This is a genomic window from Candidatus Avelusimicrobium caledoniensis, assembly GCF_902756455.1.
Classification (GTDB): domain Bacteria; phylum Elusimicrobiota; class Elusimicrobia; order Elusimicrobiales; family Elusimicrobiaceae; genus Avelusimicrobium; species Avelusimicrobium caledoniense.
In genome coordinates this window covers 1-114872 of record NZ_CACVRB010000001.1, presented here as the reverse complement: position 1 = coordinate 114872, position 114872 = coordinate 1, and the positions used below count along the sequence as shown (strand labels likewise).

General features: G+C 47.4%; 106 protein-coding genes and 2 tRNA genes (1 of these 108 running past the window's edge). 62 read left to right on the top strand and 46 right to left on the bottom strand.

Features of this window, described 5'->3' with window-relative positions; translation table 11 throughout:
* The 3 genes from ACQY2W_RS00540 to ACQY2W_RS00530 form a co-directional block, all read left to right on the top strand.
* Positions 1-3079 carry the 3' portion of an MG2 domain-containing protein gene (locus ACQY2W_RS00540; RefSeq protein ID WP_428048628.1) on the top strand. The gene continues 2555 nt to the left of window position 1, outside the view, so the window shows 3079 of its 5634 coding nt (coding positions 2556-5634); the start codon falls outside the window, past its left edge; it ends in the stop codon at positions 3077-3079.
* Positions 3076-5178: a penicillin-binding protein 1C gene (pbpC, locus tag ACQY2W_RS00535; RefSeq protein ID WP_428048627.1), complete on the top strand. Its 2103-nt coding sequence runs from the start codon at positions 3076-3078 to the stop codon at positions 5176-5178. The genes ACQY2W_RS00540 and pbpC overlap by 4 nt, the downstream gene beginning before the upstream one ends.
* Positions 5179-5596: 418 nt before the next feature.
* Entirely contained in the window at positions 5597-6154 is a 558-nt protein-coding gene (locus tag ACQY2W_RS00530) for a type IV pilin protein (protein WP_428048626.1), read from the top strand.
* A gap of 44 nt (positions 6155-6198) precedes the next feature.
* Here ACQY2W_RS00530 and ACQY2W_RS00525 read toward each other — a convergent pair whose 3' ends face one another.
* Genes ACQY2W_RS00525 through ACQY2W_RS00500 form a run of 6 tightly spaced genes read right to left on the bottom strand, consistent with a single transcriptional unit; the run spans position 6199 to position 12115 of the window.
* Entirely contained in the window at positions 6199-7791 is a 1593-nt protein-coding gene (locus ACQY2W_RS00525; RefSeq protein ID WP_428048625.1) for a CTP synthase, read from the bottom strand.
* A 39-nt stretch (positions 7792-7830) separates the two neighbouring features.
* The gene (gene kdsB, locus ACQY2W_RS00520; protein WP_428048624.1) at positions 7831-8580 is read right to left on the bottom strand and encodes a 3-deoxy-manno-octulosonate cytidylyltransferase; all 750 of its coding nucleotides are present in this window, start codon (positions 8578-8580) and stop codon (positions 7831-7833) included.
* Positions 8577-9563 carry a D-glycero-beta-D-manno-heptose-7-phosphate kinase gene (rfaE1, locus tag ACQY2W_RS00515; RefSeq protein ID WP_428048623.1) on the bottom strand — a complete coding sequence of 329 codons (987 nt, stop codon included), beginning with the start codon at positions 9561-9563 and terminating at the stop codon, positions 8577-8579. The genes kdsB and rfaE1 overlap by 4 nt, the downstream gene beginning before the upstream one ends.
* A gap of 31 nt (positions 9564-9594) precedes the next feature.
* Positions 9595-10641 (bottom strand): DUF3108 domain-containing protein, encoded by a 1047-nt coding sequence (locus tag ACQY2W_RS00510; protein WP_428048622.1) that lies wholly within the window; start codon positions 10639-10641, stop codon positions 9595-9597.
* Complete coding sequence (locus ACQY2W_RS00505; RefSeq protein WP_428048620.1) at positions 10638-11174, bottom strand: D-glycero-alpha-D-manno-heptose-1,7-bisphosphate 7-phosphatase; 537 nt, start codon at positions 11172-11174, stop codon at positions 10638-10640. Before ACQY2W_RS00505 ends, ACQY2W_RS00510 begins: the two co-directional genes overlap by 4 nt.
* A complete protein-coding gene (locus ACQY2W_RS00500) occupies positions 11171-12115 on the bottom strand; it encodes a lysophospholipid acyltransferase family protein (protein WP_428048618.1) in 945 nt (314 codons plus the stop codon). The genes ACQY2W_RS00505 and ACQY2W_RS00500 overlap by 4 nt, the downstream gene beginning before the upstream one ends.
* A 101-nt stretch (positions 12116-12216) precedes the next feature.
* Between ACQY2W_RS00500 and lpxK the strand changes: the two genes are divergently transcribed.
* Positions 12217-13311 (top strand): tetraacyldisaccharide 4'-kinase, encoded by a 1095-nt coding sequence (gene lpxK, locus ACQY2W_RS00495; RefSeq protein WP_428048616.1) that lies wholly within the window; start codon positions 12217-12219, stop codon positions 13309-13311.
* A 232-nt stretch (positions 13312-13543) separates the two neighbouring features.
* A complete protein-coding gene (locus ACQY2W_RS00490; RefSeq protein ID WP_428048614.1) occupies positions 13544-14005 on the top strand; it encodes a type IV pilin protein in 462 nt (153 codons plus the stop codon).
* Here the strand turns inward: ACQY2W_RS00490 and ACQY2W_RS00485 are convergent.
* Entirely contained in the window at positions 13994-14689 is a 696-nt protein-coding gene (locus ACQY2W_RS00485) for a polysaccharide deacetylase family protein (RefSeq protein WP_428048612.1), read from the bottom strand. The two genes, ACQY2W_RS00490 and ACQY2W_RS00485, sit on opposite strands and share 12 nt — an antisense overlap.
* Positions 14662-15420: a glycosyltransferase family 2 protein gene (locus ACQY2W_RS00480; RefSeq protein ID WP_428048610.1), complete on the bottom strand. Its 759-nt coding sequence runs from the start codon at positions 15418-15420 to the stop codon at positions 14662-14664. Before ACQY2W_RS00480 ends, ACQY2W_RS00485 begins: the two co-directional genes overlap by 28 nt.
* A 69-nt stretch (positions 15421-15489) precedes the next feature.
* On the opposite strand from ACQY2W_RS00480, the gene ACQY2W_RS00475 reads away from it, so the two are divergent.
* The 4 genes from ACQY2W_RS00475 to ACQY2W_RS00460 all read left to right on the top strand — a co-directional run bounded on the left by ACQY2W_RS00475 (position 15490) and on the right by ACQY2W_RS00460 (position 17299).
* The gene (locus tag ACQY2W_RS00475) at positions 15490-16092 is read left to right on the top strand and encodes a tetratricopeptide repeat protein (protein ID WP_428048608.1); all 603 of its coding nucleotides are present in this window, start codon (positions 15490-15492) and stop codon (positions 16090-16092) included.
* 64 nt (positions 16093-16156) lie between these two features.
* Positions 16157-16230: transfer RNA gene (locus ACQY2W_RS00470), tRNA-Met, on the top strand.
* An 83-nt stretch (positions 16231-16313) separates the two neighbouring features.
* Positions 16314-16991, top strand: coding sequence for a hypothetical protein (locus tag ACQY2W_RS00465; RefSeq protein ID WP_428048606.1), 678 nt, complete (start codon positions 16314-16316; stop codon positions 16989-16991).
* A gap of 41 nt (positions 16992-17032) precedes the next feature.
* Positions 17033-17299: a hypothetical protein gene (locus ACQY2W_RS00460; RefSeq protein ID WP_428048604.1), complete on the top strand. Its 267-nt coding sequence runs from the start codon at positions 17033-17035 to the stop codon at positions 17297-17299.
* Between the two features lie 65 nt (positions 17300-17364).
* On the opposite strand, the gene ACQY2W_RS00455 is transcribed toward ACQY2W_RS00460, so the two are convergent.
* The gene (locus tag ACQY2W_RS00455; RefSeq protein WP_428048602.1) at positions 17365-18093 is read right to left on the bottom strand and encodes a hypothetical protein; all 729 of its coding nucleotides are present in this window, start codon (positions 18091-18093) and stop codon (positions 17365-17367) included.
* A 344-nt stretch (positions 18094-18437) separates the two neighbouring features.
* On the opposite strand from ACQY2W_RS00455, the gene ACQY2W_RS00450 reads away from it, so the two are divergent.
* The gene (locus tag ACQY2W_RS00450) at positions 18438-18989 is read left to right on the top strand and encodes a type IV pilin protein (RefSeq protein ID WP_428048600.1); all 552 of its coding nucleotides are present in this window, start codon (positions 18438-18440) and stop codon (positions 18987-18989) included.
* A gap of 38 nt (positions 18990-19027) precedes the next feature.
* Here ACQY2W_RS00450 and ribF read toward each other — a convergent pair whose 3' ends face one another.
* The 4 genes from ribF to rbfA are packed head-to-tail and all read right to left on the bottom strand — an operon-like array spanning position 19028 to position 21944.
* Complete coding sequence (gene ribF / locus ACQY2W_RS00445; RefSeq protein WP_428048598.1) at positions 19028-19921, bottom strand: riboflavin biosynthesis protein RibF; 894 nt, start codon at positions 19919-19921, stop codon at positions 19028-19030.
* Positions 19918-20625, bottom strand: coding sequence for a tRNA pseudouridine(55) synthase TruB (gene truB / locus ACQY2W_RS00440; RefSeq protein ID WP_428048596.1), 708 nt, complete (start codon positions 20623-20625; stop codon positions 19918-19920). The genes ribF and truB overlap by 4 nt, the downstream gene beginning before the upstream one ends.
* Positions 20603-21595 (bottom strand): DHH family phosphoesterase, encoded by a 993-nt coding sequence (locus ACQY2W_RS00435; protein WP_428048594.1) that lies wholly within the window; start codon positions 21593-21595, stop codon positions 20603-20605. The genes truB and ACQY2W_RS00435 overlap by 23 nt, the downstream gene beginning before the upstream one ends.
* Positions 21585-21944, bottom strand: coding sequence for a 30S ribosome-binding factor RbfA (rbfA, locus tag ACQY2W_RS00430; RefSeq protein ID WP_428048592.1), 360 nt, complete (start codon positions 21942-21944; stop codon positions 21585-21587). The genes ACQY2W_RS00435 and rbfA overlap by 11 nt, the downstream gene beginning before the upstream one ends.
* 123 nt (positions 21945-22067) lie before the next feature.
* Here rbfA and ACQY2W_RS00425 point away from each other — a divergent pair, with 123 nt between their 5' ends.
* Positions 22068-22568 carry a type IV pilin protein gene (locus ACQY2W_RS00425; RefSeq protein ID WP_428048590.1) on the top strand — a complete coding sequence of 167 codons (501 nt, stop codon included), beginning with the start codon at positions 22068-22070 and terminating at the stop codon, positions 22566-22568.
* A 159-nt stretch (positions 22569-22727) separates the two neighbouring features.
* On the opposite strand, the gene infB is transcribed toward ACQY2W_RS00425, so the two are convergent.
* The 3 genes from infB to rimP are packed head-to-tail and all read right to left on the bottom strand — an operon-like array spanning position 22728 to position 26997.
* The gene (gene infB, locus ACQY2W_RS00420) at positions 22728-25010 is read right to left on the bottom strand and encodes a translation initiation factor IF-2 (RefSeq protein ID WP_428048588.1); all 2283 of its coding nucleotides are present in this window, start codon (positions 25008-25010) and stop codon (positions 22728-22730) included.
* Complete coding sequence (nusA, locus tag ACQY2W_RS00415) at positions 24985-26517, bottom strand: transcription termination/antitermination protein NusA (RefSeq protein WP_428048586.1); 1533 nt, start codon at positions 26515-26517, stop codon at positions 24985-24987. The genes infB and nusA overlap by 26 nt, the downstream gene beginning before the upstream one ends.
* Before the next feature lie 21 nt (positions 26518-26538).
* A complete protein-coding gene (rimP, locus tag ACQY2W_RS00410) occupies positions 26539-26997 on the bottom strand; it encodes a ribosome maturation factor RimP (RefSeq protein ID WP_428048584.1) in 459 nt (152 codons plus the stop codon).
* 179 nt (positions 26998-27176) lie between these two features.
* Here rimP and ACQY2W_RS00405 point away from each other — a divergent pair, with 179 nt between their 5' ends.
* The 4 genes from ACQY2W_RS00405 to ACQY2W_RS00390 all read left to right on the top strand — a co-directional run bounded on the left by ACQY2W_RS00405 (position 27177) and on the right by ACQY2W_RS00390 (position 30611).
* Complete coding sequence (locus tag ACQY2W_RS00405) at positions 27177-28193, top strand: outer membrane protein (protein ID WP_428048582.1); 1017 nt, start codon at positions 27177-27179, stop codon at positions 28191-28193.
* Between the two features lie 134 nt (positions 28194-28327).
* Positions 28328-28852 (top strand): hypothetical protein, encoded by a 525-nt coding sequence (locus ACQY2W_RS00400; RefSeq protein ID WP_428048580.1) that lies wholly within the window; start codon positions 28328-28330, stop codon positions 28850-28852.
* Between the two features lie 64 nt (positions 28853-28916).
* Positions 28917-29783: a hypothetical protein gene (locus ACQY2W_RS00395; protein ID WP_428048578.1), complete on the top strand. Its 867-nt coding sequence runs from the start codon at positions 28917-28919 to the stop codon at positions 29781-29783.
* A gap of 339 nt (positions 29784-30122) precedes the next feature.
* Positions 30123-30611 (top strand): type IV pilin protein, encoded by a 489-nt coding sequence (locus ACQY2W_RS00390; protein ID WP_428048576.1) that lies wholly within the window; start codon positions 30123-30125, stop codon positions 30609-30611.
* Between the two features lie 54 nt (positions 30612-30665).
* On the opposite strand, the gene ACQY2W_RS00385 is transcribed toward ACQY2W_RS00390, so the two are convergent.
* The 7 genes from ACQY2W_RS00385 to uppS are packed head-to-tail and all read right to left on the bottom strand — an operon-like array spanning position 30666 to position 38048.
* Positions 30666-32387 carry a proline--tRNA ligase gene (locus ACQY2W_RS00385; RefSeq protein WP_428048574.1) on the bottom strand — a complete coding sequence of 574 codons (1722 nt, stop codon included), beginning with the start codon at positions 32385-32387 and terminating at the stop codon, positions 30666-30668.
* 9 nt (positions 32388-32396) lie between these two features.
* Complete coding sequence (ispG, locus tag ACQY2W_RS00380; RefSeq protein WP_428048572.1) at positions 32397-33479, bottom strand: flavodoxin-dependent (E)-4-hydroxy-3-methylbut-2-enyl-diphosphate synthase; 1083 nt, start codon at positions 33477-33479, stop codon at positions 32397-32399.
* On the bottom strand, positions 33466-34581 hold the full coding sequence (locus ACQY2W_RS00375) for a M50 family metallopeptidase (RefSeq protein WP_428048570.1): 1116 nt from the start codon (positions 34579-34581) through the stop codon (positions 33466-33468). The genes ispG and ACQY2W_RS00375 overlap by 14 nt, the downstream gene beginning before the upstream one ends.
* Positions 34582-34589: 8 nt before the next feature.
* Positions 34590-35789 carry a 1-deoxy-D-xylulose-5-phosphate reductoisomerase gene (dxr, locus tag ACQY2W_RS00370; RefSeq protein WP_428048568.1) on the bottom strand — a complete coding sequence of 400 codons (1200 nt, stop codon included), beginning with the start codon at positions 35787-35789 and terminating at the stop codon, positions 34590-34592.
* On the bottom strand, positions 35786-36601 hold the full coding sequence (locus ACQY2W_RS00365; protein WP_428048566.1) for a phosphatidate cytidylyltransferase: 816 nt from the start codon (positions 36599-36601) through the stop codon (positions 35786-35788). The genes dxr and ACQY2W_RS00365 overlap by 4 nt, the downstream gene beginning before the upstream one ends.
* Before the next feature lie 48 nt (positions 36602-36649).
* Complete coding sequence (locus tag ACQY2W_RS00360; RefSeq protein ID WP_428048564.1) at positions 36650-37360, bottom strand: DNA alkylation repair protein; 711 nt, start codon at positions 37358-37360, stop codon at positions 36650-36652.
* A gap of 1 nt (position 37361) precedes the next feature.
* Complete coding sequence (gene uppS, locus ACQY2W_RS00355; RefSeq protein ID WP_428048562.1) at positions 37362-38048, bottom strand: polyprenyl diphosphate synthase; 687 nt, start codon at positions 38046-38048, stop codon at positions 37362-37364.
* A 570-nt stretch (positions 38049-38618) separates the two neighbouring features.
* Between uppS and ACQY2W_RS00350 the strand changes: the two genes are divergently transcribed.
* Positions 38619-39134 (top strand): type IV pilin protein, encoded by a 516-nt coding sequence (locus ACQY2W_RS00350; RefSeq protein WP_428048560.1) that lies wholly within the window; start codon positions 38619-38621, stop codon positions 39132-39134.
* 86 nt (positions 39135-39220) lie between these two features.
* Here the strand turns inward: ACQY2W_RS00350 and frr are convergent, their stop codons facing one another.
* From frr to rpsB, 4 genes are all read right to left on the bottom strand, one after another.
* Positions 39221-39784, bottom strand: a complete 564-nt coding sequence (gene frr / locus ACQY2W_RS00345) for a ribosome recycling factor (protein WP_428048558.1) — start codon at positions 39782-39784, stop codon at positions 39221-39223.
* A 144-nt stretch (positions 39785-39928) separates the two neighbouring features.
* A complete protein-coding gene (pyrH, locus tag ACQY2W_RS00340) occupies positions 39929-40645 on the bottom strand; it encodes a UMP kinase (protein ID WP_428048556.1) in 717 nt (238 codons plus the stop codon).
* A gap of 109 nt (positions 40646-40754) precedes the next feature.
* Positions 40755-41576: a translation elongation factor Ts gene (gene tsf, locus ACQY2W_RS00335; protein ID WP_428048554.1), complete on the bottom strand. Its 822-nt coding sequence runs from the start codon at positions 41574-41576 to the stop codon at positions 40755-40757.
* A gap of 71 nt (positions 41577-41647) precedes the next feature.
* On the bottom strand, positions 41648-42691 hold the full coding sequence (gene rpsB / locus ACQY2W_RS00330) for a 30S ribosomal protein S2 (RefSeq protein ID WP_428048552.1): 1044 nt from the start codon (positions 42689-42691) through the stop codon (positions 41648-41650).
* A gap of 326 nt (positions 42692-43017) precedes the next feature.
* Here rpsB and ACQY2W_RS00325 point away from each other — a divergent pair, with 326 nt between their 5' ends.
* Entirely contained in the window at positions 43018-43548 is a 531-nt protein-coding gene (locus ACQY2W_RS00325; protein ID WP_428048550.1) for a type IV pilin protein, read from the top strand.
* 70 nt (positions 43549-43618) lie between these two features.
* Here ACQY2W_RS00325 and ACQY2W_RS00320 read toward each other — a convergent pair whose 3' ends face one another.
* Positions 43619-44185, bottom strand: a complete 567-nt coding sequence (locus ACQY2W_RS00320) for an LA_2272 family surface repeat-containing protein (RefSeq protein WP_428048548.1) — start codon at positions 44183-44185, stop codon at positions 43619-43621.
* Between the two features lie 125 nt (positions 44186-44310).
* Between ACQY2W_RS00320 and ACQY2W_RS00315 the strand changes: the two genes are divergently transcribed.
* The 11 genes from ACQY2W_RS00315 (at position 44311) to ACQY2W_RS00265 (ending at position 54338) form a co-directional block, all read left to right on the top strand.
* A complete protein-coding gene (locus ACQY2W_RS00315) occupies positions 44311-45306 on the top strand; it encodes a S8 family peptidase (protein WP_428048546.1) in 996 nt (331 codons plus the stop codon).
* A 47-nt stretch (positions 45307-45353) separates the two neighbouring features.
* Complete coding sequence (locus ACQY2W_RS00310; protein WP_428048544.1) at positions 45354-45848, top strand: YceD family protein; 495 nt, start codon at positions 45354-45356, stop codon at positions 45846-45848.
* A gap of 43 nt (positions 45849-45891) precedes the next feature.
* Complete coding sequence (rpmF, locus tag ACQY2W_RS00305; RefSeq protein ID WP_428048542.1) at positions 45892-46104, top strand: 50S ribosomal protein L32; 213 nt, start codon at positions 45892-45894, stop codon at positions 46102-46104.
* Between the two features lie 8 nt (positions 46105-46112).
* Complete coding sequence (gene plsX, locus ACQY2W_RS00300) at positions 46113-47156, top strand: phosphate acyltransferase PlsX (protein ID WP_428048540.1); 1044 nt, start codon at positions 46113-46115, stop codon at positions 47154-47156.
* 2 nt (positions 47157-47158) lie between these two features.
* Positions 47159-47902, top strand: a complete 744-nt coding sequence (gene fabG / locus ACQY2W_RS00295; RefSeq protein WP_428048538.1) for a 3-oxoacyl-[acyl-carrier-protein] reductase — start codon at positions 47159-47161, stop codon at positions 47900-47902.
* Between the two features lie 41 nt (positions 47903-47943).
* A complete protein-coding gene (gene acpP, locus ACQY2W_RS00290) occupies positions 47944-48189 on the top strand; it encodes an acyl carrier protein (protein WP_428048536.1) in 246 nt (81 codons plus the stop codon).
* A 2-nt stretch (positions 48190-48191) separates the two neighbouring features.
* Positions 48192-48857, top strand: coding sequence for a ribonuclease III (gene rnc, locus ACQY2W_RS00285; protein WP_428048534.1), 666 nt, complete (start codon positions 48192-48194; stop codon positions 48855-48857).
* A gap of 10 nt (positions 48858-48867) precedes the next feature.
* The gene (locus tag ACQY2W_RS00280) at positions 48868-50598 is read left to right on the top strand and encodes an ankyrin repeat domain-containing protein (protein WP_428048532.1); all 1731 of its coding nucleotides are present in this window, start codon (positions 48868-48870) and stop codon (positions 50596-50598) included.
* An 88-nt stretch (positions 50599-50686) separates the two neighbouring features.
* Positions 50687-51640, top strand: a complete 954-nt coding sequence (locus ACQY2W_RS00275; protein WP_428048530.1) for a response regulator — start codon at positions 50687-50689, stop codon at positions 51638-51640.
* Between the two features lies 1 nt (position 51641).
* The gene (locus ACQY2W_RS00270) at positions 51642-53531 is read left to right on the top strand and encodes a hypothetical protein (RefSeq protein ID WP_428048528.1); all 1890 of its coding nucleotides are present in this window, start codon (positions 51642-51644) and stop codon (positions 53529-53531) included.
* 135 nt (positions 53532-53666) lie between these two features.
* Positions 53667-54338: a type IV pilin protein gene (locus ACQY2W_RS00265; RefSeq protein ID WP_428048526.1), complete on the top strand. Its 672-nt coding sequence runs from the start codon at positions 53667-53669 to the stop codon at positions 54336-54338.
* 71 nt (positions 54339-54409) lie between these two features.
* Here ACQY2W_RS00265 and asnS read toward each other — a convergent pair whose 3' ends face one another.
* Entirely contained in the window at positions 54410-55708 is a 1299-nt protein-coding gene (gene asnS, locus ACQY2W_RS00260; protein WP_428048524.1) for an asparagine--tRNA ligase, read from the bottom strand.
* 133 nt (positions 55709-55841) lie between these two features.
* On the opposite strand from asnS, the gene ACQY2W_RS00255 reads away from it, so the two are divergent.
* The 5 genes from ACQY2W_RS00255 to ACQY2W_RS00235 all read left to right on the top strand — a co-directional run bounded on the left by ACQY2W_RS00255 (position 55842) and on the right by ACQY2W_RS00235 (position 61576).
* Positions 55842-55914 (top strand) — tRNA-Ala (locus ACQY2W_RS00255).
* 223 nt (positions 55915-56137) lie between these two features.
* Positions 56138-57367 carry a histidine--tRNA ligase gene (gene hisS, locus ACQY2W_RS00250; RefSeq protein ID WP_428048522.1) on the top strand — a complete coding sequence of 410 codons (1230 nt, stop codon included), beginning with the start codon at positions 56138-56140 and terminating at the stop codon, positions 57365-57367.
* Positions 57364-59112: an aspartate--tRNA ligase gene (gene aspS / locus ACQY2W_RS00245; protein ID WP_428048520.1), complete on the top strand. Its 1749-nt coding sequence runs from the start codon at positions 57364-57366 to the stop codon at positions 59110-59112. Before hisS ends, aspS begins: the two co-directional genes overlap by 4 nt.
* Positions 59113-59170: 58 nt before the next feature.
* On the top strand, positions 59171-60946 hold the full coding sequence (locus ACQY2W_RS00240) for a hypothetical protein (RefSeq protein WP_428048518.1): 1776 nt from the start codon (positions 59171-59173) through the stop codon (positions 60944-60946).
* Positions 60947-61087: 141 nt separating this feature from the next.
* Positions 61088-61576, top strand: a complete 489-nt coding sequence (locus ACQY2W_RS00235) for a type IV pilin protein (protein ID WP_428048516.1) — start codon at positions 61088-61090, stop codon at positions 61574-61576.
* Here the strand turns inward: ACQY2W_RS00235 and ACQY2W_RS00230 are convergent.
* Positions 61573-63642, bottom strand: coding sequence for a SpoIID/LytB domain-containing protein (locus ACQY2W_RS00230; RefSeq protein WP_428048514.1), 2070 nt, complete (start codon positions 63640-63642; stop codon positions 61573-61575). The two genes, ACQY2W_RS00235 and ACQY2W_RS00230, sit on opposite strands and share 4 nt — an antisense overlap.
* Before the next feature lie 53 nt (positions 63643-63695).
* On the opposite strand from ACQY2W_RS00230, the gene lipA reads away from it, so the two are divergent.
* From lipA to ACQY2W_RS00215, 3 genes are all read left to right on the top strand, one after another.
* Complete coding sequence (lipA, locus tag ACQY2W_RS00225; RefSeq protein ID WP_428048512.1) at positions 63696-64601, top strand: lipoyl synthase; 906 nt, start codon at positions 63696-63698, stop codon at positions 64599-64601.
* A 7-nt stretch (positions 64602-64608) separates the two neighbouring features.
* The gene (locus tag ACQY2W_RS00220) at positions 64609-64929 is read left to right on the top strand and encodes a hypothetical protein (RefSeq protein WP_428048510.1); all 321 of its coding nucleotides are present in this window, start codon (positions 64609-64611) and stop codon (positions 64927-64929) included.
* A 278-nt stretch (positions 64930-65207) separates the two neighbouring features.
* Positions 65208-65765, top strand: coding sequence for a type IV pilin protein (locus ACQY2W_RS00215; RefSeq protein WP_428048508.1), 558 nt, complete (start codon positions 65208-65210; stop codon positions 65763-65765).
* Here the strand turns inward: ACQY2W_RS00215 and ACQY2W_RS00210 are convergent.
* Positions 65762-66421 carry an HAD family hydrolase gene (locus ACQY2W_RS00210; RefSeq protein WP_428048506.1) on the bottom strand — a complete coding sequence of 220 codons (660 nt, stop codon included), beginning with the start codon at positions 66419-66421 and terminating at the stop codon, positions 65762-65764. The genes ACQY2W_RS00215 and ACQY2W_RS00210 overlap by 4 nt on opposite strands.
* 78 nt (positions 66422-66499) lie before the next feature.
* Between ACQY2W_RS00210 and ACQY2W_RS00205 the strand changes: the two genes are divergently transcribed.
* On the top strand, positions 66500-67363 hold the full coding sequence (locus ACQY2W_RS00205; protein WP_428048643.1) for a glycine--tRNA ligase subunit alpha: 864 nt from the start codon (positions 66500-66502) through the stop codon (positions 67361-67363).
* The gene (gene glyS, locus ACQY2W_RS00200) at positions 67360-69435 is read left to right on the top strand and encodes a glycine--tRNA ligase subunit beta (RefSeq protein ID WP_428048504.1); all 2076 of its coding nucleotides are present in this window, start codon (positions 67360-67362) and stop codon (positions 69433-69435) included. Before ACQY2W_RS00205 ends, glyS begins: the two co-directional genes overlap by 4 nt.
* A 64-nt stretch (positions 69436-69499) precedes the next feature.
* Here the strand turns inward: glyS and ACQY2W_RS00195 are convergent, their stop codons facing one another.
* A complete protein-coding gene (locus ACQY2W_RS00195) occupies positions 69500-71020 on the bottom strand; it encodes an ankyrin repeat domain-containing protein (RefSeq protein ID WP_428048502.1) in 1521 nt (506 codons plus the stop codon).
* Between the two features lie 318 nt (positions 71021-71338).
* On the opposite strand from ACQY2W_RS00195, the gene ACQY2W_RS00190 reads away from it, so the two are divergent.
* Positions 71339-71530 carry a hypothetical protein gene (locus ACQY2W_RS00190; RefSeq protein WP_428048500.1) on the top strand — a complete coding sequence of 64 codons (192 nt, stop codon included), beginning with the start codon at positions 71339-71341 and terminating at the stop codon, positions 71528-71530.
* A gap of 165 nt (positions 71531-71695) precedes the next feature.
* On the opposite strand, the gene ACQY2W_RS00185 is transcribed toward ACQY2W_RS00190, so the two are convergent.
* Both ACQY2W_RS00185 and recO read right to left on the bottom strand, forming a co-directional pair.
* Complete coding sequence (locus tag ACQY2W_RS00185) at positions 71696-72376, bottom strand: type IV pilin protein (RefSeq protein ID WP_428048498.1); 681 nt, start codon at positions 72374-72376, stop codon at positions 71696-71698.
* Between the two features lie 185 nt (positions 72377-72561).
* Positions 72562-73239, bottom strand: a complete 678-nt coding sequence (recO, locus tag ACQY2W_RS00180) for a DNA repair protein RecO (protein WP_428048496.1) — start codon at positions 73237-73239, stop codon at positions 72562-72564.
* Between the two features lie 254 nt (positions 73240-73493).
* Between recO and ACQY2W_RS00175 the strand changes: the two genes are divergently transcribed.
* The 18 genes from ACQY2W_RS00175 (at position 73494) to ACQY2W_RS00090 (ending at position 91626) form a co-directional block, all read left to right on the top strand.
* Positions 73494-74186: a hypothetical protein gene (locus tag ACQY2W_RS00175; RefSeq protein ID WP_428048494.1), complete on the top strand. Its 693-nt coding sequence runs from the start codon at positions 73494-73496 to the stop codon at positions 74184-74186.
* A 192-nt stretch (positions 74187-74378) separates the two neighbouring features.
* Entirely contained in the window at positions 74379-74516 is a 138-nt protein-coding gene (gene rpmH / locus ACQY2W_RS00170; protein WP_087287867.1) for a 50S ribosomal protein L34, read from the top strand.
* 5 nt (positions 74517-74521) lie between these two features.
* A complete protein-coding gene (gene rnpA / locus ACQY2W_RS00165; RefSeq protein ID WP_428048492.1) occupies positions 74522-74908 on the top strand; it encodes a ribonuclease P protein component in 387 nt (128 codons plus the stop codon).
* On the top strand, positions 74909-75145 hold the full coding sequence (yidD, locus tag ACQY2W_RS00160; RefSeq protein ID WP_428048490.1) for a membrane protein insertion efficiency factor YidD: 237 nt from the start codon (positions 74909-74911) through the stop codon (positions 75143-75145).
* 64 nt (positions 75146-75209) lie between these two features.
* Positions 75210-76793 (top strand): membrane protein insertase YidC, encoded by a 1584-nt coding sequence (gene yidC / locus ACQY2W_RS00155; RefSeq protein WP_428048488.1) that lies wholly within the window; start codon positions 75210-75212, stop codon positions 76791-76793.
* 13 nt (positions 76794-76806) lie between these two features.
* The gene (gene jag / locus ACQY2W_RS00150; protein WP_428048486.1) at positions 76807-77946 is read left to right on the top strand and encodes an RNA-binding cell elongation regulator Jag/EloR; all 1140 of its coding nucleotides are present in this window, start codon (positions 76807-76809) and stop codon (positions 77944-77946) included.
* A 210-nt stretch (positions 77947-78156) separates the two neighbouring features.
* Entirely contained in the window at positions 78157-78894 is a 738-nt protein-coding gene (locus ACQY2W_RS00145; protein WP_428048484.1) for a type IV pilin protein, read from the top strand.
* Between the two features lie 67 nt (positions 78895-78961).
* Positions 78962-80311: a tRNA uridine-5-carboxymethylaminomethyl(34) synthesis GTPase MnmE gene (gene mnmE, locus ACQY2W_RS00140; protein ID WP_428048482.1), complete on the top strand. Its 1350-nt coding sequence runs from the start codon at positions 78962-78964 to the stop codon at positions 80309-80311.
* 2 nt (positions 80312-80313) lie between these two features.
* A complete protein-coding gene (mnmG, locus tag ACQY2W_RS00135) occupies positions 80314-82104 on the top strand; it encodes a tRNA uridine-5-carboxymethylaminomethyl(34) synthesis enzyme MnmG (RefSeq protein ID WP_428048480.1) in 1791 nt (596 codons plus the stop codon).
* Entirely contained in the window at positions 82085-82735 is a 651-nt protein-coding gene (gene rsmG, locus ACQY2W_RS00130) for a 16S rRNA (guanine(527)-N(7))-methyltransferase RsmG (protein ID WP_428048478.1), read from the top strand. Before mnmG ends, rsmG begins: the two co-directional genes overlap by 20 nt.
* Positions 82732-84012: a peptidase MA family metallohydrolase gene (locus ACQY2W_RS00125; RefSeq protein WP_428048476.1), complete on the top strand. Its 1281-nt coding sequence runs from the start codon at positions 82732-82734 to the stop codon at positions 84010-84012. The genes rsmG and ACQY2W_RS00125 overlap by 4 nt, the downstream gene beginning before the upstream one ends.
* Positions 84009-84893 carry a 16S rRNA (cytosine(1402)-N(4))-methyltransferase RsmH gene (gene rsmH, locus ACQY2W_RS00120; RefSeq protein WP_428048474.1) on the top strand — a complete coding sequence of 295 codons (885 nt, stop codon included), beginning with the start codon at positions 84009-84011 and terminating at the stop codon, positions 84891-84893. Before ACQY2W_RS00125 ends, rsmH begins: the two co-directional genes overlap by 4 nt.
* On the top strand, positions 84893-85147 hold the full coding sequence (ftsL, locus tag ACQY2W_RS00115; RefSeq protein ID WP_428048472.1) for a cell division protein FtsL: 255 nt from the start codon (positions 84893-84895) through the stop codon (positions 85145-85147). Before rsmH ends, ftsL begins: the two co-directional genes overlap by 1 nt.
* A gap of 2 nt (positions 85148-85149) precedes the next feature.
* The gene (locus ACQY2W_RS00110) at positions 85150-86850 is read left to right on the top strand and encodes a peptidoglycan D,D-transpeptidase FtsI family protein (RefSeq protein ID WP_428048470.1); all 1701 of its coding nucleotides are present in this window, start codon (positions 85150-85152) and stop codon (positions 86848-86850) included.
* Between the two features lie 32 nt (positions 86851-86882).
* Complete coding sequence (locus ACQY2W_RS00105) at positions 86883-88229, top strand: UDP-N-acetylmuramoyl-tripeptide--D-alanyl-D-alanine ligase (RefSeq protein ID WP_428048468.1); 1347 nt, start codon at positions 86883-86885, stop codon at positions 88227-88229.
* A gap of 5 nt (positions 88230-88234) precedes the next feature.
* A complete protein-coding gene (gene mraY / locus ACQY2W_RS00100) occupies positions 88235-89320 on the top strand; it encodes a phospho-N-acetylmuramoyl-pentapeptide-transferase (RefSeq protein ID WP_428048466.1) in 1086 nt (361 codons plus the stop codon).
* 2 nt (positions 89321-89322) lie between these two features.
* Positions 89323-90540 (top strand): FtsW/RodA/SpoVE family cell cycle protein, encoded by a 1218-nt coding sequence (locus ACQY2W_RS00095; protein ID WP_428048464.1) that lies wholly within the window; start codon positions 89323-89325, stop codon positions 90538-90540.
* A 3-nt stretch (positions 90541-90543) separates the two neighbouring features.
* A complete protein-coding gene (locus ACQY2W_RS00090) occupies positions 90544-91626 on the top strand; it encodes a UDP-N-acetylglucosamine--N-acetylmuramyl-(pentapeptide) pyrophosphoryl-undecaprenol N-acetylglucosamine transferase (protein ID WP_428048462.1) in 1083 nt (360 codons plus the stop codon).
* 76 nt (positions 91627-91702) lie between these two features.
* On the opposite strand, the gene ACQY2W_RS00085 is transcribed toward ACQY2W_RS00090, so the two are convergent.
* The 12 genes from ACQY2W_RS00085 to hydE all read right to left on the bottom strand — a co-directional run bounded on the left by ACQY2W_RS00085 (position 91703) and on the right by hydE (position 104570).
* Positions 91703-92209, bottom strand: a complete 507-nt coding sequence (locus ACQY2W_RS00085) for a type IV pilin protein (protein ID WP_428048460.1) — start codon at positions 92207-92209, stop codon at positions 91703-91705.
* A gap of 68 nt (positions 92210-92277) precedes the next feature.
* The gene (gene mltG / locus ACQY2W_RS00080; protein WP_428048458.1) at positions 92278-93243 is read right to left on the bottom strand and encodes an endolytic transglycosylase MltG; all 966 of its coding nucleotides are present in this window, start codon (positions 93241-93243) and stop codon (positions 92278-92280) included.
* Between the two features lie 2 nt (positions 93244-93245).
* Positions 93246-94406: a tyrosine--tRNA ligase gene (gene tyrS / locus ACQY2W_RS00075; RefSeq protein ID WP_428048456.1), complete on the bottom strand. Its 1161-nt coding sequence runs from the start codon at positions 94404-94406 to the stop codon at positions 93246-93248.
* Between the two features lie 39 nt (positions 94407-94445).
* On the bottom strand, positions 94446-96413 hold the full coding sequence (priA, locus tag ACQY2W_RS00070; RefSeq protein WP_428048454.1) for a replication restart helicase PriA: 1968 nt from the start codon (positions 96411-96413) through the stop codon (positions 94446-94448).
* 3 nt (positions 96414-96416) lie between these two features.
* Positions 96417-97304, bottom strand: coding sequence for a uracil-DNA glycosylase (locus ACQY2W_RS00065; RefSeq protein ID WP_428048452.1), 888 nt, complete (start codon positions 97302-97304; stop codon positions 96417-96419).
* Positions 97304-97600 (bottom strand): hypothetical protein, encoded by a 297-nt coding sequence (locus ACQY2W_RS00060; protein ID WP_428048450.1) that lies wholly within the window; start codon positions 97598-97600, stop codon positions 97304-97306. Before ACQY2W_RS00060 ends, ACQY2W_RS00065 begins: the two co-directional genes overlap by 1 nt.
* Positions 97601-97614: 14 nt before the next feature.
* Positions 97615-98211, bottom strand: coding sequence for a guanylate kinase (gene gmk / locus ACQY2W_RS00055; protein WP_428048448.1), 597 nt, complete (start codon positions 98209-98211; stop codon positions 97615-97617).
* Positions 98212-98250: 39 nt separating this feature from the next.
* Entirely contained in the window at positions 98251-98955 is a 705-nt protein-coding gene (locus ACQY2W_RS00050) for a type IV pilin protein (RefSeq protein ID WP_428048446.1), read from the bottom strand.
* A 143-nt stretch (positions 98956-99098) separates the two neighbouring features.
* Complete coding sequence (locus tag ACQY2W_RS00045; RefSeq protein ID WP_428048444.1) at positions 99099-99644, bottom strand: type IV pilin protein; 546 nt, start codon at positions 99642-99644, stop codon at positions 99099-99101.
* Between the two features lie 309 nt (positions 99645-99953).
* The gene (gene ppdK / locus ACQY2W_RS00040; RefSeq protein ID WP_428048442.1) at positions 99954-102740 is read right to left on the bottom strand and encodes a pyruvate, phosphate dikinase; all 2787 of its coding nucleotides are present in this window, start codon (positions 102738-102740) and stop codon (positions 99954-99956) included.
* 104 nt (positions 102741-102844) lie between these two features.
* Positions 102845-103378, bottom strand: a complete 534-nt coding sequence (locus ACQY2W_RS00035) for a type IV pilin protein (RefSeq protein WP_428048440.1) — start codon at positions 103376-103378, stop codon at positions 102845-102847.
* A gap of 148 nt (positions 103379-103526) precedes the next feature.
* A complete protein-coding gene (gene hydE / locus ACQY2W_RS00030) occupies positions 103527-104570 on the bottom strand; it encodes a [FeFe] hydrogenase H-cluster radical SAM maturase HydE (RefSeq protein ID WP_428048438.1) in 1044 nt (347 codons plus the stop codon).
* A 174-nt stretch (positions 104571-104744) separates the two neighbouring features.
* Here hydE and ACQY2W_RS00025 point away from each other — a divergent pair, with 174 nt between their 5' ends.
* The 5 genes from ACQY2W_RS00025 (at position 104745) to pnp (ending at position 114578) form a co-directional block, all read left to right on the top strand.
* Complete coding sequence (locus ACQY2W_RS00025) at positions 104745-104912, top strand: hypothetical protein (protein WP_428048436.1); 168 nt, start codon at positions 104745-104747, stop codon at positions 104910-104912.
* A gap of 130 nt (positions 104913-105042) precedes the next feature.
* Complete coding sequence (locus ACQY2W_RS00020; protein ID WP_428048434.1) at positions 105043-109413, top strand: hypothetical protein; 4371 nt, start codon at positions 105043-105045, stop codon at positions 109411-109413.
* A 155-nt stretch (positions 109414-109568) separates the two neighbouring features.
* Positions 109569-112058 (top strand): hypothetical protein, encoded by a 2490-nt coding sequence (locus ACQY2W_RS00015; RefSeq protein ID WP_428048432.1) that lies wholly within the window; start codon positions 109569-109571, stop codon positions 112056-112058.
* Between the two features lie 129 nt (positions 112059-112187).
* Positions 112188-112457, top strand: coding sequence for a 30S ribosomal protein S15 (gene rpsO, locus ACQY2W_RS00010; protein WP_428048430.1), 270 nt, complete (start codon positions 112188-112190; stop codon positions 112455-112457).
* A 9-nt stretch (positions 112458-112466) separates the two neighbouring features.
* The gene (pnp, locus tag ACQY2W_RS00005) at positions 112467-114578 is read left to right on the top strand and encodes a polyribonucleotide nucleotidyltransferase (RefSeq protein WP_428048428.1); all 2112 of its coding nucleotides are present in this window, start codon (positions 112467-112469) and stop codon (positions 114576-114578) included.
* Positions 114579-114872 lie beyond the last annotated feature (294 nt).

Below are 114872 nucleotides of genomic sequence, written 5' to 3'. Positions count from 1 at the left end.
TAAACCGGCGGACGGTTATTTTCGCGAAGGTAGCCCGGTTACGGCGCGTATCGTGGCCGTAACGCCGGAAGGCAAACGTACGCAAGCCCCGGCTAACGTAACGGTGCAAATTAAACGGGTAGAGTGGCATAGCGTACGTAAAGTGGGGCTCGCGGGCCGGTTGGAGTGGGTCAGCAATAAAGAAGAAGTTGAGCTGCCGTCCCAAATGTTGACCGTAGGGGAGGACGGAACGGAATTTTACTTTGTACCGCCGCAAAGCGGAACGTACAACATCACGCTACTTACGACCGACGAGCAAGGTCGCACCGTACGTGGCGGATTTGATGTGATGGTTTACGGTAAGGACGGTCCGGCGTGGTTGCAAAAAGACGACGATTTGTTATCTTTAAAACAAGATAAAAACGATTACCGTGTTGGCGAAACCGCCCGCATACACATTAAGTCTCCCTATGATACGGCGCAAGCGTTGGTCAGCGTGGAGCGCGAGGGCATTTTGGATACATGGCTGACCACCGTAAAAGGCGGAGCCGATTATATTGAAGTGCCGATTAAAGAAAATTATTTGCCTAACGTGTTTGTCAGCGTGACGCTTGTTAAAGGCCGTACCGCCGCGCCCATTACCGATAAAGGCGTTGATTTGGGTAAACCGCAAAGCAAAACAGGTTACGTCAATTTAAAAGTAACCCCGCAAACCAAAAAGATGACGGTGGAAATCAATACGCGCAAAAAAGAGTATCGCCCCGGCGACGAGGTAACGGTTAAACTTTCTACCAAATTGGGCCGCAAAGGCGTGCCGGCACAAGTCGCGCTTTTTGTGGTTGACGAGGGCGTCTTGGCTCTTACCGATTATAAAACGCCGGACCCGTTTGATACGTTTTACGGCGCGCGTCCGTTATCTGTGTTTACATCGGCTAACCGTCCGTACGTGATCGGTCAGCGTAACTTTGGCGAGAAAGGCGAAAGCCGCGGCGGGGGCGGGTCTGACTTTGCCAAACTAGGCGGTATTGATTTGCGTAGCCGTTTCTCGTTCGTGCCGTATTTTAATGCACGCGTCCAAACCGATGCTAAGGGCCGCGCGGAAGTGAAATTTAAACTGCCGGATAATTTGACGCGTTTTCGCATTATGGCTGTTGCGGTGCGCGCGCAAGAATTTGGCTCGGCCCAAACGCAAATTACCGTATCTAAACCCTTAATGGTAACGGCGAGTTTGCCCAAAATCGTGCGGCCGGGAGATAAATTCTCATGCCGGGCCGTAGCGTATAATTACGCCGATAAAAAAGGTGTTTTAACGGTGCAAGCCGCAGCGGTGGGCAGTGTGCGGCTTACCGATATTGCGGCTAAAACCATTACCGTGCCGCTGGGTCAAGCGCAAGAAATTGCCTGGCCGTGTGAGGCCACCCAAGCGGGTACTGCGCAAGTGGCGTTTAGCGTAAAAGCGCACGGGGAAAGTGACGGCGTGCGTGCGGATATTTCCGTGCGGCCCGTTGAAAAACCGCAAACCTTAGCCACTTACAACGCTACGGCGGGTGCGCAAGAAGAACTGCTTGCCAAGCCGGAAAATTTATTGGACAGCGCAAAAAATCAAGTTACGGTATCGCTTGCGTCTACGGCGCTACTGAATTTGCAAGGTGCGCTTATGTACTTGACGACGTATCCGTACGATTGTTTGGAGCAACAACTCTCCAAAATCAGCCCCGTCATTGAAAGCGAAAAATTAGTGCAAGATTTTCACGTTGGGGATGTTGCCGCGTTTAAAAAACAAGCACAGGAAGTGCTGACGAATCTGCCTGCTTATCAACATCCCTCGGGCGGGTTTGGGTATTGGAAGGAGTCATTACCCGATCCGTACGTTACCGCGTATGCGTTGCAAACGGCCTACCGCGCCAAACAAGCCGGCTTTACCGTGCCGCAAGAAGCACTAAACCGTGCGGCCGATTGGTTGGAGACGGCGTTTGCCAAAAACACAACGCTCGCATTTACGTATGCGTTGCCCGAAGTACAAACGGCCCGCGCGCAGAGTTTATACGCGCTGTCCTTATACGGAAAAAATGTATCTGCCGCGTTTAACAATTTGTATGCCGGGCGCGGCGTGTTGCCGCTTCCGGCGGTGGCGTATTTGTTAAAAGCGGCGGTGGTGTCGCAACGTACCGATTATATCAAACAAACACTTGCCCAGCAGTTGTTAAATCATATTTCGTATACGCCCATGCATGTGTACTTTACCGCTAAGTCGCCTATGCCGTGGTTGCACCTAACGGATGTTTCCACGACGGCTCTTACTTTGGAAGCGTTGTTGGATGCCGGACAACCTATTGAGCAAGCCCCCAAAGCGGTGTCGTGGTTAATCACCCAGCTTAACGCGCAAGGCCATTGGCAAAGTACGGCTGAAAACGCGGCGGTATTATCTGCGTTAACTACGTACGAAAAGAAAATGGAAAACCCAGTGCCCGACTTTACCGCACGCGTTGCGTTCAACGCAACCCCCGTGCAAGAAACCACGTTCCGCGGTCGCACGCTTGCACTTGAAACAACCCAAGTGCCGTTTAGCACGGCCTACGCAACCGGAAACCAAGCCCGCGTAAACTTGGCTAAAACGGGCACAGGCACACTTTACTACACGCTCGCGCAAACGTATACTCCGCGCGCGTATACAACGCCTCTAAACGCCGGTTTTGAAGTTTCCCGCAAGGTTACTACGTTGGAGGGTAACGAAGTCCAGCAACTCAAAGCGGGACAACGCTATTACGTCACGCTTACAGTGCGTAATGCATCGGCCTCGCACTTTGTGGTGGCGGAAGATTTCGTGCCGGCGGGGGTGGAAATTGTAAATACCACGCTTGCTACGGAAACCTCGGCGACCGATACGTTGCAATCTTCGGCGTTTGGCCGCACGGAACGCTACGATGACCGTATTGCCGCGTTTGCCGATTATCTGCCTGCCGGCACACATACGTTTACGTACATGGTTAGTGCGGTAACGGACGGCACGTTTGCTTATCCCAGCGCGTGGGCGAGTTTAATGTATGACCCGGCCGTATTTGGGCGCAATGCTACGTCGCAGCTTATTATTGAAAAATGAACAAGTGGGCGTGGGCAGTTATAGCGTTATTTCTTCCCGGTTTAGTACTGGGGGAAACTGTCTTGACGCCTTCCCAACAGATTACAGACCGCACCGGTACGCCGGTGCGGGATTTTTTGTCCGAAAATAACACGTATTATTATCCCGTTTCGCTGGGTGAAATGTCGCCTTGGTTTATTGCGGCGGCGGTGGCGGCGGAAGATAAACGATTCTATCAGCACGACGGGGTGGACGTGCAAGCTATTTTGCGTGCCTTGTGGCAAAATACGCAACAAGGCGAAGTGCTTTCCGGTGCGTCTACCATTACGCAACAGTTAGTGCGCGCGGTGGAGCCACGCGCCAAAACGTGGTGGGGGAAAATGGGCGAAGCGTACCATGCCGGACAATGGGAAAAAAATCATACGAAAGAAGAAATTTTAGAGGAATATTTTAACCGGGTGGAATTTGGCAATTTGACGCAAGGGGTACAAGCGGCGGCGAAGTTTTATTTTGGGGTAGACGCGTCGGAGGTGTCGCTGGGGCAAGCGGCTTTTTTGGTGGGGCTGATTAAATCGCCCACGCGCTACAACCCGCTTAAATACAAAGAGCGTGCGATAAAACGGCGTGCGTATGTGCTGGCGCGTATGCGCGAAGAGAATTTTATTGACGAAGAAATGTACCAATTATCGCTTCAAGAGCCCGTCGTGTTGCGTGCGGCGGCTCGCCCGTTTAACGCCATGCACTTTACAAATTTTTTACGCACGTTACTGCCTACTAAAACCGGTCCCGTGCAAACGCCGCTGGATAGCCAGCTGCAACATTACGCCGAGCACGTAGTCAAAAACCATATCCAAAAATTACAGGAAGAACACGTTACAAATGCCGCGGTTATTGTGTTGGAAAACGCAACCGGAGCGGTGCTTGCGTATGTGGGGTCGGCTGATTTTAATAACCAAGAACAGCACGGACAAGTAGACGGCGTGCGGGCACTACGGCAACCGGGCTCGTCGTTAAAACCGTTTGCGTACGCGCTTGCTATTGAAAAAGGAGTTTTGACGGCGGCTGATTTGCTCGCCGATGAAGATACTTTTTTTGACGGCGGTTTCCGTCCGCGTAATTATGACGAGACGTTTCACGGGCTTGTTTCGGTGCGTAACGCGCTGGCGTGTTCGTATAATATCCCGGCAGTAAAAGCGGCGGAGAAAGTAGGTGCCCCGGCGTTATTAGATTTGTTGCGTGCGGCGGGACTTACCGAATTATCACGCGAGGCCGATTTTTACGGACTCGGTTTAGCTCTCGGTAACGGCGAAGTACAACTGTTGCACCTCGCTAATGCGTATGCAACATTTGCGCGCGGGGGGGAGTATAGACCGATGACTCTTTCGTTGGATCCGCTGGTGCAATTAGGAGGAAAAGCACGACGTGTGTTAAGCCCGCAGACGTCTTATATCATCAGCCATATTTTGGCTGATAATCAGGCGCGCGGCGCGGCGTTTGGGTTAAATTCTGCTTTATCTGTGCCGTTTGAACTAGCCGCCAAAACGGGTACTTCCAAAGATTACAAAGATAATTTTACGCTTGCCTACACGCCACGTTGGACGATTGGTGTTTGGGCGGGAAATTTTGATGCGTCTTCCATGCGTAAAGTATCCGGCGTAACGGGGGCCGGGCCGATTATGCATGACTTGGCTATTTATTTGCAACAGAAATATCCGTCCGATCCGTTTGAACAACCGCAAGGAGTTGTGTTTAAACAGGTGTGCACGCAAAGCGGAAAGTTGGCCGGGCCAACCTGTACGCACACGCACGAAGAAGTATTTTTGAAAACCCATTTGCCCGCTAAATGCGACGGAAATCATAAAGATTTAACTACTGATTTAAAATTACTTTCGCCTGCGCGCAAAGATGTATATAAGTGGGACCCGTCTGTATCGGCGGGACTGCAAAAACTCTTGTGGCACGTCGCGTGTGAAAAAGACACATGCGTGTGGACGCTCAACGGTAAAAAACAGCCGCAAACTTCGTGCCGCGTGTGGTGGCCGTTGCAAGCGGGCAAGCACCGCTTGGAAGTTTCCTGCGGCGGACAAAGCGCGTCTGTCCCATTTGAAGTTCTGCCTTAATTCTTCTGAAGTATTTTCTTCTGTTGACCCCTCGCCCCTTGCGGGAGGTCCTCGCCGGACGGGCAAAAGGCCGGGTGAGGGGTATAACAGAACAAGGAAAATAACTTTACTATATACCCCTCATCGGTTTGTTCGGACTTTGTCCGCCAAACCACTTCCCCCGCAAGGGGGGAAGTCAAACGACGTATTTTATCGTCGGCTCTTAACAAAGCAACAATGCAAAAAGAGTGTGGCTCTAATTAAGTGAAAGTTGACTCCCAAAATGCCTGCCCCTGGCGAAGGGGCTTTTCAGTATATATTTTTCTCCCGCTCGTCATCCCGGAGATTTGTAATCCGGGATATAGCGGGAGAAAAAAATAAACCTTGACATTGTTTTTTTTTTTGCTACATTTTATTTGATGATAAAAAAGGAGGTTGTATGAAAAACAAGCAAGCATTTACGCTGATTGAATTGTTGGTTGTAGTTCTTATCATCGGCATACTCGCGGCGGTGGCTGTGCCGCAATATCAAAAAGTAGTGGAAAGAAGTAAAGCCACGCAGATATTGACCGTTATTAAAACGATATATAATGCACAACTGGCGTATCACATGGCAAACGGTACATATGCCAATTCTTTTGATGAACTGGCGGTGGATATTCCGCTAGCGGATCGGGCGTCCTTTGGTTCTTACACGACGGACTCGCGTGCCAATGACGATTGGGGGATAGGTTTAATCAATTCTAACGGTTATCATTTGATACATGCGGAACGGTTGCGCGGGAAATATGCTCGGGCCGGATTTGAAATTTATTTCTATCATAATAATTCAAATGTACCGACAGATGTATTGTTTTGTACAGAGCAACGCAACGGTAGCCCAAAATTTGAATTGGAGCGCGGTGAATATTGCACTAAAATTATGAAGGCAAAATATATTCATCAAGGTGATCCTAATAACTTTTTCTCTATGGACGGTACTACTTGGGGAAATTAAAATAAGCCGCCTAAAGAGGCGGCTTATTTTTTGTCATAAACTTTTTATTTCTTTTCTTCTTTGGCTTTTAAACTGGCTTTAATTAAGCCGTCAAAAAGCGGATGCGGACGCATCGGGCGTGAGCCAAATTCCGGGTGGAATTGTCCCGCGATAAAATACGGGTGGTCGGTGCGTTCCACAATTTCCGGCAAAACGCCTTCGTGCCAACCCGACACAATCAGCCCCACGTCTTGCAACTGTTTGACGTAGTTGGGGTTGAGTTCGTAGCGGTGGCGGTGGCGTTCTTCAATGCGGTCTTTACCGTACAAACGGTGGGCAAGGGAGCCCGGTTTTAAGTCGGCTGTGTAATTGCCTAAACGCATCGTGCCGCCTTTATACACTACGTTTTTTTGTTGCGGCGTTAAATCTACCACCGGGTCTTTGGTCGTCGGGTCAAACTCGGTAGAGTTGGCGTCGTGCAACCCGCACAAGTTGCGCGCCGCTTCCAACACCGCGCATTGCATGCCTAAGCAAATACCCAAAAACGGCACTTTGTTTTCGCGTGCAAAACGGACCGTATTGATTTTTCCTTCCACGCCGCGGTTACCAAACCCGCCGGGAATTAAAATGCCGTCGGCACCTTTGAGTTTTTCGTTGATGTTGTCTTTTTCGGTGTTGACGTAAACCACTTCTACTTTGGCATCATTATTCATACCCGCATGGCGTAAGGCCTCGTGGATAGATTTATACGCTTCCTGAAACTCGGCATATTTTCCGGCGACGGCAATTTTTACCGTCTTAGAGGGGTTTAATGCGCGGTCAAAAAATTCAAACTGTTTCGGATCTACTTCTTGCGTGGGTTTTAAACCAAGTAGCGAAATAATTTGCTTGTCCACATCTTGTTTGTAAAACATTTCCGGCACGTGATAAATAGATTTGGCATCCATGCACTCTATGACGGCTTTGGCCGGAACACTGCAGAAAAGAGAAATTTTTTCTTTTAAGTGATCGTTTAGCGGTTTTTCCGTGCGGCAAATGAGCATGCTCGGCTCAATGCCCAATTCACGCAGTTTATTGACGGAGTGTTGCGTGGGTTTTGTTTTCAGTTCTTGCGCAACGGCGATATACGGAATAAGCGTAACGTGTACGCAAATGACATTTTGCGGCCCCTTTTCCAAACGCAGTTGGCGCGCCGCTTCCAAAAACGGTAACGACTCAATATCGCCCACCGTACCGCCGATTTCAATGATAGATACGTCGGTGTCGTGTTCAAAAGCGGTAAAGCGTTTTTTGATTTCGTTAGTGATGTGGGGAATCACTTGCACCGTCGCACCCAGATATTCGCCGCGGCGTTCTTTATCAATAACCGTTTGATAAATGCTGCCGGCGGTATTGGTGTTGGCGCGGGTCATGTTGACGTCTAAAAAACGTTCGTAGTGGCCCAAGTCCAGGTCGGCTTCCGCACCGTCCACCGTTACGAACACTTCGCCGTGTTGGTAGGGGGACATCGTGCCCGGGTCCACATTGATGTACGGGTCGCACTTGATCATATTGACTTTAAGGCCGTTAAGTTGCAATAGTTTGCCGATACTGGCCCCGGAAATTCCTTTCCCCAGCGAACTGACTACGCCGCCGGTGATTACGATAAATTTAGACATATATTTTCTCCTGTTGGGTTTTTTAAAAACGCCCGGCAGTTAATGCTGGGCGTGGTGTTTCAGATAATACTGTTCGGCGGCGGTCAAGTCCTCTTGGGTGTCTATGGCCGGGCCGGAGGGGGCAATTTCGGCGCATTTGATGACCATGCCGTCTTCCAAGGCGCGCAGTTGCTCCAATCTTTCTAATTTTTCAAGCGGGCTTTCGGGCAAGTGCACAAACCGTTCTAACGCGGCGCGGCGGTACCCGTAAATCCCACAATGGTGCCAATACGGCACTTTCAAATTTTCCTGCGTTTTTTCCCGTTTGTACGGCACACGCGAGCGCGAGAAATACAACGCGCGCCCGTCTTTGGCGAGTACCGCTTTGACGATGTTGGGGTTGTCTACCTGTTCATCATCCTGGCGGGCAAAGGCCGCCGTGGCGATATCACACAGCGGGTCATTTTTTAATAAATTAGCTACAGCTAAAACCGTTTCGGTTTTAATAAACGGCTCATCGCCCTGTACGTTGATAATCAGTTGCTCCGGGCGGTTTTGCGCCGCTTCAAACACGCGGTCGGTGCCGCTTTTGCACGCGTCGCTGGTCAGCACGGCTTTAGCACCAAATTTAGCACACGCTTCTACGACAAGTGGCTCCTCGGTAGCGATAATTACTTCGCCAAGCCCCGTGTTTTTGCACGCTTCGTACACGTGCTGGATAACGGGTTTACCGCAAAGCGGTTTTAAGATTTTTCCCGGCAAACGCGAGGATCCGTACCGGGCGGGAATAGCAATTAAAACATCACTCATGGGAGAACTCCTTCAATTTCTTTGCGCGAAGCCGTAGCCGTGCCGGATTTTTCTACTACAATGCCGGCGGCGTAATTGGCAATTACGGAGGCCTCTTTTAAACTGGCTCCGGCGGCAAGCGCGAGCGTCAATACGGAAATAACGGTATCGCCCGCCCCGGTTACATCGTACACTTCGCGGGCCGTAGCGCGCACGGTATAGGGCTTTTTGGCGTTCTTTTCAAACAAGCTCATGCCGTCAGCACTGCGGGTAATTAAAATAGAATCGGCGTTCAACATTTTTAATATTTTTTGGCCTAATTTTTCTATGGCTTCTTCGCCGGGTTTAGGCGACTGGCCCACCCCTTCCCACGCTTCTTTGGTGTTGGGGGTCATGCACGTGATATTTTTATATTTACGGAAATTATCAATTTTAGGGTCCACGCACACCGGGATATGTTTTTTGCGGCACAGCGCGATAATTTTTTGGATGTTTTGGTCGCTAAGCATGCCTTTGCCGTAGTCGGATAAAATCACCCCTTTGGCGGTTTGGATAGCGGCTTCAAAATTTTTCATACACACCCGGGCCATGGCCGGGGAAATGATTTTTTTGCTTTCGCGGTCAAAGCGGACGATTTGTTGTTGATCGGCCATAACGCGAATTTTTTGGGTGGTGGGTCTGTCCAAATCTTCGGCAATACCGCGGATGTTTACACCGCGCTCGCGCAAAAAATCTTTTAGCATTTCGCCGCCAAGGTCCGGCCCGACGACGGAAATCATCACGGGCTTAGCGTCCAAAGCGGCCAAATTGACGGCTACATTTCCCGCACCGCCGGCTACAAAAAACTCGTTACGTACGTCCACTACCGGCACCGGGGCTTCCGGCGAAATGCGGCTGACAGCCCCTTTAATAAAATGGTCCAACATGATATCACCAACGACGATAATTTCTTGCCCTTGGAACGATTTTAAAATATCTTTTAAACGGCTGGTTTTAGGTTGCATAGATCCTCCGTAAATAATCTTCATTATATATTTAATTGTGCTGATATTCCAGTAGTTCGGCACTGACACTGCCGATAAACACTTCCGTTTCCATTTTAATAGGCAGTTTGCGTTCGTCGTCGCTCAGCCAAACTTTCAAGCTTTTGCCTTTGCTGACAAATATGCCTTCTCCGCGAAATTGCGGCTCCACAATGACGCATTTAAATTTGCCTGCGGGGGTTTTGACGGTTTCCCGCCCGATTACTTTTACAACAAGCGGGTATTGTTCTTCGCGGTTTAAGATATCAAATACGACGTCTTTTCCGTTTTCCAAGTTTTGTCCGCGTACAAAATAAAGCGACGTCAGCATATCCAATACCCGGGTGGTAAGTGCACCGGAAAAAGCACGCGTGCCCGATTTTTTGACCACTTCGCCGCGGTAGGTGTTGGTATCGTAATCAAACAGTACCCACTCGTCGCGTTGGTAGCGGCCTTCGCGTAAACTTTGACTGTAACCCAACGAATATAAATTTTTGGCGTCTAACCACGACAAATTGATATCGCGCACTTTAAAAACAGAATCAATCACACTGGCTGAAAAAGCAGAGGTTTGTATCACATACGCTTGCCGTCCGTTTACGTCCACCAGACCGCGGTTTTTAATATACGCCGTGCCTACTTTAACAAAAGAATAATATAAGCCGTATTTAAGTTGTTCGCCTTGCCACGGAACGGATATTTGTTTATCCGCTTTGGGCGCGAGGGCGGCTAACGGGTTTAAGGTGCGGCCCTCTAACGCAATAAGCGGTTCATTTTTAAAAACAGGCGTGTCCGGCACGGGAGCACCCGTGGGAAGTTGGTACGCTTGCGGGGTGGGTTGGACCGGGGTAGCGGGTTTTATTTCAGGGGCGTTTTTTTCAGATTTTTCCGGGGAAGAAACAGGCAAGACGGCGGATGTTTCTGTGGTTTTTACAACGGGCGCGCTTTCTTGCACCACAGCCGTTACGGTTTGTGCGGTTGGTTCGGTGGGTTGCGCTTTGCGGTGTCCAAAGCAACCGCTCAGCGTGGCCATTAAAGCGAGTAAAACTATTTTTTTCATGCGTTCTCCTTGCATATAAAACGTGCCGCACGCAGTAAGTCGGCGGCGATAAAGTCCGGCTTTAACCCGGGGTATTTTTTGAGATGTTTTTTCCCGTTAGCTGTTTGGACTAAGATAGATTTACATCCGATATTGTGCCCAAATTCCACATCCGATTTTTTATCGCCTATCATAAAAGAGCGGGACGCGTCTACGTGATATTTTTTAATCAGTTGTTTGCCCAGTTTGGGTAACGGTTTGCGGCAAGTACACTTGTCTTCGGGAGCGTGTGGGCAAAAAACAATTTCGTCAAAGTGTATGGGCTTTAATAAATTGCACAAGCGGGTGTTGACGGCGTGCGCTTTGTCTTTGGAAAAATAGCCGCGTCCGATGCCCGATTGGTTAGATACAATAAAAAAGTGATATCCGGCTTTGGCAAGTAATTTTAACGCGTTTTTAGCGCATTTATACGGACGCACTTTAGCCGGGTCGGATAAATAGCCATAGTCGTAAATGAGCGTACCGTCGCGGTCAAAAAACACGGCTTTTATCATAATTTTTCCTCGGGGTGTTTGGCTAGGTACGCGTTGCCTTCGGCTTCCCGTTTCCAACGGTTATGCGCCCATAACCACGAGGGCGGATCTTGTTTAAGCCACGTTTCGTAATACCCGATAAGGGTTTTAGTCAGCGTGCGTACATTTTCGGTGCTATATTCGGCAGGGGGGATAACGGGGTCGTATACGGTGCAAATAAGCGTGCCGTCTTTCTCGCGCGTTACATTGACCGGGAAAATAGGCGTTTGCATTTTTATAGCCAGCAGTGCCGTAATAGGGGAAAATGCTGCGGTGCGGCCCATAAACGCAAACCACATCTCGCCCGCTACGGTATTTTGGTCAAATAAAATGCCGAGCATTTTTTTCTTTTTGAGCCACCGCATACAAGCAAAGAACGGTTTGTCCTCGTGGTTACTGTAAAACGTCCGGCCGGAAAACACGTTACGCAAGCGGTTTGTTTCCGTATCTACATAAGGATTATCTACCCGTTGGGCCAGTACGGCCTTGTCAAACCCATAGGCCGAGGCCGCCAACCCAAACGCTTCCCAATTGGTAAAATGACCGATGTGGATAATTCCTCCGGTTACATGTTGGGCGCGCTCCAGTTTTTCTATACCGTTTATGTGACAATGACTTTTAAATTCGTCTACGCTCATGTGGGCTAATTTTATAAACTCGGCAAAAATCACACCCATATTTTCCCATGATTCTTTGGCGATTTGGTACACTTGTTGAGGGGTTTTGTCGGGGAAGGCGCGTGCAATATCGTATTGCATGCGGGCAAAGCGTTTAGGCATTACCCAGCGCACGGGGGACATCAAATTTTTGCCCAACCATACCGCGGCGCGATACGGCAACAAACGCAAGAGACAGCATAGTATCTTGAGCCCTACAAATTGTAGGAAGTGTAAAGGGGTTTTTTTAAAACGGTCTTGTGCCATAACTTTATTATACTAATTTTAATTTGTGCGTCGGTATGTTTTAACTTCGCGCGAAAATGCTACAATAAAAAAGACCTTTTTAATAGCAATGAGGAAACACTATGGACTTAGTGCAAGTAAAAGACAAAATTGCGCGTAACGCGGTGGGCCGCGGTGTATTATGGACGGCCTCTAAACTGTATGGTTTTGGCGTATGGTTAAATCAGCAAGCGTATGCCGGCGGGTTAAAGAAAGTAAACCGTGTCAATACCCGGGTGGTGTGCATCGGCAATATTACCGCCGGTGGCACCGGAAAAACAACGGCTGTACTATTGGCCGCTACGGTACTGGCCAAGGCCGGGGTGCGGGTAGCTATTGTTTCGCGCGGGTATAAACGCCGCAAAAAAACCACAAAACCTGTTGTGTTATTTGATAACCCGGATGCCGACTGGCGCAGTGCGGGCGATGAGCCGTTTATGATGAGCCGCGTGCTCAGCCAATATAAAGTGCCGATTGTCATTTCGCCCAACCGCTACGAGGCCGCCACAGAAGCGTTAACCCGTTTCAAAAGCCAACTCATTTTGTTAGATGACGGTATGCAACATCACGCCTTGGAGCGCGATGCAAATATCGTACTGGTGGATGCTAAAAATCCGTTTGGGAATGGGGAATTACTGCCCTACGGTATTTTGCGCGAGCCGGTAAGCGCGCTCAAACGCGCGGCACTGGTCGTGTTGACGCATTGTGAGCAAGCAACCGAAGAAGAACTGGCGGATATTAAAAAAACGATCCGCGAACAAAACCCGGAAGTGGAAATTTTGGAAAGTATCCACCAACCCGAGTATTATATGGACATTTGTTCCGCGCGCCAAGTGCCGCTAGAAGAAATTAAAGGCCCGGTGACGTGTTTTAGTGCGCTGGGCAGCCCGGAAACGTTTGAAAATACGTTAAAAGGGTTGGGCCTTACACTGGCGCAGAAGTGGCGCTTTGCCGACCACCAGTATTATACCGATGAAAATTTGCGTACGTTTGAACAAACCCGCGGGGAACTGCCGCTGATTACCACGTTTAAGGACTTTGTCAAATTCCCCGATAATTGGCGCGATATTTTGAAAAAAGATGTGTATGTGTTGTCCGTCAATTTAAAATTGCGCGGCGGCGAAAAAGAGATGGATGTATTTTCGCACGTGCTGTATCCGAACCTGCATAAAAAATAATCTGCCGGAGAAAATAATTCCTTTTAAAACTCACATTTTTGGAATGTGAGTTTTTTGTTTCTTACCGCTTAAGGGGCAAGATTAACGAAAGCACCGTTCCTAAAATTCCTTATTGCTAAAATATCGCATTAAAAGCAAACAGAGGTTTGAGGCCTCCCGCCTGGGCCCGGCAAGGGCCTTGACATCGTTTTTTTTTTTGCTACATTTGATTTAATGATAAAAAGGAGGTTGTATGAAAAACAAACAAGCATTTACGCTGATTGAATTATTAGTGGTAGTGTTAATTATTGGCATACTTGCCGCGGTAGCCGTACCGCAATATAAATTAGCGGTAGCCAAGGCCCGTGCAGTAGAGGCGAGGGTAAATCTCAATGCTATTGTCCAAGCACAAGTTTTATATTACATGGCTAGCGGGAATTTCGCTTCGTCTTTAGAAGAATTGGATATTCAAGTTAAAAACACGCCGTATGTTACTTTTTATTGTAACATAAGTACATTCGCAGATTGTTGGGCAGATATGAGCAGTAAATATGGCATAAGACTTAATTTCGCGGTTTGGGTAAATGGTTCTGTTTCCCGCTACTGTACGGTTAATACCGGGGCTATGCAAGAATTAGGTACACAAATTTGTAAGACACTGGGCGTGTATAGAAGCGTGTCTTCAAGTGGGGTGCACTATTGGTTAGAAAATTAAGTTCCACTTGGCACGCCATGAATTGCCCCGCACCACGCTGACGGTGTGGGGTGTTTTGTTGGCTGTGCCGTTAGGCGTTATAATAAGTCCGTCAAAACCGGGTAATATTTCTGCGGCGTTTTTCAGTTTTTTTCGGGAGGGAAATGCGGCAAAAAGTTGCGGCGGGTTGGGTAAAAATTTTGTTAAGCGAAAAATACTTTCCTGTGCGTTATAGCGTGCTTGTTCATTGGGTAACAACGTCAAATCTTCGCGGTTGAGTGTTTGCGCGCCAAACGAAATAAGCGGGTCTTTAGACAATATTTCAATTTCATCCCACGTCAGTAAATCTTGCCAAAATTCTTGGTGCGGGTCCTGCCACGAATTATACGTGCCCACGCACGCGGTGGGCAAACATACACACGCGGCTAAATTGCGCTCTTTAAGTAGCGGATATACGGTTTGGTAAAACGAGCGGTAGCCGTCTAAGAATAAAAGCAAAACTGAATTTTCGGGTGCGTCGCCGGATAAAATTTGCGCGGGCGACACGGTGGTTAAACCACGTTTTTTGATTTTATTTAACGTGCGGGTAAGCGCGCGCAAAGAAGTCCACTCGTTTTTTAGCGGAGAATTTTTGGGAGCTAAGCCGATTTTTTGATAAGTAAGTACGCGCACGCCGCTCATTTCATCCGTTCCCGCAAGTACCACAATTTCATGTATTTTACAAATACGTAAAAACACGAAAACGAAGCCCAAATCAGTCCGCGCATGCCGTCCAAAAATCCGGCTTTTAAAATATAGCGGCGGGCAAATTCAAACGGCACGGTTAAAAGTACGCGTAGTAAACAAACACGTTTGCCGTTTTCGTACATCGTTTGCGCGGCGAGCGTGGTGTATTTATTAAATTTTTCAAAATACGTTTCAATGTCGTCGTACGGGTGGTGGACAAATACATTTTTAAGCCGTGCGGTTTTGCCTTGTACGACTAATTTTTCATGCACTTTGCCGCCTTCAAATTTTGCTTTTTTCGTGCGTACCAGCCGTAAAATATATTCTTTTTTAATGCCGCTGTGATTCATGCGTTTGCCTAAAAAATCGTTGACGCGCGGCAGTTCGTATCCGTCATATTTATCCGATAAAACGGCTTGTTTGATTTCTTCGGCCAATTCGGGCGTTAAGGTTTCGTCTGCATCTAACGACAAGGCCCACTCGCCGGTTACTTTGGACAGAGCCGCGTTTTTTTGCTTGGTAAAACTTTCAAACGGTTGTTCGTATACGCGCGCGCCAAACTGTTCGCACAGGCGCACGGTGTCGTCGGAAGAATTGCTGTCTACAACCACAATTTCTTGCACCAAATTTTGCGCGCTTTTTAAACACGCCTCTATATGGTGCGCTTCATTTTTAGCAATAATAAATAAAGAAATAGCGGGCTTATTCATACCGTATTATTCTAGCATTTAAAGTGAGCCGGGGGGAGATTATTGTATAATTTACCAAAAGGAGGTTGTATGAAAAAAATAATTTCTGTTTTAGTGGGTCTTATTTGTTTAGGCGCGTGTATGACGTTGCCGACGTCGTCGGAAAATGCGGCACGGGGGGACGGATATTTTAAAGACGGTCAACCCCAAAAAGCCATCGCCGCGTATAATAAAGCGTTGGAAATCAACCCGAAAAATATAGATGCGCGTGCTTCGCGCGGAGCCGTATATTTTTTTACGGGCGAGTTTGATTTAGCCCAACAAGATTTTGAACAAGTCCTTAGAGAAAACCCCAATCACGCCGCTACTTACACGGCTTACGGCAGTGTGCTGGCGGCGCGGGGCGATTATCAAAATGCGCTAAAAGTGCTTAACATGGCTATTGTATTGGACCCCGAACGGGTGGAAAATTTCTTCTCGCGTGCGGGTGTTTATTTTATGTTGGGCCAGTACGAAGAAGCCATTACCGATTATACATCCGTTATCAATTTGCGTCCGGCGGCCGATGTGCTTAACGCGCGTGGGGCTACGTATTTGCGCATGGGAAAAGAGGAACTGGCTAATAAAGATTTTGAACTGGCCAAAAGCGGAAAATTGCCCGCTACACTAAGTGTTTATTCCATGATTAAGTAAGCCCCGCACAAAAAAATTTGCGTGCGGCTTGGTTGTTTTGCTATAATAAATAGGTCAGATTTACGTCACCGTAGCTCAGCTGGTTAGAGCGAGCGTTTCATAAGCGCTAGGTCGGTGGTTCGATCCCACCCGGTGACATTTTTTTAGCCCTCTTTTACGAAAGAGGGTTTTTTACGTGCAAAATACGTTAAAATGTGTTATCCTGTTAATACGGAGAAATTATGAAAAAAACACTCATTTTTGTCAGTCTTTTACTAGCCGCTACGGCGGCTCAAGCTTCCACGTGTGAAACACGCGTAGACAGCCACCAAAAAGCTACCACGCGTGAGCGCGTGGACTATTGTTTAACCCCGGATAAAGTCGCCCCGCAAGATCCCGGCCCTACGCTTATTTATGAAAATGTAATTGCCAACGTCCCCGAAAAGCAAACTGCGCAAAAAAATGCTCCGTTGAAACAAACATACTATCCGCAAGACGAAGTGCAAGTTGCCCGCGGTTTTGTGGGCACGGATCGTTTTCCGCAACTTAAAAACGATATCCCCAGCCAGCGCGAATTGCAAGAAGCGCAGCAAGCTGAAATCGCGGAAACCAAAAAAGAAACTTCACAGCAAAAACCGGCCCGCACGATGACTTCACAACCGACAGCCGTACAACAAACCGCTCAAACGGCGGTTTCCGAGCCGGAAGATAAACGGTCCGTTAAAGATGCCCAAAAACCGGCCCGCACCATGGTCCCTGCGCCCGCAACGATGATGCAACAAATTGAATCGGAAATTATTGCGCCGTCCGCCGGGGCGGAGGAGGACGATTTGTCTGCCATGCAAGAGCCGGCCTCTGTGGCAGTGGCGGATGATGTAACGCGCGAAGCTAATGATACTTTTTACGGTGCGCAAAATTAGAAAAACTTGACAAGTATTTCTTGGGAGATTAAAATAAAACTATGCAAAAACTACTTACTTTTATCAAAAGACCGTACGCTGAAAAAGGCGTTTTTATCGGCACGTGTGACGTGGTATTAAAAGCAGTTGTGTTGTGCGTGTGGGTGTATTTAACCGTGGTGCTGGCACAATTGTTTGTCGGGTCGCTCCTTACGGACTACAACCCGTTAAATAAAATGTGGTGGTTCTCGTATTGCTTTTTGATGTTCTTCGGGGCGTCTTGGCTTGCGTACATTGTGTTTTTTGTGCGCGATTATAACGAGAATTAAGTTTTGCTTTGCAATGATAAAGCCCGGGCAATAAGCCCGGGCTTTTTTGTGTGGAGTAAAAGAATTTATTTATTAGTGTTAAGCAATTGGTTAAATTCTGCTTCTGCTTTATCTAAAATATTTTCGTACATAACAGCCATTTCTTCTTCGGATACAGAGGTATCTGTCCGCACGGCGTTAATCAGTTGGATAAATTTTTCGTGCCACGTTTGGAGAGTTTGTTGGGCGGTAGATTTTGAAACGGTTTCTTGCCCCCACTCATACCACATATCAATGGCTTCCAGAGCGTCTTGGTACATAGCATAGCGCCGTTGTTCGGGGGAAAGAGCCGGGGGAGTATCAAACGATTCATCCAAATAATTAGCTACAAAAATAGCTTCTTCCGTTTGTCCTTTTTCCCGTAAACTTTTCAGCAAGGCGATTCCTTCGCGTAGCATAGCGCGTTGTTCCAGCGAGGAAGGGCCTAAAAATAAATGTTCTAAATCTTCCAGTTGGTTTTGCAAGTATACTTCTTGCAGTTGGTGTAGTAGCGGCAAAATTGCGCTAAGCGTTTTTTGCGCTTCTTGGCAGTTTCCCTGTAGCAGGAAATTTTCCGCTTGGTGGCGGGTGACTTCTAAAGCTTTTTTTTGCGCCGGGAAGGCAACATCCGTCACTTGATTGATAGCGTCAATGCTGTGTTGCACGGTGCGGATGCACGCTGCTTGAGCGGATACCCGGTCGGCCAGTTTTTCTTGTGCGGCAAGCGGTAAGGCAAAAAGTACGGTCAAACAAACGGCAGAAAGCAACTGTTTCATGATGTCTCCTTTATAAACGATATACAGGTAGTATAGTTTGTTTTTTTATGGATTGACAAGGGCTTTTGGACCTATGGACCGGGTAGGTCTAATGAAACCTATGGCCTATTTGCCGGCGAAGGACTTGTTGCAGAAAAACACGAAGTCCCTTTTGCAGAACATAACATCAATTGCTTGCAGAGGTCCTAGGCCTCACGCCTGGGCCCGGCAAGGGCCTTTTTCTCTCGCTCGTCATCCCGCAGAGTTTCTATGCGGGATATAGCGAGAGAAAAAATAAAACTTGACATCGTTTTTTTTTTTGCTACATTTTATTTGTTGATACAAGATATCAAAAGGAGAATCGTATGAAAAACAAACAAGCATTTACGCTTATTGAATTATTAGTTGTTGTACTTATTATCGGTATTTTAGCGGCGGTGGCGTTGCCGCAATATCAAAAAGCCGTATGGAAAAGCCGGGCTGTGCAGTTGTTTACGTTAGCAAAAAGTTTAGCTACGGCACAGGAGGCGTATCATTTGGCTAACGGCACGTACGCTAATTCTTTTAGCGAATTAGATTTAGATTTTGACACGTTGTCCCCTGTTACCACTCCTACAATTAGTGTCTCTACAACTTCATCAGATGCTGTCAAAGGAAATGAATGGATAGAGTTGTCCGTCAATAATTCGGTGAATGGCTTTTCGTTGTCCACGGCTTTTTTTAAGGCAGGGCCTTACAAAGGTGCCGGGTTTTTCTTTGTACAGGAAGATCCCGATAATGAACTAAGCCAAAAATTATACTGTGCTGAACGAACGAATTATTACGAAGGCACGGCCGGCGATTTTTGTGTGAAGCTGTATAGGAGTTCAAATTTAGTAGCTACCAAATGGAGCTCTCGTATTTACGAATTACCTTAGCAGAAAAAGCCCCGCCGTTACCGCGGGGCTTTGCAATTTTATACCGTAAATTTCTTCAGTATCTTTTTGGCGTCTTTGCGGTCTTGTTTGAGTTGGGCAACCAACGCGGGGAGCGTGTCAAATTTTGTTTCGTCGCGTAGTTTGTCCGCAAACCAAACGGTAATATTTTTGCCGTAAATGTCTTTGTCAAAATCAAAGATATTCACTTCCACCAACGGCAAACTGCCGTTAATGGGGTTGACGGTCGGGCGGAAACCGATGTTACAAAAACCGTCATATATTTCTTTGCCGACGCGCACCTTAACGGCAAACACGCCAAGCGGCAAAATCTTATAAATGCCCGTATTTAAATTGGCCGTCGGAAAGCCCAATTTCCGGCCGAGTTGTTTTCCTTTTATCACGCGGCCCGTCAGCTCATACGGGCGGCCCAGCAGCGTATTGGTGCGTGCGATATCGCCCGCGGCCAAGGTTTTACGAATTAAGGAAGACGAAATTTTTTGCGTACCTGTTTTGTAAAACCGCACGATTTCAAACGGGATATTAAGTTGCTGACATTGGGCGGCTAGCCAATCTACCCCGGCGTGGCGGTCTTTGCCTAAGGCAAAATCGGCCCCTACCAGTAGCCCGCCCATATTGTATTTTTTAAGCAAAATATCTTTGAAAAATTTTTCCGCACGCATATTGCGGCACTTTGCAAAGTCCAACAATTTTGCCGGCGTTCCCAATTCGCGCAGGTATAATTTTTTTTCTTTGGGTAGCGTCAATACCGTCATTTCCGGCTTAATACCTAGCAAGGTTTTGGGGGGGAGCGGGAAATATAACACCAATGGTTTTTGGCGGTTTTTGGCGGCCAACATTTCCAGTTGGTTAATCAAAAAGCGGTGGCCGGTATGTACGCCGTCAAAAGTGCCGATTGTAATAAAATTTTTCATAGTGAAATGATCCGTTTATAAAGCGTGTCCGTGTCTGTTTGTTTAAGTTGCGTGCCGTCAAACGCGTTTTGCACGTTGTACGGGCCGATTTCAAGCCGCCGTAGTTGGGTTAAATGTCCGACGGTGCCCAACTCGTTAGCCAGTAAATATCCTAATGAGCGCACATACGTCCCGCACGAACAATGTACGGTAAATTCTACCGTTTTTGCGGAAGTTAAGCAAATGCGGGTCCACGCAACTTGTACGCGGTTGAATTTGCGTTCCATTTCCTGTCCGGCGCGGGCGAGCGAGTACATCTTTTGCCCGTTGATTTTTTTCGCGCTGAAAAACGGGATCGGCTGTTCTATTTCGCCCGATAATTTTTGTACGGCGTTTTGCACGTCTTGTTGGGTAAGTGCGGGCACATCTTTTTCGGTAATTACGTTGCCGCAGGCGTCCCACGAGTCGGTCTCTTGCCCCAGCGTAAGCGTGGCGGTATATGTTTTGGACAGTTTTAAAAATTCGGCTTGCCGTTTGGTAGCTTCCCGCCCGACCAGTAAAATGAGTAGCCCCGTAGCCATAGGGTCTAACGTGCCGCTGTGTCCGATTTTTTTAGTGCGTAATATCCGGCGGGAAATAGCAATAATATCGTGCGAAGAAAAGTCGCGCGGTTTGTCTATAAGCAGTAGTCCGCTCGGCGCGTTAGGGCAAGTTTCTGACGACATCTTGTACCACTTCTGCGAGTGCATCGGTTACTTCGGTAATTGTTTTGTCCGTTACTTTAAATCCGGCCGCGCGGGCGTGTCCGCCGCCGCCGAATTGTTGGGCGATACGGCTGACATCGGCGTTACCGCGCGAACGTAAATTGACGGATACTTTATCGGGTTCCTCTTTAATCAGAGCTGACACTTCCACGCCGGGAATCATGGTCGGTTGGCTGACGATACCTTGTGTTTGGGCAGGCGTTGCGCCGAAGGTTTCAAAGTCGCGTTTGGTTAAAATAATTTGGCTGTATTTGTTGTCAAAACGCATTTCCATTTTTTCCAAAGCGCGGCCCAACAGTTTTAATTCAATATACGATTTAGTGAAATAAATTACTTGGTTAATTTGCCCGATATCAGCCCCTAATGCTACCAACGCCGAGGCCACGCGCAATGCTTCAGCGGTGGCGTTGGAGTGGACAAAACGGCCCGTATCGGTTACGAGTCCGGTGTATAAGCAGGTTGCCTCATCCGGTGTGGGGAGTAAATTGTCTTCAGACGCTTCATATAATTGGAAAATAATTTCGGCGGTGGAGGAGGCCCCGGAATCAATGTGATTGACGTGCCCGTAAGCGTCGCTTACCAAATGGTGGTCAATGTTGATGAGCGTTTTGGCGGCAGATAAAATGTGTTCCAAATCGCCGCCGCGTTGCCTATCGGAACATTCTAATAATAAGACGGTGTCAAAGTCGGGGTTTTGCGGCAGTTCGTTTACGTGGACTTGATTTAAGCCGGGTAAAAATTTCAAATCGTTTCCGATAGCCGGCGCGGCATAGGCATAAACGGTTTTGCCAAGGCGCGTGAGCAGCGAAGTGACCGCGAGCGTGCACCCTAGCGAATCGCCGTCGGGGTTTAAGTGCCCGGCAATAAAAAACTTACGACCGTTGTGAATGGCTTTCCAAATTTGGGCCAAACTTTCTTCTCTATTTTCCATGTTCGTGTTCCTTTTCAATCACTTGAAAAATAGCTTCCACGCGAGAGGCCTTTTCCGGCGTGTCGTCATATTCAAAGGAAAATGAAGGGATCCGTTTTAAATGCAAGCGTCCGCGCAGTTGTGCGCCGATTTCTTTGCGCAGAACGCTAAGCGCCTCTTGCGTTTTTTGACGGTCCTGCGGCGATCCGAACACCGAAAAAAATACTTTGGCCGCGGATAAATCTTTAGTCAGGTGGACCGCAGTAATAGTTACAAACCCGCCGAAGTTTCCGTTGGCGGCGGCCTTTGTAACGAGTGTGTTGATTTCTTCTAATAAAAGGGTTTCTAAGCGTTTGATTCTGTCTATCATATTTAAATTATAGCATTTTCAAAAAAATGTTAAAAAAACACTTGCAATTTTGCCCAAAAGGTATTAAACTATTTAAGAAGTGCTGTTAAAGCACTTTTGATTCTAACTAAGGAGATTAGTAATATGAAACAGGGCTTCACCTTGATTGAACTGTTAGTAGTAGTGTTGATTATTGGTATTTTGTCTTCCGTGGCGTTGCCGCAATACACCAAAGCGGTGGAAAAAGCACGCGCGTCGGAAGCTATCCAATTGTTAGGTGATTTGGCTACGGCCGAACAAATCTATCAAATGGGTATGGGCAGCTATACCAACGACTTGACGATGTTGGACTTGCAATTGCCGGGTTTGTGCGGTACGTCTTCTGCTTATACGAAAAACTTCAAAGTGTCTGTGGTTTCTCACAGCCCGTCTTTCACGGCTAAAGCAGAACGTATTGACTCTAACAAAACCCCGTTCACCGGTACTGCCGAATTGCACTATACGCTCGGTTTGAATATTGACACTAACGGCAATATTACCCGCTGGTGCGATACGGACGTAGCCGCCGGTAAAACCTCTGGTTTTACGACCACTAATAAAGTTTGCAAATCGGTGGCCAACAACTCCACCGGTGAAATCAAATAAGTTTGATTTTGCATAACAAACGCACCCCGCGGAAAACCGCGGGGTGTTTTTTATAAGCGTCATTCCAAACTTGATTTGGAATCTCACCTTGTTTGTTTAAAAAGCCCCGCTTGCGCGGGGCTTTATGCATATGTTATGCGGATGAACTTGAATTAAAATTTACATTTTAATTCTGCGGGTTACATTCTCTTTTTTGAAACACTCAATCACGTCGCCTTCCATGACGCCTTTGAATCCTTCTACCAAGATACCGCACTCGTATCCTTTTTCTACTTCTTTTACGTCGTCTTTGAAGCGTTTTAAGCCGCCTACTTTGCCGTGGCCAACTTCCTCGCCGTTGCGTTTTACGCGCACTTCATATCCGCGGTAAATGGTACCGCTGTCTACGAGCGAGCCGGAGATAATGCCGGAACTTAATTTCATTACCTTTTTAATGGTAGCTGTGCCGACGACTGTTTCCACCACATCGGGCTCTAACAAGCCCTCCATAGCGGCTTTGATATCTTCTAGCAATTCAAAGATAATGGTATATTGGCGAATTTCAATGCCTTCGCGTTCGGCTTCGGCTTGGGCTTTGTGTTCGGTATCCACGTGGAAACCGATGACAACCGCGTTAGAGGCCTTAGCCAGCAGAATATCCGATTCGTTGATGTTGCCCGGGGCGGAAAGGACAATATCCACCTCTACTTCATCCGACGGGATACGCAACAGCGCATCTTTAATCGCTTCAATAGAGCCCTGTACGTCCGCTTTTAAAATTAAGCTTAATTTTTTCACGGAGTTCGTGCCGTCTTCGCTCTTAGCTAAATTCATTAGCGACGCTTGTTTGCGGTGCGCTTGCGAATCTTCTTTTTGCGCCAATTTGCGTTTTTCGGCAGTATAACGGGCCTCTTTTTCGCTGGGCATAATATAAAGCGTGTCGCCCACTTGCGGCGGCTCGCCGTTAATACCCAAGATTTCGGCGGGTACACTGGGGCCGATTTTTTGGTAGCGTTGCGCGTTTTCGTCAATGAGCGCGCGGATACGTCCGTAGTTCGTACCGACGATAAACGGGTCGCCCACTTTCATCGTACCTTTTTGCACGAGCACGGTGGCGACTACGCCGCGTTTATTGTCGCGTTTGCTTTCCAAAATAACGCCCACACCGGGTCTATCCGGGTTGGCCTTTAACTCCATCATTTCGGCTTGCAGTGCAATCATCTCTAAAAGCTTATCAATGTTGATGTGCTTTTTAGCCGAAATTTCTACGAAAATGGTGCTCCCTTGCCACTCTTCCGGCACCAGTCCGCGGGCCGCGAGATCTTGTTTAACGCGGTCGGGGTTGGCTCCGGGCAAGTCAATTTTGTTGACGGCTACAATGATAGGAGCTTTGGCCGCTTTGGCATGTTCCATAGCTTCAATAGTTTGCGGCATGATACCGTCGGTGGCAGACACAACAAGCACTACAATATCGGTAGCTTGCGCTCCGCGTGCACGCATGGCGGTAAACGCTTCGTGACCGGGCGTATCTAAGAACGTCAGCACACCGCGCGGCGTTTTGACGCGGTACGCGCCGATATGCTGGGTGATAGCTCCCGCCTCGCCGGCTACGACGTTAGATTTTCGGATAGCGTCTAACAAGCTCGTCTTACCGTGATCCACGTGGCCCATAATCGTAATGACCGGACTGCGCGGTTTAAGGTCGGCCGGGTCATCTTCCGTTTCCATGGCGGCAACGGCTTCTTTGGTTAAGTCTTCTTCAGCCATTTCCGCTTTGAAACCGCATTCGTCCACGATTAACTCAATCATGTCTTTTTCCAACCGTTGGTTGATGGTGGCAAAAATCCCCATCATCATCAGTTTTTTAATGAAATCGTTTGTTTTGATGTTGAGCTTTTCCGCCAACTCTTTTACCGTAGGTTGCCCGACGATACGAACGATTTTATCGTCTTTTTTGGGCATTTCTTGCTGTTGCGGTTTGATGTGTCCGTGGCGGTCTACGTTGGCCGGATGTTGCGGCTTGGGCTGTTGCACGGGCGTAGGTTTGGGCTCTGCCGGTTTTTGCGCGAAAGGTTGTGATTTAGGAGCGACAACGGGCGCAGGTTTAGGCGCGGATACGGGCTTGGGCGCCGGAGCCGTTGCAGGAGCCGGCTTAGGCGCAACAGGGGCCGGCTTGGGTGCAACTGCGGCGGGCTGTGCAACGGGTTTGGGTTGCACGGGGGCCGGAGCCGGTTTTACTTCCGGCTTAGCCGCTTTTACAGTTTTCTTCGCTACCGGTTTTTCGGCCGTCTTTTTAGTGGCCGTTTTTTTAACAGCCGTCTTTTTAGCGGTTGTTTTTTTAGCCGCTGGTTTCTCTGCCGTTTTTTTGGCGGCAGTTTTCTTGGCGGTTGTTTTTTTAGCCGGGGCCGTTTTCTTTTTGGGAGCGGCTTCGTCCTCTTTATTGGTTGTCTTTTTGGTCGTCATGCGCGTCTCCCTCTTGGGCCGGTTCTATGTCAGATTGTTCGGCTTTAGCAGCTTTGGCTGCGGCTTTCTTGGTCGCTTTTTCGGCGGCTTTTTTGGCTTTTTGCGCTTCTTTTTCCGCGACGCGGGCGGCTTGTTCGGCCGTCGCTTGGGCGCGGACTTCTTCTTTAAGTTCTCTGTCGGCTAAGAATTTTTTAGCACCTTCAATAATTTTCTCAGCTGTTTTTTCGCCGATACCTTGTACGGCAGATAAGTGTTCTGCCGTAGCGGTGGCTAATTGTTCCACATTGCTAAAGCCGGCTTTTTGCAACACTTCCGCGAGCGCCGGTCCGACGCCCTCAATGTTGACAAACAGACGTTGTAAATTTTCAACGGCTACTTGCTCCGAGCGGGCTTTTTGTGTTTCACTCTTGACGGTAATGTCCCAACCGGTTAAGCGGCTGGCGAGCTTGATATTTTGCCAATCTTTACCGATTGCAATGGCTAATTGATCATCAGGTACGACGATAGTAGCTTTCTTTTCGGTAGCACTGGTGATTTTGACATAATCGGCCTTGGCGGGTGAAATGGAATTCATCAGCACGGTAGAAATATCATTGGAGTAACCGATTAAATCAATACGTTCGCCGGAAAGTTCGTTCATGACCGCGCGGATACGGATACCGCGCATCCCCACGCATGTACCGATAGGGTCAATTTTGCTGTCAATACTGGACACCATGACTTTGGCGTGGAAACCCGGGTCCCGTTCTACTTTTTTAATTTCCACAATGCCTTCTTCAATTTCCGGAACTTCTACTTTAAACAGTTCTTCTAAAAATTTGCCGTTGGCGCGTGACAAGATCACATACGGCCCGCGTTGGCCTTTGTCTAAACGAAACGCGGCAGATTTATAGCGGCCCAAGGTAGGGTCGTCGTTGATTTCGGCTAAATCGGCCGGGCTGAGCACTTTGGCAATCACGGCTTTAATGCGCGATCCGGTGGAGTAGCGTTCTTTGTGGATCTGTTCGCAGTAGGGGAAAATCGCTTCAATTTTGCCCAAGTCCACGATGATATCCCTATCGGAAAAACGGCGTACCGAGCCGGTAATCACTTCGCCTTCGCGCGGTTTATATTCTTTGTAAAAATTGTCCCGTTCAATGCTGCGTACTTTTTGGATGAGCACTTGTTTAGCAATTTGAGCGGCGATGCGGGAAAAGTCTTTTACTTCCAGCGTAATGGTTACGGTGTCGCCCACTTTGGGATTTTTAAGATGTGCTTTTGCATCTTCTACGCTGATATCCGTTTCCGGGTTGCCCACTTTTTCCACTACATTTAACAGTTGAAAAGCTTTGATAGAGCCGGTTTCTACGTCAATTTTGGCACTGATTTGGGCGGTTTTACCCAAGTTTTTGCGAAGTGCGGATACGAGGGCATCTTCAATGGTTTTTAAGATGTCTTCGCGTTTAATATTTTTTTCTCTTTCAAGCCCCTCTAAAGCGAGGAGTAAGTCTTTAGCTGATCCTTCCATGTTATTTGTTCTCCTTGTGTGTTAAAATTCTAAAACAGGGTCCAAATTGGCTTTTTTGATGTTGTCATAGGCAAACGTATATTGGTTGGTGCCGTCGTCTAAGACAAAGCCGTTGTCATCGGCTGACGCGATAACGCCGGTAAAAAATCCGCGACCTTCCAAAGGCACTTTAAGTACAATTTTTACGCGTTGAGTAATGAATTGTTTGAAATGCGCGGGCTTTTTAAGTACGCGTTGTACGCCGGGGGAAGAAACTTCCAAAATGTAAGCTCCTTCAATCAAATTTTCCATTTCCAAAATGGCGTCTATTTTGTCGGTCAGTTCGCCGCAGTCGTCCAGCGTAACGCCGCCGACTTTATCTACAAAGAATTGGAGCAATTTTTTCTTGCCTTGGTTTTGAATCACCAGATCCACCAATTCAACATGCTCGCTCTCTAATGCCTTTGCAACGGTTTGTTCAATCGTTTTAGGGTCTCTCATGTTAACTCCTTTTGAGCCGTATTAACGAAAGAGCGACTTGCTGTCAAGTCGCTCTTACTATATATATAGTAACATTTGGGGCAAAAGATGTCAATATTCTAATCATTTTTTGGGCTTGCCGGGGGGAAACAGGTTGGCTACAATGGAAAAGCTGTAATTTTTATTCAGGGGGAGAAAACATGAAGAAAATTCATATTGCTGTACTGGCTATTGTTATGTTACTCATGGTCAGTTTAGTTTTTGCCCAACAAGGGCAAGAGACGTTGGTAGTCGGTGAAGTAGCCGCTGCCAATACGCCCGGCGGCGTTGTAGTACAGGGCGAACAAGTAGCTGTTACCGTGCCGATGCAAGGGCATCAGCACGCGCATCCATCTGCACGCAAGCCGGCGGTACACCACGTGCAAGCTGTCAACCAACAAGCGGCCGGGGCCAAGGCAACGCAAGTACAAAACGCGGCGTCGTTAAAAAAGGGCGAGCCCAAATTAAAAGTAGATACTACCACGACCCAGACCGATCATTACAATGTCAGTGTGACGAATAAAAAAGGCACGACCGACTACGGCATGGTGGAGCAAACCGTTACCAATCCGCAAGGGAAACAGACCACGGACGGCGTGATTTATAGCTCCTACCAGCCCAGCAAAGCCGCCCGGGCCAATGCCAACAAGATGGAACTGTCTTTGGCGGGGGGAACGGTGTTTGCCTATAATAAAGACAATCAAAACGACCGCTATGGCTCTATGGGTTTGGCGGCCAGTATGACTGCTTTGTACGATGTGAACGATTATTTGGCATTTGGGTTAGATTATACGATGCTTCACCCGAGTGCGAAAACACATGGCGACGGGGCCAACGAACGCCGCTATCACGGTATGTACGCGCACGATATTTCATTAGCGGGCAAATTAACCATCAATCCGTGGGATAATTTCCAAATCTATTCGCCGATGGGTATCGGTATGATGAACGCGCGTATGAAAACCCGTATGAACGGTGTAAGCGATAACCATGATAAATGGGGAGCTGCATTTTACATCGGGGCGGGTATGCAGTACGACATTACAAGCTCGCTGTTTGCCGGGTTAGAATATCGTTATACCTATGGGTTTATTAGCGATAAAGATTTAACGCCCTTGCACAAAGACCGCAACGTACAATATCACTCCTTGTTACTGCGTGTAGGTATGCGGTTTTGATGCGTGTGTTCACATCATAACCCGGGGTCTGCTAAGCAGGCCCCTTTTTTCGTGTAAAAAAAGCTTGCACAAGCAGAGCGTTTTTTGCTAAATTCTGCTTAGCAGTACATTCTACGCATTTTTACGGGTGATATATGAAAACAAATTATGTACGTGGTTCTGCTGTGCTGTTAAACATTATTACGGTTTTGTTGTTGCTATTGTTTGCTTGGGTGGTGGGCTATCCGAAATACGAACAAGCAAAATTAAAAAAGAATTTTAAGGCGGCTATTGACGCCGGAGAAGTGTTGTACAATGCTGCGCAGACTTTCTACATTGAAAAACATATATGGCCGGCGGCTGTTTCCGATTTGCGCACTAATTTAGATGCCAAACGGATTTCCGATTGGGAAATTGCCAATAAAAATTTTTCGTGTGAACTATCGTACGGACAAGGAATGCGTAACAAAAACGATATTCGCTGTTCGCCGATCGGCAAATATGCCAGTGCCTTGCATTACCAAATTGTGCTATCCGGTAATACGTTGCACAAACGTTTTTGCCAAGCAATAAAAACCAACCAGAAAGCCAACGATATGTGCAAAGCTATCGGCGGGACGTTCTCACACAACATGGCCGGGGACGGTACAACCATTTCTGTTTACGTAGTGAATAAATAGTAATTATTTTATTTTCCCTGAGATTTTTTCTTGGGGAAAAATTATGTCTGAAAAAGGAGAAAAGATGAAAAAATTAGTTATATTTATTTTGATGTTAGCGGTCAGTTTGCCGGTGTTGGCTCGCGAGGATAAAAAACATAATTTTGAACTTGCCTACGAATATTCCGACTACGGCTACCGCGAGCCGCATATGGACTATCCGATTCACAACACGGCCACCAAGCAAGGTTTTAGTGTGATGTATATGCGCCAAAGTTTAAAATCGGCCGATGTGGATGCGGACGACCCGACATTTGGTGTGTTGGAGTTTCGTTACATGAACGGTGATGCCGATTACGACGGCTACTTGCAAGACGGTACGCCGTTTAAAACAACCGGCGATAAAGATTATTACATGGAAGCCGCCCTTAAACTGGGTCAGTATTACCGCTTAGGTAGCGACGTCGTACGTGTGTGGCCGTATATGGGGATTGGTTGGCGGTCCCTGCGTAACGGGGAGGACGGTTTAAAAGATTACGGCGGTGTGGTGGGATATAGCTATCAACGTACGTCCACGTATATATATGTGCCGTTAGGGTTAAATTTGACGTTTGAAATGGGCAGTTCGTCGCGCTTTACCGTCAACGGGCAGTTTGATTGGTTGATTCACGGTAACCAAAACAGCCACGTGGACGATACATGGAATGTGGGCTCTGTTTCCAATAAACAAGACAAAGGTTTCGGGTTGCGCGTAAGCGGTAAACTGGAAACCGATTTGGGTGGAATCGGTATTTTTGTGGAGCCGTTCTATCGGTATTGGAAAATTCAAAATTCTGACAAAGTAACCTACTACGAATATAACCCCGGTACCAGTACATGGTACGAAGGCCAGATGTGGGAGCCGTTTAACATTACGCGCGAATATGGTATCCGCGCCGGTATTACGTTTTAGTTGTTTATTATTTTTGCAGAATCTTCTATAAGCACGTACACGCCCCTAGGACGTCATCCTGAATTTAATTCAGGATCTCGTAGTGTCCTAGGGGCGTGTGTCGTGTTTCCGTGAAACAATTTTTTACGTTTGGGTAATTTTGCGGTCTCGCGGCCTTAATATGTCTGCCCCCGGCAAGACCAACGAAAGTACCGTCAATGAAATTCCCTATTGCTAAAATATCGCATTAAATGCAAACAGAGGTTTTAGGCCTCACGCCTGGGCCCGGCAAGGGCCTTGACATCGTTTTTTTTTTTGCTACATTTTATTTGTTGGTAAAAGTTATCAAAGGAGAATAACATGAAAAACAAACAAGCATTTACGCTTATTGAACTTTTAGTGGTTGTACTCATCATTGGTATTTTGGCGGCGGTGGCCGTACCGCAATACCAAAAAGCGGTAGAAAAAGCGCGTCTTACTGAGGCCATGACGTTCGTGCGAGCCATTGCAAATGCCAATCAGGTCCATTATATGGCCACAGGCGAATACGCGGATATCCAACAAATAGATTTATTAGATGTAGAAGTCCCGGGAGAAAAAATATCATCCGGTTGGTTGCAAGGACGTATAAAAACAAAATATTTTGTTTATTCGCCCAATGGAGATAGCGACGTGGCACTAGCCATAGCTCAGCGCCTTTTCAATGGCAAGGTGACAGGTGATGTTTATTATTTAAAAATAAGTAGAAATGAACCGCAACGCATAAGGTGCACCTATTATCCCACAGGTACAGCAACAACTATACAACGCAAATTATGCGAGCAGGTAGACGCGAACGGTACATTATAAATTTATCCCATTAAAAAAGCCCCCATGTTTTGCGGGGGCTTTTTTACTATCGTTTTATTTCGCAAGTTCAATTAGCTTGTTGGCCGCGTCTTCTAATTTCCACCGTACGGCGTCTTTTTCGCGGCGGTTTTTATATTCGCACTCGCCGTCTTTGACGGTGCGGGAACTGACCACCAGACGGTGCGGCAGACCGATTAAGTCCATATCCTTAAATTTCACGCCGGGGCGTTCATCGCGGTCATCCACCAAAACCGACAAACCCGCGCTTTCCAACTGCGCGCAAATTTCGTCGGTATGTTTTTTAACATCCGGGTTAGAGTCGTAATCAATGGATACGAGTGCTACATCAAACGGAGCCAATGGCGCGGGCCAAATAATGCCGTTGTCGTCGTGGCTTTGCTCAATAGCGGCGGCCACCACGCGGGAAATACCAATGCCGTAGCAACCCATAATCATGGGCTGAGCTTTTTGGGTTTCGTCTAGGAAAGTAGCGTGCATGGCGGCAGAATATTTGGTGCCGAGTTTAAACACGTGGCCCGTTTCAATGCCGCGTTTAAATGTAAAAGCCGCGCCGCATTTGGCGCATTTATCGCCCGCGGAGGCCATTTTTAAGTCGGCATATTGGTCTACTTGAATATCGCGCTTCGGGGTAACGTTAACGGCGTGGACGTCTTTTTCGTTCCCGCCGGCTACACCGTTTACGATATTTTTAACATAATTATCGGCATAGATTTTGACGTTCGGGTTTTTGACTTTAAGCCCTTGTGCGCCCGCAAAGCCGACGGGCGAGCCGGTTACTTGCATGTAAACTTCTTCGCTGGCTTTTTCAAGCTCGTTGCATTTTAGTAATGCTTTAAATTTAAATTCGTTTAACTCATGGTCGCCGCGGACAAGCGCGATAACCGGCGTGCCGTCAGCGGTAAAAACCAATAGTTTAATCAGTTTATCGGTGGCTACATTAAGTAAGTGGGCTACATCTTCCACGCTGTGGGCGTTGGGCGTATCGCGTTTTTCCATGGGTTTTAAGTCGGCTTCGTTTATTTGCACGTCGGCGGGCGGCATAATTTCCGCTTTTTCGGTGTTGGCCGCGTAGCCGCACGCGGGGCAGTTGGCAATCGTATCTTCGCCGGTGTCGGCCAAGACCATAAACTCGTGTGAAAAATTACCGCCGATAGAGCCGGTATCGGCTTCCACCGCGGCAAATTCAAAACCGCAACGCGTGAAAATGCGTTGGTATGCGTCGTACATTTTTTTATACCAATTAGAGGCATCTTCGTCGGTGGCGGCAAAAGAATAAGCATCTTTCATATAAAATTCGCGCGCGCGCATCACGCCAAAGCGGGGGCGAATTTCATCACGGAATTTGGTGCCGAATTGATATAAGCAAACAGGGAGTTGTTTATGAGAAGAAACGTCTTTGCGCACCAAATCGGTAATGACTTCTTCGGCGGTAGGCGCAATACAAAACTCGGCTTTTTTGCGGTCCTCAAAGCGCAAGAGTTCCTTGCCGTAAAACGTCCAACGGCCGCTTTCTTCCCACAGTTCCTTGGGTTGCACTACGGGGAGCCATACTTCGCACGCGCCGGCTTTATCCATTTCTTCGCGCACGATGTTTTCCACTTTTTTTAGAACGCGTAACCCAAGCGGCAACCATTCGTATAAGCCGCTGGCGAGTTTGCGAATCAGCCCCGCGCGGATCATCAGTTTGGCGGATAACGTATCAGCGTCTTTCGGCGCTTCTTTTAGTGTAGGAATATAATAGTTTGATAGTTTCATAATTTGTCCTTATTTTTTCCAAGTTTTAATTTTACCAATTAAAAAATCTACCCATTTTTCTTGGGGGAGCTTGAACATGGTTTGTCCGTGTTCAAAGTAAAGGCCTTCGCCTTTGCCGCCGGCGATACCAAAGTCGGCATCGCGCGCTTCGCCGGGGCCGTTTACAATGCACCCCATGACAGCAATTTTTAGCCCGGTAGCTTTTTGGCGCAACGCGCTATCGTTATAAATCTTTTCTTCCAGTGCGTGCACCGTGCCCGTTACATCTACTTGCGTGCGTCCGCACGTCGGGCAGGAAATCAAATTCGGCCCATATTCACGCAGATTTAAGGCCTTTAAAATTTCATACGCCGTGCGTACTTGCAAACGCGGGTCCTCGGTGAGAGAAACGCGAATTGTCGCGCCGATACCTTTTTGGAGTAGTGTGCCCAGTGCGACGGAACTTTTAACCGTGCCGCTTAAAAAACTGCCCGCTTCGGTCAGCCCTATGTGCAAGGGGATATCGCTTTGTTTGGCAAACAGTTCGTTAGCCAACACGGTGCGTTTAAAATTATCCGATTTTAAGGAAACGACTACATTTTTAAAGTTTAATTGCTCTAAAATGTTGGCTTGTTCTAGGGCCTCACTAACCATAACTTCGGCCCATTTATCGTCGGAAAGCTCCATGCGGCCTTGCACTTGTTTTAGGTATTTTACGCTTCCCGCGTTGACACCGATGCGAATAGCAACGCCTTTATCGGCCGCGGCGCGCACGACTTCTTTTGTGTTTTCAATAGCCCCGATATTGCCGGGGTTAATGCGTACCTTATCTACGCCCTGTTTGATAGCTTCTAAGGCGAGTTTATAGTCAAAATGAATGTCCGCCACGAGGGGGGAGTGGATACGCTTTTTAATTTCGCCAATTTGTTTAGCGGCGTCCATATCCGGCACGGCCACGCGATTGATTTCGCAACCCGCTTCTTCCAACGCACAAATTTGCGCGGCGGTTTGTTCGGCGTTATGCGTGTCGGTATTGCACATACTTTGCACGCGCACCGGATGGCCGGTGCCTAAGGTGTAAGGGCCCACAATTACTTCTCTAGTCTTGTACATTTGTTACCTCGGCAGAAGATGTTTTTTCCTCCGTTTGCACAACGGCGGCGGGGGATTTAAAGAAAATGCGTTTAATATCCGAATAAGACGCATATACAACCAGTAAAATCAGTAAATACAGCCCGCAATTAACGGCGATATTCAGCGTTTTTTCCGTCGGAAGTTTGTGTGTAAGCCCTTCCCATAAATAGACAAGTGCGTAGCCGCCGTCTAATATCGGAATCGGAAACAAGTTAAACATACCGACGGCCACGGACAGCAAGGCAATTAAAAACACAAAATCTACTAAACTGCGGTGTGCGGCTTTGTGAATTACGTTTACAATGCCAATCGGTCCGGCGAGTTCGGGTGCTTTTTTCTGTTGGAAACTTTTGGCTAGTGAAGAAAGCGACAACGCCGTCCAATAATAACATTGGTACGCACCCAGCCCGAGTGCTTGCCACCACGATACCACACGGTACGTGGGTTGTACGGTTATGCCCAACACGGTGGGTTTATCGGCGTTAAAATCGTCCGCTTTGATACGGGCCGTCAGCGTTTCGCCGCCGCGGGTATACGTAAGTTTTAAATCGCCTTGGCGGTTGGTAAGGGCATCCGTTAATTCTTTCCAGTTAGTTACGGCCGTATCATTGACGCGGGTAATTTCGTCCCCGGTTTGTAAAACTTTTTCAGCCGGATATCCTTCCACCACCTCGCCGACGGTAGTAGCCAAACGGACGGGGTCGGTTTCCGGTACACCTTTAAAATACGCAAGTGCGGAAAAAATAACTGCAGCTAACAGATAATTAAAGAGGGCACCGTTAATCACCATAAAAAATTTGGCGTACCATTTTTTGGCGGCAAATTCGTAAGGTTTGGGTGGCTCTTTGGCTCCCTCGGGGTGGAACATAGGGCCGGCGGGCTCTACAAAGCCGCCAAAGGGAATTGCGCGGATTTGATAGTCGGTATCGCCCGATTTTTTATGCCACAAAATTTTACCAAACCCAAACGAAAATTCGTTCACGCGGATACCCGTTAGACGGCATGCCAAAAAGTGCCCAAACTCGTGCACGATGACAATGGGGCTTAATACAACCAGAACAGCTAAAACGGAAAGTAACATAATTTCTCCTAGATAATTGCTTTGCGATAGCTCTTGTTTTGCAAGACTTCTTGCGCTTTTTCGCGGGCCCAGCGGTCGGCCTCCAATGCTTGGTTAAGCGTAGCGTGGCCGGGCGTTTGCGGGGCCGCTTTAAGGACGGTATAAACCAGTTTGGCAATTTCCGTGAATTTGATTTTTCTGTTTAAGAAAGCGTCAACGGCAATTTCGTCTGCCGCGCTTAGCACCGCCGGAAAAATGCCCCCTTGCCGGGAAGCAGCTAACGCCAACTCTAAACAAGGAAAGCGGTTAAAATCGGGTGCAAAAAATTCCAGTTTGGCGGCTTCAAATAAATTTAATTTTTTGACCGGCCCGGGCATGTGTTTCGGGTACGTAATGGCGTATTGGATCGGCACACGCATATCGGGCTCACCCAGTTGCGCCAAAATTGCTCCGTCGTGAAATTCCACTGCCGAGTGAATAATAGATTGCGGATGAATGACAATTTGCACTTTTTGCTCGGGCAAGTTAAATAAATTCATAATCTCAATAGATTCAAACCCTTTGTTCATTAACGTAGCCGAATCAATGGTAATTTTTTTACCCATTTTCCAACGCGGATGATTTAATGCTTCTTCGGGCGTAACGGTGGAAAGCGCACCCTTGCGCTTCGCAAACGGGCCGCCGGATGCGGTTAAAAATATGCGGGAAATATCTTGCGAAATCGTATTATACGTGTGTTCGTTAGCCATACCCGCCAGACATTGGAAAATAGCCGACGGCTCGCTGTCAACGGGCAAAATAGCCCCTTTCCACCGCTCGCACTCTTGCATTAAAGTTTTACCGGCCATGACCATGGGCTCTTTGTTGGCTAAGGCCACCGTTTTGCCTGCTTTAATAGCGGCTACGAGCGGCTGAAACCCAACCGCACCGACGACCCCGTTAATGATAAGGTCCGCGCTGGGGAGTGAGGCCATAAAGCATAAACTGTCAATTTCCGGCGGCAACAAACGTGTGCCGGCGGGGATTTGGTCTTTGATTTTTTCGTAAGCGGCAGGATTCATGACCGCGGCAAAGCGCGGTTTAAATTGGTGTAGTTGCTTTAAAAACAACTCAGCATTGCTGTTAGCCGATAAGGCAATCACCCGGTAGGCGGGGCCTAAGCGGTCAATAACGTCTAAAGACGACGTGCCGATTGATCCGGTGGAACCTAAAATGACAATCTGTTTCATATCGTATAAAGTACCACGTAGTAAAATAACGGAGCGAGTAATAAATAAGAGTCAAAGCGGTCCAAAAAGCCGCCGTGGCCGGGCAGTAAGTTGGAAGAATCTTTGACACCCGCCGAGCGTTTGAGTACCGATTCAGCCAAATCAGACACTTGCCCGACTACCGCTACCAGTAACCCTAAACCCAAAGCGGCTTTGACGGAAAAACACGTCGGTAAGAATAAGTGTTGCATGAGTGCGGCGGCCCCGACGGCCAGTAACGTGCCGCCCACCGCGCCTTCCCACGTCTTTTTGGGGCTGACTTCGGGGTTTAATTTGTGGCGTCCGAAAAAGCGGCCCGAGAAATAGGCCCCCGTATCCGATACCCAAATAGTTACCATCATAAAAAGCGTTAAATATTCGCCGTACGTGGGGATATCGCGCAAGTTAATTAAATGCGCCAGTGACCACGGAATCATAAAAATACCCGTAAAGGTATTGCACACGCGTTCCCACGAGCGTTTGGGCGTTAATACTTCTACTAAAAGTACGCCGCAGATAACTACGCTAATTGCAAAAGGATATAAGTTATCGGGCAGTTCGCTTTTGAGCGGAGTGCGGCCCAAAATAGCTACCGCCGCCATTAGCAGCCCAAAGAGGATCAAGCTAATTGTATGAATCGGCTTTTTGCCTAACGTGAGCACTAAGCTATATTCGTATAAGCAAAGCAAGATTACACAGCCCACAAAAACCATGTAAACGATACCGCCAAAATGAATAGCGGCTAAAATAACGGGAAGGCCGATAACGGCCGTTAAAATTCTGGGTAATAGCATATATTTATTTTACTAAATTTCCGTACGCGCGTGCAGGCGCGGGGGAGTTTAGCGGCGGGTGGAAATAAGAGCTTTGATTTTGGGGGAGTTAAGCTCCCACCGGGCGTTATGAGCAACCCAACGGGCGGCTTTGTTATCTTCGTATAAATCTAGGATATCATCCACACAGGCAAGCGCAAAAGGCGTTAAACGCGGGTTTTTCTTGCCGATATTTCGCAAGGCCCAGTTGACGGCTTTGTGGACCATGGGGCGTGGGTCGGCCGCGTGAATTTTGATAAGCGGCATAAACGGCAACAATGCGTTATCGGGCGTTTTGGCGCGCGGCATGGCTAAACAGGCCAGGGTAGCAAACCCGGCACGGCGGACAAATTCTTCTTCGTTTTTCATCCACCGTTCAATAAGCGGGAGCGGATTTTTGAGTTTGCAAAATAAATTGCCCGCGCACGCATCGCAAATATCCCACGAGTTTAAATCGTGCACCCACGTTTTAAGGGTGGTGGCGGAAATACGGGCCGGGTCTGATAAAATAGAGGCCAAAATGCGTGCTTCGTGCACGTTGGTTTGCCACAGCGTTTCGGCTAATTGTTGGTTGGGGTGAGGGATTTTTTTAGCCAGTTCGCGCAGTTGTGTAACCGGCGTACCGACGGCAAATTCTGTATTTATTCCAAAACGCTCGCTCATTTGTTTTTTAAAGCGGGGGGAAGAAAGGCGTTTGATTTGCGCTACAATTTCTTGGGCTTGTTTTGCTACATCGTTCATATTAAATACCCCCAAAACGGCGGGTGCGCGAGGCATACGCGGCGAGTGCTTTTTCAAATTCTTGCTCGTTAAAATCGGGCCAGAGAACAGGCGTAAAATAAAACTCGCTGTACGCGGCTTGCCAAAGTAAAAAGTTAGAAAGACGTTCTTCGCCCGACGTGCGGATGATCAGTTCCGGGTCCGGCAAATCGGGGTGATAGAAATAGCGGCGTAAGGTTTCCGGTGTAACATTTTTTTCTCCGGCGGCGAGTGCACTATTTACCGCGTGCGCAATTTCTTGGCGCGCACCGTAGTTTAGCGCGAGATTAACCGTCAGCCCCGTGTTGTGCGCGGTTGTTTTAACGGCCTCATCAATTTGGGCAAGTAACGCGGGCGGGAGCGGCTCGCGCTCGCCGCTGACCCACAGACGGATATTTTCTTTAACTGCGGTCTTGGTATAATCGCGCAAGGTTTGGGAAAGTAGTTTCATCAGCCCGTCAATTTCTTCTTGCGGGCGCGACCAATTTTCAGAAGAAAAAGCGTACAACGTTAAAAAAGAAATATGATTTTTTTGCGCGGCTTTTATCGTGCGTTCCACGGCTTTGGCCCCGGCGTTGTGCCCGGCTAAACGCGGCAAATGGCGGCTTTTGGCCCAGCGGCCATTTCCGTCCATAATAATCGCGATATGTGTGGGAAGTGCACTTGTCATATGTATATTTTACCAATTTTGATGTCAGCTATACTTAACTTGTTCTTATCTTCTGTAAGCACGCACAAAGGCGCAACAAACGTTACGCCTTTGTGTCGTGTTCCCGTGAAACAATTTTCCACATTTGGCCGTCTTGCGCGTCCCTGCCCCTTGACGTAGCTGGGTTAGCAAGGAGTTCTGTTTGCCTTTGCACCGCTGGACTTTTTAGGGTAGCGCGTAAAGGACGCGGCCCGCAGGGTTTAGCCGTTTTTGCTATCCGGCGTTGTTAAAAAAGCTCGTCTATGATTACATAGACTTCACTTTTTTGCCTAGCCGTCCTACGCAAAAACGGCTAAACGCAATAGAGCAAATAGAATTCCTTGCTAACCCAAACGCCTATACGGGGCACTAGCCCGCGCAATACGGCTCAAATCTAAAAAATCATCAAAACTTCTACGATGTTATTCTTTGGGATGCGGGCCGTAAGAGCTTTGGTTTTTTGATTTCTCGTCGGTAAAAAATTGCCTATTGACATCGTTTTTTTTTTTGCTACATTTTGTTTGTTGCTAAAAACTATTAAAGGAGAATAATATGAAAAACAAACAAGCATTTACGCTGATTGAACTTTTAGTGGTTGTGTTAATCATTGGCATACTGGCGGCGGTAGCGTTGCCGCAATATCAAAAGGCGGTAATTAAAAGCCGGTATGCTACATTAAAGAGTCTCACTAAAAGCATGGCTGATGCGGAAGAAGTATATTATTTAGCTAACGGAGAATATACCAAAGATTTGGATATATTGGGAGTCATGCCGGAAAATAAATTAAATACAAGTACGTCTAGTCAGTTTGATTATTCGTGGGGATATTGTTTTGCACATACGCCTACACCGGGTACAAATTCTGCGGCGGTAGGATGTCGTAATGCGCAACATCAAATAGGGTATGAAATTTATTTGTTATTTTCCGCGCATATACCGGGGAGAGCCCAATGTCGTGTGGAAGGGGCTAGTACGGAAAATGATATCCGCAACCAAATATGTAAGGCCGAAACGGGCATTGCAGAATATGCTGAGGCGAATAACGTCTATTGGTGGCCCTATCCGTAGAAATTTTTGATTTTTTATCCGTTACAAACGCCCTTGTTAAAGCAAGGGCGTTTGTATGTAAGGTTGCGTGGCCGGACGGCCAAGATCTAAATCGTCATAATTTCGGCTTCTTTTTTGGAAATCACGGCATCAATTTGCGCGATGTGTGCATCCGTCGCTTTTTGCACGTCGCTTTCGTAGCGTTTCAAATCGTCCTCGGTAATTTCGGACGCTTTTTGCGCTTTTTTAAGTTTTTCCATAATATCACGGCGTACGTTGCGAATCGCCACTTTAAAATCTTCGCTCATTTTGGAAATGTTTTTAGCGAGTTGTTTGCGGCGTTCTTCCGTCATGGACGGGAGCGTAATGCGGATCACTTTGCCGTTGTTAACGGGGCTGGCGCCGAGGTCGGCTTGTTGTAAGGCCTTGTCAATATCGTTAAGCGAGCTGATATCCCACGGTTGAATTTCCAAGGTTTTAGCGTCTAAAATGTTGATTACGGCCATTTGTTTAATCGGGGTCGGCGTGCCGTAGTAATCTACACGGATATTTTCCAACAGGCCCGCGCTGGCGCGGCCCGTGCGGATCGTGGACAAATCGCGTTCCAAGCGGGCGACGTGTTCGGCCATATCGGTTTTGGTTTTGCTGAGTAAAGCGGTAATTTCTTCCATAGTAACCTCGTGAAATAAAGTTAATTTATTATAGCAATTATTGTTAATTTAATGTCATGCTGAACTCGTTTCAGCATCTTTCTTATCGTTGCCCCGCTATATCCCGCATAGAAACACTGCGGGATGACGAACGGGGCAGATTATTTAATAAATCAACGTGCCGATTTCTTCGCCGCAGAGGGCTTTTTTAATGTTACCCTTTACGTGCAAGTTAAAAACTTGAATCGGTAATTGTTTTTCCATACAAAGCGCGAGTGCCGCCGTATCCATAAATTGCAAGCGTTTGGCAATCGCGTCAGCATACGTAATTTTGTGAATCAGTTTGGCACCCGGGTTTTTGCGCGGGTCGCTGTCGTACACGCCGTCAACTTGGGTGGCTTTAAGCAAAATATCCGCGTTAATTTCAGAGGCCCGGAGCGCGGCTGCGCTGTCGGTAGTAAAAAACGGGTTGCCGGTGCCGCCTGCAAAAATAACAATGCGGCCTTTTTCCAAGTGCCGCAGGGCTTTGCGGCGCACAAAGGCCTCGGCCAGTTGATAAATATTGATAGAAGTTTGCACACGGGTGGGAACGCCGGCATCTTCAATGGCAGATTGCAACGCAATGGCGTTAATGACGGTAGCGAGCATGCCCATATTGTCGGAATTAACGCGGTCAATCACGCCGCCCCCGTCGCGCACGCCGCGCCAAATGTTCCCGCCGCCGATTACAATAGTCAGTTCGCAGTTGCTATGTTTATACGCATCGGCAATTTCCACGGCGATTTCTTTTAACGATTGCGGGTTAATGCCGCGGTGGCCCTCGTTAATTAAGGCCTCGCCGGATAATTTCAACAAAACTCTTTTTTTCTTGGTGGGGGTCATAGCGTTCTCCTTAAAAATCTATTTTTACTATTGTAGCACAAAACGAGCTTTTCTTAAATCTACTTTATAAATAGACTTAAAAAAAGCCCCTCTTGCGAGGGGCTTTGAATTAGAAACGTACAAAGCGTACAACGCTCAGTTCGGCTCCTAATTTTTTAGATTCTTCCTTTAAGTAGTCCGCCACGGTTTTTTTGTTGTCTTTAATCGTGGGTTGTTCTAAAAGGCAGTTTTCTTTGGCAAACTTTTTAACTTTGCCGGGGAGCATTTTTTCAATGGCCTCAGCCGGTTTGCCTTCGTTTTGCGCTTGCGTGCGGTAGATATCCAACTCGCGGTCAATGACAGCTTGCGGGATATCTTTAGCATCTACCCAACCGCTTTGCATACCGACGGTGTGCATAGCTAAACCGCGGGCAATTTCGGTCGCGGCGGCTTTGTCGCAATTTCCTTTAATAGCCAGTTCCAAAATGGAAGCTTTTTTATTGTCCGAGTGCACATAATAGGCCATGACGGAGTTTTCCGCCGGGGTCCAGTTATAAGCACCTTTAAAGGTGGTGTTTTCGCCGAATTTCGGAGCGCGTTCGGTGATTTGGGCTTTGATGTGTTCATCGTTCATGTAGTCCAAACCCGGGTGTTCCAACACATATTGGGCAAGTTCGTCGGCCAGTTTAATAAAATCATCGGTCTTGGCCACAAAGTCGGTTTCGCAACCGAGGTAGGCCATAGCGAAGTTTTTGCCGTCGGTTTTGACGCTGACGCGGCCTTCTTTGGTATCGCGGTCGGCGCGTTTAGCCATGGCGGCTAACCCTTTTTTGCGCAAGTAAACGATGGCTTGTTCCATATCGCCTTTACATTCGGTAAGGGCTTTTTTGCAATCCATCATACCGGCGCCGGTTTTTTCTCTTAAATTTTTAATATCGTCCATGATAGACATTTTTCTTTCTCCTAAATCAACGCTAAAGTGAGGGGGAAGTTCCCGGGCGGGAACTCCCCACAGAAGCAAAACTATTTGGCTTCTTCTTTTTCCGCTTTTTTAGCCGTCGTTTTTTTGGCGGTTGTTTTTTTAGCGGCGGTCGTTTTTTTAGCTTTGGGTTTTTCTTCCTTAGCTTCCTCTTTTACTTCTTCCGCTTTTTTAGCCGTCGTTTTTTTGGCGGTTGTTTTTTTAGCGGTAGTCGTTTTTTTAGCTTTCGGTTTTTCTTCTTTTACTTCTTCTTTAACCGGTTCTTCGGCTACGGCCGGAGCTTCCTCTTTAGCGGCTTCTTTTTCTTGCGCTTCTTTCTCGGCGGCTAACATCGCGCTTTCAAACGCTTGGGCCATAACCGGGTTTTCGGCGGGTTTTTCTTCTTGTTCAGCTTTGGCCGGATTTGCTTCGGCGCGGCCTTCCAAGATAGAATCAGCCATCGCGGCGCAGAATAATTTGATAGAGCGTGCGGCGTCGTCGTTACCGGGGACGGGTACGCTGATCATATCCGGGTCGGCATTGGTATCGCACACGGCAACAACCGGGATCCCTAACGTGTAAGATTCGCGTACGGCACCGGCGGTGTCAACCGGGTCAATTACAAAAACTACGTCGGGCAATACTTTCATATCGCGGATACCGCCGAGTAATTTTTGCAAGCGCACCATTTCTTTGGTTAAGCGGCTGGCTTCTTTTTTGGAAATGGCTTTAAATACGCCGGAAGATTCCCATTTTTCAAGTTCGTTTAAGCGTTCCACCGATTTTTTAACGGTTTGGAAGTTGGTTAACGTTCCGCCGAGCCATTTTTCGTGGATGCAATAAGCACCGCAGCGGGCGGCTTCGGTTTGGATAGCTTCTTGGGCTTGTTTTTTCGTGCCGACGAACAAAAATTTAGCACCTTTTTTGCTTTCTTCTTTTACAAAAGCGCAGGCCTTTTTAAGTTCTTTGGCGGTTTTTTGTAAGTCTAAGATATGGACGCCGTTTCTTTCTCCAAAGATATAGCGGCCCATTTTCGGGTTCCAGCGGGAAGTTTGGTGACCAAAATGCACGCCGGCTTCCAGCATGGCTTTCATAGATACATTACTCATTTATTTATTCTCCTGTGGCTTACACCTAAATTAAGGTAGAGGATACCTTGGCGGTGCTTGCCTGGGTGACGTCGGAACGGCCTTTGATTTACGAACTGGTTGCGGCCTTCCGCTCAATTTCACCTGTACACATTATATATAAAAAGGAGCAATTTGTGTGAAAATGTTTTTTGCCCATAATTTACCCGTTTGGCAAAGCGACATCACAAAAAGCGTGTGGCTCTAATTAAGCGGAAGATGACTCCCCATTTGCCTGCCCCCGGCAAGGGGGTTGACATCGTTTTTTTTTTTGCTACATTTTATTTGATGATAAAAAAGGAGGTTGTATGAAAAACAAACAAGCATTTACGCTGATTGAATTGTTGGTGGTGGTGTTAATCATCGGTATATTGGCGGCGGTCGCGCTACCGCAGTACACAAAAGCAGTAGAAAAAAGCAAGGCCACGCAAGCACTTGCTCTTATCAAAACAGTTGTTCAAGCGCAAGATGCCTATCATTTGGCCAACGGAACATATGCCCAAAGTTTTGATGAATTGGCAGTAGATATTCCGTGGCAAAAACCTGACTCTTGCGAAGGTGGAAATGTAAAAGATTGCCGTGAAAATAACGATTGGCGAATTCGGTTAACATTTATTAGTGGTACAGGTGCTGCGTCTATCAGTGTGCGCAGGTTATCCGGTAAATACACGGATACAGCATTTAGTTACCGTTTAAGCGGTAGTAATAGTCGTAGATATTTGTGTATGGAACGTACGAGCAGTTACGAAGGGGAAGAGGGCAGTTATTGTAATAAACTGATGAACGGTACAAGGATCCCTTGGAGTGATGATTACCGTGCGTACGTACTGGATATGTAATTTTATTATTTGCAAAAAAACACCCCGCTCGGTGCGGGGTGTGTTACATCTAACAAACCTTTCTAAACGATTAGAAGCGGCCGTTGATGAAAATCATAGCCGGCAAATAACCGTTCTTGGCAATGTTTAACAGACCGATTTGTAAACCTTTAATGTTGTTGACGTAGTTTACAAAACCGAGTTGCACACCGGTCAAGTGGCCTTTGTTCCAGTTTACAAAACCGTATTCCACACCGATTACGTTGCCTTCATCAATGGTTACGAAACCGCTTTGTAAACCTTGCATGCTGCCTTTGTTGATGGAAACTAAGCCGCCTTGGATACCGCGCATATCTTGGCGGTTGACGGTTACTAAACCGCCTTGCAAACCGTAAACGATATCGGCGGTGTTGTAGAACCAAGCGGTTTTAATACCGCGCACTTTGTGTGCATCGTTGTAGATGAAGTCATATTGGATGCCATCTACCGTTTGGGCTTTAGACCCGATACCTAAATCAATACCCGTTACATTATGAATGTTGTTCGGTACGGCTACGGCAATATCGTCCCACAAGGACAATTTCAAAATGCCTTTATCACCCGCAAACGCCGGGGCCGTGCACAATAAAGCAACTAACAATACTGCAATTTTTTTCATGTGTTTTGTTTCTCCTTTTTAGTTTGTTGCCACACGAAAACTCATGCGGCATAAAGGTATTGTATCACTTTTTGCGATAGATTTTCACAAAAAACTGCTACAATGCTTATATAAGGTAGGGTAGTATGAAAAAAATTAGCTATCTTCTTTTTTTATTGTGCGCTACATTTGAACTTTACGCAACCGATACGCTTTTTTTAGGGCCGACAAATATGCGCGTGAGCGAGGAGGGGGAAATTTCGTTTGTAGATAATACCCCCAAAACGCCCCCGTTTGACAATATGTGGGCGTATCGTTTTTATCCCACGCAAAAAAAATTGACGGGTCGCGGCGTGATTGTGGCGGTGGCGGACAGCGGTATTTCTTCGCACGTTGAATTTAACGGGAAAAATATACAAGGTCAAGATTTTACGCAATCGGCTTCGGTAGCCGACTTAAAAAACCACGGTACCGGAGTGGCGGGTATTATCGGGGCGCGCGGAGTGAAATTTACGGGTATTGCCCCGGACGCGCAGATTTTTGTGTATAAAATAGACGACGGCAGCCGTTTAATCGGTCCGCAAGCGGCTACGGCGGCTATCAATACGCTCCTTACCTATAATGAACAGCACCCCGATAAAAAAATTACGGTTTTGAATTTAAGCTACGGCGTGCATAATGGCGGAAATGTCGCGCTTACAAACGCCATTAACCGCGCGCACGACAGCGGCGTGGTGATTGTGTGTCCGTCGGGCAATTTCGGTTATCCCGGAGTACACTATCCGGCTAATTTGTGGTCCACCCTGGCGGTGGGTGCGCTTGCGGCTGACGGGAAAAGTGCGTATGTTAATTCTACCTTCGGTCCGCAGATAGATTTTATCGCCCCCGGGGACCGGGTCTATACCACCGACGCCGACGGCTCATATACCTTAATGAGCGGTACATCCGCGGCAGCAGGGTTTGTCAGCGCGGCGGCGGCGTTAGCGGTGGAAGGGTTGCAAAAGAAATTAGGTCGCTATCCCACCGTTGACGAAGTAAAACAAAGTTTAATTTCCGCTTCTTCCCTCGTGCCCGGCATCGCTAAAGAAAAACAAGGACACGGATTTATTGACGTAAAAAAATTGGAAGCCCAATTTAATTAAGACGGAAAACCTTTCTATCCTCCCCGAGAATTTGCTAAAATATTCCTATGAAAGAAAATTCCTTTTATCAAGATTACGATGTGCCGCAAGATTTGCGTTTTAAAACGGCAGACATTATCCGCATGGGCGGGCTCAAGTGTTCGTGCGTGATAAATGCCAAATACTTGGACGGACTTTTTGACGCGCCCAACCGCATTACAAAGGCCGCGGTGGAGTTGTCGTTTTCCGTAGCGAGCAGTGAAATCTTGGTGCAAGGCCGCGTGGACGGTGTGCGCGAGGTACAATGTGCGCGCTGTTTGAAGATGTCTAGTCAATCTTTTGCGGAAGAGTTTGTAGAAAGTTATAGCAATAAACAAGAAATAATTGATATAATGTACCTTGTGCGGCAAACGCTCGCATTAAGCGAAGATATTCGTTTTTTGTGCAAGCCGGATTGCAAAGGGTTATGCCCGATGTGCGGGCAAGATTTAAATGTTGCCCCGTGCACGTGCAAACCGGAGAATTTATCGCCGTTTGCTGCATTAAAAGGAAAATTTAAATAATAATTCTTTAGAATTGTTCTAGAGTAAAACAGGAGTAAAACAAATGCCGAATCCAAAGAAAAAACACACTCGTTCCCGCCGGGATATGAGAAGATCCCACAACTCGGGAGTGGAACTTCCGCAACTCGTGGAATGCCCCAACTGCAAAGCGATGCGCTTGCCGCACAACGTTTGTCCGTCTTGCGGTTTCTATAAAGACCGCGTAGTCGCCGCGCCCAAAGCAAAAGCCAAAGCGGAAAATAACGAAGCGAAATAAACTTTTGTATGAAAATAGCCTTGGACGCTCTGGGCGGCGATTTTGGAGCAAAACCCAATGTAGCAGGTGCGTTAAAAGCACTTAAAAAAGATGCCAAGTTGGAAGTAATTCTCGTTGGCAACGAGGAGGTTTTGCGTAAAGAATTGCGCGCGCAAGGGCATAGAAATTTGCCGGCGCGTTTGTCCATTGTACATGCTCCCAATACCATTGATATGGGGGCTGAACCTGCCAAAGAATGCCGCAATAAAAAAGATGCGAGCATCGTGGTATGTGCCGATTTGGTGCGTACCCACCGGGCGGACGCTTTCGTCTCTGCCGGGCACTCCGGCGCGGCGATGGTCGCGGCGTTATTTGGTATGGGACGCATCAAAGGGGTCCAGCGTCCGGCTATTGCTTCGCCGATGCCTACGTATAAAGGTGTCTGTTTGTTGTTAGACGCCGGAGCCAATGCCGATTGTAAACCGATTCACTTGTTACAATTTGCGGTCATGGGCTCTACGTACATGCAAAAAGTATTTGATATTCCCGCTCCGTCGGTGGGGGTGCTCTCTATCGGCGAAGAAGAAACAAAAGGGAACATGCTTGTTAAACATACCGTGCCGCACATGCGCGAAATCGGGGTAAACTTCCGCGGGACCGTGGAAGGCCGTGATGTAAACACCGGCGAAACCGACGTGATTGTGTGCGACGGATTTGTCGGCAACATCGTATTGAAAACAGCGGAAGGCCTTGCCAAAACTATGATCCGGATGATCAAGCGCGAAGTTAAAAAACGTCCGCTTGCTATGTTGGGTTCGCTGTTATCGTTAGGTGCATTTAAGGCGGTAAAAAACCACACTAACCCCGATTGCTACGGCGGTGCGCCGCTGGTAGGTGTGAACGGGGTGGCGATTATCGCACACGGTAAATCAAACGATTTTGCTATTTTTAACGCTATTAAAACAGCCGCGCGTTTGGTAGAAAAAGATTTCATCGGCGATGTGGCTGCAAAAATGGCCGCTTTAAAACCGACGTTTGAAAAAATTGAGCAGGAAATACACGGGGAAAAATAATCATGGCTGACTTCAAAGGTAAAAACGTTTTAATTACCGGCGCGTCGCGCGGGATCGGGTTTGCCTTAGCCGAAGCGTTTGCACAAGCGGGGGCGAATTTGTCCCTGTGTGCCACACACGAAGACGCGCTGAAAGAAGCCGCCCAAAAGTTAGCCGGATACGGGGTGAAAATTTATACGCAAGCGGTAGATATTTCCCGTGCCGAAGATTGTGATAAATTGGTCCAAAATACAGTAGCCGAACTCGGCTCGTTAGACGTGCTTGTTAATAATGCCGGCATCACGCGCGATAATTTGACCGTGCGTATGAGCGAACAAGATTGGGACGACGTTATTACCATCAATTTAAAAGGTACTTTTTTAATGTCTAAAGCCGCTTTAAAAGTGATGTTTAAAAAACGCAGCGGCAACATTGTAAACATTTCTTCCGTGGTGGGGGAAATGGGAAACCCCGGGCAGGCCAATTATGTGGCCAGCAAGGCGGGAATAATCGGGCTGACTAAAACGTTAGCCAAAGAATTTGGCGGGCGTAATGTGCGGGTAAACGCCGTCGCGCCCGGATTTGTGCAAACGGCCATGACGGACGCTTTGCCCGAAGACGTAAAAGCCAAAGCGTTAGAGGCAATCGCGCTTAAACGGTTTGCCACTACGCAGGATATCGCCAAGGCAGTTTTGTTCTTGGCCTCAGATGACGCCTCGTATATTACGGGGCATGTGCTTGCCGTGAACGGCGGGCTATATATGTAGAATTTAGAAGGGGATACCCTTTAAAAAATACGGAGGACAACATGTCTGTAGAAAACGTACAAGAAAGAGTGAAAAACATCATCGTGGAACAATTGGGTGTGGAAGCCGACCAAGTAAAACCGGAAGCCCAATTCGTCAACGACTTAGGGGCTGATTCTTTGGACACCGTGGAACTCATCATGGCGTTGGAAGAAGAATTTGACGTTGAAATTCCTGATGAAAAAGCCGAAAAAATCAAAACGGTAGGCGAAGCCATTTCTTACATTGAAGAAAACGCCAAGAAATAAACGTGTACACGGATATTGAAAATATCATCGGGTACCGCTTTAAAAACAAAGACTTTTTACAGGAAGCACTCACTCATAAATCTTTCGCGGGCGAGCGCCGTAACGTTAAGCATAACGAGCGGCTTGAGTTCTTGGGAGATAGTATATTAGGCGCGGTGGTTGCAGATTATATTTACAACCAATGCCCTCATGTAGAAGAGGGGGTGCTTTCTAAAATAAAGTCCAATTTGGTTTCCAGGCGGAACCTTTATGTGTGGGGCAAACAAATGGACTTGGGGCGTTTTATGCTGCTAAGCCATGGGGAAATTTGCACCGGCGGCCGCGAACGCGACAGTATTATTTCCAACGCGGTAGAGGCCGTGCTCGGCGCTGTGTACTTAGACGGCGGCTATCCGGCGGCGGAATCAGTTATTTTGCCGTGGGTAAAAACACAAGCCCTTACACAAGACGCGCAAGATTACAAAAGTATCTTGCAGGAATTTTTGCAAAAACGCGGACCGCAAACGCCTGTGTATGAAGTCGTCCAGACTGTCGGGCCGGAACACGATAAAGTGTTTACCGTGCAAGTAAGTTTGTCGGGCCGCGTATTAGGTAGCGGTAAAGGCCATAATAAAAAATCAGCCGAACAAGCCGCCGCCCAAAACGCATTAACCCAACTGAAAAAATAGCAGGAGTTGTATGCCGTTTCCTACCAAACCTTCTAAACACGTGGCGATCATCCCGGAAAAACAAGCCGGGAAGTTATCATCGTCTGTTACCAAAAAACCGCTACTGGCACTTCTTATCATAGCGGCTTTGCCGTTAGTGATATTGGTAGCGTTTACGTTTAAAAGCGGTTTGCAACCCCGGGTGTCAAAAAGCAATCAAAAATTGGTAGTGCGGCAAACCTCTACGGAACTGGCCGACGAGGCCACCGAACTGTTACAACACCGCGATACGGCCGGGTTTTTGGATATGTTGGAGCAAAAACTTGGCTCTAATGTTAATATCGTCAACAGTAAGGGCGATCCGTTATTGTTGGTCGCGGCCACATTGGGTAATGTAGAAGCGGTGCGGCAAATTATTTTGGCGGGGGCCGACGTCAACAAAAAAAATGCCTTTACTAAAGATACCGCCCTGTTGCGTGCTTTATATTATTTGGATGACACGGAAATTGCCCGCTTGCTTGTTTTTGCCGGAGCCGATATCAATGCCGTCAATAACTACAACCACTCACCGATGTTTCTGGCCTTGGAAAAACAACGCAACGACATGGTTGACCTGTTTTTATCAAGCGGCGTTTCCGAAGGGTTAAACGGCGATTATTTATTCCGGGCCAGTGCCAAGAAAAATAACGTAGGCGTAATTGCCATGCTCAAAGGCGGTATTGACCCGAATATCAGTAACGAAAAAGGTAATACGCCACTAATTATTTCGTCCTCGCTAGGCGATTTGGAAAGCGTGCGCGATTTGCTTGCTTACCGGGCCGATGTCAATGCGGCCAATAACGACGGTAATACCGCCCTTATTTATGCCGCGCGTTACAATCAGCCGGAAGTAGTACGCGAACTCTTAAAACCGCAAACCATGCAAGCCCCGGTAGATGTAAACGCGCAAAACAAACTGGGCCAAACCGCTTTATATTGGGCCGCCTCAAAGGGATATGTGGATATTGTAAAACGTCTGTTAGCGGCCGATGCCGATGCTACTTTAGCCGCAAACGACGGTTTAATTCCGTATGCCGCCGCCCGCCAGAAAAAACGCACCGCGGTGCTTCCGTGGTTTGAAAAAGATTTAACCGTTGTAAAAAACACCGTTATTGAAGAAGATAATGCCGCGCTGATTGCGCAAGCCAAAGCCGAAGGGCGCGAACTGCCTAACGCACAACAAGAAGCGGCCGCTATTACGGATGCCGATATTTTTAAAGCGGCTCAGACGGGCGATGTCAGTTTGGCACGCCGCGTAGTGGCGCAAAACAAATCGGTCGTATTTGATAAAAATAAAGAGGGCGATACGCCGCTGTTGGTAGCCGTGCAAAACGGGCAAACCGAAATGGTAGATTATTTGCTTAGCAATATGGCGCGCTTGTTTGAAGCGTCGCCCAAGGGTAACGTCTTTCACCAGGCGGTGCAAGCGCAGAATATGGATATGCTTAAACATCTTGTGCAACTGGCCCGGCAAGAGGGGCGTTTGGCATTGATGTTAGAATATAAAGCCAATTTGGCGGGCAAGAAACAGCTTACGCCGCTAGGACTTGCCGCCGTCAACTGCGATAAAGAAATGTACGACTATTTATTATCCGTTGGGGCTAAGCCGGGCCTGCACGCTACTTCGCCCAATATCTTAGGGATAGAATCGCCCGTAGATTTAATGGCCAAATGCAAAGCCAAGCCCGCCCAAGCCAAAAAATTAACGGCTAAAAAGAAATAATCTGTTGTGTTTCCGTTCAAAAAGGCCCAGCATAAAACTGGGCCTTTTGGTTCTTGTTTTTTTGGGATAAAGGTGTCATAATAAGAGTATGAAGAGGTTTGTTTTTCTGGTTATTTTTTGTTCATTAGTTGCGCCATGCTATGCCCAATTTAGACCCAACGTGCCTAAGTTGACGGGTGCAGTTTCCCGTCAGGCGGCTCACGCGCAGATTGGTTACGCCGGCCGTTTGACAACGCCCGGTATGATACACACGGTGCCCAGGGTTTCCGTGGCGGGATATTTCCATTTGCTCGGTTCGGGCAAAATAGCCGAGCCCGTTATTCACTTTCCTGCGCCCGAAGTACCCAAAAAAATCGTTCCGTCACCCATGCGCTCGTTGGAATCTTTGCAGTTAGAGGCCACGGCACTGGGATTAGATGAGCGGCATTTGGCAACGTATACGCGCCAAGATTTAAACGATTTTATTAACTCTTACAAAGCCATGGAGACTACCAAAGAAGTGCGTTCTCGTTTTGAACAGGGAGAATTTGAAAATACGATAGAGGGATTGCATGCTCTCTACGACTGGGCGAAATTACAACCTGATTTTGTGGAAGGGAATTATATTCCTCCGCGCTTGATGGGAATTGAATATGAAGCACCGTTTTATCCGGTCCGACAATTGCGTATATTGATAGTACGGGATGAATCTTCGGGTTGGCGCGAACTGATGGAACTGTCCAAAGAACACCCCGGCATGCTGGTAGACCGGACGCACGATGTGTCGGAAGCGTTTGAACTATTAAATACGATTTCCTATGATATCGTGCTAGCAGATTTTACGTTGGGGAACAGAAACGGTTTAGAAGTAAGTATGTATGTTTGGAATAAAAAATTGCATATCCCGGTGATTTGTTATTCGTGTGAACCGTATAGTAAATATACGTTATTTAAGTATAATATGGTGGGGCAGATCCCGGTAGCGTACGATATGGACGAAGCCGAGAGAGTACTTAATTATTTAAGTAACATGGTAGCTACCGGTAAGGCATATCAAAACTAATATGAAAAAATATAACTTGTTTATTTTACCCGGTTTTTTAATCGCACTCTTGTTGGGGGGCGTGTCTGAATTATGTGCGGGCGGATGGCCGCCTGTGCCCAAAAATCCGGCCCGTATTTTTCACTTGCGTAAGCCAAGTGTACTCCACCCGGGGCTTAATGTTACGCGTCCGGTCCATTTATCGCCCATAAGGGGGGGCTTCGCTGCCCACCCTACGCTTCCGGCTACCCCGGCGGCAGTGCCTACTACAAGCGCTTTATCCAACGCCGTACAACATCAAGCTGTACAGGCGCAAGTTTCCAGCGGGTTGGTGTCTGCTTTTCATACGTTTGGTGAGGAAACAGAATTTGTTTCGTCAGAAAGACCACCCGTTTGGGAACTCATGGGCGGAAACACTTCGTCCTCAAGCAACGGGAAGAAGATGTCCGCGTTGCAGTTGCGTATTGCGCTTTCCGAGGAACATGCCCTTCCACCCAATGCCAACGAGTGGGACCGCGATTCTTTGCAAGAATTTTACGATACGTACCTGAGTTTAAAGTCCGGTGCGGCGGTAGCTTCGCGTTTTTCGGGGAAAGAATCGGAACGTAGAATTTGGGCGCGTAGCCAACCGGACTATTTAGAAGAAAATTATGTGTATGATACATACACCTTGCCTTTTAGCCCGCAAGTAGATAAATTACGTGTTTTGGTAGTTAATGATAAACGCGAGCCGTTAGAACCTTTATTAGAAGCCGCCGCTAAAGATTCGCGGGTAGATGTTACTTGGGCCCTGAGTCCCAAAAGTGTAATTACCAAGTTGCAATCCGGTTTTTACGATGTGGTATTATGTGACTATGTCATGCGTGGCGGTACGGCAGATATGCTGGGGATGAAAGTATATAACGAAAAAATTGCTGTGCCGGTGGTGCTTTACTCCGCGGCCGGAGCTACGCCGGATTATTTGCTCAGTCACAATATCTTAGGCCGCATAGATATTGCGCTGACGGCTCCGGATGCAAAACGGGTATTTAATTATTTAAGCAATTTAAAAGCTTGGCACCAACAACTTCAAACCGTTGCTGCTGCCCCGCAAGGCGTATCCGAATTGGGCTATTTCCATTTGTTAGGTAACGACAATGCACCCACCCTTCCGGCGTGGGCAGAAAGGGCTGAGCAAACGTCAGCCCGGCCCCGTCCTTCTTATCCGGCTAAACGCTCGCGTGAGTCCTTGGAGCTTGAATTAACTGCCTACGGCTTTCAAGCCCAGGTGTTGGAAAAGATGTCCCGCGATGACATGGAGGAATTATTAAATTCTTATAAAGCGTTTGTATCGGCTAAAACAGTAACTCCCCGCTATGATTTTACTAACGGAACGTTGATGGAACAACTCAAACATTTGGAAGAATGGGCACAGACTCAGCCCGATTATGTTGAAGACAATTACAATGCTTATAGCGTTGCCGATGACGAGTTTGGAAATTACAAATATTCGCTACCGTTTAATCCGGCGGCAAAGTCCATGCGCATATTGGCGGTGCGGGATGACGAATATGGGGTGGATGAACTAACCGAAGTCGTCAGCCGCTTACACCCCGAAGTAACCATAGAGCTTGCCACCAGCGTAGCGGAGGCCAAATCGTTGTTGGCTTACAAACACTATGATGTGGTATTAACGGACTATGTACTTGGTGAAGAACACAACGGATTTGAAGTATCTATGTATGTGTGGAATAACAAATTAAATATTCCGGTAGTCTCTTATTCTGATGCGCCCATGGCCCCGTTGACGTTATTTCAGTATAACATCGTGGGGGAAGTGGAGCCGGCCATTTTCCCGGATGAGGCCGAAAGAGTTCTGAACTATTTAAGTAACATCGCGGCTACCGGTAAAGCCTACCCGAACGGAAAATAAAAATCGTATTTTTTGATAAGCCCCGCTTTTAAAGCGGGGTTTTTTTGTTGTTTCTTCGTCGTAAAAATAACACTTGACATTGTTTTTTTTTTTGATTTAATTTAATTAAACAGAAATCAAACGGAGGAATTTTGTATGGAAAAAGAAATTAAAAAAAGTATGTCATCCCCGAGTGTTGCTGTCGGGGATCTTCGTATTTTTGTTTCGGATGGGATGGTCAACAAGCGAAAGAAAATCGGGAGATACCCGAGTCTTCGCCGGACGGGAAATTTCGGGCATGACAAATCTTTATTCTTTAACAATGGTGCATTTACGTTAATTGAACTCTTAGTGGTCGTCCTCATCATCGGTATACTTGCGGCGGTGGCTTTGCCGCAGTATCAAAAGGCGGTGTGGAAAAGCAAAAACACACAATTAAAAACATTGGTAAAAGCCATACACCAGGCCGAAAACGCCTATTATTTAGCCAACGGTGAATATGCCGTCAATTTTGAAGATTTATCCATTGACTTACCTTTGACGCCTAAAACAACTCCTTCTGTGTCGGTAGTGATTGCCGGAACGGATGCGGTGCGCCAAGGAAAAGATTTTGAAATTACGTTAAATGGTTCTTCCAATGCTAACATCAGCGTCATTGGCATGTGGAGGGATGGGCCCTATCAAAGAGCGGGTTTTAGGATGTCTTCTGACGGAACAATGTATTGTATGGAAGATTCCCGCTATGAAATAAATTTTTGTGAAAAGTTGGAAAAAGCCAGCCCAACCAATTTGATGGGCGGCGTGTATCGCTATTATCAAATGCCGTAAATAAAACTTTTACAAACAACAACGGCCTGTGCTTTTTTGCACAGGCCGTCATTTTTTTCGTTTCTTCTAAATCAAGGGTGTATCTTATCCATCATACGGGCAAACGGGATCGTTTCGCGCACGTGTTGAAGTCCGCACACCCAACGTACCATGCGTTCAATACCCATACCAAACCCGGCATGCGGCACACTGCCGTATTTACGTAAGTCCAAATACCAGCTATATCCTTCGGGGTCCAGCCCTTGTTCTTTAATGCGGGCAAGTAGCGCATCGTAATCGGCCTCTCTTTCGCTACCGCCGATAATTTCGCCGGCGCCTTCCGGCCCGATAACGTCTACTGCCAAAACGACTTTGGGGTTTTTCGGGTCGCGTTTCATATAAAACGCTTTGATAGCGGTGGGATAGCGGTGAATCATAATAGGCGTGTCGTAATCTTCGCCCAGTAGGGTTTCTTCGTCGCCGCCGATATCGCCGCCCCACGGGGTGTCGTTGCCTTTTTTATGCAAAATTTCAATAGCGTCTGTGTAGTCAATACGCGGGAATTTCTTTTCCACGGTGGCTTGTAATTTAGACGTATCGCGCTCCAATAATTTCAAATCTGCAGCGCGGTTTTTTAACACCTGTGCGACGATGTATTTAATAAAATCTTCGGCCAGGTCCATGTTATCGTCTAAATCGTTGTAGGCAACTTCCGGCTCCACCATCCAAAATTCGGTTAAGTGGCGGCGCGTTTTAGATTTTTCCGCGCGGAACGTCGGCCCGAAACAATACGTTTTGCCAAGAGCCATCGCCGAGGCCTCGCCGTAGAGTTGACCGCTTTGGGACAAAAACGCTTTTTGCCCGAAGTAATCGGTTTCAAATAACGTGCTGGTGCCTTCGCACGCGGCGGGGGTTAAAATGGGGGAGTCCGACAAGATAAACCCGTTCTTGTGCAGATATTCGCGGATAGCAAAAATGATTTCATCACGCACGCGCAAAATGGCGGTTTGTTTCGCCGAGCGCAACCACAAGTGACGGTTTTGCATTAAGAAATCCGGCCCGTGTTCTTTGGGCGAAATCGGATAATCTTTTGCCATTTGGACTACTTCTAAATTTTTTACGCCGAGTTCAAAACCCAAGGGTGAGCGTTTATCTTCGCGCACCGTTCCGGTAACGATAATGGAAGATTCTTGCGTTACTTTATCGCCCAAGTCAAATTGTTCGGGGGACACTTCGCCTTTAAACATGACGCATTGGATAATACCGCTACCGTCGCGCAGTTGCAAAAAATGGAGTTTACCGCTGGAGCGTTTGTTGTAGAGCCAACCGTGCAAAGTAATTTCTTGGCCGACGTATTGGCCAACGTCTTTCACGCGAATTTTGTTTAACATAAAAACCTCGTTGATAAAAAATAATATATTTCTATTTTATCTTTTTAATGAGAGAAAGAGCAACGAAAACAAAAAATTTTTGTTTTCAAAAAATATTTGCTATAATAAATATGTCGTAAGGAAACCGTTTTACGGGCGTGTAGCTCAGCTGGGAGAGCGCCTCGTTCGCAACGAGGAGGTCGTCGGTTCGATCCCGATCACGTCCAAAATTAGAAAGCTCCGCGAAAGCGGGGCTTTATAATTTTATATGTGATATAAACCGAAAGACCGATTCGTTGTGAACTGGGGCGCGTTTTGCTCCGAAGTGAGCTAACGAGGAGGTCGTCGGGTGGGTCCCCGATCACGTCCAAAATTAGAAAGCTCCGCGAAAGCGGGGCTTTTTTAATGGGATGATTTTTTGTTCTCGTATAAAATGCTAAAATATCTTATATGGCAAAATTAGTTAGAGGGTTTAGAGATATTTTTGAGCCCCAAGCAAAAAATTTTACTCAGTTAGAAACTTGCGCCCGCGAAGTGTTTTCGCTTTACGGGTTTAGCGAACTGCGCTTACCGACGGTAGAACAAAAAGAACTTTTTGTAAAATCTACCGGGGAAACGACCGATATCGTCCAAAAAGAAATGTACGCATTTGAAGATGCCGGACACCGCCAACTGGCTATCCGCCCCGAGGGCACCCCCGGCGTGGTGCGTGCATATTTGGAAAATAATTTCGTCCAACAAGCCCCGGTGCAAAAATTTTATTATATCGGCAATATGTTCCGCGCCGAACGCCCGCAAGCGGGCCGCTACCGCGAGTTTGAACAAATCGGTGCCGAATATATCGGCAATTCTGCTCCGGCGGCCGATGCCGAAGTAATTTTGATGTTAAAAGACATCGTTGCCAAGTTCGGCGCGAAAAATTATACCGTCAAAATCAATAGCTTAGGGTGCGATAAATGCCGCCCCGTTTACCGCCAAGCACTCATTGATTTTTTATCTAAAGAGAAAGATACCTTGTGCGAAAATTGCCAAACACGTTTGGAAAAAAACCCCTTGCGTGTGTTAGATTGCAAAATTGACGGAGCCCGTTTTGCGGGCCGTGTGCCGACGATGCAACTGTGCCCTGAGTGTGAGGCGCATTTTGACGAAGTACAACGCTTGTTAAAAGGCAAAATCAATTTTATAGTAGATCCCATGCTTGTGCGCGGGCTTGATTATTACTCCCGCACCGTGTTTGAATTTCAAGCAGGCGATGCTTCCCAAAACGCAATTGCGGCGGGGGGAAGATACGATACGCTTGTGAAAAATATGGGCGGCCCGGCCACGCCGGCTATCGGGTGGGCCATGGGCGCAGAGCGCGTCATCTTATCGCGTGGCGACGTGGAATTTGTTAAGCCCAAAAGTGTCTATTTTGTATCCATGGACAAAACGTGTAACGAAGCCGCATTTAATTTAATGCAAACCTTACGCGCCGCGGGTATTAAAACGGAAGGCGGGCTCTTTGATAAAAACATCAAAGGCCAAATGAAACAAGCCGACCGTTGCGGCGCGTCGTATGCCGTGATTATCGGCTCGGACGAACTAACCGCGCGCGAAGTAACTTTAAAAAATTTACAGTCGGGAGAACAAAAAAGAATTTCCTTTGACGCTTTAGTAAGTGAGGTAAAAAAATTCCTATGAAACGAACCAATTACTGCGGCGATATTACCGCTGAATTATTAGGCACTAAACAAACCTTATGCGGTTGGGTGAACAGCTACCGCAACCACGGCGGCGTTCTTTTTATCAACGTGCGCGACCGCAGTGGGGTATGCCAATTAGTAGTAGAGCCCAACAGCCCGTTTTTTGATACGGCGTATGGACTACGCAACGAGTATGTTATTGAGGTAACGGGTACGGTTAAACGCCGCATTGAGGGGGCTGTCAACCCCAATATGAAAACGGGCGAAATTGAAATTTTGGTAGAAGATTTGAAAGTATTAAATACGTGCATCCCCTTGCCTTTTGATGTGGAAAATTCACGCGGTGTGGCTGAAGAAATCCGCTTAAAATACCGCTATTTAGATTTGCGCAACCCAAAGATGTTTTCCAACTTGCTGTTGCGCCACCGTATTGCACAAGCCGCGCGGCGGTATTTAGACGCGCAAGGTTTCTTGGAAGTAGAAACGCCTATTTTAACCCGCTCCACGCCCGAAGGCGCGCGCGATTACCTCGTGCCGTCCCGCGTACACCATGGCGAATTTTACGCTTTGCCGCAAAGCCCGCAGATGTTCAAACAGACCTTAATGGCCAGCGGCATTGACCGCTATTTCCAATTGGCACGGTGTTTTCGCGATGAAGATTTGCGCGCCGACCGCCAACCCGAACATACGCAGATTGATATGGAAATGTCGTTTGTAACCATTAACGACATCCACGAAATTGTGGAAGGGCTCATGAAGGAAATTTTCAAGACGGCGGGCAAAGAATTACAAACGCCGTTTATTAAAATTCCGTTTGACGAAGCCATGGATAAATACGGCTCGGACAAGCCCGATTTACGTTACGAGTTGCAACTGGTCAATGTGTCTGACTTGTTTGCCAAAACCGGATTCAAAGTGTTCCAAGACGTACTTGCCGCCAAAGGCGCTATCTACGCACTCAAAGGCGAAAAGGGAGCCGCTTATTCGCGCGGTCATTTAGATAAACTAACCGAACTGGCGAAAAAGAACGGGGCGAAAGGCCTTGTGTGGCTGAAAGTAAAAGACGGTAAATACGAAGGCCCCGCTGCTAAATTTTTCACGCCCGAAGAACTCTGCGCACTTAAACAGGCGGTAGGGGCGCAAGACGGAGATGCTATCTTAGTAGGTAGCGACGCAAACAAACGCACGTGCCAAAGTTTTATGGGGGCTCTGCGCAAGGAGCTCGTTAAAGAGTTGCCGCAAAAAACCGATTGGGCGTTTGCGTGGATCACCAACTTCCCGTTGTTAGAATATATCCCGGAAGAGGACCGCTGGGACGCGGCGCACAACCCTTTTACGGCCGCGGTAGAAGAAGATTTACCTAATTTGGAAAAAGACCCGGGCTCCGTGCGTTCGTACCAGTTTGACTTGGTACTTAACGGAAACGAGCTCGCGTCCGGCTCGGTGCGTAACTGCCGCCGCGACGTGCAAGAGCGTATTTTGGCCTTGATGAAACACTCCAAAGAAGACGCCGCTATCCGCTTTGGTATGCTCTTAAATGCGCTGGAAGCCGGCGCACCGCCACACGGAGGTATCGGCCTGGGGTTGGACCGCATTACCGCGCTACTGGCCGGGGAAGAATCTATCCGTGAAGTTATTGCGTTCCCCAAAACGGCGCAAGCGGCCTGCCCGCTAACTGAGTCGCCCAATAAGGTAGACGATAAACAGTTACAAGAGCTGGGCATTGAAATTACAAAAGAGTAAAAGTAAGCCCCGCCAACGCGGGGCTTTTCTTTTTATCAATTTCAGTTATAATAATAGTATGAACCAAAATAAATCTTTCTTTATCTTAACTTTCGTACTGGCGGCCCTACTGGCCGTAGTATTTTATTCTTCTACACAAGACAAACAAGATACGGCGGGTTTTTTGCCCTCCGGCGCGCACCGCACCAGAACAACGGCTAAACCGATTACCAATCCGGCTTTAGAGCAACTGAAAACCCAAGAGTTTTTAGGGCTGGAGGATGCAACGGGTACAGAGACCGATTCTTCCCGGCCGTCTGATACGGTGGCCAATAACACCGGTCTACCGGTTGTTTCTTCACCGTTAGAAAGAAAAACGAGCCCCTCTATCTCCATAAGTCCGTCTTTGGCGCGCACCGGACAACTTGCCACGACGCCAGTTCCTACTTATGCAACGCAACGCGAGCCGTCTTTATATAACCAAGCCGCGCAAAATTTACAAGAAGGCCGTGCGGTTACTCCGTCCGGTTCTTATGGCTCTACTTCGGGCGCAACTATGCCACAACGGGCGTATCAAATGGGGGGGAATTTTGCGTCCGGCTCAACTAACGAACAGGAACAAAATAAAACATCCAAAGCGTTATTCTCGCCGTATATGGCCGCGCTGACTAAAGATGAAGCGGCCAAATTGGAAAAAACATTAGACGGCTTAACCGACCGCGTGGAAGAAGCCGTTTTGCGTGCCTTACTGCCTAAGAGTAAAAAAGATACAAATATTGAAAAATATTTATCGCGTAATTCTTCCGGTGGGCAAAGTGCGTCTGCGGCCCAGTCTGGTCCGTTTGCGCAAGTGGCTAAACAAATTTCCTATCAAAAAAATAACATCGTTAAAAGCATGCAAAGTGCCTTTGGCGCGGGTGCGGCCAAGCAGGCCGGACAAATCATGGACGCTTACCAACAGGAACTTATGAACGTGCTAAACCAAGAGGGTTTATCCACGCAAGAGCGTCAACAAAAAACGCGCCAAATCAGTAAAAAATACAACGATAAACTCAAAGATTTAAGTGCCAACGAAGGGCAAAAACGCATGCAAGATCAATTAAACAAGCGCGACGGCGATTTGTTGGCGCATTATAAAAAATCGTACGATGAAAAAACCGCCGCGGCTTTGGGAGCCATTATGGATAAATACCGCGCACAGGAACTGGCACTTGCCCAACAGGAACTTACGCAAGATGAGTATTTTGAAAAAGCGTTAGCTCTCCAACGCAAGCGTGACGCTGAAATGCGTAAATATTTGACGGATAATAAAAAATCACTCTCGCCGTATGTCAATGCACCTCGCCAAGAGGAACAACAAAACGCTGACGAGTTACAACTACCGTATCATGCGTCTGAGCAAGAGCAGAAACTCCGTCAGCAAGATATTGTGGAGCGTTCCAACGCGTTACTTAAGGAAGCTCACCGTTTGTATGGCGATGAGGGGTCGGCTGTGTTCCAAGATATTTACCAACGCTACGCCGATGAAATGGCAGAGATTTGGGCAAACCCGGAAACAACTAAACAGGAAAAAGAGGCCCTTTCCGAAAAAGCCCTACGCAAAAATAACGACGACACCACCCGCGCACAACTAAAACTGGACGAAGAACGATACATCCAAGCCGTGCGGCAAAGTATGGCTGATGCCGCCCCGGAAATGATTGCCGATACCGAACAACACGTGCGCAACGTATTGGATCAAATGAACGCACGTATTGATGCTATTTTAAGTAACCCGAATTTGACCGACGAGCAACGCCAACAGCAAATGCAAGAAGCTCGCCAAGTGGCCCAACGTCAACTGACGGGAAAATAAAATATAAATTGTCTTTTCTCAAGCCGCTCAGGTTTCCGGGGCGGCTGTTTGTTTGTTACCTGCCCCCGGCAAGGGGGGTTGACAAATAAAAAAAAAAAACGATAATAAAGGAACAGTAAAAAAATATTAAGGAGCAATAATATGAAAAACAATAAGGCATTTACGCTCATTGAATTACTTGTCGTTGTGCTCATCATCGGTATATTAGCCGCGGTGGCGTTGCCGCAGTATAAATTTGCGGTGGCCAAGACCCGGCTTGTGCAGCTCGTCACTGCAGGCCAAACGATTAAACAAGCCGAGGAACGCTACTACCTAGCCAACGGAACTTATACAACCGACTGGACGGAACTGGATGTAGATTTTGCAGGTACTTATCAACAAAACTCGCGCACCTTTACCGCTGAAAATAAATGGAGGGCTGAATTAGGTACGGTATGGGTTGCTTTGTGGAGTGAGCACGTACAAGGTTTACGATTGTATTTTATGTGGGATAATACAGCGCATACAGGACGTAGGGTCTGCTATGCTATTAAAGAAAATTCACAAGCCAATGAACTATGCAAACAGGTTACAAAAAACACTTCGCTCGGCTCTGACGGGATGTGGTACTTTTATAACTTTTCAAACTAATTCCCTTCTGTAAATTCTGCTTTAGGGAAGTAGTGTTGCAGAATCGTTTTGTAATCTTGGCCCGCGTCGGCGCGTCCGGCCGCGCCTGTTTGGTCAAAGCCCACGCCGTGGCCCCACCCGCCGCCGTAAAATACAAAATATTTTAACTTGCGGTTTTCGTAATTGGGCTCTACGATAAAATAACTACTGCGCAACATCCCCAAACTTAAATTGTTTCGTATGACATTTTCTTTATTAAGCGTTACGCTGCCCTTTGTACCTTTAACGAGCAAGCGGCTTACGTAGCCCGATTTGCCGCGGCGTAACGGGATAAGGGCTTTAATCTCGCCGATGTCTTTTTTCTGGCGTTTAATCACTTCGCGCAGTTCCTTTTCTTCCACCACACGCACCCACCGAAACGCCGCCATACTTACGTTTTTGTCGTAGCGGCTGTATGCGTCGTGGTAGTATTGGAGCAAGTTTTTAAAGTGATAGGGCTGTAAGGTGGAAAAATCAAAATCTTTATAATCAGACACCGGGTGTAAATACGGCGTATCACTCCAACCCGCGTCTTTAGAGCTTTGCGTAATGCCGCCGCAGTTAGCCGAAAATACGCTCTCAATCGGTTTGCCGTTATATAGCAACACTTCACCAATAGTAGATTCTACCGCCGCGTTGGCGCGTTCGCTTTCCGCGCTTACGCCGCCGTAAACTTGGCAGTTTTGCGTGTCACACAAATCATAACCGTACGATTTGTGTTTACCTAAATGTTTCAGCGCATACGTGCGCGCCAAAACCGCTTGCGCCCGGAGCGCATCCATGGGAAACTGCACCGGCATTTCAGATGAAATAACGCCTTGCAAATACTCATCCACCGTCAGCACATTGATAGGCACAAGCGTATTTAGGCGGGTGTTATGCACGATTTGCAACTTACCGCGGTACTCTTTATCGTCCAAACTGGCCCACGTCATGCCCGCGCCGCTCATCAGTTGTTTGACTAAAATGGTGTGTCCTTCTCCGGCGGTGTGTGAAATGGGACGAATCGTTACCGATTTGTGAAACGGAATTTTTTTGCCCGCGGGTGATTGCAAATATGTTTTTCCGTTTTCCAGTAGTGCCGTCCAATTTTCTTTGGCGTTACCGCGTAAAATTTCGTTTCCTTTGTCATCTTGGATAACAAATACATGCGACGGCACAAATTGTAAAGTAGTGCGTTGGGGGGGACGACCGTTGGGGTTCATCCCTAAGCCAACTTTAATTTCTTGCGGATATTTTTTGCCGTCGGGAATAATCATCATTTTAACTAAGGTGTGGTCTTTGCGTGTTTTTCCGGCAGTGAGTTCTTTTTCGGAACGGGTTAATTTGGGTAGTAACCGCGCTAAGGCGTTACGCACGGTGTCGTTTTTTTTCTCTAACGTATAAATCATGCGGTATTGGCGGTAGGCCTCGTTGTAATCGCGCGTTTTTTCCAACGCGTTTGCATAGTGCATTTTGGCTTCAATAAATTGGTGGTCATACTCCGAGGCCACTTTAAAATGTTTGACCGCTTTTTTGTAATTGTTTTCTTCTTCGTATAAAAGCCCTAATAAATAGTTGGACAGGGCCGTGTGTACTTTGCCGCGCGTAGCCAGTTTTAAATTGTTCTTAGCCAGTTTTTTTTCGCCCATGCCGATTTGCGCCCGGGCCAAATTGATGTGTAATAATTCCGCGCGGCCGGGCTCTTCGGACAGTTGGGAAAGTAGCATTTCCGCGGCGGCATATTGTCCGTCGGCCAAATACGCTTCGGCGGCGGTTTGGATAATCTCGCTGTCTTGCGGATAAGCGCGGTAAGCGGCGGTAGCGATATCAACGGCCAGTTTGGAATTATTTTGCTCCATGGCGATAAATGCCGCATTTAAAAAAGCTTCCCGGTCGGATGTTTCTTTGGAAATATCCACATACGCGTTTAGTGCTTTTTCCGGTTGGTATGCAAAATACAACCCGGCCGCTTCTTGCAATTTATCGGCGGTTGTCTTCTCTTGCGCCGACGCGTACGTGCCCGCAAAAAGGAATAATAAACTAATTAAAACGGCTGATTTATGCATATCGCTTTTATTTTATCATATTACCGTCGGGCCGGTTTTAGTATAATTTAAATATGATACCTACTTGGCTTAAAGAAATGGTGGGAAAAAATAAAGCCGCCTTGCGTTCATCCACGGCTCTGACGGCGGAAGATTCTATTTCCCGCCACGCTTTACACACGGTTTGTCATGCGGCAAAATGCCCCAACCGGGGGGAGTGTTTTAACTGCGGCGATGCGACTTTTATGGTACTGGGCGAGCGTTGCACGCGCGGTTGCCGCTTTTGCGCGGTCTCGCGCGAAAAACCACTACCGCCCGACGATACCGAGCCGGAGCGCGTGGCCCAAGCCGTTGATGAGTGGCACATCCGTTACGCCGTACTTACCATGCCCACGCGGGACGATTTACAAGACGGCGGAGCCGGACACTTTGCCCGCGTGATACAAGCTATCCATACGCGCACGCCCGACGTAAATGTAGAGCCGCTGATCTCCGATTTGAAAGGTGATGAAAACGCCTTGCATACTATCTTAGATGCGCGGCCCGACGTGCTCGCGCATAATATAGAAACGGTGTCGCGTTTATATGGATCGGTACGGGTCGGCGCGCAATATACGCGCACGCTTGGCGTATTAGAAAACAGTAAAAAGTATGCTCCGCACATTTTTACAAAGTCCGGCTTTATGGTAGGACTGGGCGAAACGGAAGAAGAAATACGCCAATTATTAAAAGATTTGCGCGGTGCGGGTGTAGATTTAATTACGATAGGACAGTATTTAGCCCCGTCAAAAAATCACTATCCCGTAGCGCGCTACCCCGAGCCGGAAGAATATAAAAGGTGGGAAGAATATGCCTTATCTTTAGGTTTTAAAGGGGTAGCCAGCGGGCCGCTTGTGCGTAGCAGTTACCGGGCGGGTGCGTTGTACCAAGCGGCGTGTTTACAAGCGAAATGTGAACAAATTAAGCCGGATAAAGTATAATAAACTTATGCAAAAACAACTTGGAATTTTGGTTGCGTTATTGTTTTTAGCCGCTTGTGCCGAAATACCGGCGTGGTGGAATCCGCGCGGCACGGCGGGTACAACCCAAAAAGCTCCGGTCGTTTCGTCCGAGCCGAGCAAAAACCGGGTCCAAACGCCTAGCGAGCCCGTGGAGTTAGATCTTTCCCTGCAAGATGAAACGTACGAAGAAATGACCATTACGCCCTTGCAAGATGAGGAAGAAGAAAACGACTCCGGCGATGCGTCCGCCCAAAGTGTCGTTCCACCGGAAGATGAACTTCCCGTCCCCAGTATTTTAGAAGAATAATTTTGACTGTTTTACTTTACAGCACACAACCCGTTGCGTTGTGTGCTTTTTTTATGCCTTTTTACCGTCCAAGAAAAATAAAACTTGACATCGTTTTTTTTTTTGCTACATTTTGTTTAATGATATGGCACGTAGTAAAGGAGAATAAAATTATGCAAAGAGAAAATAAAAATAAAAAAATGTCATTCCCAAAATTTTGGCGGCCCGCAGGGTTCAGGAATCTCAACCTTGTTGCTGTTTCGGAAAAAGGAGTAGATCCCCGACAGAAACATTCGGGGATGACACCCTTTTTTGATAACAGCGTAAAAGGATTTACCCTCATTGAACTTCTGGTCGTCGTCCTTATTATCGGTATTTTGGCGGCGGTGGCATTGCCAAAATACGAGCAAGCCGTAGCCAAAAGCCGGTTAGTGCAAGCATACACCCTTGCTAAAGCTATTAAAGATGCAGAGGAAGTGTATTATTTAGCTAATGGTGCCTATACGGCAGATTTAGATATGCTTAATATAGACATCGGGCCGGTATCGGCTACCACCTCTCAATCAAATTGGTTAAGCGGTGTCATACAATCTACCAATGCAACCATAGAATTATCTTTTAATGTAGGAAACGGATTTAACCCGCGGGTATTAGTTGGAACACCACGGGTAAATAATGAAACTTGGTCGCGGGGGTATATCACTTATTATTTTGATAATCCAACACCTGGAGATACTCGTAGTGGCATACATTGTTCAGGTAATACAGACGTTTATCAAAAAGCTTGTAAATCTATGGGGGGAACATATATAGGGAAAGAAGGAAGCGGACACAAAGTCTATCAACTTCCTAATTAGCCAAGCAACTCGTCCATATCGGGGTAAATATCATCAAGCGACTGATAAATTTTAAACGCGCGTTCACGCACGAACGTATCGGGCTGTTTGATTTGCGGCACGACGCACGTGCGAAGCCCTGCGCGGATAGCGGCCGTAGCTCCGGCTACGGAATCTTCAAACGCCAGACATTGCGCGGGCGACGCATTTAACCGGGCCGCGGTGGTTAAATAAATTTCCGGGTCGGGCTTTGTTTTGGTTACGTCGTCTGCCATAGTAATAACGGAAAAATATTTTTTAATGCCTTTTCTTTGTAGCATTTCTTCCGCCCATTTGCGAATATTGGAAGATGCCACCGCCAGCGTAAAACCGCGGTTTGCAAAATATTCCACCGCTTCCTTAGCGCCGGGCCGAAAGTTAATTTCCCCGTCGCGCGCTAAATAATCTTCAAACTCTTTTCCCGTTTGCTGATACAAAGCGGGTACGTCCACGGTCCCTTTATAATAATTATCAATAATTTGTTTTGAATCGGCCGGACTCATTCCCACGCATTGTTCAAACAGTTCAAAGGGAAATTCTTTTCCCCATTTGCGTGCGGCACGTTGGTAGCAGATGAAATAAATCATCTCCGTATCCAACAAAAGCCCGTCCATATCAAAAACGATGTGCGTAATCATACAAATATTGTATAAATTTCGCTACCTCGCCGGGTAGCCCGCTTATTTTATATAATATAGTTACTTATGAAATACGGTATGAATTTTCAGGATATTATATCCGCTTTGAACACGTATTGGACGAAACAAGGATGCATCCTTGTCCAACCCTACGACGTAGAAAAAGGAGCCGGTACCTATAACCCGGAAACTTTTTTCGGCTCGCTAACGGCTAAACCCGTTAACCGCGCCTATATTGAGCCCTGCCGCCGCCCCGCTGACGGCCGCTATGGCGAAAACCCCAACCGCTTGGGTAAGTATTATCAATATCAAGTAATCATGAAACCTGCCCCGGCTAATATCCAAGAACTTTATTTAAATTCGCTAAAAGCCATTGGGTTGGACCCCAAAGAGCACGACGTGCGCTGGATAGAAGATGATTGGCAATCGCCCACGTTAGGGGCCTCCGGCGTAGGTTGGGAAATTTGGCTAGACGGTATGGAAATCACGCAATTTACGTACTTTCAAAATATGGCCGGATATGCCTTAAACCCTATCACGGTAGAAATTACTTACGGATTAGAGCGTATTGCGATGTATTGCCAAAAAGTAGATAACGTCTTTGACGTGCGTTGGAACGACCAAGTTACCTACCGCGACGTACACCACGAAGGTGAACGCCAATTTTCGCATTACTATTTTGAAGAATCTAACGTGGAGCACTTGCGCCGCTATATCCAAGAATGTGAGGAAGAATGTTTGGCTCTTTGCAAAAAAGGGTTGTATCTTCCGGCGTATGATAACACGATGAAGTTATCGCACTACTTTAACATGTTAGAAGCGCGGGGGGCCATTAGCGTGTCCGACCGCACGAATAACATCACCAAGATCCGCAATTTGGCTAAAGCGTGTGCCAAAGCGTATGTGGAGAGTGTAGAGAAGAAAGAGGAGGCCGCGAAATGAACGCTTTATTGGAAATCGGAGTAGAGCACTTGCCCGCGCGGTTTATGAAACCGGCTCTGGCGCAACTGGAAAAATTAGCCGCTGATTTACTGACGGAAAAACGCATTTCGTATGAGCGTATCCACGCGTTTGGTACGTACCGCCGCTTGGTGGTGGAAATTGTCAATATCGCAGATAAATCGGCCGACGTGCAAAAAGAAGTCAAAGGGCCGCCCGCCAAATTATTAAAAGACGCTAACGGCAATTTCACGCCGCAAAGTGCCGGATTTGCACAAAAAAACGGACTTGCGCCGGAAAAATTAACCGTCGTAGAAACCGACAAAGGGCCTTTTATTTACGCCAAAGTAAAAATCAAAGGCGAAAAAACCGCCAAACTCTTGCCGGAAATTTTTACGCGGTTAGTAACGGGTTTAGAGTTTGCTAAAAATATGATTTGGGAAGAATCGGGCCTTCGCTACGGACGCCCGATCCGCTCGCTCATCGGTTTGTACGGAAACAAAGTCATTAAGTTTACCGTCGCGGGTGTAACGTCTAACCGCAACACGTATCCGCTATCTTCTTTCGGGCGCAAACCGATTAAAGTAGCCACCGCCGACGCGCAAGCGTATGCCGAACTTTTGCGCAACCAACCGCAACCGATTTTGGTCATGCCGCAAGAGCGCAAAGACGCGCTTATCAAAACGGTGTCTAACGAAGCTAAAGCGCGTGGTTACCGGGCCGATTTGGACGAAGATTTGGTGGAAGAAACCGTTTGGTTTACCGAACATCCGGTGGCGGTCAGCGGGGACTTTGAAATTAAGTTTTTAACACTGCCCAAAGAACTCATTACCACCGTCTTAAAAAAGCAAATTAAAATGTTCCCGGTGCTTAACGCCAAAGGCGAGTTGCAACCGTATTTTATCGCTGTTCGCGACGGTATTTCGGTCAACCAAAACGAAGTACGTGACGGGTTTAAAAAAGTAATGTCCGCGCGTTTATCCGACGCGGTGTTCTTCTTTGAAAACGATAAAAAAGAAGGCCTTGAAACCTTTAAAAATAAACTCAAAAACATTCAATTTTTAGAGGGGCTTGGCTCGCTGTATGAAAAATCGGCCCGCACGCAAGCACTTGCGTTGTGGCTGTGCGAAAAGACGGGCCAAACCGCACTTAAAGAAACGGTAGATTATGCCGCTTCGCACGCGTATGCCGATTTGGCCAGCCATGTGGTGTATGAGTTCCCCGAATTACAAGGATATATGGGCGGGCAGTACGCCGCCTTAGAAGGCCATAAAGACGCCGCTAAAGCGATGGAAGAGTTTTACTATCCGCTAACAAGTACCTCTGCCTTGCCGTCGGACAAAGCGGGGCAACTGGTTAGTTTAGCAGGTAAAATAGATACACTCGTTGGCAACTTCTTAATCGGGCAAATTCCGACGGGAAGTGAGGACCCCTTTGCCTTGCGCCGCCAAGCGTTTGGCGCGGTGCGCATCTTGTTGGAAAACGCGCTGCCCGTTTCTTTAAAAGAATTGGTGGAAAAATCGCGCGCGTTGTATCCGGCGGGAACGGCAGACAAAGGCACCCAAGAACTGCCCGCGTTTTTAAAAGCGCGTGTGGCCTTAGTGCTTGAACAGCGCGGACACCAAGCCGGTATGTTAGAGGCAGTTTCTAACTGGTATGAAATGCCGCTTGCGCAAGTGGAAGATCTGGTCAGCGCATTGGAAACCGTCAAGACCGATGCGGCCTTTGGGGCCGTGTTGGAAGCCGCCAAACGCGTAAATAATATCCTTAAAAAAGCCGATTTTACGCCGGGGCCCGCAAAAGAAAATCTTTTGGAACTTCCGGCGGAAAAAGCGCTTTTTGAAACGGTGCAAACCGTAGAAAAACAAGTGGCCGCTTTACCGCAAACAACGGATAAAAACGGTTATTTAAACCGCTTAAAAACGTGCACGGCGTTCCAAACGCCGTTGGAAACTTTCTTTAAGGAAGTCATGGTCAACGCCGAAGACGCCGCCGTGCGCAATAACCGCCTTGCCCTACTGGCGCGTGTGCGTGCGTGTTTAGCGCAAACAGGCGCAGATATTACCAAGTTATAAACTAAAATTCGCCCAAAAACTAACCCCCGGTTCTATCGGGGGTTAGTTTTTTCTTAATCAATCTTTAGAAAGCAACCGGATGGCGAAAGTATTTTGTCTTTTTGGGTTTCAATGGTTTCAATAACTCTTGCATATCTTTTAGATGTTGATACCTTTCACTCCACCGGTACGTATGGGACAGTTCATCCTGAATTTGTTGCCAAGCGTTCAACCCCGCATTATTTTCAATAGCCGGGTCTGCCCCCGCCTGATACAAAGCATCAATCACCACAAATCTGCTTTCCTCCGGAGATGTTATCGCTATATGTAAAGGCGTATTGCCTTGAGCGTCTTGAGCATTGACATCCGCTCCGTATTCTTTCAAAAAAGGTATCATTTCAGCATAACCATGATACGCTGCTTTATGGATGGCCATAGGAGCACCATATTCATCAAAAACCTGGTTAAAGTCTGCGTTTCTGTCTGCGAAGAATTGTAACATTGCAGCCATCGCTTCCTCGTTAACATTGAGTTCATAATAAAAGAATAGTTGTAAAACCTCGTTGATATCGGCTCCATAATTATCAATCAGGTTGTCCGCCAGTTCAAACTTCTGCTCCCGTATGAAGGTAAACAAAAATGAATTAATTTGGCGCAAGCCTGAATGGTCCAGCAGTATGGGTAAGGTTTCCTCATTGTAGTGGCTGTGGTAGAACAGATCTTCGCTCAGTAATCCTGGGTCGCTAGCCATAGGCAAGAACTTTTTAAGGATAGAGGGATAGTTACCGGAAGCTTTTACAATGGTCGAAACATCCACCCCTAACGTCTGCAGGTAATTGGCCGTTGCCAAACGGGAGTAAGTAGGCACGCCTTTAAGTAGGTTTTCTATAAAAGTAATTCCTTCTGGTGAATCGAAATCCTTTATCGTCTTCATCGCTGCTTGCGTCATTGTTTTAATCAAATTTTGCATATCTGTGGGAAGAATTAACACTTCGTCCTCGGTTTTTAGAGGAATAATTTTTATTTGTGGGCCCATATCCGGTTTACCGGACGCTCCGTTACCGCCGGGAATTTCCGGCATTTCAGCGGCAAGAACGGTCGGTGTTACGGGCGGTTTACGACCGCTACCGGCGGTAGCCGTCGGTAACGTAAACTCGGTTGAACCACGGGGTAATCCGCCTTCCCTAATTTCAAATTCGGGATTGTTTGCCCGTCCTGCTTCCATTATTTTCCGATCTACCAACGGGGTACTAACAAGCGGAACAGACGGAGTAGGTCTGGTAGCATTTAATGTTTCTGGGCCGGGGTTAGTTCCTATCGCGGGAACATGGATGCTAGGCGTATTAACGGCCGGATTCGTGGGCGTGCCCGGAACGGAAATTATGCCACGTCCCATATTTTCTACAACGCTTGTGCTACTAAGACCTGCTTTCAAATTGCGTCCGGCATTGCCGGCTCCCTCTGCTAATGTTACGGGAGCTTTGCCCGTTGCCGATTTAACGACGTTTTTTACTATTTTGCCTTTTTGTGCAAAGGACGCAGACGGCACTAAAACGAGTGCGGCTGCGAGTATCATGTGTGCGGCGATCAAATTAGTATGTTTCATTGATTTTCTCCTAACATAATTTCTTACACCATTAGTATATAAAGATTTATCGGTTAAAAAACAGGGACAAAAGACCTAAAAGACAAATAGGTCTTTGGGATATTCAAATAGCATAAAAAAATATATTTTTTTGCATTTTCCCGACGGAAAAAATAATTTTAAAATTACCCCTTGACAAATTTCACTTTTCCATTATACTAACAGTATGGTTGTACATCCGCAGGCAGTTGGGTGTCAGGCCGTTTGAGGGTGTCCGTGAGATGGCACTCGTTGGCAGATGCCGGTTGCTGGTGAGCTGTGCGTGCGGGCCTTGTTTAGATGTGGCTGTCCGGTCGTTCCGGTGGTCGTGGTTTAGGCGGGGTGTGCGTGTGGTTGGCTGGCCGGGTGCGTTCGGGTGGTGCGTTGTGTATGTGCTCGGGCGTGCGGAAAGGATCAGGTATCTGTGGTGGAGCGTGGTTGTTGGCGGTGGTTGGTTGCCGCGTGCTCCGTGTGGGTTCTGTGCCCGGTTGATGAGTTGCTTCGGCTGGGAGGATGAACCGGAGGGCTTGGCTTAAATCCCGCGGTTGCCTGCAAGCAGTGCATGCAGTAAAGGAGTAATGATGAAGGAAGAAAAGTAGACCCCTCGGTTGGATAAACCGGGGGGCTTTTTATGATAAACTTTGTCAAAAAAAATAATTATTTATTGTACAAACAAACCCCATACTCGTTACAAAGGATCTTGGTATTGTAACCCATCAAGGCGCAAAAACTCTTTCTTCCGTTTCCTATATCTGCACACATTAACTCATCTTGGCGAGAGTTCGTTTCAGATTCGGGAATCATAAACCCGGACCAACGATATTTGGGAGAATCTGAACGAAACAGGGCAGCAGATGTTCCGCCTCCGGCAATATAGGCAAACCCATACTTATCCCTCCGGCAGTCCGTGAGTGTAGGATTAAAAGATGTAGCCCCTTCGCTTCCGGTACAGGCATCTTTAAATGGTATTTCAATAGATAATTCATCAAACGTCGTGGCCCACGTACCATTTGCCAGATAATACGCCTTTTGACCCGCGTGCAACGCTTGTACCGCCACGTAGAGTTGTGTTCCGCGTGATTTCCACACAACATTCTGATATTGCGGCAACGCCACCGCCGCCAATATACCGATAATGAGTACGACTACCAATAATTCAATTAACGTAAATGCGTTGTTGCCGTTATTGAATAAAGGTTTGTCATCCCGGACACCCAAAATGCTGTCATCCCGGACTTGATCCGGGATCTCGTTGTTTATTCTAATAAGGTGAGACCCTGAATCAAGTTCAGGGTGACGTCTGTTTTTTATAACATCATTTCCTTTTTCTCTTTGCATACAACCTCCTTTGTTATATCATTAAACAAAATGTAGCAAAAAAAAAAACGATGTCAAGTTTTATTTTTTCTCTCGCTCGTCATCCCGTAGCGTTTCTATGAGGGACAACGCGAAAGGACAACATATACAGAAAGGCCCTTGTCAACCCAATGGTAACAGAGGAATATAGTAGAGGTAAGTTTATGTTATTTTGCTACTTGCGGAGTTAAAGCAGAAACAGAGGTATCTTCTTTTAAGCCAAAACCTTCGGCGGTGTGTAAGGGATACGTCAGGTACTGGTTTAAAAAACGGCGGCAGACGTTGTTGCACTTGGCAAGAGAAAGCAAATCTTCCGGCTCACTAAAAAGCAAATTACTAAATTTATCTTCGTGCATTTTTTGCCAAAATTGCGGCGTAATTTGCAAGACCGGGTGATCAAGCCCAAACCCGGCAAGCATCATCAGCCGCAACGTAAACGCCGCTTGAAACGCCGGATTAGCTCCCGCAAATTCCAGCTCGGTCAATGCTTGGTGTAACAAATCAAATTTTCCTTCGCTTGGCTGGTGAAGGGGGGTTAAACGCAACATCAGTTCGCAAAAGTGCAAGGCAAGTGTTAGGCGTTTTAAATCGGTACGAATCGCCGGGAAAACGCTGTTTGCTTTGCCGCCTGTCAGCGTACCCATTACCCCGCCGCGGCGCACATAAATACGTAAGTCCCCACAGGTAAACGGCTCGCTGAGTGCTTTTAGTTTTCCGGCGGTACGCAGGACCCCGGGCACCCGTACATTGATGCGCCCGTGCTGACGGGTATATACAGAAATTACCCGGTCTGCTTCTCTAAATTCCTGCCGAAATAAAATAATACCTGTGTCTGTAAATATCATTGTAATAAGCATAGCAAATTTGGTTACAATATGCCCGGGAAAAAAGTAGGTCCTTGGACCTATTGCATTTTATAAAAAAATTTGTTTACAATTTGAAAATGAGAGTCTTTTTAGTAGGGACGTTGGGTCTATGCTTACTACCCGCTTGCGGTTTTGCGCAAGGGGGAAAGTTTATATCCGGTTTACGTAATCCCGGAAAAGTAATAAAACCCTTTTCACCCCGTCCCGGTTTTACACCGTCTTTAACCCCACAAGTGCAACGCTTGATAAAACAAGCCGCGCCCGTTGTTAAACCGGCTGAAAAACCGCAAGAACCCGCTTATACCGTTACGAAAGTTCCCGGGCTGGGCACCATTTATTCTTTTTCTGCCATACCCGATTATTTTGTGCTGCCGGGCACGGAAGAACTTATAGCCGTATCCGCAGAAGCGACAAATCCTGCCGGTTCCCGCGAGTCGGCTTTTGAGGAAGTTTATATTTCGGGTTTAGGAACGCTCCGCTCGTTTAACGACAAACCGGACTTGTACGGTTTGCAAGTTCCTACCCGCCGCGGCCACATGGACCATTTCGTTCCTATGGATATGAAAGGGGTTGTCACCCGGCTTGTAAACTATACCCGCCAGCAGAACTTCGCTAATGCATGGGAGCAACTGGGTGGGCTGATGCAATACGACGATGTAGAGCCGCTGGCCGAACACTTGCACCAATTATACAGGGGGCAAGGAATATCGGTCTTGGACCCGGAGGGGGAGGAAGCCGTTTTTTACATGATTCCGCTAGAGGGTATGAAGTATCGGTTTGACGGGACCCTCTTACCGCTGAATATAACCGAATACGTTGTATTATTTTATCCGCAACGTAAAGTTTCGCAGTTGCTTGAACAAAGTAAAGAAACCCTGGGGAAATTCCGCTTAATAGGCAACGATCCCAAAATCCCACAAGAATAACCTTTTTGTACCCGGGATAATGACCCCGGGTTTTTTATGAGTTGCCGATATCTTTTGCAAATAATCTTCGGAAAAGATATAATAACAAAGAGGTTTTTTTAACACATTTGTAAAAAACCCTTTTAAATTAATTACAGGAGATACGTTTTTTCCAGTTCGGTTTCCGGGCCAGAATTAACGTATAAGAATAACATGTTACCGACATACAGACCTAACAAAAGAAGACGCGCTAAACACATTGGTTTCAGAGCCCGTATGGCTACCGCCGGCGGACGCAAAGTGCTCAGCGCACGTCGTGCCAAAGGCCGCCACGAACTCATTCGGGCCTAAGTTTTATGCAGCCTCAGGGTCTGCCGCCTAGTTGCCGCCTACATTTAAAGCGCGATTTTGAGCGCATCATTTTAGGCGGCATCAAACTAAAAGGAAACGGAATTGTTTTGTGGTACGGGCTCAGACAGGATAACAAGCCCGCCCGTTTTGCGGTAGTAGTTTCTAAGAAATTAGGCCCCGCGGTTGTTCGCAACCGTGCTAAGAGGTTGTTGCGGGAAGCATTCAGACTAAATAGAAAAAACTGGGCAACAGGTATAGATATAATCGTTAGCCCCAAAGACATTTCCCAACTGGGTAATTTGCACGCAGCGCAGGAAGCGCTCAAGTCAATTAGCGGTTTGCCCGCATTACCACGGAAATTGTCCGCCCCAATAAAGCCGGGGGGAAAATAAATGCAACCAATTTCGCTTCTCTGTAAAAAAATAACACTTGGCTTGCTGACGGTAACGATACTCGTCGTGCGCCCGTTGTTAGGGCCGCGCGGCGTGTGCCGTTTCACACCGACGTGTAGCCAATATGCCAAAGAAGCTGTTGCAAAACACGGCGCGCTAAAAGGAATTTACTTAGCCGCCAAACGGTTACTTAAATGTCATCCGTTCCACGAGGGCGGATACGACCCCGTACCTTAGTCTTTTCTATTCGTCTGTTCTTTCCGCTTTCCTAACTTTCGGTTAGGACGAGAAAGGAGTTTCTATGAACAGACAGTTCTTAACGACGCTGATGTTATTTCTGTTAATTTTAACGGGATATAACCAATTTGTCGTCGTTCCGCGTGCCCGCGCGGCTCAACAAGCCGCTGAGGCGCAACTTAAAAAACAAGCTCAAGAATCCCAAACAAAGACCGAGCTGGTCAGCGGTTTTGTGCGCAAAGAAAATACCGCTCCCAAACCCGAAGAGCTTTTTACGCTAAACTTGCCGCAAGCCGATGTGACGTTTTCGTCCAAAGGCGCAGGCATTAAAACGTACCTCTTCAAAGATATCTTGGGCGATGTGGACTTGACCCCTTATGAAGGAGAGGGCTATCTTGCTACGCTACCCCAAGTAGATTTTAGCGAAGTTGCCCGCACGCAAAATTCCATTACCTTGGAGGGGGATATTATCCCCGGTCTTTCGGTCCGCAAAACCTATACTTTCCAAGAAGACGGTATCAACCGCCTTACGCAGACGTTCCACAACCAAACCGCGCGCGAATTAAAATTATCCGCATGGGATTGGAACTTCGGCCCCGGGCTGGCTACCGTCAAGAGCGAGATGGACGACAACGAACGCGAATCAAAAGCCGTTTATCTCGTACAAGAAGAAGGGAAACGCAAACCGACACTGGAAACCTTTGATGCAAAAAGCAAACAACCCACCTTGCCGTGGATGTGGGCCGGCGTAGAAAACCGCTACTTTTTGGCGGTGCTGATCCCGCAAGATTGGAAACCGGGCGATTTGTCTTCCGAGAAAGTAAAAATCGGCATGCAAAAGCGGTTTTTCGGTTTATCGGAGGGAGAGCTTAAAGGACCGCGCTTACAAATTGCGGTAGACGGTTTTACGCTCGCACCTGATTCCCGCAAAACGTATACGTCCGATTTTTACTTCGGGCCCAAAGACTATAAGCAATTTTTAAAACTGCCCTATCATTTGGAGCGCAGTATTGCTTTTGGTTTCTTTGGGGCGCTGGGTAAACTGGCGCGTAACGTATTAGAGTGGCTCTACGGTTGGACGGGCAACTACGGCGTCGCCATTATTTTAATGACGGTGCTGATCCAGTTAATCTTGCTGCGTTTTACGGTGATGCAATTAAAATCGGCGGCGCAAATGAAGAAAATTCAGCCGCTGATGAAACGCATTCAAGAAAAATACAAAGGCGATCCGCAAGCGCTTAACCGCGAAACGATTAACTTATACAGACAATATAAAGTCAATCCGCTCTCGGGCTGTTTGCCCTTGTTAATTCAGTTGCCGATTTTCTTGGCCTTATTTAATGCCTTGCGCACATCGTGGGCGTTACACGGGGCTAAGTTTGTGGGTTGGATCACGGACTTATCGTCCAAAGATCCGTACTATATCTTGCCTATTTTAATGGGCGCAGTGATGTTTTTCCAACAACGCAGTACCCTGCCGGCGGGGACGGACCCGGCACAAGCAGCCATGTTTAAATACATGCCGCTTATTTTTACGTTACTGTTTATGAATTTCCCGTCGGGCTTGGTGCTGTACTGGTTGACCAACAGCTTGATTACGTTTGCAATTCAAACAGTATTAAACCGTCACCTGGCTAAAGCCAATTAAAGGAGAATAATTTATGCCAAACAAAGTTAAAGTTCAAGCCAAAGAAGTATCCGAAGCAATTACCAAAGGTCTTAAAAAATTAGGGTTACGCCGCGACCAAGTGGAAGTAACCGTCGTGCAACAATCTAAAAAAGGTTTTTTGGGTATCGGCGCGAAAGACGCTATCGTGGAACTGCGTGCCAAACGCTGGAGCACGGCTGATTTAGACGCGCAAATTTATATGGATCTGCCCAAACGTAAAGGCGGCCGTGGCGGACGCGGCAACGGGCGCGGACGCCGCCCGATTCGCCGCCGGACGGAAGATTTAGAAGTCCGCATTCCGCGCGCCGAACGTGCCCCCAAAGCTAACGAGCCGCAACTCTTGCCGTGTGATGAAATCCGCAACGCCGTCATCCCTGAAAATCTGAAAGCGCCCATGCAGGAAGCCAAAGATTATTTGTTGCAAGTACTCACACACATGGGCGTAAAAGTGGAAAATTTAAATGCGTGGTGGGACGAAAAACAACAACGCATTTTGCTTACGTTTGATTGCGACCACCCGGCTATTGTAATTGGCAAAGAGGGCAAAACGTTGGAAGCGATCCAATACTTATCCACGCTGGCATTAAGCCGTCATTTTGATACACCGATTTCGGTCATTACCGATACGCAAAACTACTGGCGCAAAGCGGAAGACAAACTCAATGCCGAAATTGAACGCGGCATAGAGCTTATTAAAAGCGGGCACAGCGTGTTCCGTTTCCGCCCGATGTCTGCGCAACTGCGCCGCTACATCCACCGCGCGTTAGAGGGTAACGAATATGTAACCACCGCGTCCGAAGGGGAGGGAAAATGGCGTAAAGTTACGTTCCGCCCGACGGAAAAAGTGGCTGAGCTGTTAAATTCGCGCAAAGCTCCGGCTGATTTTGTGCCCGGTGTCATCGGCGAAGACAAACCCGAAGAGCAACCCGTCGCGCAGGAAGTAGAAGTAACGGTAGATGCGGTAGTAGAAAAAGCCGAAACCAAAAACGGCGTCGTGGTGGAAGAAACCGCCGTTATTGAAACGGTCCAACCGGTACAAGAAACACCGGAAAAACCGACCGAAGAAAAACCGCAAACGCCTGCGGTAGATTGCGGCCCGTTGTTTGCAAACACAAATACCGAAAATAAATAAACAGCCGTTTGTTTATATTGACCACTCTTTTCATCAAGAAAAGAGTGGTTTTTTCGTCCTTGCAGAATAACACAAAGTCCTCTTTGCAGAAGATAGCACCAAACGCCCCAAGAGGTCCTAGGCCTCACGCAGCCGCCGACAAGGGGGCTTGACAAATCAAAAAAAAAAACGATAATAAAGTGTCAGTAAAAATATATTGAGGAGAAATTTATGCAAAGGAAAAATATAGAAGCAGGTTATAGGTCAGGTGTCAGCCTGACATTTAATAAGGCATTGTCATCCCGTGAGGCCGTTACACGGGATCTTCGTATTTTTGTTTCTGATGGGATGGTTAACGAGCGAAAGGAAATACGAAGATGCCGGATTACAGATTTCCGGCATGACAGGCCTTTTTATATAAATAACCAACAAGCATTTACGCTCATTGAACTGTTAGTCGTCGTACTGATTATTGGCATTTTAGCGGCGGTGGCCGTGCCGCAGTATCAAAAAGCCGTAGAAAAATCGCGCGCAACACAGGCCTTAACGCTTCTTAAATCGCTAGGCCAAGCGCAAGAAACATATTACTTAGCCAACGGACAATACGCCAGTAGTTTTGACGAACTCCCTCTTGATATCCCGTGGACCGGAAACGTTCCTTTTTTAACAGATATGCAAGATACTAAATCAAACCAAGATTGGAGCTTGCAAATTCGCAACATAAGCAACTATGCCAATTTTCAAATAGGCCGTTTGACCGGAAAGTATAAAGGGGCCGGTTTTGCGTATGTATTTGAAACAGGAACATCCGGCCTACCCAAACAAGAAATTGTATGTATAGAAAAAACGGCCGGGGCTAATGTTGTATTTGATAATAATCTGCCTAGCGGATCCTATTGTGCTAAAATACTTGGGGGCTCGTTGATTAGCGATGGAAATGATGGCCGCGTTTATGCTTTGCCTTACTAAATTTAACCCCCAAAATATACCCCCAAAAAAGCGTGTTTTTACGCCCTAAAATTGATAAAATGTTTGTATGCAACCAACGATCTGTGCTTTGGCCAGCGGACAGGGGGGGGCGGTGGCGCTTATACGTCTATCCGGCCCGGACGCGCTTGTCATTACGCATACACTAACCGCTAAGACGCAACTTTTAGAGCCGCGCCGCCAGACTTTTTGTGCTATCTACGACGGTAAACATATCTTAGATAAAGCCCTCGTTACGTATTTCAAAGCCCCGCACTCGTTCACGGGCGAGGACGTAGTGGAGTTTGCCTTGCACGGCTCGCCCTATATTATCGGGCGCACGTTGGAGCTTTTGTGTCAGGCGGGGGCGGTGCCCGCCAAGCGGGGGGAATTTTCCCAACGCGCTTTTTTAAACGGAAAAATGGACCTCGTTGAAGCGCAAGGGCTGTGCGACGTAATCGCCGCCGGAAACAAAGCCGCGCACCGTTTGGCTATGAGCGCGCTAGACGGTAAAATAAGCGGTAAGCTAACCGAAATCAAAACAAAACTAACCGAACTCTTGGCCCAAATTGAAGTGCGTTTAGATGACGTTGACGAAGAAATGCCACCCCTTTCCCCCGATTTTATCAAGCAAGAAATTACCGCCGTTTTAACCCACATTAAAGCCCTGACCGATACTTTTTCCGTCGGACGTTTAATTAAAGACGGGCTCAAAGTAGCTATTGTGGGCGCGCCCAACAGCGGCAAGTCCAGTTTACTCAATGCACTGGTCGGCTTTGACCGCGCGATCGTTACCGACGTATGCGGCACGACGCGCGACACCGTGGAAGAAACCTTAGAATTAAACGGGCAAAAAATTATTTTAACCGATACGGCGGGGATCCGCACCCACGCGTTGGACGTAGCCGAGCAGGAAGGTATGCGCCGCAGTAAACGCGCCATGGAAAATGCCGACGTGATTTTATTTGTGTTAGATTCTTCCCGCACCGTTACACCGGAAGAAAAAGCGTTGTGGGCCGATATCCAAAAAGAAAACAAGCGCACACTTATCGTACTTAACAAGTCCGATAAACCTTCGGCGGGTGTGCCCGATTTGGAAAATTTACCGTCTTATAAACAGTTTACCGTTTCGTGCAAAACAGGCGAGGGCTTAGACGCGCTAAAAACGGCCCTGACCGCACCGTTAAACGACGTGGAAAAAGACGGTTTGATGATTTCCAATTTGCGTCATTACGAAGAATTGTTACGCGCGCAAACGGAATTGGAAAGCGCGCAACTGCAACTAACCAAAAACGCAGGCGGCGAAATTTACGCCGAGCATTTGCGCGGTGCTTTAACGCACTTAAAAGATTTAACGGGAGAAGTGACGCCGGATGATGTGCTGGGCGTGATTTTTTCCAAATTTTGTATGGGGAAGTAAAAATGTTTGTTTGTGAAACACAATATGACGTAATTGTGATTGGCGGCGGACACGCCGGGTGCGAAGCCGCATTGGCGGCTGCCAAACTGGGTGCTAAAACCTTACTACTGACGCAAAATTTAGATACGATTGCCCAAATGTCGTGCAACCCTTCTATCGGCGGCATTGCCAAAGGGCAAATCGTGCGCGAAATTGACGCCTTGGGCGGGGCCATGGGCCGCGTAACCGATTTTTCCGCCTTGCACTATCACATGCTAAACACGGGCAAAGGCCCGGCCGTGCACTCCCCGCGTGTACAGTGCGATAAAAAAGTCTATCAATTCACGTTTAAACATTTTTTGGAACTGCAACCTAATTTAGATATCATGCAAGACGAAGCCGTCAAAATTACCACATCCGGCAACGCAGTTGACGGCGTACTCACCTTGCGCGATACGCTTTATAAGACCAAAACCGTTATTTTGACGACAGGCACTTTTTTGGGCGGCACTATTCATATCGGCACGGTGATGACTCCCGGCGGGCGGTATAACGATATGCCGTCTAATTTGCTTTCCAAAAATCTAAGCGAAGAACTCGGTTTGCATCTCATGCGTTTTAAAACGGGCACGCCTATGCGTATTAACGCGCGCGGATTAGATTATTCCAAATTCCGATTGCAACCGTCGGACAACCCCTTGCAGCCGATTTCCCATTTTACCGACGAGCGCGAGCAACAAAATCGGAAATTTTTAAGTTGCTATATCACGCATACCACCCTTGCCACCGATAAAATCTTGCGCGAAAATTTCCAACGCTCCGCCATGTACGGCGGCAATATCCACAGCCAAGGGCCGCGCTATTGCCCGTCGGTAGAAGACAAAATCAAAAAATTTCCGGAAGTAACTTCGCACCCGCTTTTCTTAGAGCCCGAAGGCGCCCATACCGAAGAATTTTATATCCAAGGTTTTTCTACCAGTATGCCCGAAGACGTCCAACGCGCTTTAATTGCCTCCGTGCCCGGCATGGAAAATGCCTCTATCACGCGCATGGGCTACGCCGTAGAATATGATTGTTCCAACCCCATGGACTTATACCCGCAACTGGAAAGCAAAATTGTGCCCGGTTTATTTTGCGCGGGCCAAATCAACGGTACGACCGGATACGAAGAAGCCGGCGGACAAGGGTTACTGGCCGGTATCAACGCCGCGCTAAAAGTACAAGGCAAAGAGCCGTTTGTCTTACGCCGCGATGAGGCCTATATCGGCGTTTTGATTGACGACCTCGTTACCAAAGGCGTCAACGAGCCGTACCGCATGTTTACCTCACGCGCCGAATACCGCATTTTACTGCGTAATGACAACGCCGATTTGCGTTTAATGCCCCACGCGTTCCGGCTCGGGCTATTAGACAAAAAATATGAGCCCGCTTTTGAGAAATACCGTGCCTTGTGCGACGTGTTAAAAACCAATTTAAATGCCCCGGTTACCGATGAACCGGACTTATTCCCGTGGTCGCTTGAAAAAGCGCGCAAACACGCGGAAATTCACCACAAGTACGAGGGCTATTACGAGCGCAACAAAAAAGATGCCGAGAAACTGGCCGAAGTAGATGCAATTAAAATTCCCGAAGGGTTTGATCCTTCGTCTGTACGCGGGTTACTCTTTGAAAGTGCGCAAAAACTGCGCGAAGTAAAACCGCAGACGCTCGGGCAAGCCAGCCGTATCCCGGGGGTAACTCCGTCGGATATTCAGTTATTAGCCGTACACATTGAGCGGTTTAGGAGACTTAAACATGTGGCAGATTCTCACTGATTTTGCGCATCAAATTAACTTGCCGCTCGGCGAACAACAAGCACAAACGCTTGTGCAATATGCACAGCTTGTGTGGCAGAAAAAAGACTTTTTAAATTTAACCAGTGCGGCTGATTTGCGCGAAGTATTAACGCGCCATATTTGCGACGGTTTGCAAGGAGCGTCGTGCGTGCAACAACTGGCCGTGCAAAAAAAATTAGCAAATTTCTCACTTATAGATGCGGGCTCCGGCGCGGGATATATCGGCTTAACCATAGCCGCCACGTTACCCGGTACGCAAGTGACGCTTGTAGAAAGCATTGAGAAACGTTGCGCGTTTATGAATTGGGCCATTTTACAACTGGGCCTCAAAAACGTGCAAGTTAAAAATGTACGCTTGGGCGAGAAAAAAGATTTACAGGCCGATTTTGTTACAGAACGTGCCATGGGCCAACTGCCCGATATTTTAGGCATTTGCTTGGGCGCAGTTAAGCCCGGGGGCGTATTTATCGCCTATCAGGGGGAAACCTCCCAACGTGCCCATGTGGAGCCGGAAAAATACCAAGCGCATTTTACGCAAGAAACGGTTTATACGTTACCCGCGGATACAAGAACGCGGTACTTGGTGTGTTTTACTAAGGACGGAAAATGAACGATAACTCTTTCTTAAAATTCGGGTTTGTGTTTATGCTGGTGGTCGGTTTGGGCCTCGCGGCGGCAAACGCGTGGGACCTCAAAGACGTTGTCAACGCCGTATTTTCCGATAAACCCCGCTCCACCAACCGCCCCGCCTCTTCCCAACCGGCAGAGCAACGCTCCCGCACGTTGGAAATGCCCACAAGTGTAACTAATTCGCCCGTGCCTTCGTCCGGCCAAACCGTCGGTATAGAAGCGATCCCCACGCAAGCCATCCGTCCGGCCGATTCCGTGCATAAAGTGCGTTGGGCTCCGCCGCCACCCGGTTTTATGACGGCAGACACATTTAACTATTTGATTTACCGCCAAACCAACCCCGTTACCGCCAGTATTAAAACGACGTTGGATACTATCCATGGCAATTTGATGTTGGACTTAACCCCGTTTACCATTGTGGTCAAACCCAGTAAAATTCTCGTCATGCTCTTTGCCGATAAAAACAGTTACCACGATTTTACCCATTTACCTTCGTGGTCTGGGGCGTCGTCAGATTTACAGGCCGATACCATGTATGTAATTGAGGGGGGAAGTTTCTATCCGCTGTCCGTGCATGAACTGACACACTTGTATTTTGACGGCTATTTCTTGCCCACCATTTCGCCCCTGTGGCTTAGCGAGGGTATTGCCGTATACATGCAAATTTACGAGTCAAAACAAAAACCCTCGTGGATAGACCACAGCTTGCGCCGGGTGGTGGCGGGCGATATTATCCCGCTGGATGAAATGACCGCTACGGAAAATTTAGATTCCTACGATACCGAGCAAGCCGAACTGTGGTATACGCAAGCATACAGCTTGGTTGATTATTTGCTCAATACCCGCTCGCGCGATGAGTTTTATAAATTTTGTAATGAATTAAAAAGCAAAACGCCGTTACACCAAGCGTTGTATCACGCGTACGGCATGCCGTTTAACAAAGTAAGCGTCTTACAAAACGTGTGGTTGCACGATTTACAAAAAGCGTATCAAGAGGGCCGCATTTTAAACACGCAGCCGCCTTCAGCGATGACTAAACAGTTGCCTCCGGCCGACGGTATACAACCCACCGCGCAAGCAACCCCTAAACCGTCTTCAACGCCGCGCACCATTTCGTCGCGCTTAAATACCGCGCCGCAAACTCCGCCGCCGGCTAAACCTGCATCCAAGCCAGCACCTAAGCCGGCTGCGCAAAAAACTAAAATTAACAAATTACAGACGGTGGATGCCAACCAGTACTGGGGGAGAACACCATGAGCCAAACGTGGACGCATATTCCCATTATGGCAGAGCAAATTGCCGATTTGTTACTGCAAAAACAAGACGGTGTTTATATGGACGGCACCTTGGGGTTGGGCGGTCATGCGCGCTATTTTTTAAGCCGCTTAGGGCCGAATGCTAAAATTTTAGGGTTTGATAAGGACGAAGAAGCCCTTGCCATGGCCCGTCAGCGCGTAGCCGATGAACGCTTGCAAACTTTCCACGCCAGTTATACCCGAGCCCCCGAAGTGTTGCGCAAAGCCGGTATAACGGGCGTGGACGGCGTATTATTAGATTTGGGGCTCAGTTCGTACCAACTGGATAACCCGGCCCGCGGATTTAGTTTACTCAAAGACGGTCCGTTAGATATGCGTTTTGATTTAACGGCCACCTTAACAGCCGCCGATATCGTCAATACGTGGCCGCTGACGGAACTGGAACGTATTTTGACTGATTACGGCGAAGAACGCCACGCCGCCAAAATTGCCTTAGCCATTATGTCCGCGCGCAAACAAGCCCCTATTCAAACCACCACCGCTTTAAAAGAAATCGTAGAGCGCGTTGTTCCGCGTTACGGTAAAAAACATCCCGCTACGCAAACATTCCAGGCACTTCGTATTGCGTGTAACGGCGAATTGGATGCGGTGGAAAACATCCTCGCGCATTTACCGCAACTGGTGCGCGAACACGGGCGGGTAGCGATATTGACGTTCCACTCTTTAGAAGACCGGCTGGTAAAAAACCGCTTTAAGGCACTTGCCCAAAGCGGGGAGTGGCAACCGGTTAATAAACACGCTATGGCCCCTACATACGACGAAATTCGTCACAACCGCCGCGCCCGAAGTGCAAAACTTCGCGTGATAGAGAGGATACACTGATGCCTATTTTTAAAATTATGTTCTTAACAGCGGTACTTGCGTTTGGAGTGGTATGGCTTCGCATTGAAGTAAACCGCTCGGGCCGCACGATCGGGCAATTGCAAAACGAAGTGGATATTAAAGAAGCCCGTAACCAATATTTAAAGTTGGAAATTTTGCGTCTGTCTAATCCCCAGCGCATTTCCCAACAAGCCAAAGAAGATTTTGGACTCACTCCTATCCACCCGACGCGGGTAGTAGTGTTAGATAAGTAATTATGTTTAAAAAGAAAGTAGCTTCTCCGGTGGTGTTTAACATTAAAAGCCGTATGCGTATTATGGGGCTTTTGATGTTGTTTATCCCGCTAATTATTTTTATACGGCTTTTCTATATGCAAACGTTCTTGCACGAGGCATTTGCCTCTAAAGCCGAGCGTGCTATTTATAACTACTTATCCGAGGACCGCTTACGCGGAAAAATTTTAGACGTCAACGGTAAAACGTTGGCCGAATCGGTACGCACCCACTCGTGCGGTATCAGCAAACGCTACGTAAAAGATAAAAACAAGACCGTTGATTTTTTAGCCAAAATCTTGGGCCTACCCAAAAAACAAATCTTGGAAAAATGGAATAAGCACAGCCCGTTTTTCTTTGTAGCTAAAAAAATAAAGCCCGACGTCTATATCCAAATGGAAGAAATGTTGCATACGTCGTTGGGGCAAGGGCTGGAGCTTACCCCCGAATATGAACGTATCCACCCGTACGGGGACAGCGCTTTAGATATATTAGGGACGGCCAACTCTAAAAATTTCGGCTTATCGGGTATTGAACAAATGTTTAACAAAGAGCTCAGCCAGGACATCAGTAAAAAACGCGCCAAGCATGCCCGCCGCGGAGCCGTGATTTATGACCGCAAACTCAAGGAAGAACGCTCGGTAGGAAACGTCTATTTGACGATTGATGCCGTTGCCCAATATTACACCGAAACCGCCCTTCAAAAAGCCGTAGAGGAAGTGGGCGCAGAACACGGCGTGGCCCTGGTGCAAGAGCCCAAAACAGGACGCATTTTAGCCGCCGCTTCGTATCCGGCTAAAGACGGACAATCGCTGGCTTTCCAGTTTACCTATGAGCCGGGCTCTACGTTTAAAACCATTGCCATCGCCTCTGCCTTAGATGCCGGTACCGTGCGCGTGACGGACAGTATTGATATGGACGGACGTAAATGGGAAGTAATCAAAGGATTTACCGTGCGGGATAACCAGCACAAAAAAGATTATTTATCCGTTCCGGAAATTATGCAACTCTCTTCCAATATCGGCGCGGGTAAAATTGCGCTTGATTTGGGAGCTAAAAACTTATACTTTTATATCAAAGCGTTTGGTTTTGGCTCTAAAACAGATATCAATTTTAACGGCGAATCTAAAGGAAGTGTGTTGCCGTATAACAAATGGACCAAAGTAGATACCGTTACCAAAGGTTACGGCTACGGCGTTGCGGTAACGCCTATCCAGCTTATCAACGCCTATTCCGCTATTGCCAACGGAGGCGTGCTGATGCAGCCGCACTTAATTGACCGTATTGAATATGCTAACGGCAAAGTGGAAAAATATGCTAAACCAATTAAGATACGTAACGTATTTAAACACCCGCAATCTGCCGCTACCATAACAAAAGTATTACAAAGCGTCGTTGAAAACGGCTCGGGTAAACGGGCCCAAATTACAGGGTATAACGTGGCAGGCAAGACCGGTACGGCTGAAAAATTAAGCAAAGAAGGCGGATACGGCAAGCGTAGCCACGTCGTGTCGTTTTGCGGTTTTGTGCCGGCTACTGATCCGCAATTTACCGTTTTAGTTATTTTGGATAACCCGGCCAAATACACCTTTGGCGGCACGGCGGCCGCACCGGTTTTTAAAGAAATTGCCCAGCCGCTACTGGCGCGCAAGGGAGTCAAGCCGGACCAATTAGATTTTGAGTAAAATATAATTTTAATTTAAGAAGGAGAAATCACATGAAATTAAATTTAACACTTCGCAAAATTGCCGAAGTTATGGAAGGAAAACTCGTCGGGGGGAACCCGGAAGATAAAGTAACCTCGTTTGTAACGGACAGCCGGGTGGTCTCGCCGGGCGATGCGTTTATTGCGCTTAAAGGGGAAAAATACGATGCCCGCCAATTTATCCCGCAAGTTTTACAACAAGGGGCTAAACTCGTTGTGGCAGAAGAAGCAGGTTTTACCGTCCCCGCAAACACACAAGCCGCTTTTATTCTGGTTAAAAATCCGTTGTTGGCGCTGCAAGCGCTGTCCAAATATCACCGTCAAAACAGCACGCTTAAAATCGTAGCCGTTACCGGCTCCAACGGCAAAAGCACTACTAAACAAATGTTGCGCGCTATCTGCCAAACCGCCGGAGAAACAGTGGCCAACGTGGGTAATTTTAACAACCAATTCGGCGTGCCGTTTTCGCTCTTGGAAATCCAACCTAAACACAAATTCGGCGTTTTTGAATTAGGGGCCTCCCACCCGGGTGATATTGACGAAACCGCCCGCTTAGTACTGCCCGATGTGGCCGTTATTACCAACGTGTCGGCGGCACATTTGGAATTTTTCCGCGATTTGGAAACCGTATATAAAACAAAAACCGAAATTGCTCATCATTTAAACCACGGTGGAACTCTTGTTTACAATGCTGATAACGAATATCTGGCCCGGTTAAAAACAGAATTTAAAGGCAAGAGTTTATCGTTTGGGTTTAATGCGCAAGCGGACCTGCGCATTTTAGAAACCGATGACTTTTCCTTTACGTATAAAGGGGAGGCCTACGTCATAAATAAACATTTTGAACGCCATGATAAACTAAACGCGGCGGCTGCGGCGGCGGCAGCTATTTCGCTAGGGCTATATATGGATAATATCCGCCAAGGGCTACTTAGTTTTACACCGATGCCCATGCGTTTAGAGCGTAGCCATAAAAACGGCGTACAATTTATTTTAGATTGTTACAACGCTAACCCGGTCAGTATGCAAAATGCCTTGGAAATTTTAGGACGGGAAAAAGCCGTCAAACGCGTGGCGGTTCTGGGCGACATGAAGGAACTGGGAGCCACCTCCAAAAATTACCACCAGTTAATTGCCCGCTACGTATTGGATAATAACATTGATGAAGTGTTTTTAGCCGGACCGGAAATGAAATACGCTTACGACGTATTAAAAACCGCGTGCGGAGCGCGTGCGCACTATGCGTTATCTTCGCGGGCGTGGCTTGGTGAATTAAAAAAAGCGTTAGTTCCCGGGAGCTGTTGCCTGATTAAAGCATCGCGTTCCATGTGTTTTGAAAATATCTTTAAGGAGATCTAACTTTCATGCTATACTACTTATCCCTGTTTAAAGACGATATTAGTTTTTTAAATATCTTTAGTTACATCACGTTTCGTACGGGAGCGGCTATTTTTACGGCGTTCTTTTTGACGTTGCTGATTGGGCCGCGCGTGGTAGCCAAATTACGCTCGTACAAAATACAACAAATTGAACGTGAATATGGGCCGGCATCGCATTTGTCCAAAAGCGGCACGCCGACCATGGGCGGTATTTTGATTTTTGTGAGCTTGATTGTCAGCGTACTGTTATGGGCGCGGTTGGACAGCGGTTATTTGTGGCTACTGGTATTTACAACGGTTTCGTTGGGAATTGCGGGCGTCATGGATGATTACACCAAACTCGTTAAGAAAAATCCCGAAGGCATGAAGTCATCTATCAAACTGGCTATCCAATTATTTACCGCGTTTGTAGTAGTAAGCTATTTGGGCCTTAACCCGCCTAACCCCGATTACGCCACTTCGCTTATTATCCCGTACATGAGCAAAATGTTTATTGATTTATCGGTATTTTATTTTGCCTTTGCGATGCTGGTAATTGTGGGATCTTCCAACGCTACTAATTTGACGGACGGCTTAGACGGGCTTGCCAGCGGGTGTATGGTGTGTACGGCCGTTACATACGGTATTTTTGCGTATTTGGCAGGCAATATTCAATTTGCCGACTACTTAAAAATTATCTATGTGCCCGGGGCGGGAGAAATTACCGTATTTATGGGCGCGCTCATTGGAGCATGTTTAGGGTTCTTGTGGTTTAACGCGTATCCGGCCCAAGTGTTTATGGGCGATACGAGTTCGCTGTTTTTGGGGGGCGTTATCGGTACGGCGGCGTTGTGTGTGAAACAAGAATTACTCCTGCCGATTGCCGGCGGCATTTTTGTACTGGAAACGGTTTCTGTAATGTTGCAGATGGGATATTTTAAATTAACACACGGCAAACGCTTATTTAAAATGGCACCCATTCATCACCATTTTGAACTCATGGGAATTGCCGAGCCAAAAGTGATTGTACGGTTTTGGATCGTGGGGCTGATGCTAATGTTACTGGCGCTGGCCTCGCTTAAAATCAGATAAGTATGGTCAAACTATTTCGCAAAGCACCGCGTAAACGCAATTCGTTTGCTTATAAATCTGCCGCCGGACGCCGCTTAGAAAAGGAGCGGGAGCACGGTTGGCGGCCGCTTCGCTTGGATAAACGGTTGGTGGTTATCACGCTGGCGTTTGTGATGACGGGGTTGGTGTTTACTTATTCATCCAGCGCATTTGATTCGTCTGCTTTTTTCAAACGGCAACTAATTTTTGACGCTATGGGTTTAGTGGCGGCGTTTATATTATCGCAAACGTATGACAGATTGCAACAGCTTAAATGGTTGCGTCCTATCAACTTGATGTATATAACATGGGTTTTGTTGATTATTGTTTTATTTACCCGTACGCAAGCCAACGTACACCGCTGGATAGATTTTGGTTTTTTTAAATTGCAGCCGTCTGAAATTGCCAAAGTAACACTGGTTATTTATGTAGCCGATTATTTAGAAGGTGTCGCCGGGAAATTGGCCAAAAACTGGCGGCTGTTAATTAAACCCATGTTTGTAGCCGGTATTACGCTAGGGCTTATTTTGGCCGAGCGGGACTTCGGCACGCCGTTTTTAATGGGTATCGTATTTGTGTGTATGTTGTTGGTAGCCGGAATGCGGTTTTTGCATATACTGGTGCCGGCGGCTATACTTTCACCGCTTATTATCCAACAGCTCTTTTTTGTGGGATACCGCCGAGAGCGTATCTTTTCGTTCTTAAACCCGTTTGCTACCGAGAGCAGTACCGGGTATCAGCTCGTGCAATCGTTTTTGGCGGTAGGTTCGGGCGGTTGGTTTGGCAAGGGGCTGGGCAACAGCGAACTTAAATTAGAATATCTGCCGGCAGCCCATACCGATTTTATTTTTTCCGTGATGTGCGAAGAATTTGGGCTGTTTCGCATTTCGCTGATTTTATTGGGGTTTTGTTGGCTACTGGTGCGCGGAATTAGTTTAGCACGCGTAGCCAAAACACATTTTCACAGTTTGGTAATTTTCGGGTTGAGCATAACGATTTGTTTGCAAGCATTTTTTAATATGGCTATGGCCATTGGGTTAATGCCCACCAAAGGGATCGCTCTGCCGTTTTTCTCATACGGTGGCTCATCGGTAATTATGACCTTGGTGATGATGGGCATTATTCTCAATTTAGCGGCCGTAGACAACACCCGCAACCAAACGCGCGAAGACGTAACAAATTATAAAAATAGGAATAAATAACTTATGAACCAACGCATTATTATTGCTTCCGGCGGAACCGGAGGACACTTTTATCCCGGGCTTGCTTTAGGCAAGGCCTTTCGGGCGCGACACATCAAGGTTCTTTTTATCGTTCGCAAAGACGACCCAGCGGTGCAAATTTTGAAAAAGAATAACTTTAATTACCGCGAGATTGACTTTATGGGCTTGCCCCGTTCCGTTAACCCTTTGCGCCACTTGCGTTTTACGGGTAAATTCTTTAAAGCCCTTGCACAAACGCGTCAGATTGTGAAAAAATTTCATCCGGACGTTGCCCTGGGCATGGGTGGTTATATTTCGTTTCCGCTTATTTTTACGGCCCATTTTATGGGTGTTAAAACAGCTGTACACGATTCCAATGCCAAGTTGGGGCTGGCCAATAAAATCTGCGGAAAATTTACCGATTTATTTATGCTCGGTTTGCCGCTGTATAAAAAACGCCGCAGAAATAAAGAAATGAAACTGATGAGTACGCCCATCCGCCCCGAATTTGCCGAAGATGTTGACCGCAACACCGTTTTATCTAAACTACATCTGGACCCTGCCCGCAAAACGGTATTTGTGGTGGGGGGAAGTCAAGGAGCTAAAAATCTAAATGCGGCCGTAGTGAAACTGGCCGAGCAACTGCAAGAGTGGCAATTTATCCATCTAACGGGCGAAAAATGGTATCAAGACGTGCGGAAAATGTATGGGGATAATCCGCGCGTGGCGGTGTTGTCATACAGCCACAAAATTTACGAACTGATGAAAGTATCCGACGTAGCTATTTGCCGCAGTGGGGCCAGCACGTTGGCGGAACTGATGTATTGCCAACTTCCGGCGGTGCTTGTACCATTCCCGCATGCGGCGGGCAATCATCAGTATTATAATGCCAAAATTTTAGCCGACGGACGTTGTGCCATTATCGCGCAGGATGATAAAAAATTATTCCAACGTCTAGTCACGGCCTTTAACCAAGTGAGTAACCCCCGTCGTTTATCGGCGATGCGTTATGCGTATTTGCGGTTGAATATTCCCAACCCGATACGTGCCGCGCGCAACATCGCCCGCTTGTTAATGAACTTATAGAAAAATTATCCAGAAAAAACCCCCGGGGTTGCCTGTGCGGCACATACCCGGGGGTTGTTTTTTACAAAGAATTTTTTTAATTTGTCATCGCCCGTACGAAGTTGCAAATAGCCACGGCACTTTCATCGGTATTGTCCGTAGCGCTGCAAGAGCGGTTGGTAGAATAAGGGCCCCAAGACATACTGTAAATACTATCGCTCGGATCGGTTTGTTCGTCAGCACACAACGCGTTGGTCGCCCGGTCAATGCGGTACGCGGTTACAACGCCATCTGATCCACCTAAATCATACGTAAAGTTGCGGGTACGGTAGGAAGATGCCCCTGTCGTCGCTTTGCCCGGCACCCAACAACCGCCTTTCAAATCAACATCGGCAATTTGGTTCTGTTTGGTAACAGTTGTTTCGTTGGGGTTGGCCTGAAAATAACGCTGTTCGGCATCGGCAATAGATTTCATCATTACGAGTGCCTCCGCCACGCGCGATTTTTCAATAGAGGCCTCGTACTGCGGCACGGCAATCGCCGCCAAAACCCCGATAATAAGCACTACTACTAACATTTCAATAAGGGTAAAACCTTTTTTCATAATTTTTCTCCTGTAATCAACTTCCTTAATAGTATACAAATTTTCGCTACTTACTCAAGCGGGAAAATTTATTTTCCTCTAATTCGCTTAATATGGCGGCGGTGTTCGTCAAACGTGCGGGAAAACACATGCCGCCCGCCCGATTCCGCCACAAAATACAGTGCCTCAAAATTAGGTTCCGGCGTGAGTACCGCCCTGATAGATTCATAGCCCGGGTTACAGATTGGTCCGGGCGGTAAACCGTTGTAACGATACGTATTATACGGCGAATCTATTTTTAAATCTTGGTAGGTAAGTCCTTTTTTCCAGTAACGGTTTTCCCTAAGATTAAATCCTAAGGCATATTGTACGGTTGGGTCGGCCTCCAGTTTTTTACCAATGTTAAAGCGGTTTAAATACACCGCGGCAATTTTCGGGCGTTCGTCGTGCACAACGGCTTCGCGCTCCACAATAGAGGCCAATGTGAGCACTTGGTTTTCAGTCAGTTTGGTAGGATATGTTTTAAATAACGGTCCGGTAGCTTGCTCATACTGGGACAGCATTTTATTGACTACCGCGCGCGCGGGCATATTGGCCGTAAACAAATACGTAGAAGGGAACAATTTACCTTCTAACTTCTCTTGACGGACAATGCGCAAAAACTCATGCGCGTTTGTAATGCCCAACTCGGCCAGTTCTTCGGCAATTTCTTCACTGCGCCACCCTTCTAAAAAAGTTACTTTTTCGTAATGGGTGCAACGCCCGCTTTTGATACAGTTAATTACTTCAAACTCGGACATATTTTGGCGCAAATCAAATTTTCCGGCTTTTAAATCAGACGCTGACGACGTGAGTTTCAACACAATTTTAAATAAAAGTTCACTGCGGATAATGCCTTTCTTTTTTAACTGACGCCCCACGGAACTGCCGCTTTGACCGGAGGCAATGGTCATTACCACGGGTGCGCCGTCGCTAAAAAAATACACTTTTGCTCCCCACGTAAGTGCGGCCAACAACACTACACAAACCACCAGAAACAAAAGTAATTTTTTCATAGTTATTTAACCAGTTTAAAGAAATGGCGTTTACCGGCTTGTAACACGTCGCCGTTTTCAAAAGTGAGCGGACCGTCTTGCGTAATACGTTCGCCTTTTAAACGCACCGCTCCCTGCTCAATAAGGCCGCGGGCTTTATTTTTGCTGGCGGCGGCGCCGGCGGCAAAAAGTACGGCGGAAATAAGCGCGCCCGGCTCGGGTTTGAACTCGGGCATATCCGTCGGTAATTCTTTTTTAGAAAAAACTTTTTCAAAGTTGGCTAGTGCGTCTTTAGCGGCTTGCTCGCCGTGGAAACGCGTTACCAAAATACCCGCTAATTTCTTTTTAGCGGCCATGGGGTGCATGGCTTTCATTTCGTCCACGTTTTCGCTTGTCAAAAGTTCGTAATACATGGGCATCAGCTCATCGGGGATAGACATAAGCTTGCCGAACATATCATTAGGTGCATCGTTAAGCCCCACGTAGTTGCCGTACGATTTGGACATTTTTTTCACACCGTCTAAACCGACTAAAAGCGGCACGGTAAGGGCCACTTGCGGCTCAATGCCGTTATTTTTTTGCAGTTGGCGTCCGACGAGCAAATTGAAAATTTGGTCTGTTCCTCCCAGTTCCACATCGGCTTCTAACGCCACGGAATCTTGCCCTTGGAACAAGCTATACAGCACTTCCAACATGCTGATCGGGTTACCGGCCGCCATGCGTTTTTTAAAATCATCGCGTTCTAATACTTGCGCTACCGTAATTTTTTGCAACGTTTGCAATAAATCTTTCCCGTGAACAAACGGGTCTAACCACTCGCTGTTAAAGCGGATTTCCGTTTTGGCCGGGTCTAATACTTTAAAGGCCTGGTCAGTATAGGTTTTGGCGTTTTGCAAAATTTGCTCCCGCGCAAGCACCGGGCGGGTAGAATCGCGGCCGGACGGATCGCCGATAGCAGCTGTAAAATCGCCAATAACCAAAACCGCCTTGTGGCCCAAATCTTGGAAGCGGCGCACTAAAGAAAGCGCCACGCTGTGGCCGAGGTGTAAGTCGGCACTGGTCGGGTCGCACCCGAGTTTTACTTTAAGCGTTTTGCCGCTTTCTAATTTTTTGGCGAGGTCCGCTTTGGAAACAATATCCACGCAACCGCGTGTTAAAAAAGAAATTTGTTCATCAGTCGTCATAAAAAACTCCTAAAAGTAGGTTGTCTATATTCTATCAAATTAAAAGAAGTCGTACGGGTCGGCGGCTAATTTTACCGTTACTTTTTTGGCCGGCTCAAAACTATCCAGCAAGGCCAGTAAATCGGCGCGGTGCGACGCGTCCGTCTTAAAAAGTAGGTATTGTTTTTTAAGCGTATCGGTTTTTTTAGCACACCAGACGGGTCCTAAAATTTCCGTGCAAAGCGGCGTACAAAGCTGTTTAAGCCGCGTGGTTTGCGCATCAAGTAATATCCTGTCTTTGGCTTTTAACGTCATTTTAAATAAGTGGACAAAGGGGGGATAATTAAAACTCTCGCGCAGTGCAGTTTCCGTTTCGCACGCATCTTTGTAGTTATTAGCAAACAACGGCGCATAGTCATATCCGTCTTGGTCGGCGGTTTGGATAATGAGCCGCCCGTTTTTATGACCGGACACGTGGCCGCGCAGTTCAAATAAAAGCCGGGTAAATTTTTCGGTGGCGCGGTAGTCGGGGGAGGATAATTCCAAATCAGCATCCAACACACCGCACAGCGTAATTTTCGCCCCGCGTAGCGCCCCCGCCGCCACCCGCGTACCGACGATAATATCCGCACTTCCTCTTGTAAGCGCGTCTAAGGCCTCAAAGCCCTGTCCGCCTTTGGTTTTAAGCGTATCAGACTCCAAACGCAGTAACTTGGCTTGCGGGAAAATTTTAGCGATATCCGCCGCTACTTTCTGCGTACCGCCACCGCGTGATTTAAAAACGAGGTTGTGGCACTTGGGGCACTCCTGTTCCAGCGGTGCTTTTTGGCCACATTTTTTACAAACCAAAAAAGATCCGTCCGCGGTTTTTTCGTGTGCTAAAATACCGCCGCATTTTTGGCACCGTGCATACGTACCGCAATTGACACACGCATACGCACTGGCGTATCCCAAACGGTTTAAAATGAGTAAAGAGGTTTCATGTCTTTGTAAATTTTCGGCTAATGCGGTAACGAGTAAATCGGAAAGAAAACGCGACTTCGTGCCTTTTTTCTCAGCCAGTTTTACGGACGACACAAAGTTATGCCCCGGCACGGAAGAGGTAAACGCAAGCCGCCGGATTTGACCCCGTTGGGCTAAATGTTCTACTTCTACGCTCGGAGTAGCCGACACCAAAAGCAGTGTTGCTCCGTGCGCTTTGGCGCGAAAGAAAAGCACATCACGCGCGTGGTAATAGGGTTTATTTTCTTCTTGTTTATAATTATCGTCGCCTTCGTTAAGCATGGCGGCTAACCGTAAATTTTTGAAAGGAAGCAAAACAGCCGAGCGCGTACCGATGACCACGCACGGACGGCCCGAAGAAATAGCCGTGAATTGTTTTTTCTTAGCACTTTGTAGCATACGGCTGTGCCAACAAAACACGTTGTCTGCGCCAAAACGGGTTTGGGCCTCACGGATAAACTGGCGCGCGGCGGCTACGTCCGGCACGGTAATGAGTACCTGCCCGTAAGTAGACAACGCTTTACCCGCGGCACGTAAGACGGTTTCTGTCTTACCGAAATAAGCCGGACCGTCTAATAAAAAAGCGTGAAATTCATACGCGGGGCCATTTTCAATAATGCTTAGCGCATTTGTTTGTGACGGCGTTAATGTATAGGCCGGATGTTTGACGCTAATACGTACTTCTTGGGTGGGGGGTTGAAATTTTACGTACGGCGCAACCGGAATGAGCGCACCTAAAATCTGTCCGATAGGCCCGCCCCAATTATTTTTAATAAACCTGGCGAGGGGAAAAAAATCAGATCCGAAAACCGGTTGCTTATCTATGAGAGCAGCAATTTCTTTTAAGGTAATGTGGGCAGGCGCGTCTGAAATTTCGGTTACTTGCGTGACAATTCCGCCTGTAAGCACGCGGCCAAATGGTGCCGTTACACGCATACCGGGACGAATTTTATCCGCCAATTCATCCGGCACGCGGTAGTCAAAATCGCGGTCCAATGGCACATCAAACGCTACTTTGCAAAACATAAATTAGTGAGATAACCCTTTCAAGCCCAGCCTGGCCATGACCATTTGCAAATCTTTCCAAGCGTCTTTTTTCCAATTCGGGTTGCGTAGCAGAGCCGCCGGGTGGAACGTGGCTAAAATTTGCACGGGGCGGGGCAGGTCAACACTATCCAAATGCAAGTTATAGAATTGACCGCGCAAAGCACCTAACGATTTAGCATCGCTAATGAGTGCTTTGGCTGACACGCCCCCTAATGCCACGATATATTTGGGGCAGATGATCGCAATTTGTTTTTCTAAGAATTTGCGGCAACAGGCAATTTCTCCGGCGTTGGGGGCCCGGTCGTTGCCGTGTTTTTCGGGATGTTGCGGGTCAATCATGGGGTGGCATTTGGCGATATTGGCAATAAAAACCTGTTCGCGCGTTAGCCCCATAGCGGCAATCATTTTATCTAATAATTGCCCGGCGCGGCCCACAAACGGACGGCCTTGGCGGTCTTCATCGTACCCCGGCCCTTCGCCGATAAACATGAGTTCCGCATCTACGTTACCCTCGCCGGGCACGGCGTTTAAGCGCGTAGCTCCCAACGCACAGCGCGAGCACTGTTTAATCGTTTCGGCAAGTTCTTGTAAGGCGGCTTGTTTTTGGGCAGTAGTCATAATCGTTCCTTGTGAAGTAGTAGGTTGGGACGTAGGCGCGGTTTCTTCCTGGGCGCGCGGAAAATCTATTGTTAACGTAGAATTTTCCCGCATGGCAGGAGCCGCGGGCGACAGCGTTTGCGCGGCGCGTGAAATTTCGGCGGCCGCCGCTTGGTTTGCCGGGGCCGCCGTAGGGATAAAGTCGTCTTCGTCACAAGCTTGGAGGAAGTGTTTTAAATCTCCCGCCAGCCGGCGCAACTGTTGTTTATCCATTATAATTTCATGGGTTCTTTGGCTTTACGTTCCGCTTCTAAGCGGGCTTCTTCTTGGGCTTTAAGTTCTTTTTCCAAGTTGTCTTTGCTGATGTGCAAGACGTCTTCTTTGGAAACGCGGCCCGATAAAATATCGTCTAACGCTACTTTGATGACCACCGCGTGCGGTTGTCTTTTATACTCGCTTTGTTTGCGAAGTTGCTTGGCCCACATAGACGCAAGGACTACGATATCGTAGCGGTCTCCGTCAAAGTTCATGAGTTTAGCATCCAATTCTTTTTCGTTTTTTCCGGACATAGTCTACCTCTTAATTATTTCAGATTTTTAATTTTTTTCAAATCTTGCCGCGTTACTTTGCACTGTTCGGCCGCTATGATACCTGCCATATCGTCCACGGCTTTGTCCAAATGTTCGTTCAAAAGCACGTAGTGGTAATGGTCCAATTCCTGTACTTCTTTTTTAGCGGTTTCCAAGCGCAGTTCAATATCTTGCGTGTTATCGTTGCGGCCCAAAATACGTTTTTTCAGTTCTTTTAAGCTGGGCGGAATAATGAACACGAGTACCGCATCTTCGTAAATTTTCTTGACGGTGCGTGCACCTTGCACGTCAATAACCAAAATCGGGCAGATGTGCTTTTTGATTAAATCGTCCACCGATTTTTTGGGAATCCCGTAATAGGACGTATGGACTTGTGCCCACTCTAACATTTGATTTTTTTTAATGGCTTGTTCAAATTGTTTAATCGTCCAAAAGTGGTAATCTTTGCCGTTTTTCTCGCCGGTGCGCGGGGCACGCGTAGTGGCGGTAATCACGCGCGCAACGGTTTTGTTGCGCTTGAGTACCGCGTCAATAATGGTGGTTTTACCCGCCCCCGACGGAGAAGATACAATAATGGGAAACGCCTTCATAGTGCTATTATAGTAAATAGGGGGGAACAGGCGCAAGGGCTAGAGGGGGAGTCTGTAAACTTTACAAGTTGTACCTCCTACCGTATATACATACACACCTCCCAACGCTTTACACGCCTGGTTATACACGGCAGAATTAGCTGTACAATAATAATACCCCTTCAAAATAAGGTCTTCGTGAACACGTACAGAATTATCAAAAAAATATGTAATACCTTCCAGCGGGCGATTAGGTAGAGAGATTTCCACTCTATCTTCTACTGAACCATAACCATTGGTGGCAAGACTTATTTGAGTTTTGTTTTGCAGTTTTATTTTCAGATAATTTGTGACATTAGTTACCGTTGTATAATTTCCTACATCTATACCGAGCGTATCCAAATCGGTGGTATATTCGCCATTAGCTAAATAATAGGCCTCCTCGGCGTCTTTGATAGATTTGGCGAGCACAAACGCCTGTGATAAACGACTTTTGGCTACCGCCACTTGATATTGCGGCAACGCCACCGCCGCCAAAATACCGATGATGAGAACAACGACCAAAAGTTCAATGAGCGTGAAACCGCCAGCCGTTTGACTTCCACCCTGGCGGGGGAAGTGGTTTTGTGTGCGTAAGCACTCAAAACCGATGAGGGGGGACAATAAAGTGTTTTCCCTTTGATCCCCCTCACCTGCCCTGCGGGCATCCTCTCCCGCAAGGGGCGAGGTCAAACAACTTGATAACAAATTATTTTTTTCTTGCATTATTTTTTCTCCTTGATAAATATGTCATATAAAAAAATGTAGCAAAAAAAAAAACGATGTCAATAGGCAATTTTTTACCGACAATAAAAAAGAAACACCCTATTACTTAAGGGTGTTCTATGATGTAAAGGGCTATGCAAGGGCTAGAGAGGAAGTTGATAAGCATTTATACCGGTATTGCTTACCGTATCTTTTAATACTCCTCCCATAGCTTTGCACGCTTTTTGATATTCGGTTTTTTTAGCGTAACACCAAATACCCTTAAAAATTCCAAGAGAATGGTGTACTTTAGGATGGTCTAAAAAGAAGACGATGCCTTGTTTATTACTGGACGCATAAGGCGGAACCCAACCACTTACTCTGTCTTCCATGCCCCCTAGTCCGTTAATTTCTATTACTCCTGTATAGTTGTTGGCAAAGGTATTTGTAGAACCCAATCTCGGAGTACTTGTTGATGTATAGGGTCCGAAATCAACACTCAAATTATCTAAATCTTCCGTATATTCCCCGTTAGCTAAATAATAGGCCTCTTCGGCGTCTTTGATAGATTTGGCGAGCACAAACGCCTGTGATAAACGGCTTTTGGCTACGGCCACTTGATATTGCGGCAACGCCACCACCGCCAAAATACCGATGATGAGAACGACCACTAATAATTCAATGAGCGTAAATGCTTGTTTGTTTTTCATACAACCTCCTTTTACTATTAAATAAAATGTAGCAAAAAAAAAAACGATGTCAAGCTTTATTTTTTACCGACGGAAAAAACAGGGATGTCGTGCGCTACATTACCAGAGAGAATAGAGGATAAGATGATTTTTCAAAACCGAGGTCAGTTTGACGGACAAGTTGGGCGTATAGGCGTACTGCTAGGTACGTCAAGCCCAAGGTACGTCAAAATGGCCCGGTTTTGAGAAATTGTTTCGCAGAAAAAGCAACGAACCTCAAAACAATTTGTTTTGAGGTTCGTGCGTAAAACAACACTTTACAAGAGTCGTTTATTTTCTCTTTTTAGCCAAGACGTCTTTGGCGGCGGCTTGAGCAGCAGCCAAACGCGCTATCGGCACGCGGAACGCCGAGCAGGACACGTAGGTAAACCCTTCGCGGTGGCAGAATTCCACGCTGGCCGGGTCCCCGCCGTGTTCACCGCAGATACCAACTTTGAGGTGCGGTTTTTGTTCGCGGCCTTCGCAAACGGCGTGTTCAATGAGCATCCCTACGCCGCGTTGGTCCAGCGTTTGGAACGGATCGTTTTCCAAGATACCTTGTTTAAGGTATTCGGGCAAGAACGAGCCGATATCGTCGCGCGAGAAACCAAACGTCATTTGCGTTAAGTCGTTCGTACCAAACGAGAAGAAATCCGCTTCGGCGGCTACTTCATAGGCCAAGACGGCCGCACGCGGAATTTCAATCATCGTACCGACGGAGTAGTTGAGTTTTTTCACTTTCGTTTTGGCAACTACTTCTTCATAGGCGGCGCGGATGAGTTTTTTCTGGGTGATGATTTCGTTGACGTCGCAGGTCAAAGGGATCATCACTTCCGGTTGGGCTTTTACGCCTTCTTTAATCAGTTCAGCCGCGGCTTCAAAAATCGCGCGCGATTGCATCGTGGTAATTTCCGGATACGTTACACCCAAGCGGATACCGCGGTGTCCCATCATCGGGTTCACTTCGTGCAGTCCGGCGGCACGTTCTTTAAATACCGCCATGGAAATACCAAGCGCTTTAGCAAGCTCTTGTTGTTTTTCGGGCAAGGTCGGCACGAATTCGTGCAGCGGCGGATCCATCAAACGAACGGTTACACCAAAGCCGGACATAGCTTTCATCGTGGCTTTGATTTCTTTTTTCATGTACGGGAAAAGTTCGTTGACGGCGGCTTTGCGTTCGGCTTCATTGCCGGAAAGGATCATCTTGCGCAAGATGAAGAGCGGCTTGTCGGAATTTTTACCGTAGAACATGTGTTCAATGCGGAAAAGTCCGATACCTTCCGCGCCGAATTTGCGCGCTTTGATAGCGTCATCTTCCGTATCGGCATTGGCGCGGACTTTGAGCGTGCGGACCTTGTCGCACAACGCTAAAAAGTTGGCCAAGTTTTTGTTGCCTTCGCCGGCGCCTAACATTTTAAGCGCGCCCGCATAGACATACCCTTTCGTACCGTTCAAGGTGATTTCATCGCCTTCTTTATAGGTTTTGCCACCCATGGAAACGGTTTTCTTGTTCAAATCAATTTCCAGTTCGCCGCAACCGACGATGCAGCATTTACCCCAACCGCGGGCAACGAGTGCCGCGTGAGAGGTCATACCGCCGCGTTGGGTTAAAATACCCGCCGCCGCGCGCATACCTTCAATATCTTCGGGGTTGGTTTCTTCGCGCACTAAAATGGCGTTGATACCTTTTTCTTGCATTTCAATAGCGTCTGTGGAATTGAAAACGATTTTACCGCACGCGCCGCCCGGGCCGGCAGGTAAACCTTGCGCCACCGGTTTGGCACCGGCTTCGGCTTTCGGGTCAATGGCGGGCAGTAACAGTTCGCCCAGTTGCGCGGGCGTTACGCGCAAAACGGCTTCTTCTTTGGTGATAAGGCGTTCTTTTACCATATCTAACGCCATTTGCACCGCGGCCGTACCGTTGCGTTTGCCGACGCGGCATTGGAGCATCCACAAGCGTTGGTTTTCAATCGTAAATTCAATATCCAACATATCGTGGAAGTGTTTTTCCAATTTCTTTTGAATTTGGTCTAATTCCTTGTACACTTTGGGCATTACTTTTTCCAAGGTGGGCAAGTTTTTGGAGTGGGCGTTTGTGGACCATTTGTTCATCGGCGAGGGAGTGCGGATACCGGCTACCACGTCTTCGCCTTGGGCGTTGATTAAATATTCGCCGTAGAAGTGGCTGTCGCCGTTGCCGGGGTTGCGGGTGAAGGCCACACCGGTCGCGCTGTCGTTACCCATGTTACCAAATACCATGGTTTGTACGTTGACGGCAGTACCCCAATCGTGCGGGATGTTTTCAATGTTGCGGTAGGCAATGGCGCGTTTACCGTTCCAAGAAGCAAATACCGCGCCGATCGCGCCCCAAAGTTGTTCCATCGGATCATCCGGGAATTCTTTTTTGAGCACTTTTTTAACGGTCTTTTTAAATTCTACGCAGAGTTTTTTGAGTTCTTCCGCCGGAATTTGCGTATCGTCTTTCACGCCGAGCTTGGCTTTTACGTCGCCCATCATACCGTCTAAGATTTTGCGGATACCTTCGCCGTCTTTGGGTTCAATACCGGCGGCCTTTTCCATAACAACGTCGGAGTACATCATAATAAGGCGGCGGTAAGCGTCATACACAAAGCGGGCATCGCCGGTTTTGGCAATCATACCCGGGATGGTTTTTTCGGTTAAACCGATGTTCAAAATGGTTTCCATCATACCCGGCATGGAAGCACGCGCGCCGGAGCGAACGGATACGAGCAAGGGGTTCTTTTCAGAGCCGAATTCTTTTTTCGCTTTGCGTTCTACTTCTTTTAAGTTGGCAAGCACGTCAGCTTGTAAAGATTTCGGATAGGTGCGTTTGTTGTTCCAATAGTAGGTACAGACTTCGGTGGTAATCGTGAAGCCGGGGGGGACGGGCAATTTTAATTGGCCGGACATTTCCGCCAAGTTAGCGCCTTTACCGCCCAAAAGTTCTTTCATTTTTCCGTTGCCTTCGGCTTTACCGGCACCGAAGGAGTAGATGTATTTTACTGCTTTTTTAGCGGTCGTTTTTTTGGCCGCTTTTTTTACGGTTTTCTTTACCATATTCGGTTTTGTTCTCCTAGATAAAATAAAACTGCCGCGGACTTCGTCCGCTTATTACTTATATATTGTAGTATATTTGGGGAATAAATGGAAATAAAGTGCGGTTACTCCAGTTTATACACAACATAGCTGTTGCTTCCCGATCCGGACCCGACATCATACATTTTTTTATTGGTTAAATTTTTACATAGTTTTTTTGCATGACTACTTGTTGTTTTTGCATAGCAGGATATTCCTCCCCCAACCGGAGATTGAGCACATTGATTGCAATGTTCGTAAAAATAATAAATCTGAATATCCGGTAATTTTACATCGCTAATCCAAAGATACCCGCGGCTTGCTAACGAAAAAGACCACCCCGCGTTAGAAGTCAACGTGTAGGCATTTGTTTGGGTTGCGTTAAAATTTACAGCCAAATTATCCCATACATCCGTATATTCCCCGTTAGATAAATAATAATTTTCTTGGGCGGCTACTATGCTCTTTGCCATAGAAACCAATTTCATTAAGCGGGTTTTGTCTACCGCTAATTTATATTGCGGCAGAGCCACACTGGCCAATATGCCGATGATGAGAACAACGACTAATAATTCTATTAACGTAAAACCAGCTAAACGGCCCAACTTTTTCTTTTGCATAATTTTTCTCCTTTATTGATATTTGATACCAATAAAGAAAATGTAGCAAAAAAAAAAACGATGTCAAGCAGAAATTTTTACCGGCGAAAAGACAAAAAAAGCAAGCGCATGGCTTGCTTATTAAAACAAAAATTTCACAACGTATTTATCAATTTTTTTCTTTCAAATAGTCGCCGTGGAAACCTTTTTTGTGAGCTACAAAACGCCCGATAGAATTGATTTTATTTTCCACACAACCGCGGCATTTCTCGGCGCAGTCGCCCAAGCAAATTTTGCCGGGGTATAATTCGTACATCGGGCGGAACTCCGTATCCGTTGTGTTGGGCATTACCACGTTCGCGCCCGATTTTAAAGCCAATAAACGGCCTTGCGGGTGCAACGTTTCCATAGCGGTAGTGGCGGGGATATTGATGTCCGGCAGTAACAAACGCATTACCGCCATCATTTTTAAGGCCAGTTCAAAATGTCCGTCTGATTTTTCGTTAGCCAGCGGTGTTTGCGGGTGGGGGATAAACGGCCCAATGCCCGCCATATCCACGGGAAGTTTTTGAAAAAATAATAAATCATCTGCCAAACTTTCCACCGTTTGCCCGGGCAAGCCCACCAGCGAGCCGGAGCCAACCTCGTACCCCAGTTCTTTTAAATCGTATAGACACCGCACGCGGTTTTCCCAACTCATTTGCGGATCTAATTTTTCGTATAAATTTTTATCGGTCGTTTCAATGCGCAAAAGGTAGCGGTCGGCTCCGGCGGCGCGGTAAGCGGCATATTCTTCGCGTGATTTCTCGCCGATACTTAGGGTAAGCGCGACATCTAACTTTTTTATTTCACGGATGATTTCGCACAGCTTGTCCGTGTCAAACCACACGTCCTCGCCCGATTGCAACACGATTGTTTTATAGCCGTATGACACGGCTTGTTGGGCGGTTTTTATAATTTGCTGCGGCGTTAAGCGGTAGCGTTTAACGTGCGTATTGCCCGCGCGGATACCGCAATATAAACAATTATTTTTGCAATAGTTGGAAAACTCTATCAGCGCGCGCAGATAAACGCCGTCGCCCACAAATTGTCGGCGCACTTTATCGGCCGCAACAAAAAGTTTTTCGGCATTTTCAAGCGAAAGCAAGCGGACAATTTCCGCTTTGGATAAGGTATGCGTTTGCGTGGCGCGTTGTAAAATCTCGTCTGACATATATAAAAGTATATCAAAAATCTGGGACCTTGTACCTAAAGCAAGATAGGTCCCGCTTTTATAAAAAACTAGGTCTAAAAACTAATTTAAAATAGACCCAATGACCCTCGTAAAAATAACGTAAACCCCTAAACTACAAGTATGATTTACATTTAACACAAAGAGGTGTTAGTCATGGCAAAGCGGAAACAAAAATTAAGTAAAGATGTGCGGCAAAAATGTTTATTTCGCACCTTTGCGGATATCAATTATAATTTTGCGGATTGGTATCAAGCTACCCAATTGGAAATTGATGTCATGGAGCGCGAACTAACCGCCCGCCTTTTACCCGGTAACTTATAACTGACCTCCTACAACCCGGCGTCCGCACATCACCCGCGGACGCCCCCTTTTTATAGGTCTTTTGGATAGGTGTAAATTAGGTCTTTTGACCCTTGTTCACGCGTTTTGCATTTTATTATTATATTAAGGTATGATGAAGAAATTTTTTATTTTATCGGTTATCTTTCTTGGCGCAGAGCTAATGTCTGCTTGGGCAAAGATCCCGCCGCTGCGGATGCCGCGCAAGGTGGTTACTTTACACTCCGGCCTTCATCCGCAAATCACGCAGGCCACCGGACGTTTGACTCAAGTAACCGTGCCCGGCTTCGGCGGATTTTTCAACTCGGTAGACCGTCCCTTGTTACTCAAAGGGGGATCCTTCGGCCTCAATATCCACCCGATTATTGCTATGCACGAGGCTATTTTTCCGAATCATAAAAAACAAATTTTTCCCGAAGGCCTGGCGGACTTAAAACGGTTGGAAAACAACGTGCCCGATTTAATCGCCAGCCCCAGAAACGAAAACGGCTGGACGGTATTCTCCCCAAATACAAAAAAACTGTTTTTTGAATCAGCCGTGCCCGCTTATTTATTTACAACTACCGAAGAAGAAATTGTACTGCCTTCAGCCGTGCAACTGAGTGAAATGCTTACTTACTACCGGCAAATTGTAGGCGGCGTAGGAACAAAGGGCGTATTTCCCAACGATTATTTTTCCCAACAAATGAGTGCGGTAACAAACCTCGGTTTATTGGGAACAAAAAACGATGCAAGTGATATTTTACGGGTCGCCCAAACAGATTTCGGTTCGTTTGACAGCTTTAAAGATTTATTTTTAACCCGCGCCTTGCTTAACTTAGGTGCTTACGACGAATTGCGACAGTTGGCTCAAGTACGTCTGTCAGAAACAGATAAGAACACCAAAGAACCGCTTGTGTTACCTTTGGTATGGGACGGCGTACAAAAAATAGCCCTGCAAGCGGGGAAACGGCTTGATATCCCGCAAAACCGTATTGCCACACACCAAAGCGATTTTCCGCCTTTCTTACAAAGGGAAATTATCGCCCACCACCCTTTTAACTATGTGTTGGGTAACCCGTCCCTGGAAGTAACCAAAGATTGGCTTACCCTTCGTGAAGGATTAGATGAAATGTTCAACCAAGCCGCCGCACAAGCAAATATTACTGCGTTGCTTCGCCAAGAACTTTCCTTGCCGCACCCGGAAGATAACCCGCTTCGTCTGCTGAAAAAACCGGAACGCACGTTCGGCTTGGCAAGTCCGTTGGCCAAGCCCGCATTTACCGTTCCGGTACGCGAAATGCCCGCCGTTACTTCTGCCCGCGCAGAAGAACCGCGCCCGACGGCAGCCAACGAACGGCCCGCGCCGGAGGTCCCTGTAACCACTCCGACGGCGGATGATGACGATTTGATTTTGGAATTACCCGCTAAACCAAAAACCACCCCAGCGGCCCCGGTGGCCAAAACGGGAAAAACAACTTCTGTCCGCCGCGAAACGGTGCCCACCGTGCAAACCCCGGCCAAACCCCGCGGCAATCCCGGTTGGAAGACCAAAAACACACCGCAAAGTGTCCGCGAGCGGTTGGAAAATTACATTCGCGAAAATAACGACCAACTGCCCCCGAACAATCACACCTTGCGGGTAACAGTGTATAAGATTCTCAAAGAAGCTGATCCTACGGACCCCGATGTACAAGCGATCAGCGAAATATGGAAAGCCCGTATTAAACCGCGCGGCTGGCAAAACCAAACACCCCGACACCATTACGATGAAACCCGCGCCGAGTTGGAAGCATATATAGACGCACACGGGGGGCTTCCGCCTACGGAAAGTTCGCTACGCAAACGCGCTAAATACGTACGCGAAACGGGCGATCCGAACGACCCGGATGTACAAGCTATCACGGAACTGCTCGCCGGAAAACGGCAAAAAAAATTGCGAACGCCGTCCGTAGTCCGCGCCGAATTAGAAACCTATATGCAAGAGCACAACGGTCAATTGCCCGTGAGCAATACGCCTGTGCGCCGCCGTGCCGAAGACGTCAAAGCCAACGGCGACCCCAACGACCCGGACGTGCAAGCCATTATCACGTTACTGACCGACAATGCCATCCGGGACAGACGCACCCCGGAAAAAGTACGCCTAGAATTGGAAACCTATTTAAAAGAACACGACGGCCAATATCCGCCCAATCATACCTCATTGGACCAAGCTATACGCCGTCTATTTAGACAAAACCCCACGGATGAAAACGAACACGTTGCCGCCGTACGTGCGTTGTGGAATAAGCATTTATTGGATGTGCGCGAAGCGTCGCGCCAACGTTTAAAAACAGACAACCCGGCCCAACGCACAGCGGGCGCGCCCAAACCCAACATGGACCCTGCCCAACGTGCCAAACAAGTGCGGGAAGATTTAGAGCAGTACACAAGCGAACACGACGGACAACTCCCGCCCGACGGCCACCCGTTACGCTCGGCCGCGTACCGCATCAAAGAGCGTTTTGACCCGCAAGATGAAAATGTCCAAGCCGTTATTGATTTGTTGCAAAGCAATAAGCAACGAAGAGGCGCATTGCCCAATTCGGCCGAGGTATTGACTGACTTGCAAACTTATTTTTCCACTCATACCGATTTGCCTTCCGGGAGCACTCCGCTAAGTAAAAATGTGTATGCCCTGTTTAACAAGGGAAACAAAACCGACCCAAACGTACAAGCGATTACCGAGTTATGGAACAGCCACAAACAAGACCGTTTTACTCCGGTTTCTCCCGTCCGGGCGGAATTTGAAAAATACCTTGCCGAACATGACGGAAATATTCCGCCATATAAACATCCGGTGCGTGTGCGGGCCGAATACCGCGTTCAAAACGGCGACCCTAATGACCCCGATATTATTTTCATGCGGGATATATTAGAAACGCAAAAACAAAAAAGAGTCAAACGCTCCCCGCAACAAGTGCGTGAAGAATTGGAAATCTATTTAAAAGAACATAACGACCAACTCCCGCCACACAAGGGAACATTGGATGAAGCGATTAAACGCATCATCAAACATTATCCGGAAGACCCCGACGTTCAAATTATTATTCAGTTACGAAAAGCGCGCCAAAAACGGCCCAACACGCCTACACCCAAAGACCGTTCCCCCAAGCAACTGCGCGCCGATTTAGAAGAGCATTATAAGCGGTACGACAGTTTAAATAATGACCGGGCACTTTATCAAGCCGTAAACAAACTGCTTAAAAACGGTGATCCCAACGACCCGGACGTCCAAGCCATACAAAAACTGTGGGACACTCACCGCCAAAACATCAAACGTACGCCCCAACAAGTATTTGAAGAAGTACAAGCATATTATAACGAAAACGGCCATCTCCCCAGCGACGGCCGTGCTTTACATTCTGCCGCCAATGAAAAAATAAACCACGGCGACCCCAATGACCCGTATGTACAAGCCCTAAAAAATTTTTGGCAGGAAAAAGGGTTAAGAAATTCTGCTACGTCTATTGCCAAAACACGTAGCGAATTGGAACAATATATTAAGGAACACGATGATAAATTGCCGCCGCACAACAGTTCGTTACGGATCCGCTATTACCGCGCTCTTAAAAACGGCGACCCTAATGATCCCAACGTAGCCGCTATCCGACAAATGGTAGACGAGCGAAAACAACAGAGAACATCTCGCTCGCCGGAAAATGTTTTTGAAGAATTAACCCAATATTTTACCGGACACAACGACCAACTACCGCCACACTCAAGTGCCCTGTATCAAGCTGCCGCGTTTGTTAGTAAAACTTTCTTAGACAACCCGCTTGCCCAACAAATAAAAGAAATGATTTCATCGCGCCAACAACGGCCTAACCGCATTTCGCCCCATGACCGTTCGCCCCAACAAATGCGCACCGATTTAGAGGAATATTTTGCCCATAACGATATTTTACATCCCCGCAGTTTGCTCGCCCGGGCGGCCCGCCAAATGCTTGGCAAATCCGATCCAAACGATCCCGATGTGCAAGCCGTTCGTGCGTTGCTTGATTCTCACCGCCAAAATGTCAAACGTACGCCCCAATCCGTATTTGAAGAAACACGGGCCTATTTTGAAGAGAACGGTCACTTGCCTAACGACGGACGCGCCTTGCATGCCGCCGCACTCTTGTATATGAAAAAAGGCGACCCCAATGACCCGTACGTTATCGCTTTGCGGGAATATTGGCAAGAAAAGAAAACAAAGGCCGTTACCGATTTTTGGACCGAACGGGAAATAACGGGGGCAACTCCCACCGTTCCCCGGCCTATGGCAATTCCGATGGCAGAACAGACGGCTACTCTTTCCACAATTGAGCAACTGCGCCAAGATTTAAACCGTTTTATCACGCAAAACGGACGTGTACCCAGTGCCACCAGCGCAGATCCGACCGAGCGGAATTTACGCGCCGCCGCGGAACAACTGATTAAAGAGGCCTTAGAAGTAGCTAATATATTTGTTCAAACGAAGTGAAGTGATAAATTTCTATAATATAAACAGAGGAAAAAATGTCTAAACATTGGTTGCAAAAATTTCAACTTACTTTATTGCTTTTATTCACCGCTTGCGTAGCAAGTTTCGCGGGAAAACCGCCCATTACAATCAAGGGTATATCCCACTTGTACAAAATGGTTTCATTTGAAGCCCAAGTGGCCTATCTGCGCCAGTTAAACCCAACTGTATCGGTCAAGGTAATTACCGATGCTGTCCGGCAATTCCGCGCGGGGGTTTATCCGTCAGCGGGTACGATTTCACCGTCTGTAACATTATCCGCTCCGGCCTTGCCTTCCGTAGCAGATTTGCCCGGCCTTGCCACAACCGTCGGAGATGTAGGCAAAATTTTACAGGCCCCTTCCCTTACGCCCACCCAGTTCGGCCCGTTAGAATCTTCTACCCAACTGCTCAACCGATATCTGCCGGATTGGAAAACACGCCTTTCGTCCATTTATACCCCCGAACAAGTTGGTTTTATTCGCACCGCCTTGTCCATCAGCGATTACAGTTTAATGACCCGCTCGGCACAAGGAGGGTTCGCTTTACGGGGAAACGATTGGGACTTTGCCGACCGCTTTACCAACACGTTGCAAAGTATCGCACCTGACTATTTTTCCCAAGAACAATGTAAAGAACTGGTCAGTAAAAATTTAGCGCCCGGTTTCTCATTAAAGTCGCTGTTCCGGTTGCGCTCGTTGCAAAATTTCGTTACGCTGTATGACCGTTTGCCCAGCAATTTCGGGGGAACGCCCGAAAACGAATACCGGCTGGCAACTTCTATTTCTTATACTACCCAGCGGGAAAATCTGTCCGCCGATGATTTTTCGTTAGAAGGCCGCATCAAAAAATTATATCAAACATACGCCCAACCCACCGGGGACCGTTCCGCCGCGGCCCTTCTTCAAGCGGTCCAAGCATTTACAACAGCCAACGGCACGTTACCACGCTACCAAATCAAAGGTAAAACCGCCGAACAATACACCCCCGAAGAACGCGCGGAAACAACCCTGCGCCGGACTATTTACCACACTTTGCGAAACGCCGGTGCAAGTGATTTTAAAAGAGACCCGGCCCTGGAACAATTACAACAATTTATGTCTCAAAAAACTACGCCGCAGCAACTGTTGGAACAATTACAAGCTTTCGTGGCTGAAAACAACCGCATGCCTTTGTCGTATGTTACCGGAGTGCATCCTTTCGCTTACACGGCAGAGGAACGCTTTGAAGTTCATCTGCGCCAAACGCTCAACAATATGTTACAACGAAAAGCCCATTTAATAGATACCGACCCGGCTTTGCAACGGCTTAAAGAATTTAAAGACGAACAGCAAAAAAAAGATATCGCGCCCATACAGGTCCTGTTGGAACAAACCCAAGCCGTCATTACCCGCAACGGTACTTTCCCGCGTGCGGCTATACCGGGCAAAAAACCGGACCAATATACAGACGAAGAACGCGCAGAAATACAACTGTACCGCAAATTGCAAGAGGTAATGAATCCTTATTATCCGGTAGACAATAACGAGGCCCTCACCCAGTTGCGTTATCTCAAGCTACGCTACAATGCGGCTACCGTCAAATTTTATCAAGTCGCCGAGCAAGCATACAATGAGTTGGCCACCTATCTGGCCGAACACAAAGCGTATCCGCCCATCCAATCAACCTTGTATCGCCGGGTAACTAATCATTTGTATCATGGCGCGGATGAGTTTTGGGGAAAACCGGATCCGTCCTCTCCTGTTTACCGGCTTAACCAACTAAACGAACGTGCCTTAGCCGCCAAGCGGGGGGAAATTGCGTTTAATTTTATCGCCCCGGAAGTGGAACGCCGCGCCGCACAGGCCCGGGCCGACCATTACGGCCTCGTCCCGTGGACGGACACCCACCACTTACTGACCCAACCGTCAGATTTCGTGGACGATCCTTTATATTTTGAAGAATGGTACCTCGCAAACGAACAGGCAATTATGCTCAATGTGGACACCACTGCGGCCTTTGACGCGTTGCGTAAGGCCGTCCGCAACGGCACACCCGACGACGAAACGTACCGCATTTTAGACAAATTATATTCTATGAAGTTAGGGCCGCAACCTTCGGGCTCGTTTATCAGTGTGGCTTACCGCGGGGAAAACCCGGCCTTGCCGCTTGCTAAACATTTCCACCGGGTTATTAAAATTGAAGGCATTGCTAAACCTAACGCCCAAAGGGCCTTTGAAATAGAAAAACAACTTCCGCATATACGTTTGGTTCACAACAGCCGTTACGTAACCCGAATACTTTTAGAAAACGGAGTAACCGCCCGAGAAATAGACCAAATTGTACGCGCCCTTACCCCGGAAGGATACACCATCCGTATGAGTCCGCACGAGTTTTCACTGCAAAACGATTTCCCTTCGCAAAAAACCATGGTCGGGTATTTACACTTGCATATTGAAAAAATACAACCCACCGGGGAAAATGACCCTGACATCAGTTACATCGTGGATATTACCGCCGACGAATTGGTCAAAAACAAACCGCCCCACCAAGTATTTAAAATTTACCGCGACCTGTTCCGGCAGTATATGGACGATTACATGACCAGCTACACGCTGCCGCAACGGGGCGTACATTATACCCCATAATTTGTTATAATAAGTTTGTACTTTTGTACGAAAAAAATTAAACATAGGAGAAGGGCTCCGCTGCGGCTCGGTCGTTTTTAGGATAAATGCGGCTTGGTCGTTAGGTTGCAGCCCTAAGTGTAAAGTAAAATGGTACTTTCAGTAAAAGACAGAAAAGACATCATCAGCAAATTCCAAACCAGCCCGACCGATACCGGCTCTGCCGCCGTACAAATCGCGCTGATTACGGAACGCATCCAATATATCTCTAACCACCTCAAAACCAACCCGAAAGACTTTGCGGGCGAAAGAGGTTTAAATAAACTCGTCGGCCAACGCAAACGCTTATTGGCCTACTTGAAACGCTCTGACTTTGAAAAATATCAGGCCGTCACTAAAGAACTTAAACTCAGAAAATAGGATCTGTAAATGGAAAATTTTAACCACAAATTTGATATCCAAACAGTGGAAGTCAATGTCGGTGGGCAAACAATTAAACTGCAAACGGGTTTAATCGCCAAACAATCTGACGGAGCTGTTATGGCTACGTTAGGTGAAACCATGGTGCTCTCCACCGCTGTTTCCACCAAAGAACAAAAACCGGGCATTTCCGACTTTATGCCCTTGACGGTCAATTATAAAGAAAGAACGTACGCCGCGGGCAAAATCCCCGGCGGTTTTTTCAAACGCGAAGGCAAAGCCAGCAAAAAAGAAACCTTGTCTTCCCGCATCATTGACCGCACGTTGCGCCCGATCTTCCCGGAAGGTTTCGCTTGCGAAACCAACGTAACCGCCATGGTCGTTTCCAGCGACGATAAACACGATGCGGATATTTTATCCGTACTCGCTTCGTCTGCGGCGTTAGTCATTTCCAACATTCCGTTTAACGAGCCGGTAGCCGCCGTACGTATCGGCCGCAAAGACGGTGAGTATATTGTCAACCCGACCAAAGACCAACACGAAGAGTGCGACATGGACCTCGTCATCGCGGGATCTAAACAAGGTCTTTTAATGGTAGAAGGTGGCGCGAAAGAAGTAGAAGAAGAAGCCATCATCAAAGCGATGGAAACCGCCAAACCGGAAATTGACAAAATGTGCGACGCGCAACTTAAACTGCGCGAGTTGGCCGGCAAACCGAAATTTGAATATGTCGTAGAAAAATTGCCGCAAGAAGTAACGGATCTTGCCAACGGCAAATTCCGCGAAACCGCCAAACAAATCTTGCACGCGTTTAGCGACAAACAAACCCGCGACAAACAAGTGGCCGAACTGAAAAAATCGTTTACCGAAGAACTCACGGCTACCTACGCGGAAAACGCCGCCACCTATGCCGGAATTGCTTTAGAAAACATTATGTACGAAGAATCCCGCGCCATGGTGCTTAACGAAAACGTGCGTGTGGACGGCCGCAAACCGACCGAGATCCGCCCGTTAAGTTCTATGGTAGGTCTCTTGCCGCGTGCACACGGGTCTGCCTTGTTTACCCGCGGTCAAACGCAATCGTTGGCGGTCGCCACTTTGGGCACGCCCGACGACCAACAAATGGTAGAAGGGTTGGATGAAACGTCCTACGAACGCTTTATGCTCCATTACAACTTCCCGGGTTTTGCTACGGGTGAGTGCAAACCGGACCGCTCTCCGGGCCGCCGCGAAATCGGCCACGGAGAATTGGCCCGCCGCGCTTTATTGCCGCTGATCCCGTCGGAAGAAGAATTCCCGTACACGATCCGCGTAGTGTCTGACATTATGGAATCTAACGGATCTTCGTCTATGGCCAGCGTCTGCGGCGGCTCACTCGCCCTGTTTGACGCGGGCGTACCGATGAAATCGGCCTGCTCGGGTATTGCTATGGGTGCTATTAGCGGAAACGGCAAATTTGTCGTGCTGTCCGACATTATGGGCTTAGAAGATCACCTGGGCGACATGGACTTTAAACTGACCGGGTCCCGCAAAGGTATCACGGCGTTCCAAATGGACGTAAAACTCAAAACGGGTATCCCGCTTGACGTGTTGCGCCAAGCCATTAAACAAGCGACCGAAGGCCGCATGTTCATCATGGACCATATGGAAAAAACGATTGCCGAGCCGAACAAAAATGTTTCCCGCTATGCGCCGGTCATTTTCAAACTGCGCATCCCGGTAGACAAAATCGGCGCGCTCATCGGCCCCGGCGGTAAGAATATTAAACGCATTACCGAAACGACCGACACCAAAATTGATATTGAGGAAGACGGTACCGTAACGATTGCCGCCGCCAACGCAGATAAGTTGGACCAAGCCAAAGCCGAAATTGAAATGATGACGGCGGAAGCGGAAGTCAACAAAATCTACAAAGGCAAAGTGGTTTCTATCCAACCCTTTGGTGCGTTTGTGGAAATTCTGCCCGGCAAAGACGGACTGTTGCACATCTCCGAGATTGAAAAACACCGCATTAACAAAGTTGAAGATGTCTTGCACATCGGCGACATCATTGAAGTAAAATGCGTGGAAATTGACAATAACGGAAAAGTACGTCTTTCGCGCAAAGCGTTACTCAAATAGTTTGTAAGTTACGAACTTGAAAAACACCCCCGCTCTAACGAGTGGGGGTTTGTTTTGTCGGGTTTCACCCGACCTATAAATACTGTTACGGAAATTAACATATAGGTCGGGCGTGAGCCCGACGCAAGGCGGAATAGAACTTTCCTGCTTTCACTCATCACGTCCGAACTTATGTATAATCAGTTCATCGTCTGTAAACACGCGGCTGGGCGCCGGAGTAAAAACAAGTTCGCCGTTTTCCAACGTGGCCTTATACCAATCGGGTTTGCCGTTCACTTCCAAAAATACCATGAC

What these genes read in the sequence shown, in the direction of transcription:
- pbpC (WP_428048627.1), top strand. Translation starts at nt 3,076, where the DNA reads ATGAACAAGTGGGCGTGGGCAGTTATAGCGTTATTTCTTCCCGGTTTA.
- ACQY2W_RS00530 (WP_428048626.1), top strand. Translation starts at nt 5,597, where the DNA reads ATGAAAAACAAGCAAGCATTTACGCTGATTGAATTGTTGGTTGTAGTT.
- ACQY2W_RS00525 (WP_428048625.1), bottom strand. Translation starts at nt 7,791, where the DNA reads ATGTCTAAATTTATCGTAATCACCGGCGGCGTAGTCAGTTCGCTGGGG.
- kdsB (WP_428048624.1), bottom strand. Translation starts at nt 8,580, where the DNA reads ATGAGTGATGTTTTAATTGCTATTCCCGCCCGGTACGGATCCTCGCGT.
- rfaE1 (WP_428048623.1), bottom strand. Translation starts at nt 9,563, where the DNA reads ATGCAACCTAAAACCAGCCGTTTAAAAGATATTTTAAAATCGTTCCAA.
- ACQY2W_RS00510 (WP_428048622.1), bottom strand. Translation starts at nt 10,641, where the DNA reads ATGAAAAAAATAGTTTTACTCGCTTTAATGGCCACGCTGAGCGGTTGC.
- ACQY2W_RS00505 (WP_428048620.1), bottom strand. Translation starts at nt 11,174, where the DNA reads ATGATAAAAGCCGTGTTTTTTGACCGCGACGGTACGCTCATTTACGAC.
- ACQY2W_RS00500 (WP_428048618.1), bottom strand. Translation starts at nt 12,115, where the DNA reads ATGGCACAAGACCGTTTTAAAAAAACCCCTTTACACTTCCTACAATTT.
- lpxK (WP_428048616.1), top strand. Translation starts at nt 12,217, where the DNA reads ATGGACTTAGTGCAAGTAAAAGACAAAATTGCGCGTAACGCGGTGGGC.
- ACQY2W_RS00490 (WP_428048614.1), top strand. Translation starts at nt 13,544, where the DNA reads ATGAAAAACAAACAAGCATTTACGCTGATTGAATTATTAGTGGTAGTG.
- ACQY2W_RS00480 (WP_428048610.1), bottom strand. Translation starts at nt 15,420, where the DNA reads ATGAATAAGCCCGCTATTTCTTTATTTATTATTGCTAAAAATGAAGCG.
- ACQY2W_RS00475 (WP_428048608.1), top strand. Translation starts at nt 15,490, where the DNA reads ATGAAAAAAATAATTTCTGTTTTAGTGGGTCTTATTTGTTTAGGCGCG.
- ACQY2W_RS00465 (WP_428048606.1), top strand. Translation starts at nt 16,314, where the DNA reads ATGAAAAAAACACTCATTTTTGTCAGTCTTTTACTAGCCGCTACGGCG.
- ACQY2W_RS00460 (WP_428048604.1), top strand. Translation starts at nt 17,033, where the DNA reads ATGCAAAAACTACTTACTTTTATCAAAAGACCGTACGCTGAAAAAGGC.
- ACQY2W_RS00455 (WP_428048602.1), bottom strand. Translation starts at nt 18,093, where the DNA reads ATGAAACAGTTGCTTTCTGCCGTTTGTTTGACCGTACTTTTTGCCTTA.
- ACQY2W_RS00450 (WP_428048600.1), top strand. Translation starts at nt 18,438, where the DNA reads ATGAAAAACAAACAAGCATTTACGCTTATTGAATTATTAGTTGTTGTA.
- ribF (WP_428048598.1), bottom strand. Translation starts at nt 19,921, where the DNA reads ATGAAAAATTTTATTACAATCGGCACTTTTGACGGCGTACATACCGGC.
- truB (WP_428048596.1), bottom strand. Translation starts at nt 20,625, where the DNA reads ATGTCGTCAGAAACTTGCCCTAACGCGCCGAGCGGACTACTGCTTATA.
- ACQY2W_RS00435 (WP_428048594.1), bottom strand. Translation starts at nt 21,595, where the DNA reads ATGGAAAATAGAGAAGAAAGTTTGGCCCAAATTTGGAAAGCCATTCAC.
- rbfA (WP_428048592.1), bottom strand. Translation starts at nt 21,944, where the DNA reads ATGATAGACAGAATCAAACGCTTAGAAACCCTTTTATTAGAAGAAATC.
- ACQY2W_RS00425 (WP_428048590.1), top strand. Translation starts at nt 22,068, where the DNA reads ATGAAACAGGGCTTCACCTTGATTGAACTGTTAGTAGTAGTGTTGATT.
- infB (WP_428048588.1), bottom strand. Translation starts at nt 25,010, where the DNA reads ATGACGACCAAAAAGACAACCAATAAAGAGGACGAAGCCGCTCCCAAA.
- nusA (WP_428048586.1), bottom strand. Translation starts at nt 26,517, where the DNA reads ATGGAAGGATCAGCTAAAGACTTACTCCTCGCTTTAGAGGGGCTTGAA.
- rimP (WP_428048584.1), bottom strand. Translation starts at nt 26,997, where the DNA reads ATGAGAGACCCTAAAACGATTGAACAAACCGTTGCAAAGGCATTAGAG.
- ACQY2W_RS00405 (WP_428048582.1), top strand. Translation starts at nt 27,177, where the DNA reads ATGAAGAAAATTCATATTGCTGTACTGGCTATTGTTATGTTACTCATG.
- ACQY2W_RS00400 (WP_428048580.1), top strand. Translation starts at nt 28,328, where the DNA reads ATGAAAACAAATTATGTACGTGGTTCTGCTGTGCTGTTAAACATTATT.
- ACQY2W_RS00395 (WP_428048578.1), top strand. Translation starts at nt 28,917, where the DNA reads ATGAAAAAATTAGTTATATTTATTTTGATGTTAGCGGTCAGTTTGCCG.
- ACQY2W_RS00390 (WP_428048576.1), top strand. Translation starts at nt 30,123, where the DNA reads ATGAAAAACAAACAAGCATTTACGCTTATTGAACTTTTAGTGGTTGTA.
- ACQY2W_RS00385 (WP_428048574.1), bottom strand. Translation starts at nt 32,387, where the DNA reads ATGAAACTATCAAACTATTATATTCCTACACTAAAAGAAGCGCCGAAA.
- ispG (WP_428048572.1), bottom strand. Translation starts at nt 33,479, where the DNA reads ATGTACAAGACTAGAGAAGTAATTGTGGGCCCTTACACCTTAGGCACC.
- ACQY2W_RS00375 (WP_428048570.1), bottom strand. Translation starts at nt 34,581, where the DNA reads ATGTTACTTTCCGTTTTAGCTGTTCTGGTTGTATTAAGCCCCATTGTC.
- dxr (WP_428048568.1), bottom strand. Translation starts at nt 35,789, where the DNA reads ATGAAACAGATTGTCATTTTAGGTTCCACCGGATCAATCGGCACGTCG.
- ACQY2W_RS00365 (WP_428048566.1), bottom strand. Translation starts at nt 36,601, where the DNA reads ATGCTATTACCCAGAATTTTAACGGCCGTTATCGGCCTTCCCGTTATT.
- ACQY2W_RS00360 (WP_428048564.1), bottom strand. Translation starts at nt 37,360, where the DNA reads ATGAACGATGTAGCAAAACAAGCCCAAGAAATTGTAGCGCAAATCAAA.
- uppS (WP_428048562.1), bottom strand. Translation starts at nt 38,048, where the DNA reads ATGACAAGTGCACTTCCCACACATATCGCGATTATTATGGACGGAAAT.
- ACQY2W_RS00350 (WP_428048560.1), top strand. Translation starts at nt 38,619, where the DNA reads ATGAAAAACAAACAAGCATTTACGCTGATTGAACTTTTAGTGGTTGTG.
- frr (WP_428048558.1), bottom strand. Translation starts at nt 39,784, where the DNA reads ATGGAAGAAATTACCGCTTTACTCAGCAAAACCAAAACCGATATGGCC.
- pyrH (WP_428048556.1), bottom strand. Translation starts at nt 40,645, where the DNA reads ATGACCCCCACCAAGAAAAAAAGAGTTTTGTTGAAATTATCCGGCGAG.
- tsf (WP_428048554.1), bottom strand. Translation starts at nt 41,576, where the DNA reads ATGTCTATCATGGACGATATTAAAAATTTAAGAGAAAAAACCGGCGCC.
- rpsB (WP_428048552.1), bottom strand. Translation starts at nt 42,691, where the DNA reads ATGAGTAATGTATCTATGAAAGCCATGCTGGAAGCCGGCGTGCATTTT.
- ACQY2W_RS00325 (WP_428048550.1), top strand. Translation starts at nt 43,018, where the DNA reads ATGAAAAACAAACAAGCATTTACGCTGATTGAATTGTTGGTGGTGGTG.
- ACQY2W_RS00320 (WP_428048548.1), bottom strand. Translation starts at nt 44,185, where the DNA reads ATGAAAAAAATTGCAGTATTGTTAGTTGCTTTATTGTGCACGGCCCCG.
- ACQY2W_RS00315 (WP_428048546.1), top strand. Translation starts at nt 44,311, where the DNA reads ATGAAAAAAATTAGCTATCTTCTTTTTTTATTGTGCGCTACATTTGAA.
- ACQY2W_RS00310 (WP_428048544.1), top strand. Translation starts at nt 45,354, where the DNA reads ATGAAAGAAAATTCCTTTTATCAAGATTACGATGTGCCGCAAGATTTG.
- rpmF (WP_428048542.1), top strand. Translation starts at nt 45,892, where the DNA reads ATGCCGAATCCAAAGAAAAAACACACTCGTTCCCGCCGGGATATGAGA.
- plsX (WP_428048540.1), top strand. Translation starts at nt 46,113, where the DNA reads ATGAAAATAGCCTTGGACGCTCTGGGCGGCGATTTTGGAGCAAAACCC.
- fabG (WP_428048538.1), top strand. Translation starts at nt 47,159, where the DNA reads ATGGCTGACTTCAAAGGTAAAAACGTTTTAATTACCGGCGCGTCGCGC.
- acpP (WP_428048536.1), top strand. Translation starts at nt 47,944, where the DNA reads ATGTCTGTAGAAAACGTACAAGAAAGAGTGAAAAACATCATCGTGGAA.
- ACQY2W_RS00280 (WP_428048532.1), top strand. Translation starts at nt 48,868, where the DNA reads ATGCCGTTTCCTACCAAACCTTCTAAACACGTGGCGATCATCCCGGAA.
- ACQY2W_RS00275 (WP_428048530.1), top strand. Translation starts at nt 50,687, where the DNA reads ATGAAGAGGTTTGTTTTTCTGGTTATTTTTTGTTCATTAGTTGCGCCA.
- ACQY2W_RS00270 (WP_428048528.1), top strand. Translation starts at nt 51,642, where the DNA reads ATGAAAAAATATAACTTGTTTATTTTACCCGGTTTTTTAATCGCACTC.
- ACQY2W_RS00265 (WP_428048526.1), top strand. Translation starts at nt 53,667, where the DNA reads ATGGAAAAAGAAATTAAAAAAAGTATGTCATCCCCGAGTGTTGCTGTC.
- asnS (WP_428048524.1), bottom strand. Translation starts at nt 55,708, where the DNA reads ATGTTAAACAAAATTCGCGTGAAAGACGTTGGCCAATACGTCGGCCAA.
- hisS (WP_428048522.1), top strand. Translation starts at nt 56,138, where the DNA reads ATGGCAAAATTAGTTAGAGGGTTTAGAGATATTTTTGAGCCCCAAGCA.
- aspS (WP_428048520.1), top strand. Translation starts at nt 57,364, where the DNA reads ATGAAACGAACCAATTACTGCGGCGATATTACCGCTGAATTATTAGGC.
- ACQY2W_RS00240 (WP_428048518.1), top strand. Translation starts at nt 59,171, where the DNA reads ATGAACCAAAATAAATCTTTCTTTATCTTAACTTTCGTACTGGCGGCC.
- ACQY2W_RS00235 (WP_428048516.1), top strand. Translation starts at nt 61,088, where the DNA reads ATGAAAAACAATAAGGCATTTACGCTCATTGAATTACTTGTCGTTGTG.
- ACQY2W_RS00230 (WP_428048514.1), bottom strand. Translation starts at nt 63,642, where the DNA reads ATGCATAAATCAGCCGTTTTAATTAGTTTATTATTCCTTTTTGCGGGC.
- lipA (WP_428048512.1), top strand. Translation starts at nt 63,696, where the DNA reads ATGATACCTACTTGGCTTAAAGAAATGGTGGGAAAAAATAAAGCCGCC.
- ACQY2W_RS00220 (WP_428048510.1), top strand. Translation starts at nt 64,609, where the DNA reads ATGCAAAAACAACTTGGAATTTTGGTTGCGTTATTGTTTTTAGCCGCT.
- ACQY2W_RS00215 (WP_428048508.1), top strand. Translation starts at nt 65,208, where the DNA reads ATGACACCCTTTTTTGATAACAGCGTAAAAGGATTTACCCTCATTGAA.
- ACQY2W_RS00210 (WP_428048506.1), bottom strand. Translation starts at nt 66,421, where the DNA reads ATGATTACGCACATCGTTTTTGATATGGACGGGCTTTTGTTGGATACG.
- ACQY2W_RS00205 (WP_428048643.1), top strand. Translation starts at nt 66,500, where the DNA reads ATGAATTTTCAGGATATTATATCCGCTTTGAACACGTATTGGACGAAA.
- glyS (WP_428048504.1), top strand. Translation starts at nt 67,360, where the DNA reads ATGAACGCTTTATTGGAAATCGGAGTAGAGCACTTGCCCGCGCGGTTT.
- ACQY2W_RS00195 (WP_428048502.1), bottom strand. Translation starts at nt 71,020, where the DNA reads ATGAAACATACTAATTTGATCGCCGCACACATGATACTCGCAGCCGCA.
- ACQY2W_RS00190 (WP_428048500.1), top strand. Translation starts at nt 71,339, where the DNA reads ATGTGGCTGTCCGGTCGTTCCGGTGGTCGTGGTTTAGGCGGGGTGTGC.
- ACQY2W_RS00185 (WP_428048498.1), bottom strand. Translation starts at nt 72,376, where the DNA reads ATGCAAAGAGAAAAAGGAAATGATGTTATAAAAAACAGACGTCACCCT.
- recO (WP_428048496.1), bottom strand. Translation starts at nt 73,239, where the DNA reads ATGATATTTACAGACACAGGTATTATTTTATTTCGGCAGGAATTTAGA.
- rpmH (WP_087287867.1), top strand. Translation starts at nt 74,379, where the DNA reads ATGTTACCGACATACAGACCTAACAAAAGAAGACGCGCTAAACACATT.
- rnpA (WP_428048492.1), top strand. Translation starts at nt 74,522, where the DNA reads ATGCAGCCTCAGGGTCTGCCGCCTAGTTGCCGCCTACATTTAAAGCGC.
- yidD (WP_428048490.1), top strand. Translation starts at nt 74,909, where the DNA reads ATGCAACCAATTTCGCTTCTCTGTAAAAAAATAACACTTGGCTTGCTG.
- yidC (WP_428048488.1), top strand. Translation starts at nt 75,210, where the DNA reads ATGAACAGACAGTTCTTAACGACGCTGATGTTATTTCTGTTAATTTTA.
- jag (WP_428048486.1), top strand. Translation starts at nt 76,807, where the DNA reads ATGCCAAACAAAGTTAAAGTTCAAGCCAAAGAAGTATCCGAAGCAATT.
- ACQY2W_RS00145 (WP_428048484.1), top strand. Translation starts at nt 78,157, where the DNA reads ATGCAAAGGAAAAATATAGAAGCAGGTTATAGGTCAGGTGTCAGCCTG.
- mnmE (WP_428048482.1), top strand. Translation starts at nt 78,962, where the DNA reads ATGCAACCAACGATCTGTGCTTTGGCCAGCGGACAGGGGGGGGCGGTG.
- mnmG (WP_428048480.1), top strand. Translation starts at nt 80,314, where the DNA reads ATGTTTGTTTGTGAAACACAATATGACGTAATTGTGATTGGCGGCGGA.
- rsmG (WP_428048478.1), top strand. Translation starts at nt 82,085, where the DNA reads ATGTGGCAGATTCTCACTGATTTTGCGCATCAAATTAACTTGCCGCTC.
- ACQY2W_RS00125 (WP_428048476.1), top strand. Translation starts at nt 82,732, where the DNA reads ATGAACGATAACTCTTTCTTAAAATTCGGGTTTGTGTTTATGCTGGTG.
- rsmH (WP_428048474.1), top strand. Translation starts at nt 84,009, where the DNA reads ATGAGCCAAACGTGGACGCATATTCCCATTATGGCAGAGCAAATTGCC.
- ftsL (WP_428048472.1), top strand. Translation starts at nt 84,893, where the DNA reads ATGCCTATTTTTAAAATTATGTTCTTAACAGCGGTACTTGCGTTTGGA.
- ACQY2W_RS00110 (WP_428048470.1), top strand. Translation starts at nt 85,150, where the DNA reads ATGTTTAAAAAGAAAGTAGCTTCTCCGGTGGTGTTTAACATTAAAAGC.
- ACQY2W_RS00105 (WP_428048468.1), top strand. Translation starts at nt 86,883, where the DNA reads ATGAAATTAAATTTAACACTTCGCAAAATTGCCGAAGTTATGGAAGGA.
- mraY (WP_428048466.1), top strand. Translation starts at nt 88,235, where the DNA reads ATGCTATACTACTTATCCCTGTTTAAAGACGATATTAGTTTTTTAAAT.
- ACQY2W_RS00095 (WP_428048464.1), top strand. Translation starts at nt 89,323, where the DNA reads ATGGTCAAACTATTTCGCAAAGCACCGCGTAAACGCAATTCGTTTGCT.
- ACQY2W_RS00090 (WP_428048462.1), top strand. Translation starts at nt 90,544, where the DNA reads ATGAACCAACGCATTATTATTGCTTCCGGCGGAACCGGAGGACACTTT.
- ACQY2W_RS00085 (WP_428048460.1), bottom strand. Translation starts at nt 92,209, where the DNA reads ATGAAAAAAGGTTTTACCCTTATTGAAATGTTAGTAGTAGTGCTTATT.
- mltG (WP_428048458.1), bottom strand. Translation starts at nt 93,243, where the DNA reads ATGAAAAAATTACTTTTGTTTCTGGTGGTTTGTGTAGTGTTGTTGGCC.
- tyrS (WP_428048456.1), bottom strand. Translation starts at nt 94,406, where the DNA reads ATGACGACTGATGAACAAATTTCTTTTTTAACACGCGGTTGCGTGGAT.
- priA (WP_428048454.1), bottom strand. Translation starts at nt 96,413, where the DNA reads ATGTTTTGCAAAGTAGCGTTTGATGTGCCATTGGACCGCGATTTTGAC.
- ACQY2W_RS00065 (WP_428048452.1), bottom strand. Translation starts at nt 97,304, where the DNA reads ATGGATAAACAACAGTTGCGCCGGCTGGCGGGAGATTTAAAACACTTC.
- ACQY2W_RS00060 (WP_428048450.1), bottom strand. Translation starts at nt 97,600, where the DNA reads ATGTCCGGAAAAAACGAAAAAGAATTGGATGCTAAACTCATGAACTTT.
- gmk (WP_428048448.1), bottom strand. Translation starts at nt 98,211, where the DNA reads ATGAAGGCGTTTCCCATTATTGTATCTTCTCCGTCGGGGGCGGGTAAA.
- ACQY2W_RS00050 (WP_428048446.1), bottom strand. Translation starts at nt 98,955, where the DNA reads ATGCAAGAAAAAAATAATTTGTTATCAAGTTGTTTGACCTCGCCCCTT.
- ACQY2W_RS00045 (WP_428048444.1), bottom strand. Translation starts at nt 99,644, where the DNA reads ATGAAAAACAAACAAGCATTTACGCTCATTGAATTATTAGTGGTCGTT.
- ppdK (WP_428048442.1), bottom strand. Translation starts at nt 102,740, where the DNA reads ATGGTAAAGAAAACCGTAAAAAAAGCGGCCAAAAAAACGACCGCTAAA.
- ACQY2W_RS00035 (WP_428048440.1), bottom strand. Translation starts at nt 103,378, where the DNA reads ATGCAAAAGAAAAAGTTGGGCCGTTTAGCTGGTTTTACGTTAATAGAA.
- hydE (WP_428048438.1), bottom strand. Translation starts at nt 104,570, where the DNA reads ATGTCAGACGAGATTTTACAACGCGCCACGCAAACGCATACCTTATCC.
- ACQY2W_RS00025 (WP_428048436.1), top strand. Translation starts at nt 104,745, where the DNA reads ATGGCAAAGCGGAAACAAAAATTAAGTAAAGATGTGCGGCAAAAATGT.
- ACQY2W_RS00020 (WP_428048434.1), top strand. Translation starts at nt 105,043, where the DNA reads ATGATGAAGAAATTTTTTATTTTATCGGTTATCTTTCTTGGCGCAGAG.
- ACQY2W_RS00015 (WP_428048432.1), top strand. Translation starts at nt 109,569, where the DNA reads ATGGTTTCATTTGAAGCCCAAGTGGCCTATCTGCGCCAGTTAAACCCA.
- rpsO (WP_428048430.1), top strand. Translation starts at nt 112,188, where the DNA reads ATGGTACTTTCAGTAAAAGACAGAAAAGACATCATCAGCAAATTCCAA.
- pnp (WP_428048428.1), top strand. Translation starts at nt 112,467, where the DNA reads ATGGAAAATTTTAACCACAAATTTGATATCCAAACAGTGGAAGTCAAT.